The 112354-nt window shown below is 70.4% G+C and carries 104 protein-coding genes and 4 pseudogenes (1 of these 108 cut by a window edge); 49 read left to right on the top strand and 59 right to left on the bottom strand.

The window, feature by feature from the left end; genetic code table 11:
* The 5 genes and pseudogenes from efeU to ACP4J3_RS30720 all read right to left on the bottom strand — a co-directional run.
* Window positions 1–55, bottom strand: the start of a protein-coding gene (efeU, locus tag ACP4J3_RS30740) for an iron uptake transporter permease EfeU (RefSeq protein WP_426539331.1). The gene continues 818 nt to the left of window position 1, outside the view; the window shows 55 of its 873 coding nt (coding positions 1–55); its start codon is at window positions 53–55; its stop codon lies beyond the left edge, outside the window.
* Between the two features lie 6 nt (window positions 56–61).
* Window positions 62–904, bottom strand: a pseudogene (locus ACP4J3_RS30735) (Dyp-type peroxidase); the annotation flags it as partial.
* Window positions 902–1346, bottom strand: a pseudogene (locus ACP4J3_RS30730) (cupredoxin domain-containing protein); the annotation flags it as partial. The pseudogenes ACP4J3_RS30730 and ACP4J3_RS30735, both read right to left, overlap by 3 nt.
* A gap of 129 nt (window positions 1347–1475) precedes the next feature.
* Window positions 1476–2294 carry a heme ABC transporter ATP-binding protein gene (locus tag ACP4J3_RS30725; RefSeq protein ID WP_426539330.1) on the bottom strand — a complete coding sequence of 273 codons (819 nt, stop codon included), beginning with the start codon at window positions 2292–2294 and terminating at the stop codon, window positions 1476–1478.
* Window positions 2295–2415: 121 nt separating this feature from the next.
* Entirely contained in the window at window positions 2416–3504 is a 1089-nt protein-coding gene (locus tag ACP4J3_RS30720; protein WP_426539329.1) for a FecCD family ABC transporter permease, read from the bottom strand.
* A 104-nt stretch (window positions 3505–3608) separates the two neighbouring features.
* On the opposite strand from ACP4J3_RS30720, the gene ACP4J3_RS30715 reads away from it, so the two are divergent.
* Window positions 3609–4253, top strand: coding sequence for a PhzF family phenazine biosynthesis protein (locus ACP4J3_RS30715; protein WP_426539328.1), 645 nt, complete (start codon window positions 3609–3611; stop codon window positions 4251–4253).
* Between the two features lie 7 nt (window positions 4254–4260).
* Here ACP4J3_RS30715 and ACP4J3_RS30710 read toward each other — a convergent pair whose 3' ends face one another.
* Both ACP4J3_RS30710 and map read right to left on the bottom strand, forming a co-directional pair.
* Window positions 4261–4908 (bottom strand): heme oxygenase (biliverdin-producing), encoded by a 648-nt coding sequence (locus ACP4J3_RS30710; RefSeq protein ID WP_426539327.1) that lies wholly within the window; start codon window positions 4906–4908, stop codon window positions 4261–4263.
* A 117-nt stretch (window positions 4909–5025) separates the two neighbouring features.
* Entirely contained in the window at window positions 5026–5883 is an 858-nt protein-coding gene (gene map / locus ACP4J3_RS30705; RefSeq protein ID WP_426539326.1) for a type I methionyl aminopeptidase, read from the bottom strand.
* Between the two features lie 69 nt (window positions 5884–5952).
* Between map and ACP4J3_RS30700 the strand changes: the two genes are divergently transcribed.
* Window positions 5953–6183 carry a hypothetical protein gene (locus ACP4J3_RS30700; RefSeq protein ID WP_426539325.1) on the top strand — a complete coding sequence of 77 codons (231 nt, stop codon included), beginning with the start codon at window positions 5953–5955 and terminating at the stop codon, window positions 6181–6183.
* Here ACP4J3_RS30700 and ACP4J3_RS30695 read toward each other — a convergent pair whose 3' ends face one another.
* The gene (locus tag ACP4J3_RS30695; protein ID WP_426539324.1) at window positions 6184–7491 is read right to left on the bottom strand and encodes an MFS transporter; all 1308 of its coding nucleotides are present in this window, start codon (window positions 7489–7491) and stop codon (window positions 6184–6186) included.
* A gap of 63 nt (window positions 7492–7554) precedes the next feature.
* Window positions 7555–8157, bottom strand: coding sequence for a methionine biosynthesis protein MetW (locus tag ACP4J3_RS30690; protein WP_426539323.1), 603 nt, complete (start codon window positions 8155–8157; stop codon window positions 7555–7557).
* 157 nt (window positions 8158–8314) lie between these two features.
* On the opposite strand from ACP4J3_RS30690, the gene ACP4J3_RS30685 reads away from it, so the two are divergent.
* From ACP4J3_RS30685 to ACP4J3_RS30675, 3 genes are read left to right on the top strand one after another with little or no spacing between them, the layout of a single operon-like run.
* Entirely contained in the window at window positions 8315–9388 is a 1074-nt protein-coding gene (locus ACP4J3_RS30685) for a sialidase family protein (RefSeq protein ID WP_426539322.1), read from the top strand.
* Window positions 9389–9426: 38 nt separating this feature from the next.
* Window positions 9427–10152: an NADPH-dependent F420 reductase gene (npdG, locus tag ACP4J3_RS30680; protein WP_426539321.1), complete on the top strand. Its 726-nt coding sequence runs from the start codon at window positions 9427–9429 to the stop codon at window positions 10150–10152.
* Window positions 10153–10206: 54 nt separating this feature from the next.
* Entirely contained in the window at window positions 10207–10392 is a 186-nt protein-coding gene (locus ACP4J3_RS30675) for a hypothetical protein (RefSeq protein ID WP_426539319.1), read from the top strand.
* Here ACP4J3_RS30675 and ACP4J3_RS30670 read toward each other — a convergent pair.
* On the bottom strand, window positions 10382–11182 hold the full coding sequence (locus tag ACP4J3_RS30670; RefSeq protein ID WP_426539317.1) for a site-2 protease family protein: 801 nt from the start codon (window positions 11180–11182) through the stop codon (window positions 10382–10384). The two genes, ACP4J3_RS30675 and ACP4J3_RS30670, sit on opposite strands and share 11 nt — an antisense overlap.
* A gap of 219 nt (window positions 11183–11401) precedes the next feature.
* Here ACP4J3_RS30670 and ACP4J3_RS30665 point away from each other — a divergent pair, with 219 nt between their 5' ends.
* Window positions 11402–15046 (top strand): AfsR/SARP family transcriptional regulator, encoded by a 3645-nt coding sequence (locus ACP4J3_RS30665; protein WP_426539316.1) that lies wholly within the window; start codon window positions 11402–11404, stop codon window positions 15044–15046.
* A 21-nt stretch (window positions 15047–15067) separates the two neighbouring features.
* Here the strand turns inward: ACP4J3_RS30665 and ACP4J3_RS30660 are convergent, their stop codons facing one another.
* The 6 genes from ACP4J3_RS30660 to ACP4J3_RS30635 all read right to left on the bottom strand — a co-directional run bounded on the left by ACP4J3_RS30660 (window position 15068) and on the right by ACP4J3_RS30635 (window position 21988).
* Window positions 15068–15877 (bottom strand): ABC transporter permease, encoded by an 810-nt coding sequence (locus ACP4J3_RS30660; protein ID WP_426539315.1) that lies wholly within the window; start codon window positions 15875–15877, stop codon window positions 15068–15070.
* Window positions 15874–16899, bottom strand: a complete 1026-nt coding sequence (locus ACP4J3_RS30655) for an ATP-binding cassette domain-containing protein (RefSeq protein ID WP_426539314.1) — start codon at window positions 16897–16899, stop codon at window positions 15874–15876. The genes ACP4J3_RS30660 and ACP4J3_RS30655 overlap by 4 nt, the downstream gene beginning before the upstream one ends.
* A 193-nt stretch (window positions 16900–17092) precedes the next feature.
* The gene (locus ACP4J3_RS30650; protein ID WP_426539313.1) at window positions 17093–18316 is read right to left on the bottom strand and encodes an MFS transporter; all 1224 of its coding nucleotides are present in this window, start codon (window positions 18314–18316) and stop codon (window positions 17093–17095) included.
* Between the two features lie 95 nt (window positions 18317–18411).
* Window positions 18412–19461: an endonuclease/exonuclease/phosphatase family protein gene (locus ACP4J3_RS30645; RefSeq protein ID WP_426539312.1), complete on the bottom strand. Its 1050-nt coding sequence runs from the start codon at window positions 19459–19461 to the stop codon at window positions 18412–18414.
* Between the two features lie 187 nt (window positions 19462–19648).
* The gene (locus ACP4J3_RS30640; RefSeq protein ID WP_426539311.1) at window positions 19649–20278 is read right to left on the bottom strand and encodes a TetR/AcrR family transcriptional regulator; all 630 of its coding nucleotides are present in this window, start codon (window positions 20276–20278) and stop codon (window positions 19649–19651) included.
* A gap of 114 nt (window positions 20279–20392) precedes the next feature.
* A complete protein-coding gene (locus tag ACP4J3_RS30635; RefSeq protein ID WP_426539310.1) occupies window positions 20393–21988 on the bottom strand; it encodes an MFS transporter in 1596 nt (531 codons plus the stop codon).
* A gap of 182 nt (window positions 21989–22170) precedes the next feature.
* Here ACP4J3_RS30635 and panB point away from each other — a divergent pair, with 182 nt between their 5' ends.
* Entirely contained in the window at window positions 22171–23058 is an 888-nt protein-coding gene (panB, locus tag ACP4J3_RS30630; protein ID WP_426539309.1) for a 3-methyl-2-oxobutanoate hydroxymethyltransferase, read from the top strand.
* A 330-nt stretch (window positions 23059–23388) separates the two neighbouring features.
* On the opposite strand, the gene ACP4J3_RS30625 is transcribed toward panB, so the two are convergent.
* On the bottom strand, window positions 23389–23883 hold the full coding sequence (locus ACP4J3_RS30625; RefSeq protein WP_426539384.1) for a MerR family transcriptional regulator: 495 nt from the start codon (window positions 23881–23883) through the stop codon (window positions 23389–23391).
* Between the two features lie 7 nt (window positions 23884–23890).
* Between ACP4J3_RS30625 and ACP4J3_RS30620 the strand changes: the two genes are divergently transcribed.
* A complete protein-coding gene (locus tag ACP4J3_RS30620) occupies window positions 23891–24679 on the top strand; it encodes a methyltransferase domain-containing protein (RefSeq protein ID WP_426539307.1) in 789 nt (262 codons plus the stop codon).
* A 59-nt stretch (window positions 24680–24738) separates the two neighbouring features.
* Here ACP4J3_RS30620 and ACP4J3_RS30615 read toward each other — a convergent pair.
* Window positions 24739–24825: pseudogene (locus ACP4J3_RS30615) on the bottom strand (glutamine synthetase); the annotation flags it as partial.
* A gap of 213 nt (window positions 24826–25038) precedes the next feature.
* Between ACP4J3_RS30615 and ACP4J3_RS30610 the strand changes: the two are divergent.
* Window positions 25039–26034 (top strand): hypothetical protein, encoded by a 996-nt coding sequence (locus ACP4J3_RS30610; protein WP_426539306.1) that lies wholly within the window; start codon window positions 25039–25041, stop codon window positions 26032–26034.
* A gap of 355 nt (window positions 26035–26389) precedes the next feature.
* Here ACP4J3_RS30610 and ACP4J3_RS30605 read toward each other — a convergent pair whose 3' ends face one another.
* The 3 genes from ACP4J3_RS30605 to ACP4J3_RS30595 form a co-directional block, all read right to left on the bottom strand.
* Complete coding sequence (locus ACP4J3_RS30605) at window positions 26390–26938, bottom strand: GNAT family N-acetyltransferase (protein WP_426539305.1); 549 nt, start codon at window positions 26936–26938, stop codon at window positions 26390–26392.
* Between the two features lie 10 nt (window positions 26939–26948).
* Window positions 26949–28286: a hypothetical protein gene (locus ACP4J3_RS30600; protein ID WP_426539304.1), complete on the bottom strand. Its 1338-nt coding sequence runs from the start codon at window positions 28284–28286 to the stop codon at window positions 26949–26951.
* Between the two features lie 219 nt (window positions 28287–28505).
* Window positions 28506–28928 (bottom strand): GntR family transcriptional regulator, encoded by a 423-nt coding sequence (locus ACP4J3_RS30595; protein WP_426539303.1) that lies wholly within the window; start codon window positions 28926–28928, stop codon window positions 28506–28508.
* Between the two features lie 658 nt (window positions 28929–29586).
* On the opposite strand from ACP4J3_RS30595, the gene ACP4J3_RS30590 reads away from it, so the two are divergent.
* From ACP4J3_RS30590 to ACP4J3_RS30505, 18 genes are all read left to right on the top strand, one after another.
* On the top strand, window positions 29587–30006 hold the full coding sequence (locus tag ACP4J3_RS30590) for an NUDIX domain-containing protein (protein WP_426539302.1): 420 nt from the start codon (window positions 29587–29589) through the stop codon (window positions 30004–30006).
* 181 nt (window positions 30007–30187) lie between these two features.
* Window positions 30188–30481 carry a hypothetical protein gene (locus ACP4J3_RS30585; RefSeq protein WP_426539301.1) on the top strand — a complete coding sequence of 98 codons (294 nt, stop codon included), beginning with the start codon at window positions 30188–30190 and terminating at the stop codon, window positions 30479–30481.
* Window positions 30478–30930, top strand: coding sequence for a Pycsar system effector family protein (locus ACP4J3_RS30580; RefSeq protein WP_426539300.1), 453 nt, complete (start codon window positions 30478–30480; stop codon window positions 30928–30930). Before ACP4J3_RS30585 ends, ACP4J3_RS30580 begins: the two co-directional genes overlap by 4 nt.
* Window positions 30927–31946 carry a DUF2637 domain-containing protein gene (locus ACP4J3_RS30575; RefSeq protein ID WP_426539299.1) on the top strand — a complete coding sequence of 340 codons (1020 nt, stop codon included), beginning with the start codon at window positions 30927–30929 and terminating at the stop codon, window positions 31944–31946. Before ACP4J3_RS30580 ends, ACP4J3_RS30575 begins: the two co-directional genes overlap by 4 nt.
* Window positions 31943–32593: a GGDEF domain-containing protein gene (locus tag ACP4J3_RS30570; RefSeq protein WP_426539298.1), complete on the top strand. Its 651-nt coding sequence runs from the start codon at window positions 31943–31945 to the stop codon at window positions 32591–32593. Before ACP4J3_RS30575 ends, ACP4J3_RS30570 begins: the two co-directional genes overlap by 4 nt.
* The gene (locus tag ACP4J3_RS30565; RefSeq protein ID WP_426539297.1) at window positions 32593–33000 is read left to right on the top strand and encodes an RRQRL motif-containing zinc-binding protein; all 408 of its coding nucleotides are present in this window, start codon (window positions 32593–32595) and stop codon (window positions 32998–33000) included. The genes ACP4J3_RS30570 and ACP4J3_RS30565 overlap by 1 nt, the downstream gene beginning before the upstream one ends.
* Window positions 33001–33003: 3 nt before the next feature.
* Complete coding sequence (locus ACP4J3_RS30560) at window positions 33004–33321, top strand: hypothetical protein (protein ID WP_426539296.1); 318 nt, start codon at window positions 33004–33006, stop codon at window positions 33319–33321.
* Window positions 33315–33626, top strand: coding sequence for a hypothetical protein (locus tag ACP4J3_RS30555; protein ID WP_426539295.1), 312 nt, complete (start codon window positions 33315–33317; stop codon window positions 33624–33626). Before ACP4J3_RS30560 ends, ACP4J3_RS30555 begins: the two co-directional genes overlap by 7 nt.
* A 142-nt stretch (window positions 33627–33768) precedes the next feature.
* A complete protein-coding gene (locus ACP4J3_RS30550; RefSeq protein ID WP_426539294.1) occupies window positions 33769–35994 on the top strand; it encodes a cell division protein FtsK in 2226 nt (741 codons plus the stop codon).
* A 141-nt stretch (window positions 35995–36135) separates the two neighbouring features.
* Window positions 36136–36408, top strand: coding sequence for a hypothetical protein (locus ACP4J3_RS30545; RefSeq protein WP_426539293.1), 273 nt, complete (start codon window positions 36136–36138; stop codon window positions 36406–36408).
* Entirely contained in the window at window positions 36405–36599 is a 195-nt protein-coding gene (locus tag ACP4J3_RS30540; RefSeq protein ID WP_093865977.1) for a hypothetical protein, read from the top strand. The genes ACP4J3_RS30545 and ACP4J3_RS30540 overlap by 4 nt, the downstream gene beginning before the upstream one ends.
* Window positions 36600–36612: 13 nt before the next feature.
* Window positions 36613–37206, top strand: a complete 594-nt coding sequence (locus ACP4J3_RS30535) for a hypothetical protein (protein ID WP_426539292.1) — start codon at window positions 36613–36615, stop codon at window positions 37204–37206.
* Window positions 37203–37997: a DUF7221 family queuine tRNA-ribosyltransferase-like protein gene (locus tag ACP4J3_RS30530; RefSeq protein ID WP_426539291.1), complete on the top strand. Its 795-nt coding sequence runs from the start codon at window positions 37203–37205 to the stop codon at window positions 37995–37997. Before ACP4J3_RS30535 ends, ACP4J3_RS30530 begins: the two co-directional genes overlap by 4 nt.
* Before the next feature lie 16 nt (window positions 37998–38013).
* On the top strand, window positions 38014–38940 hold the full coding sequence (locus ACP4J3_RS30525) for a hypothetical protein (RefSeq protein ID WP_426539290.1): 927 nt from the start codon (window positions 38014–38016) through the stop codon (window positions 38938–38940).
* Between the two features lie 86 nt (window positions 38941–39026).
* Window positions 39027–39896 carry a bifunctional DNA primase/polymerase gene (locus ACP4J3_RS30520; protein ID WP_426539289.1) on the top strand — a complete coding sequence of 290 codons (870 nt, stop codon included), beginning with the start codon at window positions 39027–39029 and terminating at the stop codon, window positions 39894–39896.
* Window positions 39897–39898: 2 nt separating this feature from the next.
* Window positions 39899–41374 carry an ATP-binding protein gene (locus ACP4J3_RS30515; protein ID WP_426539288.1) on the top strand — a complete coding sequence of 492 codons (1476 nt, stop codon included), beginning with the start codon at window positions 39899–39901 and terminating at the stop codon, window positions 41372–41374.
* A 493-nt stretch (window positions 41375–41867) separates the two neighbouring features.
* Complete coding sequence (locus ACP4J3_RS30510) at window positions 41868–42107, top strand: helix-turn-helix domain-containing protein (protein ID WP_426539287.1); 240 nt, start codon at window positions 41868–41870, stop codon at window positions 42105–42107.
* A gap of 85 nt (window positions 42108–42192) precedes the next feature.
* Window positions 42193–43461 (top strand): tyrosine-type recombinase/integrase, encoded by a 1269-nt coding sequence (locus ACP4J3_RS30505; RefSeq protein WP_426539285.1) that lies wholly within the window; start codon window positions 42193–42195, stop codon window positions 43459–43461.
* Between the two features lie 75 nt (window positions 43462–43536).
* Here ACP4J3_RS30505 and glnA (ACP4J3_RS30500) read toward each other — a convergent pair whose 3' ends face one another.
* Entirely contained in the window at window positions 43537–44898 is a 1362-nt protein-coding gene (glnA, locus tag ACP4J3_RS30500) for a type I glutamate--ammonia ligase (protein ID WP_426539383.1), read from the bottom strand.
* 366 nt (window positions 44899–45264) lie between these two features.
* Between glnA (ACP4J3_RS30500) and ACP4J3_RS30495 the strand changes: the two are divergent.
* Window positions 45265–45524, top strand: a pseudogene (locus ACP4J3_RS30495) (hemin transporter); the annotation flags it as partial.
* 11 nt (window positions 45525–45535) lie between these two features.
* Here the strand turns inward: ACP4J3_RS30495 and ACP4J3_RS30490 are convergent.
* Window positions 45536–45970 carry an Rrf2 family transcriptional regulator gene (locus ACP4J3_RS30490; RefSeq protein WP_426539283.1) on the bottom strand — a complete coding sequence of 145 codons (435 nt, stop codon included), beginning with the start codon at window positions 45968–45970 and terminating at the stop codon, window positions 45536–45538.
* Between the two features lie 121 nt (window positions 45971–46091).
* On the opposite strand from ACP4J3_RS30490, the gene ACP4J3_RS30485 reads away from it, so the two are divergent.
* The 3 genes from ACP4J3_RS30485 to ACP4J3_RS30475 all read left to right on the top strand — a co-directional run bounded on the left by ACP4J3_RS30485 (window position 46092) and on the right by ACP4J3_RS30475 (window position 49458).
* Window positions 46092–46754 (top strand): DUF3105 domain-containing protein, encoded by a 663-nt coding sequence (locus tag ACP4J3_RS30485; RefSeq protein ID WP_426539281.1) that lies wholly within the window; start codon window positions 46092–46094, stop codon window positions 46752–46754.
* A complete protein-coding gene (locus tag ACP4J3_RS30480) occupies window positions 46751–47374 on the top strand; it encodes a DUF305 domain-containing protein (RefSeq protein WP_426539280.1) in 624 nt (207 codons plus the stop codon). The genes ACP4J3_RS30485 and ACP4J3_RS30480 overlap by 4 nt, the downstream gene beginning before the upstream one ends.
* Window positions 47375–47514: 140 nt before the next feature.
* Window positions 47515–49458 carry a S53 family peptidase gene (locus tag ACP4J3_RS30475; protein ID WP_426539279.1) on the top strand — a complete coding sequence of 648 codons (1944 nt, stop codon included), beginning with the start codon at window positions 47515–47517 and terminating at the stop codon, window positions 49456–49458.
* Here the strand turns inward: ACP4J3_RS30475 and ACP4J3_RS30470 are convergent.
* From ACP4J3_RS30470 to ACP4J3_RS30460, 3 genes are all read right to left on the bottom strand, one after another.
* Window positions 49431–51563 carry a zinc ribbon domain-containing protein gene (locus ACP4J3_RS30470; protein ID WP_426539278.1) on the bottom strand — a complete coding sequence of 711 codons (2133 nt, stop codon included), beginning with the start codon at window positions 51561–51563 and terminating at the stop codon, window positions 49431–49433. The genes ACP4J3_RS30475 and ACP4J3_RS30470 overlap by 28 nt on opposite strands.
* 272 nt (window positions 51564–51835) lie before the next feature.
* On the bottom strand, window positions 51836–52288 hold the full coding sequence (locus tag ACP4J3_RS30465) for a VOC family protein (RefSeq protein ID WP_426539276.1): 453 nt from the start codon (window positions 52286–52288) through the stop codon (window positions 51836–51838).
* Between the two features lie 2 nt (window positions 52289–52290).
* Window positions 52291–52818: a pyridoxamine 5'-phosphate oxidase family protein gene (locus ACP4J3_RS30460; RefSeq protein WP_426539382.1), complete on the bottom strand. Its 528-nt coding sequence runs from the start codon at window positions 52816–52818 to the stop codon at window positions 52291–52293.
* A gap of 223 nt (window positions 52819–53041) precedes the next feature.
* Here ACP4J3_RS30460 and ACP4J3_RS30455 point away from each other — a divergent pair, with 223 nt between their 5' ends.
* A complete protein-coding gene (locus ACP4J3_RS30455; protein WP_426539275.1) occupies window positions 53042–56041 on the top strand; it encodes a bifunctional [glutamine synthetase] adenylyltransferase/[glutamine synthetase]-adenylyl-L-tyrosine phosphorylase in 3000 nt (999 codons plus the stop codon).
* A gap of 63 nt (window positions 56042–56104) precedes the next feature.
* On the opposite strand, the gene ACP4J3_RS30450 is transcribed toward ACP4J3_RS30455, so the two are convergent.
* The gene (locus tag ACP4J3_RS30450; protein ID WP_426539273.1) at window positions 56105–57082 is read right to left on the bottom strand and encodes a phosphatase PAP2 family protein; all 978 of its coding nucleotides are present in this window, start codon (window positions 57080–57082) and stop codon (window positions 56105–56107) included.
* Between the two features lie 142 nt (window positions 57083–57224).
* On the bottom strand, window positions 57225–58259 hold the full coding sequence (locus ACP4J3_RS30445) for a LacI family DNA-binding transcriptional regulator (protein ID WP_426539272.1): 1035 nt from the start codon (window positions 58257–58259) through the stop codon (window positions 57225–57227).
* Between the two features lie 381 nt (window positions 58260–58640).
* Here ACP4J3_RS30445 and ACP4J3_RS30440 point away from each other — a divergent pair, with 381 nt between their 5' ends.
* The 7 genes from ACP4J3_RS30440 (at window position 58641) to ACP4J3_RS30410 (ending at window position 71467) form a co-directional block, all read left to right on the top strand.
* A complete protein-coding gene (locus tag ACP4J3_RS30440; RefSeq protein WP_426539271.1) occupies window positions 58641–59909 on the top strand; it encodes an extracellular solute-binding protein in 1269 nt (422 codons plus the stop codon).
* 322 nt (window positions 59910–60231) lie between these two features.
* Window positions 60232–61236, top strand: coding sequence for a carbohydrate ABC transporter permease (locus tag ACP4J3_RS30435; RefSeq protein ID WP_426539269.1), 1005 nt, complete (start codon window positions 60232–60234; stop codon window positions 61234–61236).
* 13 nt (window positions 61237–61249) lie between these two features.
* Window positions 61250–62161, top strand: a complete 912-nt coding sequence (locus ACP4J3_RS30430) for a sugar ABC transporter permease (protein WP_426539268.1) — start codon at window positions 61250–61252, stop codon at window positions 62159–62161.
* Window positions 62162–62290: 129 nt separating this feature from the next.
* Window positions 62291–63955 (top strand): glycoside hydrolase family 13 protein, encoded by a 1665-nt coding sequence (locus ACP4J3_RS30425; protein ID WP_426539267.1) that lies wholly within the window; start codon window positions 62291–62293, stop codon window positions 63953–63955.
* Between the two features lie 187 nt (window positions 63956–64142).
* Window positions 64143–65522: an alpha-amylase gene (locus tag ACP4J3_RS30420; protein ID WP_426539265.1), complete on the top strand. Its 1380-nt coding sequence runs from the start codon at window positions 64143–64145 to the stop codon at window positions 65520–65522.
* A 126-nt stretch (window positions 65523–65648) separates the two neighbouring features.
* On the top strand, window positions 65649–71054 hold the full coding sequence (gene pulA / locus ACP4J3_RS30415) for a pullulanase-type alpha-1,6-glucosidase (protein ID WP_426539264.1): 5406 nt from the start codon (window positions 65649–65651) through the stop codon (window positions 71052–71054).
* A 56-nt stretch (window positions 71055–71110) separates the two neighbouring features.
* Entirely contained in the window at window positions 71111–71467 is a 357-nt protein-coding gene (locus tag ACP4J3_RS30410) for a 5-carboxymethyl-2-hydroxymuconate Delta-isomerase (protein ID WP_426539263.1), read from the top strand.
* A 7-nt stretch (window positions 71468–71474) separates the two neighbouring features.
* On the opposite strand, the gene ACP4J3_RS30405 is transcribed toward ACP4J3_RS30410, so the two are convergent.
* The 5 genes from ACP4J3_RS30405 to ACP4J3_RS30385 all read right to left on the bottom strand — a co-directional run bounded on the left by ACP4J3_RS30405 (window position 71475) and on the right by ACP4J3_RS30385 (window position 76806).
* Complete coding sequence (locus tag ACP4J3_RS30405) at window positions 71475–72164, bottom strand: TetR/AcrR family transcriptional regulator (RefSeq protein WP_426539262.1); 690 nt, start codon at window positions 72162–72164, stop codon at window positions 71475–71477.
* A 56-nt stretch (window positions 72165–72220) separates the two neighbouring features.
* Window positions 72221–73246 carry a PDR/VanB family oxidoreductase gene (locus ACP4J3_RS30400; protein WP_426539260.1) on the bottom strand — a complete coding sequence of 342 codons (1026 nt, stop codon included), beginning with the start codon at window positions 73244–73246 and terminating at the stop codon, window positions 72221–72223.
* Complete coding sequence (locus ACP4J3_RS30395; protein ID WP_426539259.1) at window positions 73246–74151, bottom strand: metal-dependent hydrolase; 906 nt, start codon at window positions 74149–74151, stop codon at window positions 73246–73248. Before ACP4J3_RS30395 ends, ACP4J3_RS30400 begins: the two co-directional genes overlap by 1 nt.
* 77 nt (window positions 74152–74228) lie before the next feature.
* Complete coding sequence (locus ACP4J3_RS30390) at window positions 74229–76154, bottom strand: hypothetical protein (protein WP_426539258.1); 1926 nt, start codon at window positions 76152–76154, stop codon at window positions 74229–74231.
* Window positions 76155–76296: 142 nt separating this feature from the next.
* The gene (locus ACP4J3_RS30385) at window positions 76297–76806 is read right to left on the bottom strand and encodes a tetratricopeptide repeat protein (RefSeq protein ID WP_426539256.1); all 510 of its coding nucleotides are present in this window, start codon (window positions 76804–76806) and stop codon (window positions 76297–76299) included.
* 123 nt (window positions 76807–76929) lie between these two features.
* Here ACP4J3_RS30385 and ACP4J3_RS30380 point away from each other — a divergent pair, with 123 nt between their 5' ends.
* Window positions 76930–77328 (top strand): hypothetical protein, encoded by a 399-nt coding sequence (locus ACP4J3_RS30380; RefSeq protein WP_426539255.1) that lies wholly within the window; start codon window positions 76930–76932, stop codon window positions 77326–77328.
* An 81-nt stretch (window positions 77329–77409) separates the two neighbouring features.
* Here ACP4J3_RS30380 and ACP4J3_RS30375 read toward each other — a convergent pair whose 3' ends face one another.
* The 8 genes from ACP4J3_RS30375 to ACP4J3_RS30340 all read right to left on the bottom strand — a co-directional run bounded on the left by ACP4J3_RS30375 (window position 77410) and on the right by ACP4J3_RS30340 (window position 85383).
* Window positions 77410–78966 (bottom strand): DUF1996 domain-containing protein, encoded by a 1557-nt coding sequence (locus tag ACP4J3_RS30375; protein ID WP_426539254.1) that lies wholly within the window; start codon window positions 78964–78966, stop codon window positions 77410–77412.
* 202 nt (window positions 78967–79168) lie between these two features.
* The gene (locus ACP4J3_RS30370) at window positions 79169–79822 is read right to left on the bottom strand and encodes a LuxR C-terminal-related transcriptional regulator (protein ID WP_426539253.1); all 654 of its coding nucleotides are present in this window, start codon (window positions 79820–79822) and stop codon (window positions 79169–79171) included.
* Window positions 79807–81069: a sensor histidine kinase gene (locus ACP4J3_RS30365; protein ID WP_426539252.1), complete on the bottom strand. Its 1263-nt coding sequence runs from the start codon at window positions 81067–81069 to the stop codon at window positions 79807–79809. Before ACP4J3_RS30365 ends, ACP4J3_RS30370 begins: the two co-directional genes overlap by 16 nt.
* 52 nt (window positions 81070–81121) lie before the next feature.
* Window positions 81122–82150: an SDR family oxidoreductase gene (locus ACP4J3_RS30360; RefSeq protein WP_426539251.1), complete on the bottom strand. Its 1029-nt coding sequence runs from the start codon at window positions 82148–82150 to the stop codon at window positions 81122–81124.
* 64 nt (window positions 82151–82214) lie between these two features.
* On the bottom strand, window positions 82215–82679 hold the full coding sequence (locus ACP4J3_RS30355) for a winged helix-turn-helix domain-containing protein (protein WP_426539250.1): 465 nt from the start codon (window positions 82677–82679) through the stop codon (window positions 82215–82217).
* Between the two features lie 290 nt (window positions 82680–82969).
* Complete coding sequence (gene glnII / locus ACP4J3_RS30350; protein WP_426539249.1) at window positions 82970–84001, bottom strand: glutamine synthetase; 1032 nt, start codon at window positions 83999–84001, stop codon at window positions 82970–82972.
* A 255-nt stretch (window positions 84002–84256) separates the two neighbouring features.
* On the bottom strand, window positions 84257–84898 hold the full coding sequence (locus ACP4J3_RS30345; RefSeq protein ID WP_426539248.1) for a hypothetical protein: 642 nt from the start codon (window positions 84896–84898) through the stop codon (window positions 84257–84259).
* Between the two features lie 104 nt (window positions 84899–85002).
* Window positions 85003–85383, bottom strand: coding sequence for an arsenate reductase family protein (locus tag ACP4J3_RS30340; protein ID WP_426539247.1), 381 nt, complete (start codon window positions 85381–85383; stop codon window positions 85003–85005).
* A gap of 221 nt (window positions 85384–85604) precedes the next feature.
* On the opposite strand from ACP4J3_RS30340, the gene ACP4J3_RS30335 reads away from it, so the two are divergent.
* The gene (locus ACP4J3_RS30335) at window positions 85605–85937 is read left to right on the top strand and encodes a hypothetical protein (protein WP_426539246.1); all 333 of its coding nucleotides are present in this window, start codon (window positions 85605–85607) and stop codon (window positions 85935–85937) included.
* Between the two features lie 64 nt (window positions 85938–86001).
* Here ACP4J3_RS30335 and ACP4J3_RS30330 read toward each other — a convergent pair whose 3' ends face one another.
* Window positions 86002–87213, bottom strand: a complete 1212-nt coding sequence (locus tag ACP4J3_RS30330) for a winged helix DNA-binding domain-containing protein (RefSeq protein WP_426539381.1) — start codon at window positions 87211–87213, stop codon at window positions 86002–86004.
* Window positions 87214–87486: 273 nt separating this feature from the next.
* Between ACP4J3_RS30330 and ACP4J3_RS30325 the strand changes: the two genes are divergently transcribed.
* Window positions 87487–87774 carry a hypothetical protein gene (locus ACP4J3_RS30325; protein ID WP_426539245.1) on the top strand — a complete coding sequence of 96 codons (288 nt, stop codon included), beginning with the start codon at window positions 87487–87489 and terminating at the stop codon, window positions 87772–87774.
* A gap of 1 nt (window position 87775) precedes the next feature.
* Here ACP4J3_RS30325 and pspAB read toward each other — a convergent pair whose 3' ends face one another.
* The 4 genes from pspAB to glnA (ACP4J3_RS30305) form a co-directional block, all read right to left on the bottom strand.
* Window positions 87776–88360: a PspA-associated protein PspAB gene (gene pspAB, locus ACP4J3_RS30320; RefSeq protein ID WP_426539244.1), complete on the bottom strand. Its 585-nt coding sequence runs from the start codon at window positions 88358–88360 to the stop codon at window positions 87776–87778.
* A 1-nt stretch (window position 88361) separates the two neighbouring features.
* Complete coding sequence (htpX, locus tag ACP4J3_RS30315; protein ID WP_426539242.1) at window positions 88362–89279, bottom strand: zinc metalloprotease HtpX; 918 nt, start codon at window positions 89277–89279, stop codon at window positions 88362–88364.
* Window positions 89280–89401: 122 nt separating this feature from the next.
* Entirely contained in the window at window positions 89402–89674 is a 273-nt protein-coding gene (locus tag ACP4J3_RS30310; protein WP_426539241.1) for a hypothetical protein, read from the bottom strand.
* Window positions 89675–89800: 126 nt separating this feature from the next.
* A complete protein-coding gene (gene glnA / locus ACP4J3_RS30305; protein WP_426539240.1) occupies window positions 89801–91210 on the bottom strand; it encodes a type I glutamate--ammonia ligase in 1410 nt (469 codons plus the stop codon).
* 198 nt (window positions 91211–91408) lie between these two features.
* Here glnA (ACP4J3_RS30305) and ACP4J3_RS30300 point away from each other — a divergent pair, with 198 nt between their 5' ends.
* Window positions 91409–91876, top strand: coding sequence for an RDD family protein (locus ACP4J3_RS30300; protein WP_426539239.1), 468 nt, complete (start codon window positions 91409–91411; stop codon window positions 91874–91876).
* An 86-nt stretch (window positions 91877–91962) separates the two neighbouring features.
* Here ACP4J3_RS30300 and ACP4J3_RS30295 read toward each other — a convergent pair whose 3' ends face one another.
* The 4 genes from ACP4J3_RS30295 to lipB form a co-directional block, all read right to left on the bottom strand.
* A complete protein-coding gene (locus ACP4J3_RS30295; protein ID WP_426539238.1) occupies window positions 91963–92664 on the bottom strand; it encodes a DUF4191 domain-containing protein in 702 nt (233 codons plus the stop codon).
* Between the two features lie 44 nt (window positions 92665–92708).
* Window positions 92709–92909, bottom strand: coding sequence for a hypothetical protein (locus ACP4J3_RS30290; protein WP_426539237.1), 201 nt, complete (start codon window positions 92907–92909; stop codon window positions 92709–92711).
* A gap of 258 nt (window positions 92910–93167) precedes the next feature.
* The gene (gene lipA / locus ACP4J3_RS30285) at window positions 93168–94133 is read right to left on the bottom strand and encodes a lipoyl synthase (protein WP_426539236.1); all 966 of its coding nucleotides are present in this window, start codon (window positions 94131–94133) and stop codon (window positions 93168–93170) included.
* 94 nt (window positions 94134–94227) lie between these two features.
* Window positions 94228–95079 (bottom strand): lipoyl(octanoyl) transferase LipB, encoded by an 852-nt coding sequence (lipB, locus tag ACP4J3_RS30280; protein ID WP_426539234.1) that lies wholly within the window; start codon window positions 95077–95079, stop codon window positions 94228–94230.
* Between the two features lie 280 nt (window positions 95080–95359).
* Between lipB and ACP4J3_RS30275 the strand changes: the two genes are divergently transcribed.
* Window positions 95360–96799 (top strand): regulator, encoded by a 1440-nt coding sequence (locus ACP4J3_RS30275; protein WP_426539233.1) that lies wholly within the window; start codon window positions 95360–95362, stop codon window positions 96797–96799.
* Between the two features lie 12 nt (window positions 96800–96811).
* On the opposite strand, the gene ACP4J3_RS30270 is transcribed toward ACP4J3_RS30275, so the two are convergent.
* Together ACP4J3_RS30270 and ACP4J3_RS30265 are read right to left on the bottom strand one after the other, a co-directional pair.
* Window positions 96812–98194, bottom strand: coding sequence for an NAD(P)/FAD-dependent oxidoreductase (locus tag ACP4J3_RS30270; protein WP_426539232.1), 1383 nt, complete (start codon window positions 98192–98194; stop codon window positions 96812–96814).
* A 153-nt stretch (window positions 98195–98347) separates the two neighbouring features.
* Window positions 98348–99250 (bottom strand): TIGR01777 family oxidoreductase, encoded by a 903-nt coding sequence (locus ACP4J3_RS30265; protein WP_426539231.1) that lies wholly within the window; start codon window positions 99248–99250, stop codon window positions 98348–98350.
* An 81-nt stretch (window positions 99251–99331) separates the two neighbouring features.
* Here ACP4J3_RS30265 and ACP4J3_RS30260 point away from each other — a divergent pair, with 81 nt between their 5' ends.
* Entirely contained in the window at window positions 99332–99832 is a 501-nt protein-coding gene (locus ACP4J3_RS30260) for an N-acetyltransferase family protein (protein ID WP_426539230.1), read from the top strand.
* A gap of 6 nt (window positions 99833–99838) precedes the next feature.
* On the opposite strand, the gene ACP4J3_RS30255 is transcribed toward ACP4J3_RS30260, so the two are convergent.
* A complete protein-coding gene (locus ACP4J3_RS30255) occupies window positions 99839–101023 on the bottom strand; it encodes a MarP family serine protease (protein WP_426539229.1) in 1185 nt (394 codons plus the stop codon).
* 323 nt (window positions 101024–101346) lie between these two features.
* Between ACP4J3_RS30255 and ACP4J3_RS30250 the strand changes: the two genes are divergently transcribed.
* Window positions 101347–102084 carry a peptidoglycan recognition protein family protein gene (locus ACP4J3_RS30250; RefSeq protein ID WP_426539228.1) on the top strand — a complete coding sequence of 246 codons (738 nt, stop codon included), beginning with the start codon at window positions 101347–101349 and terminating at the stop codon, window positions 102082–102084.
* A 70-nt stretch (window positions 102085–102154) separates the two neighbouring features.
* Here ACP4J3_RS30250 and ACP4J3_RS30245 read toward each other — a convergent pair whose 3' ends face one another.
* From ACP4J3_RS30245 to ACP4J3_RS30235, 3 genes are all read right to left on the bottom strand, one after another.
* Window positions 102155–103297 (bottom strand): lipid II:glycine glycyltransferase FemX, encoded by a 1143-nt coding sequence (locus ACP4J3_RS30245; RefSeq protein ID WP_426539227.1) that lies wholly within the window; start codon window positions 103295–103297, stop codon window positions 102155–102157.
* Window positions 103298–103495: 198 nt separating this feature from the next.
* Window positions 103496–104014 carry a DUF4240 domain-containing protein gene (locus tag ACP4J3_RS30240; protein ID WP_426539380.1) on the bottom strand — a complete coding sequence of 173 codons (519 nt, stop codon included), beginning with the start codon at window positions 104012–104014 and terminating at the stop codon, window positions 103496–103498.
* A 56-nt stretch (window positions 104015–104070) separates the two neighbouring features.
* Window positions 104071–105054, bottom strand: a complete 984-nt coding sequence (locus tag ACP4J3_RS30235; RefSeq protein WP_426539226.1) for a helix-turn-helix transcriptional regulator — start codon at window positions 105052–105054, stop codon at window positions 104071–104073.
* Window positions 105055–105134: 80 nt separating this feature from the next.
* Between ACP4J3_RS30235 and ACP4J3_RS30230 the strand changes: the two genes are divergently transcribed.
* Together ACP4J3_RS30230 and ACP4J3_RS30225 are read left to right on the top strand one after the other, a co-directional pair.
* Window positions 105135–106718: a sodium-dependent transporter gene (locus tag ACP4J3_RS30230; RefSeq protein WP_426539225.1), complete on the top strand. Its 1584-nt coding sequence runs from the start codon at window positions 105135–105137 to the stop codon at window positions 106716–106718.
* A complete protein-coding gene (locus tag ACP4J3_RS30225; protein ID WP_426539224.1) occupies window positions 106718–106858 on the top strand; it encodes a methionine/alanine import family NSS transporter small subunit in 141 nt (46 codons plus the stop codon). The genes ACP4J3_RS30230 and ACP4J3_RS30225 overlap by 1 nt, the downstream gene beginning before the upstream one ends.
* A 66-nt stretch (window positions 106859–106924) precedes the next feature.
* Here the strand turns inward: ACP4J3_RS30225 and aceE are convergent, their stop codons facing one another.
* Together aceE and ACP4J3_RS30215 are read right to left on the bottom strand one after the other, a co-directional pair.
* Entirely contained in the window at window positions 106925–109630 is a 2706-nt protein-coding gene (aceE, locus tag ACP4J3_RS30220) for a pyruvate dehydrogenase (acetyl-transferring), homodimeric type (RefSeq protein WP_426539223.1), read from the bottom strand.
* 284 nt (window positions 109631–109914) lie between these two features.
* Entirely contained in the window at window positions 109915–110538 is a 624-nt protein-coding gene (locus tag ACP4J3_RS30215) for a GntR family transcriptional regulator (protein ID WP_426539222.1), read from the bottom strand.
* Between the two features lie 266 nt (window positions 110539–110804).
* On the opposite strand from ACP4J3_RS30215, the gene ACP4J3_RS30210 reads away from it, so the two are divergent.
* Window positions 110805–111182, top strand: a complete 378-nt coding sequence (locus ACP4J3_RS30210) for a hypothetical protein (protein WP_426539221.1) — start codon at window positions 110805–110807, stop codon at window positions 111180–111182.
* 87 nt (window positions 111183–111269) lie between these two features.
* Here the strand turns inward: ACP4J3_RS30210 and sucB are convergent.
* Window positions 111270–112354, bottom strand: a 1085-nt coding sequence (gene sucB, locus ACP4J3_RS30205) for a 2-oxoglutarate dehydrogenase, E2 component, dihydrolipoamide succinyltransferase (protein WP_426539220.1), incomplete at its 5' end; no start/stop codon positions are given.

The raw sequence follows: 112354 nt of genomic DNA, 5'->3' as shown, positions 1-112354 counted from the left end.
CGACGAGCGACGCCTCCAGGCCCTCGCGCAGGCCGATCAGATAGTTGGAGAACATCCGTCCTCACGCCTCCTTGCCGAACAGCGTGCTGCCCCACCAGTCGTCCTGGTCACGGACGCCGGGCGGGATCGCGAAGAGCGCCGAACCCACGTGCTGGATGTACTCGTTGAGGGAGTCGGCGGCCAGGTTGCGCTGGATGCGGACGAACCCGGTGCGCGGGTCGCGCTGGTAGGCGAGGAAGAACAGGCCCGCGTCCAGCCGGCCCAGGCCGTCGGTGCCGTCGGTGAAGGAGTAGCCGCGGCGCAGGATCGTCGCCCCGCCGTTGGAGTCGGGGTGCGCCAGCCGTACGTGCGCGTCCGGCAGCATCGCCTTCAGGAACGGCTCGTCGCGCTCCTCGGCCTTGCCGACCGGGGCGCCCTCGCCCTTGTCGCGGCCGAAGATGTCCTCCTGCTCCTGCAGCGAGGTGCGGTCCCAGGTCTCGATGTGCATACGGATACGGCGCGCGACGAGATACGAGCCGCCGGTCATCCACCCCGGACCGTCGGAGGCGCCCACCCACACGAACTTCTCCAGCCGGTCCGTCTCCGTCCCGGCGATGTTCCGTGTCCCGTCCTTGAAGCCCATGAGGTTGCGCGGGGTCTGCTCGTCGGGCGTGGTGGACGAGGTCTTCCCGAAGCCGAGCTGGGACCAGCGGATGACGACCTTGCCGAAGCCGATGCGGGCCAGGTTGCGGATCGCGTGCACCGAGACCTGCGGGTCGTCCGCGCAGGCCTGCACACACAGGTCGCCGCCGCTGCGGTTTTTGTCGAGGTTGTCGCCGGCGAAGTGCGGCAGATCGACGAGCGCCTCGGGCCGCTGCCCGTCGAGCCCGAACTTCTCGAACAGCGACGGGCCGAAGCCGATGCACGTACTCGCGGTAGGCGGCCACGGCCGCGTCCAGCCGCGGGTCGCGCTTGGCGGCCGCGCCCTTGCCGGTGGCCTTGACGGTCTGCCGGATGCCGTCGCCCTTCATGCCGGGCTTGCAGGCGATCGTGTAGTCGCCCGCCTTCACCTCGGCGGTGACGGTCTGCTTGGTGCCGGGGCCTATGTTCTCGCGCTCGGTGACGATGCGGTCGTCCGGGAAGAGGATGTAGACCTCGGTGACCTTGGAGCCCTTGTTCTCGATGGCGAGCTCCACGTGCCCGGCCGGGAACTCCTTCTTCGACACCTCGCACTTGTCGTCCGTGGACGTCACATTGACGACCCGGTCGCCACCCGCCGAACTGCCTTTCTCGGTGCACCCGGTGACGGCGGTCAGAGCCGCCACGGTGGCGGCAGCGGCGACGGCGGAGAGTCTGGCGGGTCGCATGAAGACTCCAGGGTTGGCCGGAAAGGGTGCATGACGAACCTCGACCGACCAGCAAGGTGAGACTCACCTAACGCACATCAGGATCGCCCAAGTGGCCACAATCGCCCCCACAGTGAAGTCAAAGGAGGGTCAAGGATTGCGTCGCGGGGTCACCAGGACCGCCCCCGTCCGAGGATGCGAAAGCACTTCGACCGGCTGGTCGTACACCTCCGACAGCAGCCGCTCGCAGAACACCTCGGCCGGCGGCCCGTCCGCCGCGATCCGCCCGGCGCGCAGAATCGCGACGCGATGCGCGTACGCCGCCGCGAGCCCCAGATCGTGGAGTACGACCACCACCGCGTCCCCGGCCCGCGCCCGCTCCCGGCACAACCGCAGCACCAGTTCCTGATGCCTGAGGTCCAGCGCCGCCGTCGGCTCGTCCAGCAACAGCAGCGGCGCGCGCTGCGCGAGCACCCGGGCGAGCGCGACCCGGGCCCGCTCGCCACCGCTGAGCGCGGAGAACGGCCGTACCGCGAATCCGGTCACCTCGGTGGCGGCCATCGCCTCGGCGACGGCCAGATCGTCCTCGGCGGGGGAGACGGCATGGGGCGCGCGCCCCATCCGTACGACCTCCTCCACCGTGAAGGGAAAGGCCAACGCCGCCGACTGCGGCAGAACGGCACGACGCAGGGCGAGTTCGGGGGCGCTCCAGTCGGTGGCCGGGCGGCCGTGGATCCGTACGGTGCCTTCGGTGGCGGGTAGATCGGCGGCGAGCGCACTCAACAGGGTCGATTTACCGGCCCCGTTGGGCCCGACGAGGGCGAGCACTTCACCGGCGCGGACGGTCACGGAGACGCCGTGGAGGACGGGGAGGGCACCGAGACGGACGTGGACGGCCTCGGCGGTGGCGAGGATGTCGCCGGGGGTGGCGGGGGCGGGAGGGGCCGGACGGTGACGGAGAAGTCTCATGTGAGGAGGTCCTTGAACGGAGGGTCACGTGCAGTCGCGGTTAGGGGCGACACCCTTTTCTTTTAGGGGCGCGGGGAACTGCGCGATCAACCCCCACCCACCCGCACCCGGCATACAACCCTCAGGCCCACCCCCCTTGCCGCCGCCGAGTCCGCCGCAGCAGCCAAAAGAAGAAGGGACTCCCAAGAAGAGCCGTCAACACCCCCAACGGCAACTCCGCAGGCGCAGCCACCGTCCGAGCCACAAGATCCGCGGCGAGGAGAACCAGCGCCCCCAACAACGCACTGCCCGGCACCAGAAACCGATGCCCCGGCCCCGCCGCCATCCGCAGCAGATGCGGCACGACAAGGCCGACGAAGCCGATGATCCCGGAGACGCTCACCGCCGCAGCCGTCAGCAGCGCGATGACCAGGACGAGAATGATCCGCAGCCGCTCCACGTCCACGCCCAGATGCCGCGCTGGCCCCTCGCCGAGGGCCAGCAGGTCCAGCCGGCGGGCGTACAGCGGCGCGACGGCCAGCCCCAACACCGCACACGGCAGTACGGCCAGCACCTTCGGCCAGGTCGCCTGGGAGAGCGAGCCGAGTTGCCAGAAGGTGATCTGCTGGATGGCCGCGGCGTCCGCGAAGAACAGGAACAGCCCGATCACCGCCCCGCCGAAGGCGTTCACCGCGATGCCGGTGAGGATCAGCGTCACCACTTCCGTGCGGCCGCCCGAGCGCGCCATGACGTACACGAGCAGAACGGTGGCGAGCCCGGAGACGAACGCGAAGGCGGACACCGTCCAGGTGCCGAGGAAGCCGACGCCGAGCGCGATCGCGCCGACCGCCCCGACCGCCGCGCCGGAGGAGACGCCGATGACGCCGGGCTCGGCGAGCGGGTTGCCGAACACCCCCTGCATCAGCGCCCCGGCGCACCCCAGCGACGCCCCGATGAGCAGCGCGAGCACGATCCGCGGGAAGCGCACGTTCCACAGCACCGACTCGGCGACCCGGTCCAACTCGCCGCCGCCGAGCCCGATTCTGTGCTGGATGGAGGCGAGGACGTCCCCGACGGGGATCGGGTAGGCGCCGATCCCGGCGGCGACCGGCACGAGGGCGACCAGGGCCACGCCCATGCCGGCGGTCAGCAGCCACGCGGTGGTGTGCCGTCTGCGCGGCGGCGTCTCGGCCACCGCCCCGGACGGTGTGGCCTTCTCCAGTACAGTCATGCCGCGAAAGCTTAGGTTAGCCTTACCTTTATTTGCCAGCGCCCCTCATGTCCACCCGCCCTGCCCACCTGCGCTCGCCGGACGGCTGATGCTTCAATTTTCCCGTGACTGACTACGACGTCCTCCGCGTCTTCTGCGGGCCGACCGGTGGATACGGCAATGAACTCGGCGTCGTCCGCGAGGGGTCCGTACTGCCGGACCCCGAGCAGCGGCAGGCGTTCGCGGCGAAACTCGGGTTCAGCGAGACCGTGTTCGTGGACGACCCCGAGCGCGGGATCATCGACATCTACACGCCCTCCGTACGGCTGCCCTTCGCCGGGTATCCGTGCGTCGGTACGGCCTGGCTGCTCGACGTCCCCGAACTGGTCACGCCCGCCGGGGTGGTGGGGGCCAGGGTCGACGGGGAGTTCTGCTGGATCGAGGCCCGGCCGGAGTGGGCGCTACCGCGCACGTTGCGGCAGTACGGGAGTGCGGGCGAGGTCGACGATCTCGCCGTGCCCCCGCCGGGGGAGTGGATCTACGCCTGGGCCTGGGAGGACGAGGCCGCCGGGCGGGTGCGTGCCCGAGGGTTTCCCGGTCGGGGTGACGGAGTGGAGGAGGACGAGGCGACGGGCGCGGCGGCCATCCAGCTCACCCACCGGTTGGGCCGGGCGCTCAACATCACGCAGGGCTCGGGCTCACAACTGCTGACCGCGCCGCAGCCCGGCGACTGGGTGGAACTCGGCGGCCGGGTGGTCCTGGAGCGCTGAGACCGCCTCACGCCGACAGCGGGAACTCCTCGCCCAGCGCCCGGAACACGGCCGTGTTCAGCGCGAACGCCCGCTTGCACTCCGCGACGATCCGCTGCTTCTCCAGGTCGTCCGCGCGCACCGCGTCCAGCAGTTCGCGGTAACCCCGCTTGAACGCCGCCGGGTTGGGGATGTCCTCGAAGACGTAGAACCGGACCCCGTCGCCCTTGCGGGCGAAGCCCCACGTGCGCTCCGCCTTGTCGCGGATGATCTGCCCGCCGGAGAGGTCGCCGAGGTAGCGGGTGTAGTGGTGGGCGACATAGCCGGCCGGCCAGCCCGCGGCGCACTCGCGCACCCGGTCCGCGTAGGCGCGGGTGGCCGGGAGCGCCGACAGCCCCGCGCGCCACCGAGGACCCCGCAGATGCGCCAGGTCCCGCTCCAGCGACGCCAGCCGGAACAGCTCCGGCCGGATGAACGGGCCGGCCACCGGGTCCGACGCCAGCCGCTCGGCGCCGGCCTCCAGGGCCTCGTACACGAACCACAACTGCTCGGTGTACCGCGCGTACGCGTCCACGCCCAGCCTGCCGCCGAGCATGTCGCTCATGAACGTCGAGGTCTCCGCCTCGGTGTGCTCTTCGTGGGAGGCGGTGCGGATGACTGTGGAGAAGGAGTCCATGGCAGCATTTTCTGAGGTTAGGCTTACCTAAGTCAATAGGTTTGCCGACGCCCTGTCGGTAAAAGCGTACCGAGAAAACCCGCCCTCCGCAGAGGACGGGTCTTGTGTCCGTTTCGGCTACGGCAGTGTCAGGATCTCCGCGCCGGTCTCCGTCACCACCAGCGTGTGCTCGAACTGAGCGGTGCGCTTGCGGTCCTTCGTGACGACCGTCCAGCCGTCGTCCCACATGTCGTACTCGTGGGTGCCCAGTGTCAGCATCGGCTCGATCGTGAAGGTCATCCCCGGCTGGATCACCGTCGTCGCGTGCGGGCTGTCGTAGTGCGGGATGATCAGGCCCGAGTGGAAGGACGAGTTGATGCCGTGGCCGGTGAAGTCGCGGACCACGCCGTAGCCGAAGCGCTTGGCGTACGACTCGATCACGCGGCCGATGACATTGATCTGGCGGCCCGGCTTGACCGCCTTGATCGCGCGGTTGAGGGACTCGCGGGTGCGCTCCACCAGCAGACGGCTCTCCTCGTCCACGTCGCCCACCAGGTACGTGGCGTTGTTGTCGCCGTGCACCCCGCCGATGTACGCCGTCACGTCGAGGTTGATGATGTCGCCGTCGCGCAGGACCGTGGAGTCCGGGATGCCGTGGCAGATCACCTCGTTGACGCTCGTGCACAGGGACTTGGGGAAGTTGCGGTAGCCGAGCGTCGAGGGGTAGGCGCCGTGGTCGCACATGTACTCGTGCGCCACCTTGTCCAGCTCGTCCGTGGTCACGCCGGGCGCGATCAGCTTCGCCGCCTCGGCCATCGCCCGCGCGGCGATCCGTCCGGCGACCCGCATCGCCTCGACGGTTTCCGGGGTCTGCACCTCCGGACCCGAGTACGGGGTCGGCGCGGGCTTGCCGACATACTCGGGCCGGCGGATGTTTCCGGGTACGGAACGGGTGGGAGACAGCTCCCCTGGTACGAGCAGCGACTGGCCAGACATGCCAGCGAGTCTAAGACAGCGGCGATGGGGGACGATGTCGGTGGCGATCCCAGGCGAAAGGAGCCGGTCATGGCCCTGTTCAAGAAGCGCACGGTCGGGAAGCCGGGCGAGTGGTACTACTGCCTCGTCCACAAGAAGGTCGAGGAGGGCCCCGAGTGCCCGGCCAAGGACCGCTTCGGCCCGTACGTCAGCCGCCAGGAGGCCCAGCACGCGATGGATCTCGCGCGGGAGCGCAACCTCGAGTGGGAGAACGACCCGCGCTGGCACGACGCCCCGACCGGCCCGGCGGACGAGGACTGATCACGCCTCGGCCGGTGCCCCCGCCGCCGCCCGCTGCTCCCGCACCCGTACCGCGTGCTCGTTCGTGCGGGCGTCGTACGTCATCAGCTTCGGCAGGCACAGCGCCAGCAGCCCCACCGCGCCCACGCACAGCACCCCGCCCGACCAGATGGACGTCCGAACGCCCTGCCAGGCGGCGATGCCGCCCACGTAGGTCTGGCCGAGCTGCGGGCCGACCGAGTACGACAGCAGCTCGATCCCGGCCAGCCGGCCGCGCAGCTCGTCGGGGATCGTCTGGTTCCACATCACCCCGCGGAAGATGCCGCTGACCATGTCGGCGGCGCCACCGAGGGTCAGGAACAGCAGCACCAGCCACACGCTGCCACAGACACCGGCGGCCGCGATGGCCACGCCCCACAGCGCCGCCGACACGACCACCGCCCGCCCGTGCCGGTGCACCCGCGAGGTCCAGCCGCTGGTCAGGCTCACCAGCATCGCACCGGCCGGGACGGCGGCGTACATCAGCCCGAGGGCCCACGGGGCGTTCAACTCGTCCGCGAGGAAGGGCAGTACGGCGAGCGGCATCGCGAAGAACATCGCCGCGATGTCGATGACGTATGTGCCGAGCAGCTCCTTGCGGCTCCAGGCGTACCGGGCGCCTTCGACGATGGCCTTCAGGGAGGGTTTGGCGGCCTCGTGGGAGGCGGGGGAGGGGGCGATGCCGAGGACGAAGGCGAGCGAGACGACGAAGGTCAGCAGGTCCGCCCCGTAGGCCCACCCGAGCCCCGCGTAGGCGACGACCACGCCCGCGAGCGCCGGGCCGGCGACACCGCCGACCTGCCAGCGCAGCGCGTTGAGGGAGGCGGCCGCCGGAAGGTGCTCATGGGCCACGATCCGGGGCCACAGCGCGTCGAGGGCGGGCCGCTGGACCGAGACCAGCGCGGAGGACAGCGCGGCGACGACGTACAGCGGCCAGATCGCGGGGCTCGGCAGCAGCGCGTTGAGCAGCAGCACCGCGCTGAGCAGCGCCTGCCCGGCCTCCGTCCACACGATCAGCTTCCGCTTGTCGACGGCGTCGGCGAGCGCGCCCCCGTACAGCCCGAACGCCACCAGCGGCACCAGCTCCACGGCCCCGATCGCCCCGACCGCCGCCGCCGACCCGGTGAGCTCCTTGATCTGCACCGGCAGCGCGACGAAGGTCAGAAAACTCCCGAAGAACGAGATCAGCCCCGACAGCCACAGCCGCCGGAAGTCTGCGGAGGCCCGCCAGGGCGCGAGGTCGGGGAGTACGGCCCTAAGCCGGGAGGGGGTGGGGGAGTCGTCGGTCACGAAGGGTCATGTTCGAAGGGCGCGGTAGCCGGAGGCAACCGGTTTTGCGGGCCCGCGGGCGCACTACCAGCGCGGCGGAGGCGGTGCCGTCAGCGACTCCGCCAGCCGGGACAGCCGGTCCCGCCAGCGGCGGCGCCCCCGGGCGGAGGGCACCGTGTTCTCGCCGGCCGCCGCGCTCACCAGGTGCTGCACCGTGTCCAGATCCAGCTCCGCGCCCTGCGGCACGACCAGTCGCTCGTGGGCCATCGCCGTCAGTTCGCCCTCGCCGCAGCCGAGCGCCAGCACCGTCGCCCCGGCCCGCCGCACGTCGTGCACCCGTTCCAGCAGCGGTGCCCCCGGCCCCTCCGGCGACACCACCAGCAGCGTCTCCCCGCGCCGCGCCGCCGCCAGCCGCCCTAGGCCGACCGCCAGATGGGCCGGATCCGAGGCGCGCGCGTCATGCCGTACGAGGGTCGGGGCCAGCTCCGGCGTCCCCGACCACGCGGCCTCGTCCACCAGATGCGCCGCCAGGTGCCACGGCTCGTACTCCCGCGTGCCGACCAGTAACAGCCCGCCCCCGTGCGCCACCGCCGACCCCCGCAGCGCCCCCGCGAACCGCCGGGTCGCCCCCAGCCACTCGGTCCCGGCGAGCACTTCGCGCAGCAACGCGACACGGACGGCATCCATACGGCCGCATCCTGCCGTAACCGACCACTCGTGACCCGGAGTTCACCACGAATTCGCCCAACCTGGGCAGAGGCCTTCGTTATCCCGCGCGACCGCCCACCATGTGATACCCGCCGTGTGATGCCCGCCGCGTGAATCGGCCATCCGAGGAGTCCCCATGACAGAGACCAGCGTCCCGTTCCGCGCCGGCCGTGAGGGCTACGCGAGCTTCCGGATCCCGGCTGTCGTCGCCACCGCCGCCGGGACCCTCCTCGCCTTCTGCGAGGGCCGGGTGGACTCCGCCGCCGACCACGGGCACATCGACATCGTGCTGAAGCGCTCGACGGACGGCGGTCGCACCTGGGGACCCCTCGAGGTGGCCGCCGACAACAGCTGGCACCTAGCCGGCAACCCCGCCCCCGTAGTCCTCGACACCGGTCGCGTCCTGCTCGTCTACCTCCGCAACCACGCCGACGCCACCGAGGCCGGCATCCTGCGTGGCGAGGTCTCCGACGCCGACGGCCGCCGGATCTGGGTGCGGTACAGCGACGACGACGGCGTCACCTGGTCCACCTCGAGGGAGATCACCGCGCAGGTGAAGCGGCCGGAGTGGCGGTGGTACGCCACCACACCCGGCCACGCCATTCAGCTCGGCACCGGCCGGGTCGTCGTCCCCGCCAACCACACCGTCCCGCCCACCGGCACCGACATCGGCACCGAGGCCCGGTACAACAGCGGCCACTGCCTGCTCAGCGACGACCGGGGCGAGACCTGGCGCATCGGCTACGTCGACGAGAACACCGACGGCTACATCAACGTCAACGAGACCACCGCCGCCGAACTCCCCGACGGCCGCGTCTACTTCAACACCCGCAACGACAGCCCGTCCCCCGGCAACCGCGCCGACGCGTACTCGCAGGACGGCGGCGAGACCCTGGTGAAGCCCTTCCGCCCGCAGGCCGGCCTCACCGCCCCCATCTGCGAGGCCAGCATCCTGCAACTGCGCGACCCCGACGTCCTGCTCTACTCCGGCCCCGCCGACCCCGCCGCCCGCGCCCTGATGACCATCCGCGCCTCCACCGACGGCGGCGTCACCTGGCGCTCCGCGCACACGGCGGACGGGCTGCCCGCCGCGTACTCGGACCTCGTACGGATCGACGCCGACACGGTCGGACTGCTGTACGAGACCGGCGACTTCGGCCCGTACGAGACCATCACCTTCAGGCGGGTGCCCGTGACGGACCTCACCTGACCCATCGGGGTCGGGCGGGGCGGACGTAAAGTCGGCCCATGACCTCTACCGACAGTGCACAGCAGCCCACCGACGCCCCCGCGAAGGCCCCGGCCAAGGACCCCTGGGACCTTCCCGACGTCTCCGGGCTCGTCGTCGGCGTGCTCGGCGGGACCGGGCCGCAGGGCAAGGGCCTCGCCTACCGGCTCGCCCGGGCCGGGCAGAAGGTGATCATCGGCTCCCGGGCCGCCGAGCGCGCGCAGGCCGCCGCCGACGAGCTCGGGCACGGTGTCGAGGGCGCCGACAACGCCGAGTGCGCCCGGCGCAGCGACCTCGTGATCGTCGCCGTACCGTGGGAGGGCCACGGCAAGACCCTCGAATCCCTGCGCGAGGAGCTGGCCGGCAAGCTGGTCGTCGACTGCGTCAATCCGCTCGGCTTCGACAAGAAGGGCGCCTACGCGCTCAAGCCCGAGGAGGGCAGCGCCGCCGAGCAGGCCGCCGCCCTGCTGCCGGAGTCCCGGGTGACGGCGGCCTTCCACCACCTGTCGGCGGTCCTGCTCCAGGACCCGGAGATCGAGGAGATCGACACCGATGTGATGGTCCTCGGCGAGGTGCGCGCGGACGTGGAGATCGTCCAGGCGCTGGCCGGCCGCATCCCCGGCATGCGCGGCATCTTCTCGGGGCGGCTGCGCAACGCCCACCAGGTGGAGTCGCTGGTCGCGAACCTGATCTCGGTGAACCGCCGCTACAAGGCACACGCGGGGCTCCGCGTCACGGACGTATGAGGCGATGGGGGACACTGGTCGGCGTAGCAGTGTCCCCCGAAGGAGCCGAGTGAAATGCCGCGCCTTGGTGTCTATGCCCTGATTGTCTGTGTGCTCGCCGTGGCCGCGGCGGTCGTGTCCTTCTCCCAGGGAAGCTGGCTCGGGATCGTGTGGGTGCTGCTCGCGGGGCTGTCGTCGAACATGACGTGGTACTACGTCAGGCGGGCCAGGGACGCCCGGCGGGACTCCGTCACGAGCTGATCGAGCACAGCTCGTTCGACTCCCGCCAGAAGCGGAACAGGTCGTAGCCGCAGTACGTCTCGAAGTCGCTGATGCCCAGGCCGCGCAGCAACGCGTCGATCACGTCGAAGAACGCGACGTTGATCGACGGCACCCACAGCAGCGCGAACACGAAGAGCAGGCCGAACGGGGCGAACGGCTCCACCTGCCGCCTGATGCCGTGCGACAGCCAGGGCTCGATCACGCCGTAGCCGTCCAGGCCCGGGACCGGCAGGAAGTTCAGGATCGCGGCCGTGACCTGGAGCAGCGCGAGGAAGGCGAGCGCGAACCGGAAGTCCCGCGGCACGCCGTCCAGCGCGTCCAGCCAGAACGGCGCGGTGCACACGACGGCGAAGAGCACGTTGGTCAGCGGCCCCGCGGCCGAGATCAGACTGTGCCGCCAGCGCCCCCGGATCCGCGCGCGCTCGATGAAGACGGCACCGCCGGGAAGACCGATGCCGCCCATGATCACGAAGATCACCGGGAGCACGATGCTGAGCAGCGCGTGCGTGTACTTCAGCGGGTTGAGCGTGAGATAGCCCTTCGCGCCGATCGAGATGTCACCGCTGTGCAGGGCGGTACGCGCGTGTGCGTATTCGTGCAGACACAGCGACACGATCCACGCGGTCGTCACGAACAGGAACACCGCCAGCCCGGGCTGCTCGGCGAACCCGGTCCAGGTGGCCCAGCCCGTCACCGTCATGACGGCCAGAATCCCGAGGAAGACGGGGCTGATCCGCCGCTCGCTGCGGCGGCTGAGGGCGGTCGTCATGGGGACGGGCTCCTGGGGGACGGGGCGGAAGGACCTGCCCGACGGTACCGGGCGTACGAGCGTACGGGGAAAACGTCTCGCGGTGGGGTGGTGGTTCCGGAGAGGGTGGGGGACACGGGACATGGGGCTTTGGCGGGCCACCGGGTCCGGTGGCATGGGCGCCCGGCCGCCCCGCCGAGCCCGCCAACCCTGTGACCGCCCCCGACTCCACCAGAGACAATGGACCCCGTGCGCTATCGCATCCTCGGCACCACCCAGGCACTACGCCCCGACGGCCGCCCCGTCCCGGTCGGCGGGGCGCGGCTTCGCGCGCTGCTGACCGTGCTGGCACTGCGGGGCGGGCGGACCGTGACCGTGGGGCTGCTCGTCGACGAGGTGTGGGGCGCGCAGCCGCCCGCCGACGCCACCGGCGCGCTGCAGGCGCTCGTCGGACGGCTGCGGCGGGCCCTCGGGGCGGACGCGATCCTCTCGGCGGAGGGCGGCTACCGGCTCGCCGCCGCGCCCGACGAGATCGACCTGCACCGGTTCGAGCGGCTCGTCGGCGAGGGCACGCGCGCACTGGCCGACGGCGACCCCGCCAAGGCGGCCGGCGTCCTCGACGACGCCCTCGCCCTGTGGCGCGGCCCCGCCCTCGCCGACCTCCCCGACCGCACCGCCGAGGCGGCCCGCCAGGAGACCCGCCGCCTCGACGCCCTGCGCGCCCGGCACGCCGCCGCCCTCGCCCTCGGCCACGCCGAGCAGTCCCTGCCCGAGCTGACCGCCCTGTGCGACGGCCACCCGCTCGACGAACCCCTCCAGGCCCTGCGCCTGCGCGCCCTGCGCGACGCGGGCCGCACCGCGGAGGCGCTGGCCGCCTACGAGGACGTACGCCACCTCCTGGCGGACCGGCTCGGCTCGGACCCGGGACCGGAACTGCGGGCCCTGCACGGGGAGTTGCTCCGGCCGGCGGAGGACGCGCACCCGGGCGGGACCGGTTCGGGCACGCGAGGTGCCGGCGCCCATGCGCCGGTAGACGCCGCCCGCGGCAGCCGCGGCGCGGAGGCGGAGGCCAGCGGTTCGGGGCGTATGCCCGCAGTCCATGAGCCGGTCGGCGCTGCCGGCGGCAGCCACGGCACGGAGGTGGCCGCCCACGGCGCGGAGGCGGAGGCCAGCGGTTCGGGGCGTATGTCCACAGTCCATGAGCCGGTCGGCGCTGCCGGCGGCAGCCACGGCACGGAGGTGGCCGCCCACGGCTCGGAGGTGGAGGCCAGCGGTTCGGGGCGTATGCCCGCAGTCCATGAGCCGGTACGCGCCGCCCGCGGCAGCCACGGCACGGAGGCGGAGGCCCACGGTCCGGGGCGCACGCCCGCAGCGCCCCCACCCACCGGCAACCTCCGCGCCCGCCTCACCTCCTTCGTCGGCCGCGAGGGCGACATCGATGCCATTCGCGGCGACCTCGCCACCGCCCGGCTCGTCACCCTGCTGGGCCCCGGCGGCGCCGGGAAGACGCGGCTGTCGCAGGAGGCCGCCGAGACCGTGCGGGACGCGGCGCCGGACGGGGTGTGGCTGGTCGAGCTCGCGCCGGTCGACGACCCGGAGGCCGTACCGGAGGCCGTGCTCACCGCCGTCGGCGCCCGCGAGACCGTGCTGTACGGCGCCGGCGCCGAGGCCATGCGGGCGGCGAACGAGCGGCACGACGACCCCGTGGAGCGGCTCGCCGAGCACTGCGGCAAGCGCCGCATGCTGCTGATCCTCGACAACTGCGAGCATGTCGTGGAGGCCGCCGCCCGCCTGGTGGAGGAGGTGCTGGAGCGCTGCCCGGAGCTGACGGTGCTGGCCACCAGCCGCGAACCCCTCGGCGTACCGGGGGAGTTGCTGCGCCCCGTGGACCCACTGCCGGAGCCCGTCGCACTGCGGCTGCTCGCCGACCGCGGGGCCGCCGCCCGGCCCGGGTTCAGCACCGAGGACGACCCCGAGGCCTGCGCCGAGATCTGCCGGCGGCTCGACGGACTCCCGCTCGCCATCGAACTCGCCGCCGCCCGCCTGCGCATGCTGACCCCCCGCCAGATCGCCGACCGGCTCGACGACCGCTTCCTGCTGCTCACCTCCGGCAGCCGCACCGTCCTGCCCCGCCAGCAGACCCTGCGGGCCGTCGTCGACTGGTCCTGGGAGCTGCTGGACGAGGACGAACGGGAGGTGCTGCGCCGGCTGTCCGTCTTCGCCGGCGGCTGTGACCTCGCCGCCGCCGAGGCCGTGTGCGGACCCGCCGCACTGGAGGCGCTGGGCTCCCTCATCGACAAGTCCCTCGTCGTGGCCGCGCCTTCGGGCGAGGGGGAGATGCGCTACCGGTTGCTGGAGACCGTCGCCGAGTACGCGGGCGAACGGCTCGACGAGACCGGGCGGCGGGCCGGAGCCGAGCGCGCGCATCTGACGTACTACCGCGAACTCGCCCGCACCACCGACCCGTTGCTGCGCGGCCCCGGTCAGTTCGCCGCCATCGAGCGGCTGGAGCGCGAGTACGAGAACCTGCGCACCGCCCTGCGGCACGCGGTCGCCGGCCGCGACGAGCAGGAGGGGCTGTGCCTGATCCTGTCACTGGTCTGGTACTGGCAGATGCGTGACCTGCGCGTCGAGGCCCGCAACTGGTGCCGGGACGTCATGGCCCTCGGCCCCGACCCGTTCGCCGAGCCCGCCACCCCCGCCGCCCCCGTCCGGGAGCGCTGCACCGACACCCCGCCGCCGTGGACCGGGGAGATCCTCGAAGAGGCCCGGCGCGGTGTCCACCTGGCTCATCTCGCCTGTATGGACACCGAGCTGGACGCCTGGCAGACCCCCGGGGCGCAGGCGAAGCTGCGGGCCATCGCCGCCACCTACGAGCCGGGGATGCCGCAGACCTGCCGCGTCCCCGGCTCCCTGTGGGTCTTCGCCGTCATGCTCACCGGGGACATGGAGCGGATGCGGGTGGTCGTCGACGCCACCGTCCGTACCGCGCGCGAGACACCCGGATACGAGTGGGAGCTCGCCGCGGGCCTGCACTGGCGCGCCAATCTGCTCGCCAACCGCAGCGACTGGGCCGGCGATGCCACCCGCGACGCCGACGAGGCGCTGGAGATCTACCGGCGTCTCGGCGACCTGTGGGGCACCGCCGAGGCGCTCTCCGCGCGGGCCGAGGCCCATGAGCGCAAGGGGCGCTTCGACATCGCGGGAGCCGACTACGAGGCGGCGATCGAGATCGCCGAACGGCTCGGTGCCCGGGCCCAGGGGGCGGTGCTCAAGGCCCGGCTCGGCAGCGCGCTGCTGGAGACCGGGGAGGGCGAGCGCGGTGAACGGATGCTGCGCGAGGTGATCGCCGCGAGGGACGGGGTGAGCAACGAGGGGATGCCCGCCGCCCGGCTCTTCCTCACCGCCCGGCTCGGCATGACCGGCCGGATCGCCGAGGCACGCGAGCAGCTCCGGCTGCTGCGCGAGGAGTTCCGTATCGCCCACTTCATCCTCTTCGACGCCTTCATCCTCGGCTCGGAGGCCTGGGTGGAGGCGGTCGACGGCCGGTACGAGGACTGCCTGGCCAAGGTCCGCCAGGCGCTGGAGCGCTCCGCGGAGCCTTTGTCCGAGGCCATCGCCCCGCACATGCGGGCCTTTTACCTGCACATCGCCGCGATCGCCCTCGCTCATGTCGCCGACGGGAGCCGCGCGTGCGACGGCGCCCGCTGTCTGGCCGTCGGCGACGCGTTTCTGCCGGCCGGGCATGTCGCTTCGTCCATCGAGCGCGAGACGCACGCCAAGGCCGAGCGGGCCCTGCGCTCCGCACTCGGCGACGAGACCTTCGAGGCGGCGTACGCGGAGGGCGGCGGCCTGACCCCCGAGGAGGCCGCCACCCTCGTCTGACGCGCGAGCACGGCGTCCGCGTCAGCTCTTGGTACGGAACTTGTGGATCGCGACCGGCGCCATCACCGCCGTGATCGCCACCGACCAGCCCAGCGTCACCCACAGGTCGTGCGCGACCGGGCCGCCCACCATCAGCCCGCGCGCGGCGTCGGCGAGCGTGGACAGCGGGTTGTAGTCGGTGAAGGCCTGCAGCCAGCCCGGCATCGAGTTCGTCGGCGCGAAGATCGACGAGCCGAACTGGAGCGGGAACAGCACCAGGAAGCCCATCGCCTGCACGGACTGGGCGTTCTTCAGGACCACGCCGAGGGTGAGGAACACCCACATGATCGACGAGGCGAACACCGTGGACAGCCCCACGGCCGCGAACAGGCCGGGCCAGTTGTTGATGTCGAAGCCGACCAGGACGGAGACGATCATCAGCACGGTCGTCGCGAACAGCATCCGCAGCAGCTCCACGGAGATCTTCGCGAACAGCACCGAGCCGCGTCCGATCGGCAGCGACCGGAAGCGGTCCATGACGCCGGAGTTGAAGTCCTGGCTGAACCCGGTGCCGACGCCCTGCGACAGCGTCATGCTCATCATCGCGATCATGCCGGGGATCACGTACTGCACGTACCCGTCCTGACCGCCGCCGAGGGCCTGCCCGATCGAGCCGCCGAAGACGAACACGAACAGCAGGGTGAAGACGATCGGCATCAGCAGCGCGTCGAACATCGACTCGGGATCCTGCCGGATCCACAGCAGGTTGCGGCGTACGAGGGCGCCGGTGTGGCGCAGATGGCCGCGCAGCGGGATGCGGGCGTCATTGGTGGAGACGGTGGTGGCGCTCATACGGCGACCTCCTCGCGGTCGTCGGCGGGCACGGTGTCCTGGGGCGCACTGGCGCGGTGGCCGGTGAGGGAGAGGAACACCTCGTCCAGGCTGGGCAGTTCGGTGGTGACGGAGGCGAGCGTGACCCCGCGCGCGGTGATGGCACCGACCACGGCGGTGAGCTGCTCGTCGCTGAGGATCGGCACCAGGAGGGTGCCGGTGGCGGTGTCCACGGTGGTGGTGGCGAGCCCGGTGATGCCGAGCTCGTCGAGGTACCCGGCGAGCGGGCGCAGTTGCAGGGCGTCGACCGGGCGGACCCTGAGCGTGCGCCCGCCGACCTTGGCCTTCAGTTCCTCGATGCCGCCGGCCGCGACGACCTTGCCTCGGTCGACGACCGTCAGCTCGCCGGCCAGTTGCTCGGCCTCCTCCATGTACTGCGTGGTCAGCAGCACGGTCACCCCGTCCCCGACCATGGCCTTGACCTCGTCCCACACCTCGTTGCGGGTCCGCGGGTCGAGTCCCGTGGTCGGCTCGTCCAGGAAGAGGACGGAAGGCCGCCCGATCATGGAGGCGGCGAGGTCCAGCCGCCGCCGCATACCGCCGGAGTAGGTGGAGGCGGGCCGCTTGGCGGCCTCGGTCAGCGAGAACCGCTCCAGCAGCGCATCGGCACGCGCGCGTGCCTCCTTGCGGGGCAGATCGAGCAGCCGCCCGATCATGTACAGGTTCTCCCACCCCGGGAGCTTCTCGTCCACGGACGCGTACTGCCCGGTCAGCCCGATCACCCGGCGCAGTTGCCGGGGCTGCCGTACGGCGTCGTATCCGGCGACGGTCGCCTGCCCGGCGTCCGGCGCCAGCAGCGTCGACAGGATCCGCACCAGGGTGGTCTTGCCCGCTCCGTTCGGTCCCAGCACCCCCATGACGGTGCCCTCACGCACATCCAGGTCCACACCGTCCAGAGCCTTGGTCTCGCCGTAGTGCTTGACCAACCCCCGCACGCGGACGGCGCTGCCCGCGCCGCCCGGCTTGTCGTCGATTCGCATCATGGGGACGACGGTGCCAGGCGGTACCGACAAATTACCGACAGGTCACCGACACGCCGGTTCGGCAGCGCCCCAAAGGGGCGCGGGGCTGTATCGATATGCGGCTCCGCCGCGTGGGCGCGACCAGCCACAACGGCGCCGCACCCGACAAACTACACAGCGCGGCAAATCCGTAGTCGCACCGCCCACACAGAAGCTAGCGCCGAACCGCCTCGCCCCGCTCCGGCACACGCCCCGCAACCACCCGCTCCCGCTCAACCCGCGGAGCGCCCCGGCGCTTGTCCACCGCGTACGCGACCCCCGCGACCCCCAGCCCCAGCACGGCCAACCCCGCCCCGGCCACCGCAGGAGACGTAATCCCGAACCCCGCCGCAAGGGCCAGCCCCCCGATCCAGGCGCCGCCGGCATTCGCCAGGTTGAACGCGGCCTGGTTGGCCGAGGAAGCCAGGGACGGGGCGGCCGACGCCTTCTCCAAGACCATCAGCTGCAGCGGGGAGCCCGTCACGAAGGCCGCCATGCCGAGCAGGGCCACCGCCAGGGCCGCGCTCCACGCCGCCGACATCATCAGCGGGAACAGCCCCAGCACCGCGGCCAGGGACAGCAGCCCGCCGAACAGCGTCCCGCGCAGCGCGTGGTCCGCCAGCCTGCCGCCCAGCAGATTGCCCGCCGTCGCGCCCACGCCGAACAGCGCCAGCAGCAGCGTCACACTGGTCTCGGCGTACCCGGCGGCGTCGGTCAGCATCGGCGTGACGTAGCTGTACGCGGCGAACAGCGCGCCGAAGCCCGCGACCGTCGTGCCGAGCGCCAGCCACACCGGCAGCGGGCGCAGGGCGGCCAGCTCGCCGCGCAGTCCGGCGGCCGGAGCCGCGTGCGCCTCGGCGCGCGGGATCAGCAGCGCCAGCGACGCCATCGCCGCCAGGCCGATCGTGCTCACGCCGAGGAACGTCGCCCGCCAGCCCAGGTGCTGCCCCATCAGCGTGGCCACCGGCACGCCCGCGACGTTGGCCACCGTCAGGCCCAGGAACATCAGCGACACGGAGCGTGCCTTGCGCTCCGGCGCCGCCAGGCTCGTCGCCACGACCGCGCCGACGCCGAAGAAGGCGCCGTGCGGCAGGCCGCTGAGGAAGCGGGCGGCCACCAGCCAGTGGTGGTCGGGGGCGAGGGCGGACAGCGCGTTGCCCGCCACGAACAGGGCCATGAGGCCGATCAGGACGGTGCGGCGGGACATGCGGGCCGTGACCGCCGCGAGCAGCGGGGCGCCGATGACGACGCCCAGCGCGTACGCCGAGACCAGATGCCCGGCGGTGGGGATCGAGACGTGCAGGTCGTTCGCGACTTCGGGCAGCAGGCCCATCATCACGAACTCGGTCGTACCGATGCCGAAGGCGCCGACGGCGAGGGCGAGCAGTGCCAGTGGCATGAAGAGAGCCGTGCCTTTCGAGGGAGGAGCGGAGTTCCGTAATCAGCTTATGTTCAGCTTCGGAACAAACCCTCTAGGGCCAGGTATTCCTCCGGTTAAGAGGACGTGGCGACCTTCACACGCGCCGCCACCGGCAGATGGTCGCTCCCGGTCTGCGGCAGCGTCCAGGAGGTCATCGGCTCGACGCCCTTCACCATGATCTGGTCGATCCGCGCCATCGGGAACGACGCCGGCCAGCTGAAGCCCATCCCGTTGCCAGAAGCGCCCTGAGTGGAGCGCATCTGGGCGGTGATGGCGCGCAGCGCGCGGTCGTTCATCGTGCCGTTCAGGTCGCCGAGCAGCACGACCTTGCTCTGCGGCTCGTCGGCGATGGCCTCGCCCAGCGCGTCGGCGCTCTTGTCGCGCTGCCGGGCGGTGAACCCGGCCTCCACCTTCACCCGCACCGACGGCAGATGGGCGACGTACACGGCGAGCTGCCCCGACGGCGCGTTCACCACGGCCCGCATGGCACGGGTCCAGCCCAGCTCGATGTCGACGGGGTTGACGCCGCTCAGCGGGTACTTGCTCCACAGCCCGACCGTGCCCTGCACCGAGTGGTACTTGTACGTCGACGCCATCGCCTTCTCGTACGTCGGGACCGCCGCCGCCGTCAGCTCCTCCAGGGCCACCACGTCCGCGCCGGACGCGGCCACGTCCCGGGCGGTGCCGGACGGATCGGCGTTGTCGGCGTTGACGTTGTGCGTGGCCACCGTCAGATCGCCGCCGGCGCCGGTCTTGTCGGTGAGCTGGCCGCCGAAGAGGTTCAGCCACACGATCGCCGGGACCAGCACGGCGATCAGCGCGGTCGCGGATTTGCGCACCAGGGCCAGCACCAGCAGCACCGGGATGAACAGGCCCAGCCAGGGCAGGAACGTCTCGGTCAGACTGCCGAGGTTGCCGACGGCGTTCGGGATCCGCGCGTGCAGCAGCATCACCAGGGCGAGGATCACCGCGAGGGCCGCCAGTACGATGCCGCGCCGCCAGACGCGCACATCGCCGCGCCATCCCGCGACCAGGCGATTGAGCAGGCGCCGGACCCCGGATTCCCGGCGCTCGGGTCCCGAGCCTCCGCTGTCCGTCTCCGTCACGTACGCCTGCTGCGCCATACCGTCGCCTCACTACCTGCCGTGCACACCGTCGTCCCCCCGCGCCCAAGGAAACCCTAGGGGATGATCGGCTCCGTCCCTGCCGTACTCATGACGGCCGTACGGGGGCGAGGACGTACAAGTCGGCCGCGCGAGTTCCGGTTGCCGCGGGGAAAGCGCGCTCTGTGACGAAACGCGCACATGCGTGCTACGGGGTCGGTGAACTGACGGGGCGTAGACCCTCCAGCACCGCGTCGACCATGCGCTCCGCCAGCCCTTCCGGGAGGTCGGCGTCCGGGCGCATGACGGCGCGCACCAGCATCGGGCCGAAGACGATGTCGTTCATCACGTCGACGTCGATGTCCGTGCGCAGTTCGCCGTTCTCCTGCCCGCGGCGCAGGATCTCGTGCTGCCTCCTGCGCCGCGGCTCGACGACGATGGCGTGATATGCGTCCCAGATTTTCGGGCTGTGCTTCATCTGCGCGATGACGTTGTGCAGCAGCACCGACGAACGGCTCATCAGGCCGCGCCGGCGCAACTGCTCGAGCAGCGTCACGAGATCGTCGCGCACCGAGGTGCCCGGCAGTTCGGGATCCGGGGGCTCGGCGGCGCGTACGACGTCGACGAACAGCTCCTCCTTGCCGTTCCAGCGGCGGTAGATGGTGGCCTTGCCGACGCCGGCGGTACGGGCGATGCGCTCGATGGACAGCTCCGAGAGCGGCACGCCGTCCTCCAGCAGTCCGATGACGCCCTCGATGATGGACCGCTCCACGGCCTCGCTGCGGGGGCGGCCCCTGACGGGCCCGTCCTGCCGGGGATGACTGTCGGCGAGGCTCACTGGTCGGTCCTTTCGTGGGGTGTGCTGATTGTCCCCCGGGCGTGCCGTCTCCGTCGGCCACGACGGCGTCATGGGCCCCGTCGGCCACGACGGCGGCATGGGCTGGCACCCCCGCTACTCCGAGTACTCCGAGGCCACCAACTCCTGCTTCTCCTCGCCCTGCTGAGGCGCCGTGGGCCGCCCCGGCAGGAACAGCGCCACGACCACCGCGCCGAGCACCGCGATGCCCGCTCCCCACAGCGCCGTGATGTGCATGGCGTGCAGGAACGCGTCGTGGGCCGGGCCGACCAGGGACTCGCCCCGCGTCCCGAGCCGGGCGGCGACGCCGAGGGTGGCCTCGATGGACTCGCCCGCCGTGTGCCGTACGCCCTCCGGAAGCACCGCCAGCCTGTCGTCGATGCCGTCCCGGTACGCCGTCGACAGGACCGAGCCCAGGACGGCGATGCCGAGGGCGCCGCCGACCTGCCGGAAGGTGTTGCTGAGCGCGGAGGCGGAACCGGCCTTCTCACGGGGCAGGGCCTGCATGATGACGACGCTGATCGGGGTCATGATGTGCGCCATCGCGGCGCCCATGAGGAAGAAGACGACCTCGAGGAGCCAGATCGGCGTGTCCGCCTCGAACGTGGCGAACGCGGCCAGCGCGGCGGCGATGAGCAGCATGGCGCCGGTGGTCGTGGCCCGGTTGCCGAACCGGTCGACCAGCAGCCGGGCGCGCGGCGCGAAGATCATCTGGGCGGCGGCGAGCGGCAGCATCAACAGGCCGGTCTGCAGCGGCGTGTAGCCGCGCACGCTCTGGGTGTAGAAGACCGAGAAGAAGGTGACGCCCATCAGGGCGAAGAAGACCAGCGCGATGACGCCGATCGCGGCGGAGAACACCTTGTTGCGGAAGTAGCCGATGTCGATGGACGGATGGTCGCTGCGCTTCTCGAACACGACGAAGGCGGCGAGGACGGCGAGTCCGGCGGCGATGGTCGCGAGGACGGTCGGGTCCGTGAAGTCGGCGAGCTGGCCGCCCTTGATGATGCCGTAGACGAGCAGGACGAGCCCGACGACGGAGAGCACCACCCCGATGGGATCGATCCGCCCCGGCTTCGGATCGCGCGAGTCGGGAACCAGCCACAGCATCAGCCCGAGCGCGAGGACCACGATCGGCACGTTGATGAGGAAGACGGACCCCCACCAGAAGTGGGCGAGGAGGACACCGCCGGTGATCGGCCCGATGGCGATGGCGAGCCCGACGCCGCCCGCCCAGATCCCGATGGCCTTCGGCTGTTCCTCCCGCTCGAAGACGTGCATGAGGACGGCGAGCGTGGCCGGCATGACGAAGGCGGCGCCGAGCCCCATCACCGCGCGGAAGGCGATGAGCTCGCCGGGCGAGCCGGAGAACGCGGCGAGCGCGGAGCCGACGCCGAACACGGCGAGCCCGCCGAGCAGCACCTTCTTCCGGCCGAGCCGGTCGCCGAGGATGCCCGCGCTGAACAGCAGGCCCGCGAAGACGAGCGTGTAGGCGTTGATCGCCCACTCCAGCTCGCTCTGGGTGGCGCCGAGGCCGGTCGGGGCCGGGGTCGAGATGGTCTTGATGGCGACGTTCAGGATCGAGTTGTCCAGCACGACGATCAGCAGGCTCAGCATCAGCACGCCGAGGATCGCCCAGCGGCGCCGGTGCACCGCTTCCGGTATGCGGGTGGCCGGGGCGACGGGAGAAGTCATGCCCCCGAACATACCCTCTTTACGATACGGCACCGTCTCGTATCGTATTCTCTTACCGAGAATTTACGCGCGGGCGGAACTCACAGGAGGGGGCCTGGCAGCGGCTGGCACGAAGTGCCACCATGGAGGGGATCCGGGGACGCCGTCAGGGCGCCTCGAGATGACATGAAGGAGCCGTTGCCATGACGCAGCTTTCGGCTGCCCAGACGCCTCAGGCGAAGCCCTCCGACGGCAGCAAGGCGCTGTACGGGGGTCTCTACGGAGGAAAGCGCACCCGCCGCATCACCGTTCGCGACATCGCCGCCGCCAAGGAGCGCGGCGAGAAGTGGCCCATGCTCACCGCGTACGACGCGATGACCGCGTCCGTCTTCGACGAGGCCGGTATCCCGGTCATGCTCGTCGGCGACTCGGCGGGCAACTGCCACCTGGGCTACGACACCACGGTCCCGGTCACCCTCGACGAGATGACCATGCTCTCGGCGGCCGTCGTGCGCGGCACGTCCCGCGCCCTGATCGTCGGCGACCTCCCCTTCGGCTCGTACCAGGAGGGCCCGGTGCAGGCGCTGCGCTCGGCGACCCGACTGGTGAAGGAGGCCGGCGTCGGGGCGGTCAAGCTGGAGGGCGGTGAGCGCTCGCACCGCCAGATCGAGCTGCTGGTCGAGTCCGGCATCCCGGTCATGGCCCACATCGGCCTGACCCCGCAGTCCGTCAACGCCATGGGCTACCGCGTCCAGGGCCGCGGCGAGGAGGCGGCCGCGCAGCTCATGCGGGACGCGAAGGCGGTCCAGGACGCGGGCGCGTTCGCGGTCGTCCTGGAGCTGGTACCGGCCGAGCTGGCGGCCGAGGTCACGCGCATGCTCCACATCCCGACGGTCGGCATCGGCGCGGGCCCGCAGACCGACGCCCAGGTCCTGGTCTGGACGGACATGCTGGGCCTGACCGCCGGCCGGGTCCCCAAGTTCGTCAAGCAGTACGCCGATCTCCGCGAGGTCATGGGCAACGCGGCGAAGGCGTTCGCGCAGGACGTGGTCGGCGGATCGTTCCCGCGGGAGGAGCACTCCGTCCACTGAGCCGAGCCGGGTGGGGCCTGCGCCCCGTTGAACCACTGCGGCACCACCGTGACAGCCCGCCGATCTTCCCCCGTCGGCGGGCTGTCCCCTTTGTGGCTGGGGTGTGCGAGTCCGGGCCTCCGGGATCCCATCGAGGGCGCGTCGTGATGTGTCCTCACGCGTACGCGGCAGTTGTTCGGCCTCGCCGCCGCCTTATGCTCGCAGGCTTGTCCGGCCGCAACCGGGCGCTCGCCTACGCGCACCTCGTTCATGCCCAACTCGGGCAGCGTGAGCCGGAACTTGCTGTGGCCACGGCCCACGAGATCCCCACGCAGGCACGGCACGGACGTATCACCGGGCTGCTGAATGCGTTGGTACCACGGTCTCGATCACTGACTCTCCGACCGGACTTCGGGAGCCGGCCCGCTCAGCGATGAGCCGCCGGTAGTTCGGGCACTGGGTGACGTCCTCGTGGCCGCAGTTCAGACCGCCCTCAATGAGCCTCGATGAGGCCTGGGCCGCTGCGATTTTGGACCGGAGCTCTTCGGCCGCGGGGCGCAGGATCTCGTGCCGGGTGGCGCGGTCGACGGTTGCGGACAGGCTCCTGATGGTGTTCAGGCCAAGGCCGGCCTCCTTCAAGAGGAGGATCGTCGCCACGCGGGTGAGGTCGTCCGCACCGTAGCGGCGGCGCCCGCCGGCGTCCCGTCCGGGGTGCAGCAGGCCCATCGCCTCCCAATGTCGCAGCACGTGCGTGGCAAGACCGAAGCGTGCCGCGAGGGCGCCGATGCTCAACGTGCCGGCGCCGCCGTCTTCGCTTGACTTCATGTCGACATTAAGTCGCAGCATGACGTCCATGTCCAAGAATCAGGAAGCGGTGGAAGAGCACCGCGACACCGAAGCCCTACTGGCTGTCCTGGACGCTGCGGACGAGATGCCGAGCGCCACTAGGCTGCGGGCCCGCTCCTATGAACTGCTGTCTCTCGTCCCGGGCTCGACCGTCGTGGACGTCGGCTGCGGCGCCGGACGAGCCGTCGCCGAGCTGGCCGAACGCGGCGTCCATGCGGTGGGCGTGGACCCCAGCCCGAGGATGCTGGCCGCGGCCCGGGAGCGGTGGTCGGGGACCGAGTTCCGGGAGGCGGGGGCGGAGGATCTGCCGTTCGCCGACGGAAGCGTGCGCGGCTATCGTGCCGACAAGGTCTTCCACGTACTTCAGGAGCCAGGGCGCGCGGTGACGGAGGCACGACGGGTCCTCTGCCCGGGCGGCAGGATCGTCCTGGTCGGTCAGGACTGGGACGCCATCATGATCGACTCGGATGACGCGGCGCTCACCCGCACGATCGTGCACGCCCGCGCCGACCTGCTGGGCACGCCCCGCGCCGGCCGCCAGTACCGCGGCCTGCTCCTGGCCGGCGGCTTCGACGATGTCACGGTCGAGGTGCACACCAGCGTGTTCACCGACCCCGCGATGCTCTCGCTGCTCGTCAGGCTCGCCGAGCCGGCCTGCGCCAGCGGCGCCGTCGGCCGTGACCAGGCGGACGAGTGGCTCGCCGAACAGCGCCGACGCGCCGAGGCCGGCCGCTTCCTCGTCGCCATTCCGTTTTTCGTGGCCTCCGCCTCCGCCCGCAATGTGCCGTGGGGCTGACACTCCGCGACTGTCAGCCCCGCTCACCGAATCAGTGGGAAACCCGCTCTGACCTGCCCCTACAGCACCGGCAGATTCTTCCGCAGCTCGAACGCCGTAACCTCCGACCGGTACTCCTCCCACTCCTGCTTCTTGTTGCGCAGGAAGTGACGTTGGCCCGGAGCGACCTCGCGCGATCGCCGGCGGCGCAGGACTGACCTGTGATCGAACGGTCGTCATTGGTCGTTGTTGGTCGCTGTGGTCCACCCTTCGACGGCCCACAGACGGCCCCGGACGGCCCGTCCGAGGTCCCCAGCGAGACAGGCAGAGAACTGCGAATCGTGTCGCGCTCACCTGCCAGAGGGAGCTAGCTTCTGGACATGGACTCCGTTCTCTCGCATCGTAGCCTCTACTGGGGGGCACACAAATTCGCTCACTCAGCGATGGACGCGCATGCCCGCCATGACCAAGAGATTTTTCTGCTTCACGCAGGGGTCAGCATTGAGAGGCTAACGAAGGCGGTCCTATCAAAGACGAGCCCGTTCCTTTTGATGGAATTGAAGGGCAATGATGACACTCTCTTTCAGCTTGCGGGCCTTAAGGAGCTAACGAAGGTAAGAACTGCTGGAGCGTCGCAAGTAATCGGGCGACTGAGAGCAATGGACGTTCTACCGAAGAAGGACCCTGACCTAGATGAACTAATCGAGCTGAGAAACGGCGTGGCGCACCTTTTGACTAACTCTTCTGAGTCATTCGACGCCTTGGGCACGTTCGCCCGCGTAAGCAATACATTGCTCCCTCACCTGGATATCGAACCGGCTGAATTCTGGGGCACTTGGAGTGAGGCCATCGAAATTGCTCTCAGTGAATCTCTCGCAGAAGTTGCACGCGAGATTCGCGGGCGCATCGAACAGGCAAAGTACCGCCTGGAAAGACGCCTCCACGGTGTACCGGCCGATGCCGTTGACATCATCTACAGGAATGCGAATGACGCGGCTGAAGCGGGAGGTTTCGGCGTGCGCGTCGAGTGCGGAAACTTCAGCTATCATTCCCCTAGGGAGTGCCCAGCGTGCCGCTGCTCAGGACATCTTGTGGTCACGCTCCCTGGAATTGGAGCCACCCCGGAGGGTGATCCGAACCGCAGCTTTCACTGTCCTCTATGTGATTTCAGCGCCTATGGCGTTGATGAAGTAGCAGCGGCCGGAATTGCGCACAGCGAAGTATTCTTCAGCGACAGCGGGGAGCCGCTCACCGCTCTCGACCCCTCCGTTCTCGAAGAATACGTAACGTATGGAATGCTCGACCATTCCGGTGTCGCGAAAGCTGTGCAGGTTTTCGCAGAGCAAGCAGCAGCGGCCCGCCCTACTACCTCATGATCTGCGTCCGCAGATCAAGCTCACTTCGGGGCCCGGACACTCTGTCCGGGCCCTTCGTGTCGGTCGCCCCTCAGACTCGTACCGGTCTTGAAGCGCGCGCGGTCAACTACCCGCCCCATCACGGGCTCTGTACCGTGAAACCGGCCCCCAACATCCAGCAGGAGGCAGCACGTAATGCGTGGTCTTGGGGATCACCTCAGCATCGGTGAGCGCATCGCGTTCTACCGGAAGCGTCGCGGCTACACGCAAGAGGTGCTCGCCAGACTGGTCGGGCATAGCGCTGACTGGTCATGATGAGCGAGCATGCGAGAGGGCCCGCACCAAGATGCGGGCCCTCTCGCGTCGTCCGAGCTGCCTACGCCTCGGTCCACTCGTGCGTGAGGAGTGAGTACAGGACACTGTCCCGCCACTCGCCATTGGTGAAGACGTGATCCCGAAGGACACCCTCGCGGGTGAAGCCGAGCTTCTCGACAACCCGGATCGAAGCACGGTTCTCGGGGCCTATGGCAGCGCTGATGCGGTGCAGTCCGAGCTCACCGAAGCCGAAGCGGATCATCGTGCGTGCCGCATCGGTGGCGTAGCCCTTGCCCCACTCGGAAGCCGCGATGGCGTAGCCGAGCTTCCCGGCCTTCACGCCGCTCAGGCCGATGCGGCAGAAGCCGATCATGTGGTCGCTCGGGGGCGCGACGACCGCGAGGTAGTACTCATTGCGTGGCCGGATCTCTGTCCGGCGACTCAGCGCACCTTCGATCATGGCCCGCGCCCCCTCGCGGTCCCGACTGTCATACGACAGCCACCGCGTGACCCGGTCATCGCCCACGATCTTCAGCGCGTCGTCGGTGTCATCGAGGCTGAATTCCCGGATCACGACGGCGTCGCCCTGGAGTCGGATGTTCTCTGGCACGTACGGCTCCTTAGCGAGGCAGGGCCTTGAGCGGGGTTCGGGTGAACATCTCGATCCTCTCTTGCAGCTCGCTGCCGGGCGCGGCGAGCGTAGACCGGCTCAGCGCCTTGTGCACACGCAGGGCGCTGTGGACGATGCCATTGATCCGGTTCTCCTGATCCAGATCGAGGATCGGACTCACGGCGTCCTCGGCGCCTTCGAGATCACCCAGACCGATACGAGCGATAGCAAGGTCAGCCCTGCTGCCTGCCGCGTCTCCGAAGGCCCATTCCGGGCTATCCTCGTCCGCGTATGCGTCAACGGCTTGCTCACCGTACTCTTGCGCGGCCCGCGCTTCCGAGGGCAGCCACGAGAGAGCATCGGCCGCGTAGTAGATCTGGCGGGACCGGCCGAAGGTGCATAGGCCGCCCAACTCATCCACCTCGTCAGACCGTACGGCGTCCCAAGCCTCCTCGGCTTGACGGATCGCCGCATGGGTCTCCCCGGAGTTGCCGAGCGCGGCCCATGCGCGGGCGGCGCTCACCGGGAGCCACACAGCGGCCGTGCTCTGGCTGCGCAGCGCGAACTCAGTCCCGGACTGGGCGTACTTCACCGACTCGCGCGGTCGGCCAGCCCAGTAAGAGATGAGGGACTGAAGGCCGCGAATCCATGCGCGCAACCCGTTGTGGTCCGCGTTCTCGGCACAGAGATAGGCGGCGCGAGCCTGCGTCATCGCCGCGTGCGGGTCGGCCAGGTCGTGACTCGCCTTAGCCAGCAGGCCGCTGGTAACACCCGTCAGAAAGTAGATCTGACGGGACTGCTCGGGGCGCTGGCGCTTCTCCAGCAGGGTGTACAGGGTCTCTTGGACCTGAAGCAGGTCGCCCAAGAGCTCAGACAGTGGCCGCTGGGGGTAGTCGGTCGCGAGTCGCCGGACGTCATCGTGGATCTGTTCCATTGCCTCGTTGGTGAGGTCCCCCTGGTTCGCTGTGAGGGCGAAGTGTTTGGCCCGTCGCGCTGCCAACGTGATCAGCTCCTTGTCGATGTCGGGCTGGCCGGCTGCGACTACCAGTCCCGAGGGCGTTGTTGCCGCCGCGTGGGAGGCCGAGGCTTCCCAGGGGCGGAGTAACTCGTTCAGCGGTTTGCCGAACATTGACTGCAAGACACGACGGGTCACGGGAGTGGTGTTGCTGCGCTCGCCGCTTGCGAGGCGCCGCAGATGTCGGGTACTGAGCGTCGCGTCCTCATTGAGCTGCTGCGCGATGCGATCGAACTCTGCGGCGATTTCCTCGTACGTGCGGTCCTGCTGCCAGAGCAGGTGTTCAAGCACGGTTCGTGGTTCCCGGCTGCCCCTGTTCGCGTTGCCGGCCACGGGCGCCCTCCCTGTGTCGCGTGTCCTACATGCCCTCAGTGTCCGTCGGTGACGGAGGCGTGTCCGGGCCTGGTCCGGTTGAGGTCCGCCACTGGTCCACCAGCGGTCCGCACCAGGCCCTCGTGTGGTCATGGTCGCCTATTCGAGAGTCGTCGTCAGGAGGAATCAACGATGACTCAGTTCACCGATGCATCAGACGAGTTGGGGTCGGTCCGGGCCTCAGGCAGGATGAACGCGTTCTTCAAGGGCCGTGACCCGTTCCTTGAGCTGTGCAACCTCAAGGCGGAGCTCCTCAAGTTCTGTCGGTCCGCCACGCTCGACGAGGCCGGCGAGTTCAGCCGAGACGCGCGCAACCTCGGCTTGCAGGTCGGCGAGGCGTTGAGCCGCCTCGCGGGGCCCCTGCTCGCCAGGGGCGGTCTCCCGGACGTAGGTGCCGCTCCCCGAGCGGCCTTCCACCAGTCCTTCGTCCCGGAGCTGTGCGTAGGCGTTCTGCACGGTCATCAGCGATACGCCGAGCTTCTTGGCATAGGCCCGGCCGCCGGGGAGCCGGTCTCCAGGACCGAACGTCCCCGCGGCGATCTCGCCTCTGATCCTGGCGGCGATTTCGCGGGCGTTGGGCTTTCTCTTCGACTGTGAGTCCACCCCAAAAGCGTACTTGACCTAGGTCGCTTGGAATCAGGTCGCGCGAGCCCTTGACGGCCCGCAAGCGACCTAGGTAGCTTTCACGACAACGGCAAGCGACCTAGGTCGCTTCGCTTCCTTGGTTCTTTGGCCAGGGGAGTTGCCCGATCCCGACGTGTCCGAACGCGGACGCAGAAGGACTCAGCACGACCGTACGAACGCAGAGGGCGGGGACGCTGCAATCCCGCTAAAGGCCAGGCAGAACAGGGTTTCGGCCCGTACTGGCGAGGTGGCCCGGTGACCGCGAGCAACGGCCGGAGAGTGGGGACACGGTCCCCCTTGCAGTGCGTATCCCCTGTTCAGCGGTCTGAAGGAGTGGCAGTGAATCGACGAAAGCGATGGGCGCGGCCGTGATCGACCGGCACGGCGGCGCCGTTCCATCCCAACCCGTGAGCGCCGCAGGGTGCAGCGGGCGACCGGTCACCTTCCACCGAATCGCGGCGGCTAGCGTCGCGCCGGTTGCTCGCCCTGTCCGTCCGGGAGTTCTGCGGAGCGGTCCCGTACGGACGGGGTTGAGGGGAGCCGGAGCCCCGGTGTCCGCGACGTTCCGGAGCAGTTGCCGTCTCACCAACATGCCTGCGACTGCTCCGGCTCCCAGTCCCTCCAATCAGGAGCTTCCATGACCGAGACTTTCGAGACCATCCGCTACACCGCCGACGTTGTCGTCACCACGACCGACGGGTACGTCTTGCTGATCGAGCGCGGCTGGGACCCGTTCAAGGGTCAGTGGGCGCTGCCTGGCGGCCATGTCGACCCCGGTGAGACGAGTCGCGCTGCGGCTGCCCGTGAGCTTGCCGAAGAGGCTGGCGTGCACGCGATGCCGGAAGAGCTGACCCAGGTCGGCACGTTCGACCAGCCCGATCGTGACCCGCGCGGCAGGTACGTCACCGTTGCCTACCACCTGACCGTCATCCTCGGAACGATCGTCGAGGCTGGCGATGACGCGACCAACGCCCAGTGGTGGCCCTTGAACGCGCTTCCGCCGCTCGCGTTCGACCACGCCGACATCCTCCGCGCGGCTGTGGAATCGACGCTCTGAGACACCACGCCTAGGAGCCACCCCTATCGCCCCGGCATTTCGCCGTGAGGGCGCCGGATCGAATCCGGCCCGGGGCACCTTCCCCTGCCGCGCTCGCGGCTCGGGTTCTCCGGAGCAGTCGCCGTCTCACCAAACGCCTGCGACTGCTCCGGCTCCCAGTCCCTCCAACTCAGGAGCCCTTATGCGCACCTACATCGGCGGTCATCAGGCCGTCTCCATCGACGACTTCATTGAACTGGCCCTCGGTACCCCGCCGGAGCTGTGGCTGGGGGAGGAGGGCGAGACCGAGGAAGAGCGCGCCGCCCGGCTGGACGCGGCGTGCGATATCCTCGCCGACAACCCGGAGCTCCCGGACGACGTGGCCCGCATCGCCGCCGAGGTGATCGAGACGCACGTCCCGGAGCTGTTCAACGTCGTTCCGCTGGTCCGTCCGGCCGTGCGTCGTCGGCCCTCCCGGAAGGGAGCGGCGGCATGAGCGACCCGGACACCCGCGCCCTGCTCGCCGTCGCGCATGCGGAGGTGAAGGCGGAGATCACACGGACCGACACCAAGACCGGTCTGTTGCTGGCGTTCGTCGGCGCCGTGCTTGCCGGAGCTTGGACGGTCGCCCGTGACCTGCCGATGAGCCTGCCCGCGTACGTGGTGGGCGGGCTCGGTATGGCGGTGCTGGTCGCAGCGGCCGGTCTGCTGCTGCGGTCGGTGCGGCCGAACGTCAAGGGGCGGCACGGCTTCCCGCTGTGGGCCACCCTGACTCCCGAGCAGATCAGTGATGCCGTCTCCCGTGATCTGGCTGCCGACATCGCGGGTCTGTCCCGCCTCGCGGTCGCCAAGTTCACCTGCCTGCGTCGCGCGGTCGACGTGACCTGTGCAGGTGGCGCCCTGCTCATCCTGGCTGCCCTGCTCGCGGTCGGGGGTGCAGCATGACTGCCACCGAGACGACACCCACTGCCCGGCGTCCGGCGGTGCCGCCGCTGACGCGCCCGGAGATGGGCCTTGCCGGAATCGGCGCGGCTGCCGCGGCCGGGGTCGGCGCGCTCGGTCTGATCTCCTCGTTCGACGCCGTGTCGGCCGCTGCTGCCCGCTGGGGTTTCGGTGAGCCGTGGATGCTGCCGGTCGGGATCGATGTGGCCATTCCGGTGTTCACCGTGGCCAACCTGCTGTTGATCCGGCTGGACATGGCGCTTGCCTGGGTGCGGTTCGTGCCCTGGGTGCTCACCCTGGTCACCTGCGGGCTGAACGTCGCGGCCGGGCACTCGCTCATGGCGAAGGTCGCGCACGGCACGATGCCGCTGCTGTGGGTGGTGTTCTCCGAGATCGGCGCCCACGTCTACGCCGTGCGGATCGGCGCCGCTACCGGCCGCCGCATGGAAAAGATCCGGTTCTCCCGCTGGTTCCTGGCGCCGCTGTCGACGTTCGCGCTGTGGCGGCGCATGACGCTGTGGGAGGTCACCTCCTACGCCGACGCGCTCGCCCGTGAGCGGGAGCGAGTGTTGGCCCGCGCGGACCTGCGCGAGCGCTACGGCCGCAGGTGGCGCAAGAAGACCCCGCGCCGTGAACGCGCGCTGCTGCGGATCGGCGAACTGGCCCCCGCCGGCACCGACATGCCGCACGAACCGGAGCCTGAGCAAGCCCCGGAAGAGCCCAAGGGCGAGGCTCCCAAGGCGCCGCGCAAGCGGCAGACCGGCAGCAAGGCCAAGAGCAAGACGCCGCAGCGCACCCCGGCGGAACTGCTCGCTGAGGCACGCACGATCACGGCCGACTGGACGGACGCCGCGATCAATGCCGAGGCGCTGCGCAAGGCCCTGCACTGCGGCGCCCGTCCCGCCCGGCAGGTGCGTGACGCCCTGCTCGCCGAACGCGCCGACGGACGCGCCCTGCGCCCCGTGGACGCTCCCGAGGACGACGCGTCCGGCGACGGAGCCGAGGGGGTGGCGGCGTGAACACCCTGGCCACGGTCCTGCTGTCCGCGCTGCCGCTCGCCGCCGGGTGGGCGGTGCATGTGTGGTGGCTGCGCGCCTGCCTGAACACGGCACGGCGTGACCCGCTCACCGGGTTACGCACCCGGGACGGCTTCACCCGCCGCGCCACGGCCCTGCTCAAGGACCCGCGGGCGGTCGTGGTGCTGGCCGACGTCGACAAGTTCAAGCACATCAACGACACCTACGGGCACCCGGCCGGGGACGCGCTGCTGAAGGCGACCGCCGACCGGCTCGCCCACCACGTCGGCCGTACCGGGGTCGCCGGACGGCTCGGGGGCGATGAGTTCGCCGCCGTCCTCATCGACGACCACGGCACCGCGGCCGACCTGCTCGCCGTGCTGCACGGCGTACTCGCCCGGCCGGTCGACGGCCAGGACCCCGCCGTACACACCACGGTCTCGCTCGGCTGGGTGCGCGCCGCCGACTTCCCCGCCGACGACCTCTCCGGGCTGCTGCGGCGGGCGGATGAGGCGATGTACGCGGCCAAGCAAGCCCGTGCCGGAACCCGCCGCGCCGGGCTCGGCTGGCTCTTCGCCACCGTCACCGGCCGCCGCGCCGGCCGCACCGGCGCCCGCCAGGACTCGCCGGTCGTGGGGATGGCTGCCTGATGTCCGCCTACGCCAAGTGCTTCGACCCGACCGGCGCCCGGTTCGGCGTACCCACGTACCCGTGGCAGTTCGCCCCGGACGGCTACGCCACCCGCCGCCAGCTCCGCGAACGCGGGCTGCGCCCTGGTGGTCAGCCGGTCGCCGCGCAGGTGATGCGCCAGCACCGGGGCCGCAAAGCCGGGGTACAGGTCGCCTACCTCTACCGCGTCGACCGCGCCAAGCCGGTCCGGCCGATGACGTCGCGCAAGTGGGGCGCGCTCGCCCTGGCGATGCTCGCCCGCCGCACCTGCCCGAAGTGCGGCGTCACCTACAGCTACTGCCTGCCGACCTCGCTCGGCATGTGCGTGCTGTGCGCCTACCCCGACAACTCCCAGTCCGCCAACTGCACTTCCCCGAGGAGGGGTTGACCCATGGCCAAGCCCAACACCCGCCGCGTGGACCGCGAAATCCGGCAGGCGGAACGCAGGCTCGAAGCGGTCCGCAAGCAGGAGATGTGGCCCCTGACCGGCCGCGAACGCCGCCAGGTCGTGTCCGCCCTGGCGGGCGGCTCCGTTCGGGTCGTGCAGGGCAAGAGCCCCGGCCGCGCGGAACGGAAGCTGGAGACGCTGTGGCAGTCGGTACTCAACCGGCTCACCACGGAGCTGAGCGCGTTGCAGACCGAGCGGCAGCGGATCGTCAACGAGGCCGCCACCGCCAAGGCCGCCAAGAAGTCCTCAAGCTGGTGGTGAGCATGGACCGCCGCTGCCCCGCCGCCCATCCCGAGGACCCGACCGAGTGCATCGGCCCCGTCGTGGTGACCGTGCTCGACACGGTCAACGCGGGCGCCGACGGGTGCGAGCACCACGCCGCCCGGCTGCTGGCCTCTCTGGAACGAGGCCGCGTCTACGCCCTGCCGGACGCCCCGCAGGGCGCCGCCATCCGCGTCTTCACGGCTGCCGACGGCATCCGCCCGTTCTGCTGGGTCGACGGTCCGCGTACCGAGCCGTCCCAGCTCAGCAACGCGGAGAACCGCAAGCGGCACGGCCGCCGCTGACCCGCCCGGACAGGTGGGGCAGGAATCCTGCCCCGTCCGGCTCACTCCGGCACTCACCATCGCGTCACGGGCCCGGCCGCCCACCTCCTACAGCGTCGGCCGGGCCCGCTCTCCCTCACACCGGAAAGTGGAAGGAATCTCAGTGAAGCACCCCGACGACGACAACGAACTCTTCAACCGGCTGGAAGCCGAGATGGCGGCCGACTCCGGGGGCGAGGTAGTCGACCTCGACAAGGCACGGTCGGCCCGCGCGGAGTCGGCCGACCCGACCACCCGACCCGACGCCGACCGGTCGCCCGACTCCGACACCGCGCGGTCGGGTGCCGAGTCGGCCGACCCGACCGCGCCCGTGATGGTCGACCAGCCGACTCCGCGGGCGACCGGTCCGGGCTACCTCGGTCGGCTCGCGGGAGCGCACCGCCGTGCGGTCGTTCCCGAGTGGCTGCGGTCGGTGGCAGAGCTGCGGACCGCCGCCGCGTGGGTGGCCCGCCACTACGCCCACTCGGTCGGCTACCACGCGCTGCGGGCCCCGGTCTACGCCGCCCGCCTCGCCCTACAAGCCCCGTCTGGCGCCGCGAAGTTCGTGGGCGGCACCATGCGGTGGGTGGCCGACCGCGAGGGCGAGCCGGTCCGACTCGCCGCGGTCCGCCGCGAGGACGCAGCCGAGTACCTGAAGCTGTCCCGGCAGCGCGACGGACGCGTCCGACTGCGCACCCTCGTGGCCGTGCTCGGAATGTTCGTCGGGCTCGGCGCCGCGCTCGCCATGTACGTGCTCGCCCCCGACTGGCTTCAGGCGGTGTCGGTGAGCGCGGTCGTGATGGCGCTCGGGTTCGCCGGCCGCCGCGCGGATGACCCGGTCATCCACCGCGCGGTGGAACTGCCCAAGGCGGTCAAGCTCACCAGTGACATCGTGCTGCGGGCACTCGGCTCGCTCAGCATCCCCGCCATCAACCAGGCACAGGCCAAGGGACGGGATGGGTTCGAGTTCACCGCACCCATCACCCGCGACGGCCCCGGATGGCGCGCGGAGGGCAACCTCCCCTTCGGCGTGACCGTGACCGACGTCATCGAGCGTCGCGACCGGCTCGCCTCCGGCCTGCGCCGCCCGCTGGGCTGCGTGTGGCCCGAAGCGGTGCCGGATGAGCACACCGGTCACCTCGTGCTGTGGGTCGGGGACCAGGACATGTCCAAGGCGAAGCAGCCCAAGTGGCCGCTGCTCAAGTCGGGTTCGGTCGACCTGTTCAAGCCGGTCGCCTACGGCACTGACCAGCGTGGACGCTGGGTCGAAGCCACGCTCATGTACATCGCGGGCGTCATCGGCGCCATCCCGCGCATGGGCAAGACCTTCCTTCTGCGTCTGCTGCTGCTCATCGCCGCCCTCGACCCGCGGGCAGAGCTGCACACCTACGACATGAAGGGCACGGGCGACCTCGACCCGGTCGGCGACGCCGTCTCCCACCGCCACGCCGCGGGTGACGACGACGAGTCCATCGAGTACTGCCTGAACGACTTCCGGGCCCTGCGCGAGGAACTGCGCCGCCGTACCAAGGTGATCCGCTCGCTTCCGCGGGATGTCTGCCCGGAGTCGAAGGTGACCAGCGCCCTTGCCGACAAGCGCTCCCTGGGTCTGCACCCGATCGTGATCGGGGTGGATGAGTGCCAGGTGCTGTTCGAGCACCCCGAGCACGCCAAGGAGTTCGAGGAGATCGCCACCGACCTGGTCAAGCGCGGTCCGGCCACCGGCATCGTGCTCCTGCTCGCCACCCAGCGCCCCGACGCCAAGGCACTCCCGACGGGCATCTCCGCGAACGCGTCGGCCCGCTGGTGCCTGAAGGTCATGGGCCAGCTCGAAAACGACATGGTGCTCGGCACGTCCGCGTACAAGCGCGGGGTGCGGGCGACCATGTTCGCCTGGGGTGACAAGGGCATCCACTACTTCGTCGGTGAAGGCTCCGACGCCCGGATCGTGCGCTCCGTCTACATCGACGGCCAGGGCGCCGAAGCCATCGGCGCCCGCGCCCGCCGCCTGCGCGAGGAAGCGGGCACGCTATCCGGGCACGCGCTCGGGGAGGCACCCGAGCCGGTCACCAGCGCGTATGACCTGCTGCGCGACATCCTCGCGGTGGTGCCGGCCGATGAGCCCAAGGTGTGGTCCGAGACCGTCGTCGCCCGGCTCGCGGAGCTGCGTGAGGAGGTCTACGACGGCTGGGACCCGGAGGGACTGGCCGCGGCCCTGAAGCCGCACGGCGTTTCCACGATCCAGGTGGGCCGCCGTGTCAAGGGCAAGGTCGTCAACCGGCGCGGCATCGACCGCTCCCACATCGTCGCCGCGATTGCGGAGCGTGACGGAAAGCGGGACGCGGGCTGAGGTTCCGGGGCCGCTAGCGCTAGCGGCACACCCCGCTAACGTTAGCGGCTCCGCTAGCGCCCCAAACCTGCTCTGATCAGGTCGCTAGCGGATAGCGGCCCACCTGCGGAAACCCCTGAAACCCGCCTGGAAGGGCCCCTCATGACCCCTGCCCTGCTCGCTATCACCCTCCTCATCGGCGTCACGCTGTGTTACGTCGCCGTGTGTGCGGCCTCGCCGTTCGGCAACTGCCGCAAGTGCCACGGCTGGGGCTTCGTCATGAAGACCAACCGCAAGGGACGGCTCAAGCGCGGCAAGGACTGCCGCCGCTGCCATGCGACCGGCAAGCGCATACGCGTCGGCCGCTGGCTCTACAACCGCTTCGCCCGCATCTACCGCGCGGGCACCGACACCCGCCCGGAAGGCTCCCGATGATCCTGAACATTTCCGCCGTGCTGCTGTTCGGCGCCGCGTCCGCTCTCGCCGTCAAGACCCGCTCCGCCGGGGGCGGCGCGGCCATCGTGCTGTTCCTGTTCGGATTCTTCACCGCTGGGACCGGCGCGTACGAGCCCATCCACAACCTCGTGCAGGCATCCGCCGACGCCCTGTCCGCGCTCGGCAACTGACGGGAGAGATCTCGTGAACGAACCCACCACCGCCCGGCACTGGCTCGCCGCCGCCGCGCCCAAGGCCGCGCCCGCCATCGCCACCACGACCGTGCTCGCACTCGCCCGGATCTGGAACGCCAACGGCGCCGAACACTCCGTCGGCAACGCCGTGCTCATGGCCGCGCTGTCCCTAGGGGCCGCCGCCGCGGGCGTGGTCGCGGGCAACACCACCGGGGACTCCGTGCTTGTCGGGACCGCGTTCGCCGCCTCCGGAGCGCTCGCCTTCGCCGGGGTCGCCGGATACGCCGACGGGCTCCCGCTGCCGCTGCTGCTGTGGTCGTTGGCCACGGCCGGCGCCTACGGGCTCGCCGCACGGTACTGGCGCACCGACCGCCGCGAGACGGTGGCGTACGAGCGGCAGACGAGTGAGCGGCGCGAGGAGTACGCCCACATCGAGCGCGTCGAAACCCTCCGCGCCACGGCACAGATCGAGGTGGCCCGTACCGGCGCCGCCTACGCCGAACAGCTCGCGCAGGCACTCGTCACCCGCGCCGCGCTGCCCGGCTTCGACCCCAAGGCGCTGGAAGCCGCTGGGCTCCCGGAGCTCCCGCAGGGGGAGCGGTGAGGTTCTACCTGACCACCCACAAACGGCACTGGGTGCGCCTGACCCGCGTGCCGCTGTTCCTGAAGTCCGAGCACTTCGCCGCCGCGGTCAAGCTCGATGCGGCGCAGGGCCCGTACGCGGTGGACTCCGGCGGCTTCACCGAACTCCAGCGGCACGGCCGCTGGACGCGTGCGCCGCGCCAGTACGTGGACGACCTGCGCCGCATATGGGAGTGCGTGGGCCCCTACGACTGGGCAGCACCGCAGGACTGGATGTGCGAAGACCTCATCATCCACGGCGGCACCGCGGGCCCGCTCACCTTCGCCGGTACACACCTGAGCGTGCGCGAGCACCAGCACCGCACCGTGGCGAACTTCCTCGAACTGCGCTCCCTCGCCCCCGAGTTGCGCATCATTCCCGTCCTACAAGGCCGCACGATCGCAGACTACGAATGGTGCGCCGACTGGTACGAGCGGGTCGGCGTCGACCTCGCCCGTGAGCCCGTGGTGGGTCTGGGATCGGTGTGCCGCTTGCAGTCCACCCGCGAGGGCGCCGCGATCGTCACCGCGATGGCCGCACGCGGGCTGCGCCTGCACGGCTTCGGCTTCAAGACCCTCGGTCTGGAACGGGTCGGGCATCTGCTCGCCTCCGCGGACTCTGCGGCGTGGAGCTACCACGCACGCAAGCGGCCCCCGCTGCCCGACCACACGCACAAGAACTGCGCCAACTGCCTGCCCTACGCACTGCGCTGGCGCACTCGCGTCCTCAGCGCGCTGCCCACCTGGCAGCAACCCACCCTCGATGCAGCCTGATCAAGGAGGAACCCGAATGAGCGCACCTTGCGGCACCGTTTCTGGCCGCACCTACAAGCGCACCCGCGTCCGCGGCTTCGCCGACTGGGCACCCCGCCCGCACGTGCTCGCCCTGGTCAACCAGGTGCGCGCCGTGCTGGATGAGAACCGCGCCTACCTGCCCATGACCGCCCGACAGGTGTTCTACCGGCTCGTGGGTGCCCACCGCTACGACAAGACCGAACAGGCCTACGCCCGGCTGCTGGAGACCCTCAACCGGGCCCGACGCGCCCGGCTGATACCCATGCACGCCATCCGCGACGACGGCGGCACCTCCGTCGGCGCGGGCGGCTGGGACAGCCCGGCGCAGTTCTGGCGCTCGGTCCGCCGTACCGCGGAGGGCTACACGCACGCCCTGGACGACGGTCAGCCGATCGCGGTGGAGCTGTGGGTGGAAGCCGCCGGCATGGTGCCCATGGTGGCCCGCGTCGCCGCCGAGTTCGGCGTGACCACCTACAGCTCCGGCGGCTTCGACTCGGTCACCGTCAAGTACGAAGCGGCACAGCGCATTTCCTGGCGGGATGTACCCACCACCGTGCTGCACCTGGGCGACCACGACCCCAGCGGCCTGTCCATCCTCGACTCTGCCGCCGCGGACATCTCCGCCTTCGTCGACGACATGGGCGCCCCCGCGCCGACCTTTTCCCGGCTTGCCGTGACAGCCGAACAGATCACCCGGTACCGGCTGCCGTCCGCACCGCAGAAAGCCACAGACCGGCGCGGCGAGCACATGCGGCACACCGTGCAAGCCGAAGCCATGAGCCCCACCGAACTGACCGCAGAAGTCCGAGCCGCCCTCGAATCCGTCATCGACCAGTCGGCGCTGGACGCGGCTCGCGAACGCGGTGAACGCGAACGCGCACAGATCCTGCGCCACCTGCCCGACACCGACGACGACCTGTAGCTACGCCCGAGGCGGGCGCCGTCTCACCACAAGCCTGCGCCCGCCCCGGTTCTCCAGTCCCTCCAAGAGAGCAGGAGACCTCCAGCATGCCCCAACGAGCTTCATTCGGCGAGGGCCGTCCGGCCCAAACCACCCCTTTGTGCACCGCGCTGGAACTCGCCTCCGTCGGCGTGCCGGTGCTGCCCCTACGGCAGGGGAAGGTGCCGTTCGGGAACTGTCGCGTGTGCGCCAAGAACGCCTGCGGCGGCCGGCCGAACATGAAGAACGCGGGCCCCTGCCAGTGCCCCGGCATCTGCCACGCATGGGCCGCCGCCACCACCGACCCCGCCGTCATCACCTCCCAGGCATGGGCCCCGGCGTGGCGTCAGGCCGTCTGCGTCGGCTACCACCCCGGCGGCGCCGGGCTGACCGTGGTCGACCTCGACAACCCGGCGGCCATCACCTGGGCACGCGAGACGCTGCCCGCCACCCGCACCGTGCCCACCACGCGCGGCCAGCACTGGGTCTACAAGGGCGTCATGCCCTCGCACAACGCCGTGCGGCCCGGCGTGGACATCAAGTCAGCCATGGCGTACGCCCGTTGGCTCGGTCCCGGCACCGGCACCATGACCGCCCTGCCGGAGGCCGTGCGCGCGCTTGCCGTGAAGGAACCCACGGTCCGGCCGGCGCCGCAGGCCCTCGCCGTGCCCGCCGGGGGCGGAGAGTGCCGCCACCGCACGCCCACCTACCTGGATCGTGGGATCACCATGGCGGAGCAGCGCATCACCGAGGCCCGCAGCGCGATCCACCACACCGTCTACCGCACCTTCCTCGCCGTGCTGTCCGCCCACGGCCGGTGCGGCTGCCTCACCGACGCCCATGTCGCCCGGCTGTTCACCGCCGCTCAGGCCAAGGGCGAATCGCCGCGGCACTGCACCGACGCGTGGACCAACGCCCGCACCAGGTTGGGACTGTGAGCATGTCCGACGACGAGAAGGACCCCGCCCGCAAGGTCATCACCGACTACGCCCAATCCCACTTCCGGTACTTCCGCACCGCCGACGGGACCGTGTACGCGCAGCGCAACGGCCACCCCGTCGCCCGCCCGATCCGCTCCCAGGGCACCACGGGCAGCCACCGCCAGGAACTCATGGTCGGCCTGTTCAAGGACGGGGTCGGCGTGTTCAACGGAACCGCCCTCAAGGAGGCGTTGGACTTGATCGAAGCCCTCGCACTGACCGAGGACGTGCAGCCCGTCCACATCCGCGTCGCCCCCGGATTCGACGGGGCGACCTGGCTGGACCTGGGCCGCACGGACGGACAGTCCGTCCGCATCCACCCCACCGGCTGGGACATCGCCGTCCCCGACCCGCGCGAGGTGTGCTGGCGCCGCACCCAACTCACCGGGGAACTGCCCCTGCCGGCCAAAGACACCAACGGCAAGGGCATCGACCTGTTGCTCCGGTTGTGCAACTTCGCCAACGCGGAGACAGAGTGCCTGGCGATCGCGTGGCTGATCGGCTGCCTCGGGCCGTCCGTGCCCGTCCCCGCACCGTTCCTCACCGGGCCTCAGGGGGCGGGCAAGTCCACGGGTGGGCGGATGCTCGTGCGGATCATCGAGGGCATGAGCGGTGACCTGCGCCGCGCGCCGAAGGATGAGGAGAACCTGATCGCGGCGGTGGCGGCCGGGTGGGTGACGGCCCTGGACAACCTCTCCCACATGACGCCGGACCTGTCCGACGCCATGTGCTGCATCGTCACCGGCGCCGAGAACGTCAAGCGCGCCCTGTTCACCGACGGGGACGTCTTCCGCGCCCGCTACCGCCGGCCCCTCCTCCTGACCGGCATCGACGTCGGCGTCATCCGCCCCGACCTCGCGGAACGGCTCCTGCCGCTGCGTTTGGAGCGGCCCCGCGTCCGGCGTACCGAGGCGGAGCTGTGGGCGGAGTACGCGGAGGTTCTGCCCGTCGTTCTCGGCTCGCTCCTAGACCTCACGGTCAAGGTCCGCGCGGTGGAAGCGGAGACCCCCACCGACCTGCGGATGGCGGACTTCGCGCACCTGTGCGCGCAGCTCGATGCGGCCACCGGCCTGGGAGCTCTCACCGCCTACCGGGCCAGTCTGGACGACCTGAACGACGACGTGATCGAGGGTGACCTTCTCGCGCAGACCGTCCTCAGGCATGCCGACACCATCGAGCCGGGCGCGGCGCAGCGGATGACCTCCACAGAGTGGCTGCACCACCTCAGCCGCCTCTATGCGGGCGAGGACTTCCGTCCCCTGCCCAGGGGCTGGCCGACCACCGGAAAGGTTCTCTCCGACCGGCTCAAGCGCCTCCAGCCGACGCTGGCCGCTCGCGGTGTCCTCATCGACACCGGCCGCACCAGCGAGGGCCGCTACCTCGAAATGACCCGCCTGGCCACCGCGCCCTCACATCAGCAGCAGCGGATGGTCTGACCGCGCTCGCGGGTCGCCCTGGACAAGCAGTAAGGGGCCGCTTCGCGGCGCGTCCTTTGGGCGGCGTTCCGCCGAACTGCAAGAAGAGCACGCGGGGCGACTGGTGCTCTTCTTGCTTGCTCCGGCGGCACCGCCGCCGCCCAAGGATCGTGCCGCGAAGCGGCTCCCTCTTCACGCGCTGAGGCGCACCGAACTACAACAGACACCCCCTCTCTTGTCCTAAGAGGAAGGACGCTGCGTCATCTGCGTCATGCAGACGGAAAACCGGCCCCTGGCCTGCGGCTACAGCCATGACGCAGACGGCGACCTCTGCGTCATCCTGCGTCATCTGCGTCATCCGATGACGCAGACCATGACGCGGCGATGACGCAGCCCCAAGCCGCTGCGTCACACAAAGCCGCAGGTCACAAGCTTGCATGACGCTGATGACGCAATGACGCAGAAATCCGAACCTCGGACAGACGCGGCCACGCCCTCCCCGCTTGGAGTCCCTATGGCAAAGCCGACAGACCCCGACCCCCGCGCCACTCTCCGAGGCGGCCTCCCCGACCGGTACCTCACCCCCGACGACATAGCCGAGATGTTCGAGGTGCCCATAGAGACCGTCTACCAGTGGCGCAAGAAGCGCACCGGCCCGCCCGGCTTCCGCATCGGCAAGCACCTTCGCTACGACCCCGCCGACGTGCGCACATACGTCACCCAGCGCAAGAGCGCGGACCAGGCCGCCGCCTGACGCAGCTCAATCGCACAGCTCAACCCCCAGGGAGGGCCACGGCGTGGCCCTCCCTTCCGCATGCCCTGAAGGGACAACGCCTGATATGGCCGGCCACATCCAAGACCGCTGGTACAAGGTCGAGAACGACTCCAGTGGCAAGCCCCGCCGTGTACGAACCGACCGCTACGGCACTGGCCTGCGGTACCGCGCCCGCTACATCGGTCCGGACGGGACCGAGAAGAGCAAGTCATTCCCCGACGGGCAAAAGCGACTCGCTGACCAGTGGCTCGCCCATATCGAGGCGGACATGTCGCGGGGGCAGTACCTCGACCCCGCCGCCGGCCGTGTGACGTTCGGGCAGTACGCCGAGAAGTGGCTGAACACCCAGACCACCGACATGACCACGCGAGAGTCAGTCGAATCCTCGATTCGTGGCCACGCGATCCCTTACCTCGGGTCGCGACCGCTCGGTTCCTTCAAGCCGGAACACATTCGGGACTGGCTGAGCGAATTGGAGCGGGCCGTATCGGCGTCGTCGTACCGGCGTGTGATTTACAACAATGTGTCGACGGTCCTCAACGCGGCTGTCGACGACGGTCACCTGACAAAGAACCCCTGCCACGCGCAATCCGTGCGGCCCCCTGCCGCAGGGCAGGGTCGCATCGTGCCGTGGAGCGCTGAGCGCACCTTCGCCGTGCGGGCAGCCCTGCCAGAGCGCTTCCGCACAGCGGTCGACCTCGGAGGCGGCTGCGGGCTCCGACAGGGGGAGATCTTCGGGCTTCCTGTCGATGAGATCGACTTCGATTCCGGATGGCTGCACGTCGTGAACCAGGTGAAGGTGACGAAGCAGGGTCTCGTGTTCGCCCCGCCGAAGCGGAACAAGTTGCGCGACGTTCCCTTGCCCGACCGCGTGGCGCAAGTCCTCAAGCTGCACATGGAGGCGTTCCCGCCGGTAGAGGTCACCCTGCCGTGGCTCCGCCCGGACGGTCCGCTTGTCACTAGGCGGCTGCTGTTCACCCGCCTTGATGGCACAGGTGCGGTTCGGCGGACCGATTTCAATGACCGCGCATGGAAGCCCGCTCTCGTCTCGGCCGGAGTCATCCCCGCGCCGAAGCAAGGCGAGCGCTACCAGGCAGCCCGCGAACACGGCATGCACGCCTTGAGGCACTTCTACGCATCGGTTCTGCTGGACGCCGGCGAGAACATCAAGGCACTGAGCAACTACCTCGGGCACAACGATCCGGGGTTCACGCTCCGGGTGTACACGCACCTCATGCCGAGCAGCGACGCACGGGCCCGGAAAGCCGTGGACAGCCTCTATGAGGGCACCGATCCGGCGCCGGACGGCCCAGAGACGGCCCAGGGGCAGTGAGACGCTGTGAGGCCGACGGTCCGAAACCGTCGGCCTCACTCACTCGATCAGCAGGAAATCCGCTCTGACCTGCCCCTACAGCACCGGCAGATTCTTCCGCAGCTCGAACGCCGTCACCTCGGACCGGTACTCCTCCCACTCCTGCTTCTTGTTGCGCAGGAAGAAGTCGAAGACATGCTCGCCCAGCGTCTCGGCGACGAGGTCGCTGCGCTGCATCAGGGCCAGGCCCTCGCCGAGGTTCTGCGGGAGGGGCTCGATGCCCATCGCGCGGCGCTCCGCGTCGGACAGGGCCCAGACGTCGTCCTCGGCGCCGGGGGGCAGTTCGTAGCCCTCCTCGATGCCCTTGAGGCCGGCGGCGAGGAGGACGGCGTAGGCCAGGTACGGGTTGGCGCCGGAGTCCAGGGAGCGGACCTCGACCCGTGCCGAGCCCGTCTTGCCGGGCTTGTACATCGGCACGCGGACCAGGGCCGAGCGGTTGTTGTGGCCCCAGCAGATGTACGACGGGGCCTCGCCGCCCGCGCCGGCGGTGCGCTCGGCGCCGCCCCAGATGCGCTTGTAGGAGTTCACCCACTGGTTGGTGACCGCGGAGATCTCCGCGGCGTGCCGCAGCAGACCGGCGATGAAGGAGCGGCCGACCTTGGAGAGCTGGTACTCGGAGCCGGACTCGTAGAACGCGTTCCGGTCGCCCTCGAACAACGACAGGTGGGTGTGCATGCCGGAACCCGGGTGCTCGGAGAACGGCTTCGGCATGAACGTCGCGTGGACGCCCTGCTCCAGCGCCACCTGCTTCATGACCAGGCGGAACGTCATGATGTTGTCCGCCGTGGACAGCGCGTCGGCATAGCGCAGGTCGATCTCCTGCTGGCCGGGCGCGCCCTCGTGGTGGGAGAACTCCACCGAGATGCCCATCGACTCCAGCATGGTGATCGCCTGGCGGCGGAAGTCCATGCCGACGTTGGTCGGGGTGTGGTCGAAGTAGCCCGAGTTGTCCGCGGGCTTCGGCCGTGAGCCGTCCAGCGGCCGGTCCTTCAGCAGGAAGAACTCGATCTCGGGGTGGGTGTAGAAGGTGAAGCCGAGGTCGGAGGCGCGGGCCAGGGCGCGCTTCAACACGTACCTGGGGTCCGCGAAGGACGGCGAGCCGTCCGGCATGAGGATGTCGCAGAACATCCGGGCCGTGCCGGGCGCCTCGGCGCGCCAGGGCAGGATCTGGAAGGTCGACGGGTCCGGCTTGGCGATCATGTCGGACTCGTAGACCCGGGCGAAGCCCTCGATGGCCGAGCCGTCGAAGCCGATGCCCTCGTCGAAGGCCTGCTCCAGCTCGGCGGGGGCCACGGCCACGGACTTGAGGAAGCCCAGCACGTCCGTGAACCACAGGCGTACGAACCGGATGTCGCGCTCCTCCAACGTCCGGAGCACGAACTCCTGCTGCTTGTCCATCTTGCGCTTCCCCATCCTTGCTGGTCAGGCCGCCTGTCTCCGGTACCGCGGAAGGCGGTCGGGCACACCTGAGCATCACACAGCCGCGTTTCGCGCGCGTTGCCGACCTTGATCGCCCGGGCGACCCGGCCCCGAACGCCACGCCTGCGGCGAGCGTGCTGCTCCTGAGCCCATCTTGCCTGCTCGGATCGACATCCGTAATGCCCGGCCCCTCGGGACCCACCTCGCGTTAATTGGAATTTTGCATGCAAGTTTCAACGGGCCGGCACACGGCCGCTCGCACGCCGCCGATCGAGCCTGAGGAGACCCGATGCGGTCCGAGCAGTCCGCCGCCACCGTGCGCGCCGCCGCCCGCCCCGAGCTGCTGCGTACGCGGAGAAGCTGGCGGAACCGTCCGTCCACTCCTTCTATGAGACGGACGCCGACCGACCCCGCCCGGCAGTCCCACCGCCCGGCCTGGTCGACCTCACCGACATCGACGTACCGCGGGGCACGCGCGCGTACCTGTGCGGTCCGCTGCCGTTCATGCGGCGGTGCGGACGCAGGTGATCGGCAAGGGCGTGGCGCCGGCCGACATTCACTACGAGGTGTTCGGGCCGGACCTCTGGCTGGCGCAGGAGGGCTGAGGCGGGCCGGCTCAGGGGGCGCGGCCGATCTGCAGCAGCAGCGGCCCGGTCGGGCCGGCGGTGACGTCGGCCACCGTCAGCGGGTCCAGCGAGGCGTAGAAGGCATCCTGGGCCCGCCGCAGGGCGCCGCGCAGTCGGCACGCGGAGTTGAGCGGGCAGGGCTTGTCGCCCTCGCACTCGACGACGTCGCCGTCCCCCTCGAAGGCCCGCACGATCGCACCGACCGAGGCGCTGCGGCCCTGGTCGCTGAGCGAGAGCCCGCCGCCGCGGCCCCGGCGGGCGTCGACCAGCCCCATGCGCTGGAGCTCGGCGACCACCTTGGCGGCGTGCGTGTACGGCACCTCCACGTCCGCGGCGACCTCACGGGTCGTCGGGGCGGCGTCCCCCAGGACGGCGAGCCGCATGAGCAGGCGCAGTGCCAGGTCGGTGGAGCGCAACAGCCGCATGCCGGGTAGCGTAGATATGCGCATTGGCGGTTCAAAATGTCGGCCGCCCTACAGAAGGTCACACCTTCCCCATTACGATCAGCGGACCCGACCGTCCCTTTCCCCAGAAGGACAACGCCTCATGGGCTCCGCCAAGAACAAGAGCAACGCTTCACGCAAAGCGCGAATAGCAGAGATGCGGCGTGCCGAGCAGGCTCGGGAGCGCCGCAACCGCATCCTCACGATCGTGGCCAGCGCGGTGGTCGTCACCGGTCTCGTCGTCGGCGGAGTCGTGCTCGTCCAGTCGCAGTCCGACGACAGTGACACGGCGGCCGACGCGAAGACCAGCGGCAAGTTCGTCACCGGCAAGGACGGCGTGCGGACCTGGGAGGGGACGCTGAGCCGCAACCATGTCGCCAAGAGCGTGAAGTACCCCTCGGAGCCCCCGGTCGGCGGCGACCACAACCAGGTGTGGATGAACTGCAACGGCGACGTCTACACCAAGGCGCTGAAGAACGAGCACGCCGTGCACTCGCTGGAGCACGGCGCGGTCTGGGTGACGTACACCTCCAAGGCGCCCAAGGCCGATGTCGAGGCGCTGGCGGCGAAGGTGAAGCAGACGCCGTACACGCTGATGAGCCCGGACGAGAAGCAGAAGGACCCGATCATGCTGACCGCGTGGGGTCACCAGCGCAGTGTGACGAGCGCGGACGACCCGAACGTCGCCAAGTTCTTCGAGGCGTACGTCCAGGGTGAGCAGACGCCCGAGCCGGGCGCGGCGTGCACGGGTGGTCTGTCGGAGTGAGAAAGCACGTCGGCTGGACAGCGGGGACCGCGGCGGCCGTGCTCGTCGCGGTCGGCGCGCTCACGTACGCCGTCACCGAGGACGGCGGTTCGAGCGATACGCCGGGCGGCGACTCGGCGGACGCCGGGTTCGCGCGGGACATGGCGGTGCACCATCAGCAGGCCGTGGAGATGTCGTACATCGTGCGCGACCGCACGGATGACAAGGAGGTGCGGCTGCTGGCGTACGACATCGCGCAGACGCAGGCCAACCAGCGCGGCATGATGCTGGGCTGGCTGGATCTGTGGGGGCTGCCGAAGGTGTCGTCGAAGCCGCCGATGGCCTGGATGGGCATGGGCGACATGCCCTCCGCCGGGGAGGGTTCGCTGATGCCGGGCATGGCGACCAACGCGGAGATGGAGAAGCTTCAGGGCCTCAACGGCAAGCAGGCGGAGATCCTCTTCCTCCAGTTGATGACGGCCCATCACAAAGGCGGCATCCACATGGCCGAGGGCTGTGTCGACAAGTGCTCGGTCGAGGTGGAGAAGCGGCTCGCCCAGGGCATGGTCGACGCGCAGCAGTCGGAGATCGACCTGATGGCGGACCTGCTGAAGAAGCGGGGCGCGAAGCCGGAGTCGTAGTGTGTACGGCTTCGAAATGGCGTTGTCATTAGGTTAGTTGGGACCTTCTTGGCCCGGGCATTCCCCCGGCCTGAACGGTTCGTCGGTTGAGTGGCCACCGTCGGGTGATCCACTCGCAGACGAATCGCACAGGGGGTTCCATGAGATCTCGACGTGCCGCGCTGCGCGCCTGGGTGAGTCTGGCGGCGACACTGCCCCTTCTCACCGGCGCGCTGGCGCTCGGCATACCGGCGGCGCACGCCGCGGACGACCCGGTACGCGACAGGCTCGCCGGGACCAAGCCCGCGTGGGCCACGGCCAGGGCGGACAAGGGTGCGGCCTCCGACAGTGCCCGGGTGTCCGCGCGCGTGTACCTACGGGGCCGGGACGCGGCCGGGCTCGCCGCGTACGCGAAGGCCGTGTCCGACCCGGCGTCGGCGTCGTACGGCAAGTACCTGAGCGCGAGCCGGGCGCGGGCTCGCTTCGGCGCGACGAAGGCCCAAGTCGCCGCCGTCAAGGGGTGGTTGACGTCCGCCGGTCTGAAGGTCACGGGCGTCACGCAGCACTATGTCGCCGTCACCGGTGATGTGGCCGCCGCGGAGAAGGCGTTCGGCACCGAGCTGCACAACTACACCAAGGGCGCGAGGACTTACCGCGCGCCCGTGACGACCGCCTCGGTGCCCCAGGCGCTGAAGGACGCCGTCCTGACCGTCACCGGCCTCGACGACGCCCCGCACCTGACGAGCCACCAGGACCGGCTCCCGCCGCCGGAGACGGTGTTCCGCAACTCCGGGCCGTTCTCGGCGTATCACGGCTCGAACGTGGCGAAGACGCTGCCGGACGCGTACGGCACGAAGATCCCGTACGCCGTCAAGGGCTACACCGGCCGGCAACTGCGTGCCGCGTACGGCGCCGGCGAGCGCACCGGCAAGGGGGTGCGCATCGCCATCACCGACGCGTACGCCTCCCCGACCATCGCCTACGACGCGGCGACCTATGCGAAGCGCAACGGCGACGCGGCCTGGAGCGCGGGTCAGCTCCACCAGGTGCTGCCCGCCAAGTACACGCACACCAAGGAGTGCTCGGCGGCGGGCTGGTACGGCGAGGAGACCCTCGACGTCGAGGCCGCGCACGCGGTGGCGCCCGGCGCGCGGATCACGTACGTGGGCGCCGCCTCCTGCACCGACGAGGACCTCCTCGACTCGCTCGGCAAGATCGTCGACCACCATCTGGCCGACATCGTGTCCAACTCCTGGGGCGAGACCGAGGACGCCCAGACGCCCGACCTCGCGGCCGCCTACGACCAGGTCTTCCAGTTCGGCGCGGTGGAGGGGATCGGCTTCTACTACTCCTCCGGCGACGACGGAGACGAGGTCGCCGCCTCCGGCACCAAGCAGGTCGACATCCCGGCGAGCTCGGCGTGGGTGACGGCGGTCGGCGGCACCTCGCTGGCGGTCGGCAAGGGCGACACGTACCTCTGGGAGACCGGCTGGGGCACCGAGAAGGCGGAGCTGTCGGCCGACGGCAAGAGCTGGACCGGCTTCCCCGGCGCGTTCACCTCGGGCGCGGGCGGCGGCACCAGCAGGACCGTCGCCGAGCCGTCCTACCAGCGGGGCGTGGTCCCGGACGCGCAGGCCAAGGCGTACGACTCCGCCGGCAACCGCGTGGTCCCGGACATCGCGGCCATCGCCGACCCGAACACCGGGTTCCTGGTGGGCCAGACCCAGACCATGCCGGACGGCAGGACGCGGGCGTACGACGAGTACCGCATCGGCGGCACCTCGCTGGCGGCGCCGGTCATCGCGGGTGTCCAGGCCCTGGCCCAGGAGGCCCACGGCGGCAGGCCGCTCGGCTTCGCCAACCCGGCGATCTACGCCAGGTACGGCTCGACGGCGTACCACGACGTCACGGACGATCCGACGGGATCCGGGCTCGCGGTGGCGCGCGTCGACTTCGTCAACGGGTACGACGCGACGGGCGGCCTGGCCACGTCCGTACGCAGCCTCGGCAAGGACAGCTCGCTGAGCGCCGTGAAGGGGTACGACGACGTGACCGGGGTCGGGACGCCGGCGGGCGGTTACGTGGAGTCGTACCGGCGCCGCTGACCTGCGAGATGCGTCAGGGGCGGCGCGGGCTGGCCCAAGGCAAGGCGCTCGCTCCGCCCCACGCGGGACGTGACGCCCTTCGACTTGATGGGCAAGTGGAAGACCTCTTCAAAGCGTCTCTGATCAGCTAAGTGATCCTGTGTGATCCGCAGGTTGTGGATCGGCTGGATCGATTCCCACCGTGGCGGGCTGGCGTGGGCGTGGAGGTGGAATCCTGCGCCCAGTGCTGCCCCTCTTGGCCGGTGTCGGCGGTTGGTGGGTGTGCTGATCGTCTTCACGCCCTGGTGCCGGTGGGCTGCGCGGGGCAGCTGTCTCCGGCCCGTGTGAGCGTGTCCCTCCGGACGCTTGCCCGCCGGCCCCGAGGGGCTGGTGGGGGAGGGTGCCCTGCGTCGCCTGGGCGCGGGGCGTGGGGTTCTGCGCCGGGTGGGTCCGGTCTTGGATCGGTCCCGGCGAGTTTCGGTGGTGGCAGGTTCGACCACTGCGGTGGCTTCGAACTTGTCGGCCACGCTGCGGATGACCATGGTGCCGCTGGGACGGTCTACTACGGTCTTGGCCTGGTGGGCGAGCCCGCGTGCGGCGATGCGTTGCCACGCCCCCATGTCGCGGTCGCCCTGCCAACCGCACTCGGGGTTGGGACAGATGGCCCACTTCCAACCGGGTGTGGTGGGCCGGTCGGGGGCTTTGCGGTGGCGCAGCGGGACCAGGCAGCGGGGACAGTGCCGAGAGGTGTTTCGGGCCGGGACAGTGACGACGGCGATGCCTGCCTCGGCGGCCAGGTGCCGCATCCGTTCCACAATTTGCCCGCGTACGGCCTGGGAGAGGCGGGTGTTGAGGGTGCGGCCCATGCCCCGGGCCTCCATCGAGCGGAGGTCCTCGACATAGATCACGCTCGCACGGGCGATGATTGCCTGATCGACCGCCCAACGGGCAGCGGACCAGGCCAGGGCGTCGTTCAGGTGCGACCGCCGGGCAGACACGTGCCGGATTTCCTCGGCCAGGACGGCGTGTTTACCGGTCAGACGGTGCTCGTTGGTGTCACCGATGAGCCGGTGGTAGTGGTCGGTCTTGGCGTGCAGAAACTCGGATGTACGGCGCAGCCGGTGCTGCTTGGCCAGCACACCGCCCGCTCGGAACTGGGCGCCGGAGCCCAGCGCGGCGATCGTGCCGTTGCCGTGGAGCCGGACGGCACCGGCGCTGAGCAGGGTGTTCAGACCCCAGTCCACACCCAGCGCCACGGTGTGCCCGGTGCGCCGGGCCTTCGGCACGGCATGGGTGTAGGCGAGATCGGCCCATACCCGGCCCCGGTGGATGCGGAGGGTGGGCAGGTGCAGCATCGCGCCGGGCGGGACAGTGGGCGGCAGCGTGATGGGGCACGCCACCCACGTCCAGTCCCGGTAGGAGCGTGGGTCGGGGCGGGTGGGCAGTTGCAGCCGCAGTAGCGCCCGGCCCGGGTCGTCGGCGCGGGCGATGGTGGCCTGTTGGCCGTCACAGGCGGACAGGAGCAGCATTCGCGCCGCCTGGGGGGCGGTCTCCATCTCGAACACGTCGGTCGGCAACCGGTCGTGCCTACTCCGAAAGGCGGCGATCTGCCGGGTCCGGGACCTGATCGCACCGGAGGGCAGGTACCGGCCGTCGGGGATCGATTCGCGGACACTGTCCCATTCGTCAGGCGTCCGCTTCGCGGGGTCGGCGGGCCATGTCTCGATCACTCCCGTGGTCAGGTGGGCCCGCCAGGCGGCCGACCGCAGCAGGCGCCCGGCCTGCTCCTGGGCCATGCGCACGATCCGATCGTTGACACGGATGCCGTCGGGCGGGCTGATCGTCCAGCCCAGACGCCTCAGCGCCATCCACGCCTGTGACGGCAGTCCGCGGCCCGCGGCGTCCGCACCCGAGTCCAGAACGTCCACATCGGCGGCATTCCAGTGCGTGGCCAGCAGCTCGGCGACCATGCCGGACACCAGATCCGCAGCCCAGCCCACCTGCTCTGCCAGCGTGGCGGCCGACAGCATCTCGCCCGTCTGCTCCACCACGCCGCTCCACAGCCGACCACCGGCACAGGCCGTGCGGGCCGTCTCCCCCTCGCCGAGTGGCAGCCTCCGTCTCACTGGCCCCTCCCCTCGCCTGTGGTGCTGTCATCCGATCAACGACACGATCGGGGAAAGGTCACGCATTCGATCCACGCACGCACGCACGCACGACAGGGTTATGGCACATCACTACAAAACCCAAAGGAGAAGCTGAGCTGTGGCCGACCCACCCACCGCACGATCCTCGACGAACTCGCGGGACCGTGTTCGGGCAGGGCCGGTACGGTGGGCGCGGCGGCCCTGGGGCACGGAGTACGTCGGCGAGTGAAGCCCCGCGCCCCTCCGTCGTGTCACCGCCCGCGCTCGGCCGCCAGCTCCGCCAGCAACTGGTGCAGCGGCTCCGTCGCCCGGCGCCGGTACTCCTGGATCGACCAGCCGTTGCCGTCGGGGTCCGTGAAGTACATGAACGTGGCGCCGTCGTCGGGGGCGTACTGGACCGGCTCCGAGATCTCCAGCCCCCGCTCCACCAGTTCCGCCCGGGCCGCCTTGATGTCCGCGACGCAGAGCTGGAGGCCCTGGTAGGAGCCGGGCTCCGGCCGGGTCTCGCCCTTGGTCATGTCCCAGATGCTGTCGCCCAGGGCGATCGAGCAGCCCGAGCCCGGAGGCGTGAGCTGGACGATGCGCATGCCCGGCATGACCTCCTGGTCGATGTCGACGTGGAAGCCGACCTTGTCCCGGTAGAAGTCGCGGGCCCGGTCGATGTCGCTCACGGGCAGCGGGATCACTTCGAGGGTGAAGTCCATCGCTAGTCCTCCATGGTGAATCGCCAGCGGGTCTGGCTGAACGGCTCACCCTTACCGAAGCCGAAAACCGTCCGTGGCGCCACCGAAAAGACGTAGGCGTACCCCGACCCGTGACGGAAGCGGCCGTTCGCCGCCTCGAAGTGCCAGAAGGCGCCGTACTTCGCCTCCCACCCGGCGGCCAGCTCGCGCAGCCGCGCATCGTCGGTGATCCGCACCGCCTCGCCCTCGACCACCAGGTCGTAGCCCTTGTCATAGGTGTTCGTGCCGGTCGTCAGGACGACATCGGGGTTCAGGGCGAGGTTCCTCGCCTTGCGTTCCTCCGGGCCCGTGCAGAAGTGCAGCGCGCCCCGTGACCACACCGCCGTCAGCGGGGTCACATGCGGCCGTCCCTCCGGCCGTACCGTCGAGATCCAGAACAGCTCGGCCTCGGCCAGCAGCCTCTCGGCCTCGGACCAGGGCGTCGCGGTGGCCGTCTCGTCGCTGTAGCGCGTGTCCAGTCGGGTCTGTGGGTGCGGGTGCTTGTCGGACATCGGGTGCTTCTCGTTCGTCAGGTGCTTCTCGTTCGTCGGGTGCTTCTCTGTCGGATGCTTCTCAGTCGTCGGATGCTTCTCGGTCATCGGACGGCCCTCCAGAGGTGTCGGACGTGGCCCTCCAAGGGCAGACCGGCCGGGGCGCCGGAACTCATCGGCGCCAGTCGCGGGTACTGCGGCTAGGCTCGATCGCGTACGACCTTGATCGGACGGGAGGGCGAGCATGACGGCGCCGGGGCGCAGGAGCAGTACCTTCACGCGGCTGCTGCGGCACGGTTTCACCGACCCCTCCGCCGCCGAGCGACTCCTTCAGAGCGTCGAGGTCGCTCCGATCAGGAACGACCCGGTGCTCCTCGAGGCCCTCGGCGCCACCGCCGACCCGGACCTCGCCCTGCACGGTCTCGTACGGCTCCTCGAAGCCCAGCCCGACCCCGTCGCCCAGCGGGAACTGCTCGACACGGTGATAGCGGCCAAGCCCCTGCGCGATCGGCTGCTCGGCGTGCTCGGTGCCTCCGCCGCGCTCGCCGACCACCTCGCCCGGCACCCCGGCGACTGGCAGGCGCTGGTGATGTACGAGCCGCGGGACCTGCACCCGGAGGTGGAGGAGTTCGAGCAGGGCCTCGCCGAGGCCACCGACCCGGTGTCGCTGCGCGTCGCCTACCGGCGCTGTCTGCTGTCCATCGCCGCGCGTGACGTGTGCGGCACCACCGACGTGGCCCAGACCGCCGCCGAACTCGCCGACCTCGCCACCGCGACCCTGCGCGCCGCCCTCGCCATCGCCCGCGCCGCCGCGCCGGAGGACGCCGCACAGTGCCGGCTCGCGGTGATCGCGATGGGCAAGTGCGGGGGGCATGAGCTGAATTACGTGTCCGATGTCGACGTCATCTTCGTCGGTGAGACCGCCGACGGCGCCGACGAGGGCAAGGCGCTGCGGTCGGCCACCCGGCTCGCCTCGCACATGATGCGGATCTGCTCCGAGACGACCGTCGAGGGGTCCATCTGGCCCGTGGACGCCAATCTGCGGCCGGAGGGCAGGAACGGTCCGCTGGTGCGTACGCTCAGCAGCCATCTCGCCTATTACCGGCGCTGGGCCAAGACCTGGGAGTTCCAGGCGCTGCTCAAGGCCCGTCCGGTGGCGGGGGACATCGAGCTGGGCGAGGAGTACGTCGCGGCGCTGGAGCCGCTGGTGTGGAAGGCCGCCGAGCGGGAGAACTTCGTCGCCGACGTGCAGAAGATGCGGCGGCGGGTCGTCGAGAACATTCCGGTGTCCGAGCTGGACCGCCAGCTCAAGCTGGGGCCGGGCGGGCTGCGTGACGTCGAATTCGCCGTGCAGCTGCTGCAGTTGGTGCACGGGCGGGACGACGCCTCGTTGCGCAGTGGTACGACCCTGGACGCGTTGCAGGCGCTCGCGGCGGGCGGGTACGTCGGGCGGGCCGACGCCGCGCAGCTCGACACCGCCTATCGCTTCCTGCGGTCCATGGAGCACCGCATCCAGCTCTACCGGCTGCGGCGCACCCACCTGGTGCCCGAGGAGGAGGCCGACCTGCGGCGCATCGGGCGCTCGCTCGGGCTGCGCGTGGACGCGGTCGCCGAGCTGACCCGCGAGTGGAAGCGGCACGCGAGCGTCGTACGGCGGCTGCACGAGAAGCTCTTCTACCGGCCGCTGCTCGATGCCGTGGCCCAACTCGCGCCCGGCGAGGCACGGTTGAGCCCGGAGGCGGCGCGGGAGCGGCTGATCGCGCTCGGATACGCCGATCCCGCCGCAGCGCTGAGGCATCTGGAGGCGCTGGCCTCCGGGGTGACGCGGAAGGCGGCCATCCAACGCACCCTGCTGCCGGTGCTGTTGGGGTGGTTCGCGGACTCCGCCGACCCGGACGCGGGGCTGCTGAACTTCCGCAAGGTGTCGGACGCGCTCGGCAAGACCCCTTGGTATCTGCGGTTGTTGCGGGACGAGGGTGCCGCCGCCGAGAACCTCGCACGGGTGCTGTCGGCGGGACGGCTCGCTCCCGATCTGCTGATGCGGGCGCCGGAGGCGGTGGCGCTGCTCGGGGACGGGGACGGCGGCAGCGGGCTCGAGCCTCGCTCGCGGGCGCATCTGGAGCAGGAGATCCTCGCCGCGGTAGGGCGTGCCGACGGTGCCCTGCAGGCGGTCACGGCCGCGCGCGGGGTGCGGCGCCGGGAACTGTTCCGTACGGCCGCCGCGGACATCGTCGACTCCTACGGCACCGAGACGAAGCCGGCCGAGGCCGATCAGGGCGCCTTGGTGGACCGGGTCGGGGGCGCCGTCTCCGATCTGAACGCGGCGACGCTGGCGGGGACCTTGCGGGCGGTGGTCCGGGAAGGCTGGGGCGACACCCTGCCCACCCGGTTCGCGATCATCGGCATGGGGCGGTTCGGGGGGCATGAGCTGGGATACGGCAGTGACGCCGATGTCCTGTTCGTGCACGAGCCGCGCGACGGGGTCGACGAGCACGAGGCCGGTGTGGCCGCGGGCCGGGTCGTCGCGGAGATGCGGCGGCTGCTGCAGATTCCGAGTGCGGATCCGCCGCTGCTGATCGACGCGGATCTGCGGCCGGAGGGCAAGTCGGGGCCGCTGGTTCGTACGCTGAAGTCGTACGAGGCCTACTACCGGCGGTGGTCGCTGGTGTGGGAGTCGCAGGCGCTGTTGCGGGCCGAGCCGGTCGCGGGGGACGAGGATCTGGCGCGGCGGTTCGTCGACCTGATCGATCCGCTGCGTTACCCCGCCGAGGGGCTCGGTGACGACGCCGTACGGGAGATCCGGCGGCTGAAGGCCCGGATGGAGACCGAGCGGCTGCCGCGCGGCGCCGATCCCAAGCTGCACACCAAGCTCGGGCCGGGCGGGCTGTCCGACATCGAGTGGACCGTGCAACTGATGCAGCTCCGGCACGGGTGGGCCGAGCCGGGGCTGCGGACGACCCGGACGCGCGAGGCACTCGCCGCGGCCTGTGCGGCCGGGCTCATTCCGGGCGAGGAGGCGGCGATCCTGGACGAGGCGTGGGTGCTGGCCACGCGGGTGCGCAACGCCGTGATGCTGGTGCGGGGGCGGGCCGGGGACACGTTTCCCTCGGACGCGCGTGAGCTGGCCGCCGTGGGGCGCTACCTGGGGTACGAGCCCGGTCACGTGGGGGACATGCTGGACGCGTATCGGCGTACCGCGCGGCGGGCTCGGGGGGTTGTGGACGAGCTGTTCTACGGGGCCTGAGTCCAGGCCGGTGGGCGCCTCGATGCCCGCGGCGGCCTGCGCGGGTGGGGGTGCGCGTAGCGCCTACGGGCGCGAAGTGGTGCGGGTGCGGGGCCGCGCCGGGGGGTGCCCGTCCTCGGTCGGGCGGCTCGGTGGCTCGTAGGGGCGGCTTGCGTTGACGCCTGCCGCTGACGCTGCGGGCGGACGCCCCCCGGCGCGTCCCCTCGCCGCAGTGCGCGGCTTGGGCACGTTCCGTGGCAGGGCGTGCGGCAGCGCTCCGTACCACACGCGTGCCACCGTGTAGCCGAACGCCAGGCAGATCAGGCCGCCCACCGCGTCCAGCCAGAAGTGGTTGGCCGTTGCCACGATCACCAGGAGCGTGGCCGTGGGGTAGAGCAGGCCGAGGACGCGGACCCAGGGGATCCTCGCCAGGGCGAAGATCGTCAGGCCGGACCAGACCGACCAGCCGATGTGCATCGACGGCATCGCGGCGTACTGGTTCGACATGTTCTTCAGGTCGCCGGACGCCATCGAACCCCAGGTGTCGTGGACCAGGACCGTGTCGATGAAACCGGTGCGGGTCATCAACCGTGGGGGAGCGAGCGGGTACAGGTAGTAGCCGACCAGGGCCACGCCTGTGGTCGCGAAGAGGACCAGGCGGGTCGCCGCGTAGCGGCCGGGGTGGCTGCGGTAGAGCCACACGAGGACACCCAGGGTGACGATGAAGTGCAGCGTCGCGTAGTAGTAGTTCATGCCGACGATGAGCCAAGTCACGCCGTTCACGGCGTGGTTGATCGACTCCTCGACGGCGATGCCGAGGTTGTGCTCCAGCTTCCAGAGCCAGTCGGCGTTGCGCAGGGCCTCGGCCCGCTGTTCCGGGACCGCGTTGCGGATGAGTGAGTACGTCCAGTAACTCACCGCGATCAGCAGGATCTCGAACCAGAGCCGGGGGTGGCGAGGGGTGCGCAGACGGCGCAGGGGGCCCTCACCCGTCTCGTCCGCGACGGGGTTCCGAACGGCCGCTTCCCGGCCTTCCAGTGTCGTCACGGTCGCTTCACCCATAGGCACAGAGTCTGCCAGAAAAGCCTTCCCCGACCGATCATCCTCCGGTCGGGTTCCGGACGCACGTTCTACGGCGCACGTACGCGCTTCAAGTCGTTCCAACGCATGGGCGGATGTGTCTATTCTCCGCCTTGGGGACGAGTCAGGGACGAATCCTGTCACCGGGGGCCGAAGCCGTCGAACCGCGCACCACCAGTTCCGGCATGAACACGAACTCGCTGTGGGGGGCAGGAGTCCCGCCGATCTCCTCGAGGAGCGTGCGTACCGCGGCCTGGCCCATCGCCGGGACCGGCTTGCGGACGGTGGTCAGGGGCGGGTCGGTGAAGGCGATCAGGGGGGAGTCGTCGAAGCCCACGACCGAGATGTCGCGGGGGACCCGCAAGTCGTGCTGGCGGGCCGCTCGTATCGCGCCCAGCGCCATCATGTCGCTGGCGCAGACCACCGCGGTGCAGTCGCGGTCGATCAGGGCCGTCGCGGCCGCCTGGCCGCCCTCCAGGGTGTAGAGGGAGTGCTGGATCAGTTCGGTCTCGATGGTCTGCGCGGGCAGGCCGAGCTGGTCCTGCATCGCGCGGACGAAGCCCTCGATCTTGCGCTGGACCGGGACGAAGCGCTTGGGCCCCAGGGCGAGGCCGATGCGGGTGTGGCCCAGGGAGGCGAGGTGGGTGACCGCCAGCGTCATCGCCGCGCGGTCGTCGGGGGAGATGAAGGGCGCCTGGACCTTGGGGGAGAAGCCGTCCACCAGGACGAAGGGGACGCCCTGGGCGCGCAGTCGCTCATAGCGCTGCATGTCGGCGGTGGTGTCGGCGTGCAGGCCGGAGACGTAGATGATGCCGGCCACTCCGCGGTCGACGAGCATCTCGGTGAGCTCGTCCTCGGTGGAGCCGCCGGGGGTCTGGGTGGCCAGCACGGGGGTGTAGCCCTGCCTGGTCAGTGCCTGTCCGATGACCTGGGCCAGGGCCGGGAATATCGGGTTCTCCAGCTCCGGGGTGATCAGGCCCACCAGGCCCTCGCTCCGTTGCCGCAGCCGCACCGGGCGCTCATAGCCGAGCACGTCCAGCGCGGCCAGCACGGACTGGCGGGTGGTGGCGGCGACGCCCGGCTTCCCGTTGAGGACGCGGCTGACGGTCGCTTCGCTCACCCCCGCCTGAGCAGCGATGTCGGCAAGCCGTGTGGTCACGGCACTGGACTGTACCGGCCGTATGTCGCCTTGCACACCAATCGGACGCCGTGGGCGACCTGTTGACCGGCCCGGGCCGGGCTGCTGCCTCATCGCGCTCCCTCGTGAAAGTGATGGCAAGAGCTTGCAGAGTCTTGCACAGACCGCTCGTGTGCCGCTCCACCGCCGAAAAGAAGCGTCTCACGGCGGTCGCCGAGAGGTCACGCCCGGATAACTTCGGAGACTTCTTGCACTTTTTTTCTGCAAGACCTTTCGCAAGCATTGCATCGCTGTTACGTTCACGTCGCCCGGCCGCCGCAACGGCGCAGTCGGCAAGACAGCAGGGTCAGGCAGACGGGGCCGCCCCTGCACCACACGGGCTTTCACCCTCAAGGAGAACTCATGCGGCGTGGCATAGCGGCCACCGCGCTGGTGGCGTCCCTCGCTCTCGCGGCGACGGCCTGCGGCGGGGACGACAGCGGCAGCGACTCGAGCGGGCCGGTCACCATCACCTGGTGGGACACCTCCAACGCCACCAATGAGGCGCCGACGTACCAGGCCCTGGTCAAGGAGTTCGAGGCCGCCAACAAGGACATCAAGGTCAAGTACGTCAACGTCCCCTTCGACCAGGCGCAGAACAAGTTCGACACCGCCGCCGGCTCCAAGGGCGCCCCGGACGTGCTGCGCTCCGAGGTGGGCTGGACCCCCGCCTTCGCCAAGAAGGGCTTCTTCCTGCCGCTGGACGGCACCGAGGCCCTCGCCGAGCAGGACAAGTTCAAGTCCAACCTGATCGAGCAGGCCAAGTACGAGGACAAGGTCTACGGCGTCCCCTTCACCACGGACACCCTGGCCCTCGTCTACAACAAGGACCTGTTCGAGAAGGCCGGCGTCGAGGCGCCGAAGACCTGGGACGACCTGAAGAAGGCCGCCGCCACGATCAAGGACAAGACCGGCGTCGACGGCTACTGGGGCTCCACCCAGTCCTACTACGCCCAGACGTTCCTCTACGGCGAGGGCACCGACACCGTCGACGCCGACGCCAAGAAGATCACCGTCAACTCGGCCGCGGCCAAGAAGGGCTACGGCACCTGGCTGAGCCTCTTCGACGGCAAGGGCCTGCACAAGGCCGACACCACCGCCGACGCCTACGCCCACATCCAGGAGGCGTTCGTGAACGGCAAGGTCGCCGCGATCATGCAGGGCCCCTGGGAGATCACCAACTTCTACAAGGGCTCGGCGTTCAAGGACAAGAACAACCTCGGCATCGCCACCGTCCCGGCCGGCTCCACCGGCAAGGCGGGTGCCCCGACCGGCGGCCACAACCTCTCCGTGTACGCCGGCTCGGACAAGGCGCACCAGGAGGCCTCGCTGAAGTTCGTGAAGTTCATGACCTCGGCGAAGGCCCAGGAGACCATCGCCCTGAAGAACTCCACGCTCCCGACGCGCGACGACGCCTACACCGCCGAAGTGAAGGCCGACCCGGGCATCGCCGGCTACCAGACGGTGCTCGCCGCCGCCCAGCCGCGCCCTGCGCTGCCCGAGTACAGCTCGTTCTTCCCCCACCTGGACACCGAGCTGAACGGCATCGCCGGCGGCAAGGAGTCCCTGGACAAGGGCCTGGGCGACGCCGAGACCGCCATCGCCAAGCTGGTCCCGGACTTCAGCAAGTGACCCCGACTGGCCGCCGGATCCTCCCGAACTTGGGAAGGATCCGGCGGTCTGCCGGGGCCTGTACACCCTTGATCTGCAGAGCGTCTCTGATTGGCCGAGTGTTACTCAGGGTGTGAGCCAATCGCCTTCGTGCCCTGGTACTGAACGGCAGATGCTGTCAGCCCGCGTGGCACGTCCCTCCGGACACTGGCCGACCAGGCTGCAAGACCTGATCGGGGAGGGTGCCCGATGTCGCCTGGGCACCGGGCGTGCTCGTAGCACTCTGCCACAGGTCCGCTACGTTTCGCTAACCAACTGGTAAGCCGAAGAAGGTTGTCGAACCATGACAGTCGCCATCGACCGCGCGACCGGCAAGGTGCGCGGTGAGCGCGCGCCGCGGCGCGGGCCGCTGAAGCGCCTCAAGAGCAGCTACCGGAAGTACTGGTACGCCTACGCGATGATCACGCCCGTGGCCATCGTGCTCGGCGTCCTCGTGCTGTACCCGCTGGCGTACGGCTTCTATCTGACGCTCACCGACGCCAACAGCCTGAACACGGCCCGCACGATCGGCGTCAACGAGATCGAGGCCACCTATAAGTTCATCGGCTTCGACAACTACGCCGACATCCTGTGGGGCCCGACCTCCTACGACCGCTTCTGGTCCCACTTCATCTGGACGATCGTCTGGACGGCCGCCTGTGTCGCCCTGCACTACACGATCGGCCTGGGCCTGGCTCTGCTGCTCAACCAGAAGCTGCGCGGACGCACCTTCTACCGGATGATGATGGTCCTGCCGTGGGCCGTGCCCACCTTCGTCACCGTCTTCGGCTGGCGCTTCATGCTCGCCGACGGCGGCATCATCAACGCCGGCCTCGAATGGCTCCACCTGCCGACACCGCTGTGGCTGGAGGACACCTTCTGGCAGCGGTTCGCCGCGATCATGGTCAACACCTGGGCCGGTGTGCCGTTCATGATGCTCTCGCTGCTCGGCGGACTGCAGTCCATCGACGCCAGCCTCTACGAAGCCGCCGAGATGGACGGCGCGACCGCCTGGCAGCGCTTCAGGTACGTCACCCTGCCGGGCCTGCGGTCCGTCAGTTCCGCCGTCGTACTCCTCGGCATCATCTGGACCTTCAACCAGTTCGCGATCATCTTCCTGCTGTTCGGCAACACCGCGCCGGACGCCCAGATCCTCGTCACCTGGGCCTACCGCCTCGGCTTCGGACAGCAACCGCGCGACTTCGCGCAGTCGGCGGCGTTCGGGATGCTGCTGCTGGCCATCCTGGTCGTCTTCACCTCCTTCTACCGCCGCTGGCTGAACCGCAATGACCAGCAGCTCGCGATCTGAGGCGGGAGTCCCCATGAGCACCACGACCGTTTCGACACCCGCTTCCGCGGACCGGCCCGCCGCGGACACCGCACCGCCGCGCAAGGCACGCCGCCGCGGCGAGAGCGGCCCCCTCGCCGCGCTCACCTCCCACGGCATCCTGATCGTGGCGAGCCTGGTCGCGATCTTCCCGGTCGCCTGGCTGGTCTTCCTGTCCCTCGGCCCCGACAAGGACGACTATCTGCACCCCGGCGGCATCTGGAGCAAGATGACGCTGGACAACTACTCGTTCGTCCTGCAGCACACGAACTTCTTCCACTGGGCTGCGAGTTCGCTGATCGTCTCGCTCGGCACCACCGTCGTCGGAGTGATGGTGGCCGCCACGACCGGCTACGCGGTCTCGCGCATGCGGTTCCCCGGCTACAAGAAGTTCATGTGGCTGCTGCTGCTCACACAGATGTTCCCGATCGCCGTGCTCATCGTGCCGATGTACCAGATCCTGTCGGATCTGCAGCTCATCGACAGCTACCTTGGCCTCATCCTCGTCTACTGCGCGACCGCGGTGCCTTACAGCGCCTGGCTGCTCAAGGGCTATTTCGACACCATCCCGTTCGAGATCGACGAGGCCGGACGCGTCGACGGACTGACCCCCTTCGGCACGTTCGTACGGCTGATCCTGCCGCTCGCCAAGCCCGGGCTGGCGGTCGCCGCCTTCTACAACTTCATCACGGCCTTCGGCGAGGTCGCGTTCGCCTCGACGTTCATGCTCTCCGACACGAAGTACACCTTCGCCGTCGGTCTGCAGAGCTTCATCAGCGAGCACGACGCCCAGCGCAACCTCATGGCCGCCACGGCGGTGCTGGTCGCGATACCCGCCTCCGCGTTCTTCTACTTCGTGCAGAAGAACCTGGTGACCGGCCTGACCGCGGGCGGCACGAAGGGCTGACCCGCGCAGACCCGAGGCGGCCGCGGTGGCCATCCGACCCCGCTGCCACCGCGGCCGCCTCGCCACCTCCGCCCGCCGTACCCGCACCACACCCCTATGACCTCAACACCCTTACGTACCAAGGACGCCATGAGCCAGCACTCCGCCGACCCGGCCCCGAACTCCGCCCTCGCCACCGTCGCCAAGCGCCGTGACTGGTGGCGGGACGCGGTGATCTACCAGGTCTATCCGCGCAGCTTCGCCGACAGCAACGGCGACGGCATGGGCGATCTGGAAGGCATCCGCTCCCGCCTGCCGTACCTGCGCGACCTCGGCGTGGACGCCGTGTGGCTCAGCCCCTTCTACGCCTCCCCGCAGGCCGACGCCGGGTACGACGTCGCCGACTACCGGGCCGTCGACCCGATGTTCGGCAACCTGCTCGACGCGGACGCGCTGATCCGCGACGCCCGGGAGCTGGGGCTGAGGACCATCGTCGACCTGGTCCCCAACCACTCCTCCGACCAGCACGAGTGGTTCAAGCGGGCGGTCGCGGAGGGGCCGGGTTCCCCGCTGCGCGACCGCTACCACTTCCGCCCCGGCAAAGGCGCGAACGGCGAACTCCCGCCCAACGACTGGGAGTCCATCTTCGGCGGCCCGGCGTGGACGCGTGTCGCCGACGGCGAGTGGTATCTGCACCTCTTCGCGCCCGAGCAGCCCGACTTCAACTGGGAGCACCCGGCGGTGGGGGACGAGTTCCGCTCGATCCTGCGCTTCTGGCTGGACATGGGCGTCGACGGCTTCCGTATCGACGTGGCCCACGGACTGGTGAAGGCGGAGGGCCTGCCCGACCTCGGCTCCCACGAACAGCTCAAGCTGCTGGGCAACGATGTCATGCCGTTCTTCGACCAGGACGGCGTGCACGCCATCTACCGCCAGTGGAGGTCCGTCCTCGACGAGTACGCCGGCGAGCGCATCTTCGTCGCCGAGGCGTGGACCCCGACCGTCGAGCGCACCGCGAACTACGTCCGCCCGGACGAACTGCACCAGGCCTTCAACTTCCAGTACCTGTCGACGGACTGGGACGCGGCGCAACTCCGCGAGGTCATCGACCGCACCCTTCAGGCCATGCGCCCGGTCGGCGCCCCGGCGACCTGGGTCCTCTCCAACCACGACGTCACCCGCCACGCCACCCGCTTCGCCAACCCTCCCGGCCTCGGCACCCAGATCCGCACGGCCGGGGACCGCGAACTCGGCCTGCGGAGGGCGAGGGCGGCGACCCTGCTCATGCTCGCGCTCCCCGGGTCGGCCTACGTCTACCAGGGCGAGGAGCTGGGTCTGCCGGACGTCGTCGACCTCCCCGACGAGGTGCGCCAGGACCCGGCGTACTTCCGCGGCGCCGGCCAGGACGGCTTCCGTGACGGCTGCCGGGTGCCGATCCCGTGGACGCGGACGGGATCGTCGTACGGCTTCGGCACGGGCGGAAGCTGGCTGCCGCAGCCGGCGAGCTGGGGCGAGCTGAGCGTCGAGGCGCAGACCGGCGACCCGGACTCCACCCTGGAGCTGTACCGCTCCGCCCTCGCCGTCCGCCGCGCACAGCCCGACCTGGGCGCCGGCGACTCGGTGGAGTGGCTCAAGGCACCCGAGGGCGTCCTCGCCTTCCGGCGCGGGGAGTTCGTGTGCGTCGCGAACACCACGGGGGAGTCGGTGACGACACCTTCGTACGGCCGTGTCCTGCTCAGCAGCGGCGAGGTGGCCGAGACCGAGGGCGAGGCGAAGGTGCCGGCGGACACGACGGTGTGGTGGACCACGGTGTGATGTCCGGTTCTTGAGGCGAGGGCCCGCCGTCCGTTTCCGGGCGGCGGGCCCTCGCCTTTGCCATCGGACAGGACAACGAAACTACTTGCTATGAGTTTCAACTCTCTTGCTGTAAACCTTTCGTGGCGGTACGGTCACGCCGGCGCCCGGCAAAGACGCCTGGCCGTCATCGCAAGGAGTTACGCCTGTGATATCGAGATGGTCCGTCACCGCGACCGCGCTGGCCGTTGCGTCGGCAGCCCTGATGGCGCCCGCGACCACCGCGACTGCCTCCCCGCCCGGCACCAAGGACGTCACCGCGGTGCTGTTCGAGTGGAAGTTCGCCTCGGTCGCCAAGGAGTGCACCAACACCCTCGGCCCCGCCGGCTACGGCTTCGTCCAGGTCTCCCCGCCCGCCGAGCACATCCAGGGCGCGCAGTGGTGGACCTCGTACCAGCCGGTGAGCTACAAGATCGCCGGACGCCTCGGTGACCGTACGGCCTTCCAGAACATGGTCAACACCTGTCACGCGGCCGGTGTGAAGGTCGTCGTCGACACCGTCATCAACCACATGTCGGCGGGCAGCGGCACCGGCACCGGCGGCTCGTCGTACACGAAGTACACCTACCCGGGCCTGTACTCGGCGCCCGACTTCGACGACTGCACGAGTCAGATCAACAACTACCAGGACCGCTGGAACGTCCAGCACTGCGAACTGGTGGGACTCGCCGACCTGGACACCAACGAGTCGTACGTCCGCGGCGCGATCGCCGGGTACATGAACGACCTGCTGTCCCTGGGCGTCGACGGCTTCCGCATCGATGCCGCCAAGCACATGGACGCCGCCGACCTCGCCGACATCAAGTCCCGGCTGACCAACCCGAACGCCTACTGGAAGCAGGAGGTCATCTACGGCAGCGGAGAGGCCGTCCAGCCGACCGAGTACACCGGCAACGGCGATGTGCAGGAGTTCCGGTACGCCTACGACCTCAAGCGCGTCTTCAACAACGAGAACCTCGCCTACCTGAAGAACTACGGCGAGGGCTGGGGCTACATGAGCAGCGGCGTCTCCGGTGTCTTCGTCGACAACCACGACACCGAGCGCAACGGCTCCACGCTCAACTACAAGGACGGGGCGAACTACACCCTCGCCAACGTCTTCATGCTCGCCTGGCCCTACGGCGCCCCCGACATCAACTCCGGCTACGAGTTCACCGACCACGACGCCGGACCTCCGAACGGCGGCACGGTCAACGCCTGCTGGCAGGACGGCTGGAAGTGCCAGCACAACTGGCCCGAGATCAAGTCCATGGTCGCCTTCCGCAACGCCACGCGCGGTGCGGCCGTCACCAACTGGTGGGACAACGGCGGCGACGCCATCGCCTTCGGGCGCGGCGGCAAGGGATTCGTGGCCATCAACCACGAGCCGGGCTCGCTGAGCCGTACGTACCAGACGTCGCTGCCCGCGGGGACGTACTGCAACGTGCAGAACAACACCACCGTGACGGTGAACTCCAGCGGCCAGTTCACGGCCACCCTGGGAGCCAACACGGCCCTGGCGATCCATGCGGGCAAGTCGAGCTGCTGAGCCGTCAGCTCCCCCTGCTGAAAAGTCTTACCGATCGTTTCAAGACTCTTGCTGAAAACCTTTCGGCGGCGATACGGTCGCGCGGGGTCGGACCCACGAGAGCCGTATCGCAAGGAGTCCACGTCAGTGATACCCAGATGGCCGGCGCCGTCGAGGCGCCGAACCGCCCATGGCGGACGGGTCGCTGCGGTCACCGTGACCGCGCTGGCCGCAGCGCTCGTCCAGCCCCTCGCGGCGCGGGCGGACACCCCGCCGCCGCCCCCGTCCGACGCCAGGCTCGCCGCCGAGCCCGCCCGGCACGACGCCACCCGTGAGCAGTTCTACTTCGTCCTGCCGGACCGTTTCGCCAACGGCGACCGCGGCAACGACAAGGGCGGACTGACCGGCTCCCGCCTCGCCACCGGCTACGACCCGACCGACAAGGGCTTCTACCAGGGCGGCGACCTCAAGGGCCTGACCAAGCGCCTCGACTACATCAAGGGCCTGGGCACCACCGCCCTCTGGATGGCCCCCATCTTCAAGAACCGGCCCGTGCAGGGCACGGGGAACGACGCCTCCGCCGGGTACCACGGTTACTGGATCACCGATTTCACCCAGGTCGATCCGCACTTCGGGACCAACAAGGACCTCCAGACCCTCATCTCCAAGGCGCACGCCAAGGGCATGAAGGTCTTCTTCGACGTCATCACCAACCACACGGCGGATGTCGTCGACTACGAGGAGAAGTCCTACGACTACCTCTCCAAGGGCGCCTTTCCGTATCTGACCAAGGACGGCCGGCCGTTCGACGACGCCGACTACGCGGACGGCGCGAAGCGCTTCCCGGCCGTCGACACCGACTCCTTCCCGCGCACGCCGACGGCCGGTCAGAACACCAAGGTCCCGTCGTGGCTCAACGACCCGACGATGTACCACAACCGCGGCGACTCCACCTTCGCCGGTGAGAGCTCCACGCACGGCGACTTCTCCGGCCTCGACGACCTGTGGACCGAGCGTCCCGAGGTCGTGAAGGGCATGGAGCGGATCTACCAGCGCTGGGTCAGGGACTTCGACATCGACGGCTTCCGGATCGACACCGTGAAGCACGTCAACACGGAGTTCTGGACCCAGTGGGCCACGGCGCTGGACGCCTACGCCGCAAAGCAGGGGCGCGACGACTTCTTCATGTTCGGCGAGGTGTACTCGGCCGACACGAACATCACCTCCCCGTACGTCACCCAGGGCCGCCTCGACGCCACGCTCGACTTCCCCTTCCAGGAGGCGGCACGGCAGTACGTCTCCCAGGGCGGCAGCGCGAAGAAGCTCGCGGGTGTCTTCGGCGACGACTACAAGTACACGACCGACAAGGCCAACGCCTACGAGCAGGTCACCTTCCTCGGCAACCACGACATGGGCCGCGTCGGGTACTTCCTGAAGCAGGACAACCCCGAGGCCACGGACGCGGAGATCCTCGCCAAGGACCGGCTCGCCAACGAGCTGATGTTCCTCAGCCGCGGCAACCCGGTCGTCTACTACGGCGACGAACAGGGCTTCACCGGCTCCGGCGGCGACAAGGACGCCCGCCAGACCCTGTTCGCCTCGAAGACCGCCGACTACCTCGACGACGACCAGATCGGCACCGACCGCACCCACGCGAGCGACGCCTATGACACGGGTGCCCCGCTCTACCGGCAGATCAGTGCCCTCGCCAAGCTCCGCAAGGCCAACCCCGCCCTCACCGACGGTGTCCAGACCGAGCGCTACGCGGCCGACGGCGCCGGCGTGTACGCCTTCACGCGCACCGACGCCAGGACGGGCACCGAGTACGTGGTCGCCTTCAACAACGCCGACGAGGCTAAGACGGCGACGTTCGCGACCGGTTCGGCAGGCATGGCGTTCAAGGGGATCTACGGGACCGACGGCTCGGTCAGGAGCGACGCCGACAAGAAGGTCACCGTCACCGTCCCGGCCGGTTCGGCGGTCGTCTACAAGGCGGCCGGCAAGCTCGCCGAGCCGGCCACCGCACCGACGCTCACCCTGAAGGCACCGGCCGCCGGGGCCACCGGCACGGTCGAGATCGGCGCCGACGTCGACGGCGGACAGCTCAACCGGGTCGTCTTCGCGGCGCAGGTCGGCAACGGCAAGTGGCGGACCCTGGGCTCGGCCGACCACGCCCCGTACAAGGTCACGCAGGTCATCGACAAGGACGTACCGGCCGGGACGGCCCTGCGCTACAAGGCCGTCGCGATCGACTCGGCGGGCCGCAGAGCGAGCGCCACGGCACAGAGCACCACCGGTACGCCGCCCGTCCCCGAGACCCCGACCGCCTCCTCCCGCGACTACGCGATCGTCCACTACAAGCGCGCCGACGGCGACTACGCGAACTGGGGCCTGTACGCCTGGGGCGATCTCGCCGACGGCGAGTCCACCGACTGGCCGGAGAGCCATCCGTTCATCGGCCGGGACTCCTACGGCGCCTTCGCCTACGTCAAGCTCAAGCCCGGCGCCTCGTCGGTCGGCTTCCTCGTCATCGACAAGGACGGCGACAAGGACGTCTCCGCCGACCGCACGATCGACGTCACCAAGACCGGTGAGGTCTGGGTCGAGCAGGGCAAGGAGGCCGTCCTCACCGAGAAGCCGGCGGCCGACTACCCGGCCCCGGACCAGTCCAAGGCCGTCCTGCACTACCACCGCGCCGACGGCGACTACGACGGCTGGGGCCTGCACACCTGGGCGGGTGCCGCGAACCCCACCGAGTGGTCGAACCCCCTGATGCCGGTCAAGACTGATTCCTATGGCGCAGTCTTCGAGGTACCGCTCACCGACGGTGCCACCAGCCTCAGCTACATCCTCCACAAGGGCGACGAGAAGGACCTGCCGGCCGACCAGTCCCTCGACCTCAAAGCGAACGGCCACGAGGTGTGGCTGGTGAGCGGCCAGGAGAAGTACCTGCTCCCGCAGCCCGCGGGCTCCGCCGCCGCGCTCGATCTGACCACCTCCAAGGCGGTCTGGATCGACCGGAACACCCTCGCGTGGAACGGCTCCGAGGCCGCCGCCTCCACCCAGCTCCTGTACAGCCGGGCCGGTTCGATCGCCGTCGAGGACGGCGCGCTGACCGGCGACGACCAGCGCTGGCTCCGGCTGTCCAGGACCTCCCTCACCGACGCCCAGAAGGCGAGGTTCCCGCATCTGAAGGACTACGCCGCCTGGTCCGTCGACCCACGGGACCGCGACCGGGTCCGCGAGGCCCTGCGCGGCCAGGTCGTCGCCTCGCAGCGCGCCGCCAGCGGTGCCGTTCTGGCCGCGACCGGCGTACAGATCGGCGGTGTGCTGGACGACCTCTACGACGCGACGCGGGCGAAGCTCGGGCCGACGTTCCCCAAGGGCCGGCCGACGCTGGCCGTCTGGGCGCCCACGGCGCAGTCGGTCAAGCTGGAGATCGGCGACTCCACCGTCGCCATGAAGCGGAACGACACCACCGGCGTCTGGTCCGTCACCGGGCCCGGGTCCTGGAAGAACAAGCCCTACCGGTACGTCGTCAAGGTCTGGGCGCCCAGCGTCCGCGAGGTCGTCACCAACAAGGTCACCGACCCCTACTCGGTCGCCCTCACCGCGGACTCCGAGCGCAGCCTCGTCGTCGACCTGCGCGACCGGTCCCTGGCGCCGGCCGGCTGGTCGACGTACACCAAGCCGAAGCCGGTGCCGCTGAAGGACGCGCAGATCCAGGAGCTGCACATCCGGGACTTCTCGGTGGCGGACGAGACGGTGCCCGCGAAGAACAAGGGCACCTACCTCGCCTTCACCGACAAGCTCAGCGACGGCTCCAGGCACCTGAGGAAGCTGGCCGCGGCGGGCACGTCGTACGTCCATCTGCTGCCGGCCTTCGACATCGCCACCATCCCCGAGAAGAAGTCCGACCAGGCGACCACCGACTGCGACCTGGCCTCCCTCCCGGCCGACTCCGACCGGCAGCAGGAGTGCGTGGCGAAGATCGCCGCGAAGGACGCCTACAACTGGGGGTACGACCCGTACCACTACACGGTCCCCGAGGGTTCCTACGCGACCGACCCGGACGGCACCGCGCGCACGGTCCAGTTCCGCGAGATGGTCAAGGCCCTCAACGAGGACGGCCTGCGGGTCGTCATGGACGTCGTCTACAACCACACGGCGGCGAGCGGGCAGGCGGACACCTCCGTCCTCGACCGGATCGTGCCCGGCTACTACCAGCGCCTCCTGGCCGACGGCTCGGTCGCGAACAGCACCTGCTGCGCCAACACCGCCACCGAGAACGCCATGATGGGCAAGCTGGTCGTCGACTCGGTCGTCACCTGGGCCAAGCAGTACAAGGTCGACGGCTTCCGCTTCGACCTCATGGGCCACCACCCGAAGGCCAACGTCCTGGCCGTCCGGCGGGCCCTCGACGAGCTGACCCTCGCCGAGGACGGCGTCGACGGCAAGAAGATCATCCTGTACGGCGAGGGCTGGAACTTCGGCGAGGTCGCCGACGACGCCCGCTTCGTGCAGGCCACGCAGCGGAACATGGCCGGCACCGGCGTCGCGACCTTCTCCGACCGGGCGCGGGACGCCGTACGCGGCGGCGGCCCCTTCGACGAGGACCCGGGCATCCAGGGCTTCGCCTCCGGCCTGTTCACCGAGCCCAACTCGTCCAAGAGCAACGGCGCTTCGGACGAACAGAAGGCACGCCTCCTGCACTACCAGGACCTGATCAAGGTCGGCCTGTCCGGCAACCTCGCCGACTACCGCTTCACCGACACCGCGGGCAAGGAGGTCAAGGGCTCCGAGGTCGACTACAACGGCGCCCCCGCCGGCTACGCGGCCGCCCCCGGCGACGCCCTCGCCTACGCCGACGCGCACGACAACGAGTCGCTGTTCGACGCGCTGGCGTACAAGCTGCCGGCCGCGACCGGCGCCGCCGACCGCGCCCGGATGCAGGTCCTCGCCATGGCCACGGCGACCCTGTCGCAGGGTCCGGCGCTCTCCCAGGCCGGCACCGACCTGCTGCGCTCCAAGTCCCTGGACCGCAACTCCTACGACAGCGGCGACTGGTTCAACGCCATCCACTGGAACTGCGCCGACGGCAACGGCTTCGGGCGAGGGCTGCCGATGGCTGCCGACAACGCCTCCAAGTGGCCGTACGCCAAGCCGCTGCTCGGCACCGTCAAGGTCGGCTGCGAGCAGATCGACGGCACCTCGGCGGCGTACCGGGACCTGCTCAGGATCCGTACGACGGAGAGCGCCTTCTCCCTCGACACGGCGGAGCAGGTGCAGTCGAAGCTGTCCTTCCCGCTGTCCGGCGAGGGTGAGACACCCGGCGTGATCACCATGCGCCTCGGTGACCTGGTCGTCGTCTTCAACGCGACGCCCGAGCGGCAGGAGCAGCGGATCGCCTCGGCGGCCGGGGAGGGCTACCGGCTGCATCCGGTGCAGGCCTCGGGCGCGGATCTTGTGGTGAAATCCGCGGCCTATGAGGTGGAGTCGGGCACGTTCGCCGTCCCGGGACGCACGGTCGCCGTCTTCACTCGGGCCCACTGATACGGCACTGACCTGAGGGTTAGGGTGAGCGCTGCTGACGTAGAACAGGAGCGCTCATGCCGCAGATCACCGTCGACCACTCGAAGACGATCTCCTTCGACCGGGCGGGCTTCGCCCGGGACCTGCACCACGCGATCGTCGAGATCGCGGCGGCCAAGCCGGAGGCGTGCAAGACGCAGTTCCGGGCCAGTGAGGACACGGCGTTCGGCTACGAGGACCCCGAGGAGCAGGGCCACGCGGTCGTCCACGTCACTCTCGGCCTGCTCGCCGGCCGCACCGACGAGACCAAGGCCAAGCTGACCGAGACGGTCCTGGAGCTGCTGCGCCGGCACATCGAGGACGACGGCACCGTCCTGCACGCCTCCGCCGAGGTACGCGACCTCGACCCGTCGTACCGCAAGTTCGAGCGGTAGGCGATCTCTAGGACGCCAGTGAGATCAGCCGGTTGACCAGGTCGCTGAACGGGCCGTCGGCCGGCTCGTCCTTGAGCATGCGGCGCAGCAGTGCGCCCATCTCCTCGTCGGCGGCGGCGCTGACGGCGGCCAGCGCGGCGAAGTCGTGCACGAGCTGGAGCTCCAGCTCGGCGCGGGGGATGCGCCGGCCGTCCAGCCAGATCAGCGCCGTCGACTCGGCGAGCGAGATCCAGGAGCGGACGACCAGCTCCAGCCGCGCGGGCGGATCCGCCACGTCCAGATGCGAAAGGATTTGGACATACGCGGCCTGCCGTACCGAGTCGATGAGCGCGTTCGTCGCCGTCGAGCCGACGGCCGGGCCGCCGCGCATCAGCGCCGAGAAACCGGGGCCGTGCTCGTCGACGAAGTCGAAGAACCGCCGCATCACCCGCAGCAGCCGCGCCCCCAGCGGCCCCTCGCGCGGCTCCACGAAGCGGTCGGCCAGGTCCTCCGAGGCGCGCTTCAACGCGGCCTCGTACAAGCTGAGTTTGCCGGGGAAGTAGTGGTAGACCAGTGGGCGCGAGATGCCCGCGGCGGACGCTATCTCGTCGATGGAGACATCGTCGGGCGAGCGCTGGCTGAACAGTTCGAGGGCGACGCCGATCAACTGCTGCCGCCGCTCCTCGACTCCCATTCTTCGCCGTACCCCGGTAGTCATGCGAACACCTTACCGATCGATTCCGGCCTCGAACGGTCCGGACCGACCATGGTCGTTCACATGTCCAGTACGAGTCGATCACCTCGCGCCCGCGACACACAGATCAGCATCGAGTCGCCCCGCTCCGCGTCGGTCAGCAACTCGTCCCGATGGTCCACCTCGCCCTCCAGCACCCGCTGTTGGCAGGTCCCGCAGAACCCCTGCTCGCAGGAGTACGCCGTGTCCGGCAGCGCGGCGCGTACGGCGGCCAGCACGGACGAGCCCTCCGGCACGGTCAACGTCCGCCCGCTGCGCCGCAGTTCGACCTCGAAGGCATGGCCGCCCGCCGAGGTGCGCGGAGCGAAACGCTCCAGATGAACCCGCGGGAACCGCTCCTCCACCGCGGCCATCAACCCCTCCGGCCCACAGCAGTAGACGGCCGCGCCCTCGGGCACCTCCGCGAGGAGACCGTCCAGATCGGGCACTCCCTCCACGACGCTCACCCGGTCCCCGCCCAGCTTCTCGACGTCCTCCAGGAACGGCATCGAGGCGCGGTCCCGCCCGCAGTACAGCAACCGCCACCGCGCGCCCTCGCCCAGCGCCCGCAGCATCGGCAGCACGGGCGTGATCCCGATGCCGCCCGCGACGAAGACGTACGACTCGGCCTCGACGAGCGGGAAACGGTTCCGCGGCCCCCGCACCTCCAACTCCATGCCCTCCCGCACCTGCTCGTGCACCTCGCGCGAGCCGCCCCGCCCGTCCGGGACCAGCCGGGTCGCCACGGTGTACGACGAGGTGTCCGCCGGGTCGCCGCACAGCGAGTACTGCCGCACCAACCCCGACGGCAGCACCAGGTCGAGATGCGCGCCGGGCTCCCAGCGCGGCAGGTCGTGCCCCTCAAGACGTAGTCGTACGACCCCCTCGGCGACCTCCTCGCGCGAGGTCACCAGCACCCGCAGCGCCCGCGACCGGGGCCGCCCGGAGACCGGCTCCTCCAAGGCGGGCATCGGCCACAGCGGCGAGACCTGGATACGGCGCCGCAGCGCCCGCCGGGCGAGCAGGGCGGCACCGGCGACGACCGCGACGGTCCTCAGCCTCGGCATCAGGCGGCACCCTTCTCCGCGGCGAGCGCGGCCAGCGCGGCAGGGGACGAGGCGAGATAGGCGACGGCCTGTTCCGTGGACCCCTCCTGCGAGGGGTGATACGCCCGGCTCAGATACCGGGGTATGGACCTGAGCATCTCCCCGGTCGCGGGCAGCGTGCCGCGCCTGCCCCGGACGTAGAAGTCCCTGAAGGTCGCCTTGCCGTCGACGAGCGTCGGGTCGTTCGCCATGAAGAACCGCGCCCCGCGCTGCCAGAGGAAGACGAGCGCCGTGAACGCCGTCGCCCACGTCCGTACCCGCCGCCGGTAGCCCCCGTCGACGTGCATGAACAGATCGAAGGCGACCGACCGGTGCTCGACCTCCTCGGCGCCGTGCCAGCGCAGCAGATCCAGCATGGTCGGGTCGGCGCCCCGGCGGTCCAGTTCGTCGGCGCCCAGCACCCAGTCGCCGAGGAAGGCGGTGTAGTGCTCGATGGCCGCGATCAGCGCGACCCGCTCCATCAGCCACCAGCGGCGGGCCCGGCCGGGCGGCAGCGTGCGGTCGCCGAGCAGCTTCTCGAAGAGCCAGTCGACCTGCGCGGTGTACGGCGTCGGATCCAGCCCCTGCTCCCGCAGATGCGGCAGCACCTCGTCATGGGCCTGTGAGTGCATCGCTTCCTGCCCGATGAACCCGAGCACGTCCTCGCGCAGCCGCTCGTCCCGTATGTACGGCAGCACCTGCTTGTAGACGTGCACGAACCATCGCTCACCGGCCGGCAGGAGCAGATGCAGCACGTTGATGGTGTGCGTGGTGAACGGATCCCCCGGCACCCAGTGCAACGGGGTGTCGTCCCAGGAGAAGGACACCTTGCGGGCCTTGAGGGGCACCCGGTCCTGGGTACGGGACCGGTCCTGCGTATTAGACATGGCGTCAATGTACTGACGGGTAAGTCCCGGGTGAAGCCCCGTGCGCCACTTTGTTTACGCGACTGTCAGCAAGGCGCTCACTTGAGCCCGTTGATCACCCGGCCGCTCTCCAGCGTGCCCTTCAGCTCGGCCTTCGCGCCCTGCTTCGCCTCCGCCGCCAGCAGATTGCCCGGGGAGGTTCCGTGGACGCCACCCGTGGCGGTGATCGAGTCGGTGTCCCGGGTGCCGGCCGCGAGGAGGTACCAGCCACCCGCCTTCGCCTTCCACAGCACCCCGGCCAGCACATGGGGATCGCGCGCACCGCAGGCCGGCACGTTCTGCGCCTTCGCCGCCAGCGCCGCGCGCGTCGCGCCCGGCGTGCGGAACTGGGCCAGCACCCGCTCGCCGCCGCCCCGCCAGGTCTCGGCACGGGTGCACACCCAGTCCGCCGGACCGTTGCCTTCGGGCAGCGGCTGCGTGGCGAACGACCAGGCGTTGACCGTGCGCACCCCCGCGGAGCGCATCGCGCCCAGCCAGCAGGAGTACGGCGCCCAGGTGTGCAGCGCCTGTTCGCCGGTCACCTCCCTGGTCTCCCCGGGGCGGCCCGTGGTGAGGCGGGCCGGGACCAGCTCGGCGAGGTCGCTCAGCAACCGGGTGCCGGTGCCGTCGGTCGTCTGCAGGACGTTCCAGGACGAACACGCCCCGGTCCGCTGGGACAGCGGGCTCGCCAACGGCGAGGTGACCCCGTCCGTCACGGTGAGCTCCATCGCGCCGGTGTCCGGCTTCAGCAGATCCCGCTCGGCCGCCTCCTTCACCCACGGCGCCAGCAGATAGCGGACATTGCCGTCGGCCCGGCTCAGCACCACCGCGCCCGCGTCCGCCCTGGTCGCGCTGTCCACCCGGGAGAAGTCCAGGGCCGCACCGGCCGTGCCGTCGACCGGCTCGGCGTAGCGGGCGATGCGCAGACCGTCGTACAGCAGGACCACGCGCGCGGTGTCGACGGTGCCCGCGTACAGCAGTTGCGGTGCGCCGGGCGGGCCGCCCGCCGGGGTGCCGGGCGTCGCCGAGACCGCGACCGTCTCGCCGGGGCGGGCCCACACGGCGAGGGCGCGGCGCAGCAGGGCCGAGTCGTCGGTGAGGTCGCCGCGCGCGGGCCACACCGAGAAGTCGGTGCGGGCGGCGGACTGCCAGGCCAGCGCGGGCACCTTCGTCAACTGGGCCGGGTCGAGGGCGGCCTCGGCCGCCGGGTTCTGCGCGTACGGGGGAGCGGCGGGGCCGTCGGGGGCCCAGCCCTCGCCGGGCAGGCCGAGCAGCGCCCCGCACACCAGGAGCGCGGCACCGGCGGCGAGCGCGGCCCGCAGATGCTGCCGGCGCCGCATCAGATCGGTGGGCCGGGCCTGGAGCGAGCAGGGGTCGAACTCGGGGGAGTCGAGCAGCGCGTACTGCGCCGGTACGGCGTCGGCGTCCTCCAGCGCGTCGTCCACGTCCTCGACGCCGGCCGCCGTCAGGATCTCGCGTACGTCGCCGTCCGGGAGCTTCTCCAGACCACGCAGGACGTAGGCCGCCCGCGCCGGGCCGGACAGCGCCGACAGTCGCTGGTCCAGGGCGAGTTCGTCGGCGCCGCCCGACCTGGGGAAGAGGCGCAGGCCCCAGACCTGGGGCAGCAGGGGCGGCAGCTGGGAGCGCCTGGGCCAGGCCGGGCGCTTGAGCGTCAGGCCCGCCTCCAGCGCCGTACGCAGCACCCGGAGCCGGAGATAGGTGTACCCGGGGTCGCCGTCGCGGCCGGTCGACTGGGCCGGGACCACGGGCGTGGCGGCCGCCCGGCCACGGGGCAGCGCGCGCTGGGTGAGGGAGTGCGCGGTCACCACGCGCCGGTTGCGCCCGAGGCTCGGCGGCAGCACCAGGTAGGCGAGCCGGACGAGCCGCGGGTAGTGCTCGACGAGCGCGGCCTCGGCCCGCTCGACATCGACGACCGGATCGGCCGGGGCGGGCCCTGGGCGCGAGGCGACATCCTGTGACTGCACGTTCAGCAGAACGAGCGAATGAACGGTAGGTCACAACCCACGGTTGGGCAGCGCCCTCCAGGGGCGCGGGGGCTGTATGGGATATGCGGCTACCGCCGCGAGGGCGCGACCAGCCACCACGGCCCCGCAGACGCCCGACGACCTACCGCGGCACATCCCGATGCGCACAAAGCTCACGCGCGTAATTGGCCATGGAGCGCTGATATCGCGGCAGATGCCCGGCCAGCGCCCCCAGCGCCAGCGCCAGACCCTCCCGGTCCCGCCCCAGACTCGACAGGCACAGCGCCAGCGTCGCCCGTACCGCGTCGTCCAGTTCGTCCGACGGCGCGTCCAGTTCGGGGGTCAGCAGCTTGACGCCCTCCTCCGCCCGCCCGATGTTCCGCAGCGAGCTGGAGAGCTGGATCTTGGCGCGGCGCCCCTTGTAGCCGCTCAGCCCACCCTCCAGGGCCTCCCGGTACAGCGGCACCGCCTTGTCCGAGTGCCCGGTCGAGTCCCAGGCGCAGGCCTGCTCGAAGGGGCCGAGGGGGCTGCCGTCGGGCAGTTCGGCGACGAGCGCGTCGATGACGGCGCGGAAGTCGGCCGCATCCTCTTCGGCGTAGGTGTCGAAGGTCGCCCATGCCGCGGTCACGCGGTCTTCCCAGTCCTGGTTCACCCGGCCCACACTCGCACACCCGTACCCGTGAAGGCCTCCCGTTTTGAGCGCATCGCCCGCCGCAGCCGTATGGGAGGCGAGGGCCCCCGCCGGGGCTCACTGCGGCATGGACCGGAGGAACCGATGACATTGACCCGACCGATGCTCGCGCTGACCGGCGCGGTGGCGGTGCTCGCGCTGGCGGGCTGTGGCGCCGGCGGGGACAGCGAGGCTGCCGTTCCCGAGACGGCGACCGGCAGCCTGGAGAAGCTGGCCGCCGAAGCGAAGTGCGAGCCGAACATGCAGACCGACGCCGACGAGATCCGCCAGGCCATCTGCAGGACCGGCAAGGAGAAGTACATCCTCGCCACCTTCGCCACCGACCGCGGCCAGCGTGAGTGGATCAACTCGGCCAAGGACTACGGCGGCTACTACCTCGTGGGCCGCAAGTGGGTCGCCGTCGGCCACGAGGACGTCGTGACGGCGCTGCGCGACACGCTCGGCGGAACCCTGGAGATCGGGACCGACCACTCCGCTCACTAGACGCTCACCAAGCCCCGGGCATGCGAAAGCCGGCGGTGGGATCTCCCACCGCCGGCTTTCTACGGCCTACCGCCTAGTGCGTCACTGACAGTCCTGGCCGCTGTTGATGCACTGGACCACCTGGTTCATCAGGTCTTCGGACATGAAGTTGATGAAGTCGTTGTGGTCGGTGATCGGCTTGTGCAACTGCTCGGGGAAGCCGTCCACCGCGAACGGGTTCACCACCTGCCCGTTCTCGATCTGCGGGGCGGGAACGTCGTACACCAGCTTGGCCTGCAGCTGGGGGATCGCCTGGAAACCGTTCGGGCAGCTGCCGTCCGCCTGGACGAAGGCAACGTGGTCACGGTGGTTGGCGCTGTCGGTGTTCTGGCCGTCCCAGCAGCTCTGGAAGTTGGACGTCCGCACCACCGAGCTGCCCTCGGGGCAGATCGGGTACTGCTCCGTCACCTGCCGGTCCTCGAAGCCGGTGCAGCTCCAGGAGGTGTTGGCGTTCGCGAGACCGTTGGTGAACGCCTTGGCGTCACCGGTGATGATGCGCAGGCCCGTCGGCATCGCAACGACATCGCTCGCCTTGTTGCCGACGAACCGCAGCTCCGCCTGGGAGGCTTGCAGGACCTTGCCCACGTTGCCTTCCAGACCGCCTCCGGCCTCGTTCGCGTCCGCCTCCTGCGTACCGTCCTGCAGACGCAGCACCGGCCAGTAGTACGTGGACTTGTCGGCCTGGTTCTGGCAGCTCGTATCGGCCTGCAGGAACTCCTCGTCGCTGGTGAAGGCGTCGTTGTCCTGGTTGCCGACGTAGTCGTGGCGGTGGTGGGCGCCGTTGTCGACACCGGGAGCGACGATGATGTTGTCCGTGTTGGCGTTGCCGTTCTCGTTGGTACCGCACTCGGTGGTGAAGGTACCCGTCGAGCCGGAGTCGCCGTTCGCGGCCAGACCGTTCGGCAGGTTGCGGGAGTTGGGCTGGACGTCCTCGATCTTGATGAAGTCCTGCGCCACCGGACCGTTGCCGGCCTGGCCGCCGTTGCCCTCGGGCACCGGGTCGAGGCCGTTGTCCTGGCCCTGGTCCTGGCCGCCGTCCTGTCCCTGGTCCTGACCGTCGTTGTTCTGGTCCTGACCGTCGTTGTTCTGGCCGTCGCCGCCGTTGCCGTCGTTGACCTCCGGCTGCTCGGCCGCGACGCCCTCGCACTGGGCGAGCTGGTCCAGTCCCTGCGGTCGCTGTCCACCGGCCCGGTTGATGTTGATACCGATCCGGTCGATCGTGGCCACTCGCTTGGACTTCAGCGGGCCGAGGATGGCGTTGTTGACGAAGTTGGGGTCCCCGGCCTGGGCCTGCCGCGTGTCGGCGAGACGCGCGTAGGCATCCGTGATCTGCTTGTCGAGCAGCGCCAACTCCTTGGCCACGCCCTGGCGCGCGCCCTCCGGTACGTCCTTCAGCTGCTGGCCGACGTCCGGGCAGTTGATCGTCGCCATCTGGGCGCCCGTGGCCTTCGTCTGGTTCCACCCAGACGACCGGTCCTCATGCGCCGAAGCATAGAAGTTGGCCCAGACAAGCCCGCCCCCACCGAGCGCTAGGGCCGCCGTCCCGGCAATGGCCTTGGTGGCCAGCGGCATCCGGCGTTTTCTTGTATTGCGTCCCATGGAACTCCTCTGACTTCCTTATCCGGGGCATCGAGGCGCCCGACAGGAGTGAAGCGGCTCCCTTTCATACGGAGGGCGTCCCAGGGGTGTTCAGCCGTCTCGGAAATCGTTGAGAGATTCGTGAGTGTGCCGTGTGCTCAACAGCCCCTGAAACACCGGGGGTTGTTGATCCCGCACACCGGGTGAACAAGCGGGTCCGGTTTCACCGGCCGTGGTCGAGATACGCGAGAACCGCCAGCACGCGACGGTTGTCGTCGTCCGACACCTCCAGGCCCAGTTTGGCGAAGATGTTGGCGGTGTGCTTGGCGATGGCCCGTTCCGTGACGACGAGCCGCTCGGCGATCGCCGCGTTGGACCGGCCCTGCGCCATCAGCTCCAGCACCTCCGTCTCCCGGGGCGTGAGCCGGGCCAGCGGCTGGTCGTCGGCCGCCCGGCGGGAGAGCAGCTGCTGGATCACCTGCGGGTCCATCGCCGTGCCGCCCGCCGCGACCCGCCGTACGGCGTCCACGAACTGCTCCGCGTCGAACACCCGGTCCTTCAGCAGATACCCCACCCCGCCGCTGCCGTCCGCGAGCAACTCCCGTGCGTAGAGCTGTTCCACGTGCTGCGAGAGCACCAGCACCGGCAGCCCGGGCCGCTTGCGGCGGGCCTCGAGCGCGCACTGCAACCCCTCGTCGGTGTGGGTCGGCGGCAGCCGGACGTCGACCACGGCGACGTCCGGCTCCAGCTCGGCCAGCGCGCGGGACAGCTCGGGGCCGGTCTCGACGGCCGCCGCGATCTCGAAGTCGTAGGCCTGAAGGAGCCGGACGAGCCCGTCGCGCAGCAGGAACAGGTCTTCGGCTAGGACAACGCGCAAGGGATCTCCATGGTGACCATGGTGGGGCCGCCCGCGGGAGAGCTGACGGCCAGGACGCCGTCGAATGTACCCAGTCGCCGCTCGATCCCGGCCAGGCCCGAGCCGGCCCCGGTCACCGCGCCGCCCCTGCCGTTGTCGGTGACGCTGACGCGCAGCGTGTCGCCGGTGTGGTGCAGGTCGATCCAGACCCGGTCGGCGCCCGAGTGCTTGACGGCGTTGGTCAGCACCTCGCTGACCGCGAAGTACGCCGCCGACTCCACCGGCGCCTCCGCCCGCCCGGCCAGCTCCACGTTCACCTCGGTCGACACCGGCAGCCGCAGCGCCAACGCCCGTACGGCGTCGCCCAGTCCGCGCTCGGCGAGCACCGGCGGATGGATGCCGCGCACCAGGTCGCGCAGTTCGGCGAGGGCGTCGGCGGAGGACCGGCGGGCCTGTGCGACGAGCTGCTTGGCCTTCGCCGGGTCCTTCTCCAGCAGCATCTCGATCGTCCCCAGATCCATGCCCATCGCCACCAGCCGCGCCTGCGCCCCGTCGTGCAGGTCGCGCTCGATACGGCGCAGTTCGGCGGCCGAGGTGTCCACGGCGTCCCTGCGCGTCTCGGTCAGCACCCGCACCCGCTCGGCGAGTTCACCCTGGTTGGAGCCGAGGACGGCGCGGGTCAGCCGGAAGTGGACCTGGAGCAGCCGGGCGGTGAAGAAGTGGGCGCAGATGAGCAGGGCGAGGGCCAGGGCGGCCACACCGAACGCGGACGCCTGCCCGTGCACGGGCACGAACCCGTACCAGTACCCGTCGGGGAGCACCCGCCACAGCCCGGCCGCGATCGCGAACCCTTCCAGCGGATAGAAGAGCAGCACGGCCGGCAGCAGCGCGGTGACGAACCCCGCCGTCATGTCGACCGGCAGCCACCGCAGGTCCCGCCAGGTCGCCGGGTCGCGCAGCATCCCGAAGGTGCGCGACCACGGGTTGGCGTCCGGCGGCAACGGCCGGTACGCGGGCGGAATCCGCACCCCGCCCCACTCGGCGGCGAGCACCCGCCGCCAGTCGGCGAAGGTCCGTACCCCCGTCAGCACCCACGGCGTCGTCACGATGCCGACGCCGATCGGTATGAGCGCGATGGACACCAGGGACAGCACGAAGCAGAGGACGGCCCCCGGCAGGGACACCAGCGCCAGCGCCAGCCCCCGCACGGCGGCGAGCCCCATGCCCCGTGCACTCGAGCCGCGGCCGCTCTTCTTGTCGTTGGTCATGCCGCCAGTCTCGCCAAGGCCGCGGCGGTGGTCACGGGGCCGGGGCCCCGGGTCAGGGGGTGGTGCCAGGTACACCCCGCCCGGTCGCGGCGAGCACCTGCGCCTCCACCTCGGGATCGAGGCCCTTGGCGGTCCGGTCCGGCCGCATGGGCGCCGTATCGCCGATGTCCTTCAGCCACCGCCAGGTGTCGGCGACGGTCTCCTCGACGGGGCGGCAGCGCAGCCCGGCCGCGACGGCCCGGGAGACGTCCGAGCCGTGCAGGGCGTCATGCAGGTCGCTGCCCGGCGGCACCCACACCGGAAGCTGGGTCCACGGCTCGATGCCCGCGTCCAGGATCACCTCGGGCCCGGTCCAGCGCAGCTCGGCGTCCGAGCCGGTCACGGCCACGCACGCGTCGAGGAGCTCACCCATCGTGGTGTGCCCCCGAGGGCCGGTGAGGTTGTACGGCCCGCTCAGCTCCCGCTCCACAGCGCCCAGCACCCACTGAGCGAGATCGCGGACATCGACGTACTGCAAGGGGAGGTCCCGCGGCCCGGGCGCGAGGACGGGCCCGCCGCGCGCGATCCGGCCGAGCCACCACGGCAGCCGTCCGACGTTCTCGTACGGCCCGAGGATCAGCCCGGCCCGCACCAGCACGGAACGGTCGGCCCCGAAGCCCTCGACGGCGCCCAGCTCCCCGCCCAGCTTGTCCCGCGCGTAGTCACTCTCCTCGGCACCGGCCTCGGCGCCCTCGACCAGCGGCGCGTCCTCGGTGTACCCGGCGGGCGGAGCCCACGCGTACACCGAGCGGCTCGACACATACACATACCGCCCGGCGCGGCCCCGCAGCAGCCGCGCCGAGTCCCGTACGGCACGGGGCGCCGCCGACCAGGTGTCGACGACGGCGTCCCACTCACCGGTGTGCTCGGCGAGGGCGGCGAGCCCGTCGGGCGCGGTACGGTCACCGTGCAGCGACCGCACCCCTGCCACAGGCTCGTGCCGCCCCCGGTGGAAGACGGTCACCTCCCAGCCCCGTCCAAGGGCCGCCTCCACGACGGCCCGCCCCGCGAACTCCGTACCACCCAGCATCAACAACCTCATGCCGCAGACTCTGCCCGGTGCGGACGGAGGACGGAACGGGACTCTGCCGTCAGCAGAGGCGGGCTCAGCGCCCGGCCGGCGGCGCGTACTTGTACCCCACCCGGCGCACGGTCCGGATGGCGTCCCGGTGCTCGGCGCCCAGCTTGCGGCGCAGCCGGGCGACATGGACGTCGACGGTACGGCCGTCGCCCACATGCCCGTAGCCCCACACGGTGGTGACGAGCTGATCGCGTGTGTGCACCCGGTGCGGGTTGGCCACCAGATGGGCGAGCAGCTCGAACTCCAGGTAGGTCAGGTCGAGTTCACGCCCGTCGACCGAGGCGGTGCGCCGCACGGTGTCGACGGCGACGAGAGGGTCGCCGCCGGTCTGGAGGACCGGTGGCTGCCGGTCGGCCGGGATGAGCACCAGGTAGCCGACCATCGGCGGCTGTCCCGGCAGTGTGGGCAGGGAGTGCGGGGGAGCGGGCAGCAAGGTGGCGCCCGGCGGGAGGAGGTCCGCGACGTCGATCACAGAGGGAGTGGTCGCCATGAGAGGTCAGCTCTTTCGCGCGAGAGGTCGTCGGGAGACGTACGTCGATGCGCGCCGGCCCAAGGCCGGGAAGGTACGGCTTTACAGGGCCCGCGCGTTCATCGCGCGGCAACACACCCGGTCGAAGTCGTGGTGCTGACGGGAGGGCCAGAAGGGCTCGAGGTCATGACGACCTGTCGCGGTGTCCTTCTCGAAGCCGACCATGGCCCCATTGAAGCAGACCGCGAGACGACAAAGCGAGGGGCGCCCACCGTTGCCGGTGGGCGCCCCTCGGAGCCGAGCGGTGCGGATCAGACCTGGCCGGCCTTCTCCAGCGCGGAGCAGCAGGTGTCGACGAGCAGGCGGGTCACCACGTACGGGTCGACGTTGGCGTTCGGGCGGCGGTCCTCGATGTAGCCCTTGCCGTCCTTCTCGACCTGCCACGGGATACGGACCGAGGCGCCGCGGTTGGAGACACCGTAGGAGTACTCGTTCCACGGGGCGGTCTCGTGCAGACCGGTCAGGCGGTCGTCGATGCCGGCGCCGTAGTTCTTGACGTGGTCGAGCGGCTTGGAGCCCTCGCCCAGCGACTCGCAGGCGGTGATGATCGCGTCGTAGCCCTCGCGCATCGCCTTGGTGGAGAAGTTGGTGTGCGCGCCGGCGCCGTTCCAGTCGCCCTTCACCGGCTTCGGGTCCAGCGTCGCGGCGACGCCGAAGTCCTCGGCGGTGCGGTAGAGCAGCCAGCGGGCCACCCAGAGCTGGTCCGAGACCTCGAGCGGGGACAGCGGGCCGACCTGGAACTCCCACTGGCCGGGCATGACCTCGGCGTTGATGCCGGACAGGCCGAGGCCGGCGGCGAGGCAGTTCTCCAGGTGGGCCTCGACGACCTCGCGGCCGAAGATCTCGTCGGCGCCGACACCGCAGTAGTAGCCGCCCTGCGGGGCCGGGAAGCCGCCCTTGGGGAAGCCGAGCGGGTAGCCGTCCTGGAAGAACGTGTACTCCTGCTCGATACCGAAGATCGGCTCCTGCGCGGCGAACTTCTCCGCCACCTCGACGAGTGCGGCACGCGTGTTGGACGGGTGCGGGGTGAGGTCGATGTTCAGGACCTCGCACAGCACCAGCACGTCGTCGCCGCCGCGGATCGGGTCCGGGCAGGTGAAGACCGGCTTGAGCACGCAGTCCGAGGCGTGGCCCTCGGCCTGGTTGGTGGAGGACCCGTCGAAGCCCCAGATCGGCAGCGCGTCCAGACCGGCGGGCTCACCCGCGATGATCTTGGTCTTGGAGCGGAGCTTGGCCGTCGGCTCGGTGCCGTCGATCCAGATGTACTCAGCCTTGAAGGTCACGGGCCACATCCTTCGGGGGTGGGTCTAGGCGCACTTGCGGGTGCTGCGGCGCTGCGGCACTGAGGCGCCGCTCTTGATGCCCGCGAGCCTGTCAACAGGCGATTTCCCGGCCGTTGCTCGTATGTGAACCCCGTGTTACCGGGTGATGGTGTGGCGCGATTCACGTGGTGAGCGGCTGTATACGTACGCGGGTCCTGCCCCCCGTGGCCGCGGGGGGGCAGGACCCATGACACGTACGGCGTGGTGACCCGGGCCTCACCCCACCTTCTCGATCAGCGCCCGACGGATCAGGAACTTGCCGGGCTCACGGACCTGCTCGAACGCCGCGTTGTTCAGCAGCGCACAGCTTCCGGAGGCCGAGGTGACCTCCACCGTCGTGGACTTGTCGTTGTCCAGGTTGGTGACCTTCAGCGTCGTGCCCACCGGGAACTGGTTGCTGGACGCGGCCGGAGCCCCGCCCGCGCCGGAGAGCGTGACCGTGGACCCGTTGCAGACCTGCTGCCCCGAGGCCGCGGCATCGCCACCCGCGTCACCCGCATCCCCCGCAGCCTCAGCCGGCGCGCTCGGCTGTGCGGCCTGGGAGCCCTGAGCCGACTCCCCGACGACACACCCGGACGCTTCCTGCTGGACCTTGATCTGCTGGATCACGGCCTCACGGTTGGCGATCCTCGCCTCGGACTGGGCATCGGGATTCGCCCGTTGCCCCTCGATGAACCGCTCGTTGTTGCCGAGCGCCGTGGCGAGCCCCTGGCAGACACTCGACTCCGCGGCCGATTTGGGCGCCTGCGCGGCGTTCGAGGTGGTCGCCATGACGAAGGCACCGCCACCCGCCACCGTCGCCGCACTCACCAACAGGGCGAGCTTCTTCTTCGTGCTGAGAGTTCTCCTGCGCGACATGCGCGCCTCCTGAAGAGGTAGGGGAGCGTACGCCGCTATGTACGAGATACCGAACGAGGTTACTCAGCGGTTACAGGAGTCACTGAAGTAACGTACGTCACACCTCAGTTGGGGGATTCTCGGCCCGTACGGGACAGAGCGTCCCGTACCGCCTCCTCCGTACGACCGACCACGGCCGTACCGTCCTGCGCGGTGATGATCGGCCGCTGGATCAGCTTCGGATGCTCGGCCAGCGCCTTCACCCATCGATCCCGCGAACCCGCGTCCCGCGCCCACTCCTTGACCCCGAGCTCCTTGGCGACGGCCTCCTGGGTCCGGGTGATGTCCCACGGCTCCAGCCCCAGCCGCTCCAGCACCTCCCGGATCTCGTCCTCGCTCGGCACGTCCTGAAGGTATCGGCGGACGGTGTACTCGGCGCCCTCGGCGTCGAGCAGCGTGATGGCGCTGCGGCACTTGGAACAGGCCGGATTGATCCAGATCTCCATGCGACCCACGGTATCCCGAGGCGCCGTGTTCGAATTTCTCGCCGCCTCACGGGCACCTTGCGGACCGGGGGTGACACGGTGACAACTTCGTTGCTGACCAGGGCATTTCATGGACGTCTGGCACCCTCCGGATGTCAGTGCCGGGCACTAGAATATAAGTAGTGTTCGAGAGCGCCACCGGAGCACCCGGCCGGCGCTCTGACCGCGACAGGAGGATGCCTGTGCCCGCTGCCGCACTGAAGCCGAAGACGAAGCCGACCCGCAAGCCGCTGCCCACCCAGTCCACCGCGAAGCACCCGGTGCTGCTCGACCTGCCGTACGCACCGCTGGAGAAGCGACCGCTGCCGCCGGGCCGCCCGCGCGAGTGGTACATCACCCACAACCGCCGCCTGAAGGCGATGCGCCTCGCGATAGCGCTCCTCGACTCGGGCGTCTACCTGCCGAACCAGGCGCGCAACGAGACGATCCGGGACACCGCGGAGACGATCGGCGTCCACCCGCCGTCGGACACGACGTGCCACATGGTCAGGGCGCTGATGCGGTACTCGCGGTAGCCGTGGCGCCGGGTGCCGTCTCTTCGCGGGGGCACCCGGCGCTGGTGGCGTCGCACGGCGCCCGTCAGCCGCCGCCCGACAACTCCCGCTCCAGCGGCGTCCGGAACCGGGGCGTCACCCGTGCCGCCCCCACCCACCCCCGCACCCGCTCCGCCTCCATCGCGACGGCTGCCTCGACCGCACGCCGCTGCGCACCCCCGAGGTCCTCCAGCAGCCGCCAGACGATCTCCCCGTCGGCGCGCTGGGCCCACCCGCCCACGACCCGTCCGTTCCACCACACCGTCGGCCCCACATTGCCGCTCCTGTCGAACAGCGCGGGCCGCAGCTCCGGTGCCAGATACCAGTCCCGCTGCTGCCACCCCATCGCCGTGGGGTCGAGCCCAGGCAGCAGCGCCGCCCACGGCTCCGCGGGCCCCGCCACCGGATCGACGTCACCGTCGACGACGTACCCCGTCCCCTCGCCCCCCGTCCCGTCGTCCAGGGACACGGCCTGCGCCCCGATCGCCGCCAGCGCCCGGCGCACCTCCGTCACCCGCCACCCGGTCCACCACTTCAGGTCGGCCTCGGTCGCCGGACCGCACGCCGTGAGCCAGCGCCGCAGCAGCTCCGCCTGTGCCTCGGCCGCGTCCAGCTCGGGATGCTCGGGTGCCACCGCCCACCGGAACTGCGAGGACGTCCAGGAGCCCAGCGGCCGCCCCCGCACGACCTTCCCCTCGACGCCCAGCACTCTCAGCAGCCGCGTCGAGACGCTGTGCATCCCCTCGTAGCTCTTGCCGGCCGCATACACGAACTGCTCGCGCAACCGCGGTTCGTCCTCGCCGAGTTCGGCCGCCGTGGCCTGTCCGCGCCGGGCCAGCGCGGCCAGCGTCGACTCCTCGACCTCCGCGAGCCACGCCGCGTCCGGCGCTCCGGCCGTCGCCATGTGCTTGATCAGCGAGGCCCGCTCCCGGGCGGCGACCGCGAGGCCGGTGGAGGCGTGCACGACGGCGGTCAGCTCGGTGGGGAACACGAACACGGTGTGCCGCATGCCGTGCATCCGCACCAGCGCACGGTCCTCGTACAGCGCCCGCTCGGTCTCCGCGACGGTCTTCGCGGCCTCCGCCAGCCGCGCGCCCACGGCCAGGTACACGGTGGCCGGATCGGAGCCGTGCAGCGCGACCAGCGACTCGGCCACGTCGGCGGGCCCCTGCGCCCGCGCCTCCCCGGCCAGCCGGTGCCGCACCCCCAGCCGGGCCCGCCGCTCGTCCACCCCGATGTACCGCACCCCGTCACCCATCCCGGCCTCCACCCGCGACGACATCATCGCCCCCATCTTCCCCGCCTCCACTGACACTCCCGCCCGGGAAAAGGAGATGCACGCGCAGTGACCGTCTCCCTACCCTGGACACGCGTAACGGAGCAGTTCACGCCGCTTTCCGCAGGGCGGGGGTCACCCTGCGGACTCGGAGCTAGTCTCTACGCACCGACGGAGGGCCGCCTTCCCCCAGCGCCCCGCCGGGACAGATCACCGCTCAGATCCAGATTCAACCCACGCACACGGAGGCCCGTGATGGGCACCATCGTCTTGTCCGGGACCGTGGTCCTGGTGATCTTGGGATTCGGAAACCACCTCTATTGGCTCGCCGCCGTCGCCGTGCTGTTCCTGTACCTCCAGTACGGCCGGGACTCCTCCGCGTCGAGCGGCGGGGCCGGGGGAGGGTCCTCGTCGGGAGGAGCCATGCCCTCGGACTACCGCGCCTACCGCGACCGCCGCGACATGCAGGCCAAGTGGGAGCGCCGCTACCGCCGCGAGCGTCCTTTGGAGTCCCGTCGTCAGGAGCGCGGGAAGAGCAGCTGAGTCACAGGCCGGGGGCGCCCCAGACCGGGAACCAGCGGGTCAGATCCTGCTCGATCCGCAGGTCGTCGGCGAGGGCGGCCTTCACCCGCAGCTCCAGCGGGTTGTCGCGGCGCTCCGCCGCGCCGGGCAGGGGTGCGAAGGGATAGAAGGTGCCGCGTTTGTAGAGGTAGACGAGGGCGAGCCGTCTGCCCTCGTCGTCCTCGAACCCGGCCACTGAGCACAGCAGCTGCGGCCCGAAGCCGTTGACCTCCATCGCGCTGTTCACCGCGTGCAGATCGTTGACCAGCTCCGGCAACCGGTCCGGGGTGCGCTCGGAGACCAGCCACGAGTAGCCGTAGCCGTCCCGGGTCAGCCGCACCGGCCGGCCCTCGCGCTCGGCGTCCGCATCCAGCAGCGCCTGGACCTCGCGGTGCGTCTGCTCGAAGGCCGCCCCCTCGACCGTCGCGAAGCACACCGCCCCGCTGCCGGTCGGCCGGAACCCGGCCGCCGCCTCCAGCGTCACCGCCGCCGACGGCAGCCCGAAGAGCTGGTCGAGATCGGGTGCGACCGGCTTGGTACGGCCGAGCAGAATGTCCAGCAGCCCCATCTCACGCCCCTCCGGGAGCCGACGCCTCGCCCAGTTCGGTGGAGATCCGCCCGAGCTGTTCGAGCCGCTGCTCCAGGCTCGGGTGGGTCGAGAAGAGGTTCGCTATGCCGGGCTCCCGGCCCAGCGCGGGCGTGAAGTAGAAGGCGTTGAAGGCCTGAGCCGTGCGCAGGTCCCTGGTCGGGATCCGGGCGATGTCGCCGGAGACCTTGGTGAGGGCGGAGGCCAGCACCGAAGGACGCCCGGTGAGCAGCGCCGCAGCCCGGTCGGCGGCCAGCTCCCGGTACCGGGACAGGGCCCGGATCAGCACGAAGCTGATCGCGTACACGGCCGCCGACACCCCGAGCACCGCGGCGAAGATCACGGCGGTGTTCTGGTCCCGGCGCCCACCGCCGAAGAGCTGCGAGTAGAAGGCGAACCGCACGATCAGCCCCGCGATCACCCCGAGGAACGAGGCGACGGTGATCACCGCGACGTCCTTGTGCGCCACGTGCGACAGCTCATGCGCGAGCACACCCTCCAGCTCGTCGGGCTCCAGCCGCCGCAGCAGCCCCGTCGTCACACACACCACGGCATGCTCGGGATTGCGCCCGGTGGCGAACGCGTTCGGCATGTCCATCTCCGACACGGCCACCACGGGCTTGGGCATGTCGGCGATGGCACACAGCCGGTCGACGACCCCGTGCAGCTCGGGATACTCCTCCCGCTCCACGACCCGCCCGCGCATCGCGAACAGCGCGACCCGGTCGGAGAACCAGTACTGGGCCCCCAGCAGCCCCGCCGCGATCACGACGACCAGCACCCAGGACTTCAGCAACACGATCAACGCGGCCACGAAGCCCACGTACAACAACCCGAGCAGAAACAGCGTGACGCCCATCCGGGCCGTCAGCCGCCGATCGCTCTGAAAGCGGCTCTGCATCTCGCATCACCCCGCGCAGTCAGGCACTCGCCCCACTGCCAGTGTGCATCGGATGCGCCCCATTAAGCGGTCCCGAAAGGCTCCAGGAGGGGCAAAAGGTCCCTACTACGGCCCTCAGTACCTCAGTACGACCCTCGGAAGTTGAGGTACCCCAGCAGCAGGATCACCGCGGCCACACAGCCGAGGACGATCGCCGTGGACACCCAGCCCGAGCGGTGGCGCTGCCGTGCCACATGATCGGGATCGCCCCGGAACGGCACCGGGCCGGGCGGGTTCTCCTTCCAGCGCGCGGCGAGCATACGGGCCCGCGCCGAGGGCTCCTTGTGCTCGGCGTTGTCCGCCCACTTCAGGTCGAACTCCCGCTCCTGATCGTCCTGTTCGTGTCGCTCCGGCATCCGTCCACCCCCGCGTCGTCTCACCCGAAGAATAGAACATACGCCCGCGCCCCCGCCGTCGGTACAACAGCGGGGGCGCGGGCGCTATGCCTGGATCAGGCGCCGATCACACGTCGACGGTGTCGATCACACGTCGAAGTAGAGCTCGAACTCGTGCGGGTGCGGACGAAGCTGCAGCGGCGCGATCTCGTTCGCGCGCTTGTAGTCGATCCACGTCTCGATCAGGTCCGGCGTGAACACGTCGCCCTGGAGGAGGAACTCGTGGTCGGCCTCGAGGGAGTCGAGGACGGCCGGGAGGGAGGTCGGGACCTGGGCGACGTTCGCGTGCTCCTCGGGAGCCAGCTCGTACAGGTCCTTGTCGATCGGCTCGGCCGGCTCGATCTTGTTCTTGATGCCGTCCAGGCCCGCGAGCAGCAGGGCCGAGAAGGCCAGGTACGGGTTGCCGGAGGAGTCGGGCGCGCGGAACTCGACGCGCTTGGCCTTCGGGTTGGAGCCCGTGATCGGGATACGCATCGCGGCCGAGCGGTTGCGCTGCGAGTACACCAGGTTGATCGGCGCCTCGAAGCCCGGCACCAGACGGTGGTACGAGTTCACCGTCGGGTTGGTGAAGGCCAGCAGCGACGGGGCGTGCTTGAGGATGCCGCCGATGTAGTAGCGGGCGGTGTCCGACAGGCCCGCGTAACCGGCCTCGTCGTAGAAGAGCGGGGAGCCGGACTGCCACAGCGACTGGTGCACGTGCATGCCCGAGCCGTTGTCACCGAAGATCGGCTTCGGCATGAAGGTCGCGGTCTTGCCGTTGCGCCAGGCGACGTTCTTCACGATGTACTTGAAGAGCTGGAGGTCGTCGGCGGCGGCGAGCAGCGTGTTGAACTTGTAGTTGATCTCGGCCTGGCCGGCGGTGCCCACCTCGTGGTGCTGGCGCTCGACCTGCAGGCCGGCGTTGTTCAGCTCCAGGGTGATCTCGGCACGCAGGTCGGCGAAGTGGTCGACCGGTGGGACCGGGAAGTAACCGCCCTTGTAGCGGACCTTGTAACCACGGTTGTCCTCGAGGGCACCGGTGTTCCAGGCGCCCGCCTCGGAGTCGATGTGGTAGAAGGACTCGTTCGACGACGTGGCGAAACGCACGCTGTCGAAGACGTAGAACTCGGCCTCCGGACCGAAGTACGCGGTGTCCGCGATACCGGTGGAGGCGAGGTAGGCCTCGGCCTTCTTGGCCACGTTGCGCGGGTCACGGGAGTACTGCTCGCCCGTGATCGGGTCGTGGATGAAGAAGTTGATGTTGAGCGTCTTGTCGCGGCGGAACGGGTCGACCCGGGCCGTCGACAGGTCGGCACGCAGCGCCATGTCGGACTCGTGGATCGCCTGGAAACCGCGGATCGACGATCCGTCGAAGGCGAGCTCGTCGTCCGGGTCGAACGCCTCGACGGGCACCGTGAAGTGCTGCATGACGCCCGGCAGGTCGCAGAAGCGGACGTCGACGAACTTGACGTCCTCGTCCGCGATGAACTTCTTGGCCTCGTCGGCGTTCTGGAACATCCAGCTCCTCCTACTCCCGACCGTCCGTGCCGGGGTGGTAGTTCGGTCGTGCGGCCAGTGCGGTGGCACACGCTGACCTCGACCCTAGGGACGGGTGATTTCTCGGGCGTGACCCATTTGTTTCACACACGTTAACCGGACATCCCGCACCTCACCCCACCTGTCCACATCGCAAAACGGGCACAGTACCGTGGGCACGTGGACAAGAGGCAAGCAATCGGATCCTGGCTCTCCGGCCCCCGCGCGGCCGCCGAGGACGCCGGTGTCGACTTTGGATACCGGGGTCAGCAACTCGGCCTTCCGAAGGAGGGCCCGGGCTCCGTCGCCGGCCCGGGACGGCGGCTCGGAGCGCTCGCCGTCGACTGGGGCATCTGCCTCTTGATCGCATACGGTCTCATCACCGACGGCTACGGCCAGGCGACCAGCAACTGGGCCCTGCTCCTGTTCTTCGTGATGAGCGCCCTGACCGTGGGCTCGGTCGGCTTCACTCCGGGTAAGCGGCTCTTTGGCCTGCGCGTGGTCGTCCTGGAGACCGGCACGGTGAACCCACTGCGCGCCCTGCTGCGCACGGCCCTGCTCTGCGTCGCCGTCCCGGCCCTGATCTGGGACCGCGACGGCCGGGGCTTGCACGACCGGCTGGCGCGGACCGTGGAAGTGCGCATGTAGCCGTACGACGAAGGGGGCGCCCGGACCACATCCATATGCGGCTACCGCCGCGTGATCCGGGCGCCCCCTTTCTCGTACGAGGGGAATCAGCGAGCCTTCGGCCCGCCCTTCGGCAGCTTCATGCCCTTCGGCATGGGCCCCTTCGGCATCGGCATGTTGCTCATCAGGTCGCCCATGGCCCGCAGCCGGTCGTTGGTGGCGGTCACCTGGGGGCCGGTGAGCACGCGCGGCAGCTTCACCATGGTGGTCCGCAGCTTCTTCAGCGGGACCTGGCCCTCGCCGACGCCGACGATCAGATCGTGCACCGGCACGTCCGCGACGACGCGGTTCATCTTCTTCTTCTCGGCGGCCAGCAGGCTCTTCACCCGGTTCGGGTTGCCCTCGGCGACCAGCACGATGCCGGCCTTGCCGACGGCCCGGTGGACCACGTCCTGGCTGCGGTTCATCGCCACCGCGGGTGTCGTCGTCCAGCCCCGTCCGATGTTGTCCAGCACGGCCGCTGCGGCGCCCGGCTGGCCTTCCATCTGCCCGAAGGCCGCCCGCTCGGCCCGGCGCCCGAAGACGATCGCCGACGCGAGGAAGGCGAGCAGCAGGCCCAGGATGCCGAGATAGATGGGGTGACCGATCAAGAAACCGATCGCGAGGAAGACACCGAAGGTGACGATTCCGACTGCCGCGAGTACAAGACCGATCTTCTTGTCGGCCCTGCGGGTCATCTTGTAGGTCAGGGCGATCTGCTTCAGTCGCCCGGGGTTCGCAGCGTCCGCTGCGGTTTCCTTCCTCGCCATGCCACGAAGTCTACGTGGCCCCGGAGGCGTCGACGACGGCAGCCTCAGAGGTGGGGGACCGGGGTCTGATCGAGGACGCGCTGGGCCTCGACCCGGTCCTTGGCGCGACGGCGGTCCTCCAGCACGGAGGTCCAGGCGTTGCGGCGGGCGGTGCGCTGACCGCTGCTCATGAGCAGGTGCTCGACGGCACGGAGTGCATCGGTGAAGGACGGGATGGCGTTGGCGCGAACGGGCGCGGCCTGCATGGTGGAGGTCCCCCCTCGGGAATGGCGGCTTCGGCGGGTGGTGCACGGGGTGTACAACCAGGGTCACTGATTGGTGTTACCAGGGCGTGACCGAGCGGTCAAACACCAATGAAGCCTTAATGCGCGGCCGAAAAAGCTTGACGCGGCCCTGATGACGCCCCTATCTGCGGGGACGTCCCAGAACCGCGTCAACAGATCTCTACCAGCGGGTAGTTGCTTGTGCGCAGATTCACACGACTGCGGTGGCACTCCGTGCCATCAGACCGCCTGGGAGGCGACGTACGTTCCACGCCTCTCGACGGCCATCTGGTAGAGCCGCCCGGCCCGGTAGGAGGAGCGGACCAGCGGTCCGGACATCACGCCGGAGAAGCCGATCTGCTCGGCCTCCTCCTTCAGCTCCACGAACTCCTGCGGCTTGACCCAGCGCTCCACCGGGTGGTGGCGGACGCTCGGGCGCAGGTACTGCGTGATGGTGACCAGCTCGCAGCCCGCCTCGTGCAGTTGCCGCAGCGCCTCGCTGACCTCCTCGCGGGTCTCGCCCATGCCGAGGATCAGGTTGGACTTGGTGACCAGGCCGTAGTCGCGGGCCTCGGTGATGACCTTCAGGGAGCGCTCGTAGCGGAAGCCGGGGCGGATGCGCTTGAAGATCCGCGGGACCGTCTCGACGTTGTGCGCGAAGACCTCGGGCCGAGAGGCGAAGACCTCTTCGAGCAGTTCCGGTACGGCGTTGAAGTCGGGGGCGAGTAGCTCGACCTTGGTCCGGCCGGCCTCGCGGTCCACGGTCTGCTGGTGGATCTGCCGCACCGTCTCGGCGTACAGCCAGGCGCCGCCGTCCGGGAGGTCGTCGCGGGCGACGCCGGTGATGGTGGCGTAGTTCAGGTCCATGGTGACCACGGACTCACCGACCCGGCGCGGCTCGTCGCGGTCGAGCGCCTCGGGCTTGCCGGTGTCGATCTGGCAGAAGTCGCAGCGCCGGGTGCACTGGTCGCCGCCGATGAGGAAGGTCGCCTCGCGGTCCTCCCAGCACTCGTAGATGTTCGGGCAGCCGGCTTCCTGGCAGACCGTGTGCAGGCCCTCGCTCTTCACGAGGTTCTGCATCTTCGTGTACTCGGGGCCCATTTTCGCCCGGGTCTTGATCCACTCGGGCTTGCGCTCGATGGGGGTCTGGCTGTTGCGGACCTCCAGGCGCAGCATCTTGCGTCCGTCCGGTGAGACTGCGGACACGACTGGCTCCCTAGCGATTGATTCTTCGGCGCCCTCAAGGGTACGCCCGTGGATTTGAATGCCTGCGTGGGTGTCAGCCCCTCCACGGGCCTGTTTATGCCGCCGGCGTCTTCTCGATCTCCCGCGGCTTCAACTCCGCGTTCTCCAGTACGTCCCGCAGGTGCCGCTCGACCACCGGCAGCACCTCGTCGATGGTGACGTCCCGGCCCAGCTCGGCCGCCAGCGAGGCGACCCCCGCGTCCCGGATGCCGCACGGGATGATTCGGTCGAACCACTTGTTGTCCGGGTTCACGTTCAGCGCGAAGCCATGCATCGTCACGCCCTTGGCCACCCGGATCCCGATCGCCGCGATCTTGCGGTCCTCGCGCCGCTGGCCGGCGTTGGAGGGGGCGTACTCGGGGCCGTTCAGTCGCGGGTCGAACTCCTCGTCGGTGAGGCGGGGGTCGAAGTCCAGGGACAGTCCCGCCCGTCGCCCGCCACCACCCTCAGTCGAAGCGCTGCGCGCTGCCCCTCCACTCCGGGCGGGGCGCCGCTCGACGGGGTCGCCCAGGACCCACACTCCGCTGCGGCCCTCCACGCGCGTGGTCTGAAGGCCGAACTCCGCGCAGGTGCGGATCAGGGCCTCCTCCAGCCGCCGCACGTGCGCCACGACGTCCACCGGGCGCGGCAGCTTCTGGATCGGGTAGCCCACGAGCTGGCCCGGGCCGTGCCAGGTGATCTTGCCGCCGCGGTCCACGTCGACCACCGGCGTGCCGTCCAGGGGCCGCTCGTTGTCCGCCGTGCGCCGGCCCGCCGTATAGACCGGGGGGTGTTCGAGCAGCAGGACGGTGTCGGGGATCTCGTCCTCGAACCGCGCCGCGTGCACCCGGCGCTGCTCGTCCCACGCCTCCTGGTATTCGACGGCGTCCGCGCCGAATCCCATACGGACGAACCGCAACTCACTCACGGCAAGCGCCTCCCTGGCAGACCTGGTAAGCCGTAAGGCACGAAGCGTGCCTACGCCACTGTACGACCGGCTCGTTCGAGTGGGCTCGCGCGGTCAGCGTCAGCCCGGTAGGGCAATCCTCACACGATCGGATGAATAGGCGCCGTAATGTGCGATCGACTGCTTACTCTCCGCTACATTCGCGCCGTTCGAGAGGCCAAAAGGGCTGCTCACCGGCAATCCGGGCACTCGATGGCCGTATGGCCTTGCGAGGCCCGAAAGGCAGGAGACCGCACCGCAGATGACGGAACGACCCGCGCAGCGCACTCCCAACCGCCAACTCGCCGCGCTCATCGCAGAAGCGGGATTCTCCAACGCGGGTCTCGCCCGCCGAGTGGACCAGCTCGGTCTCGAACATGGGCTTGATCTCAGATACGACAAGACATCCGTGACCCGGTGGCTGCGCGGACAGCAGCCGCGCGGCACGACGCCCGCCCTCATCGCCGAGGTCTTCACCCGTCGCCTCGGCCGCCGGCTCACCGCCCAGGACCTCGGCCTCGACGCCTGCGCGCCCGTGTACGCCGGGCTGGAGTTCGCCGCGACCCCCGAGGAGGCCGTCGACATCGTCAGCGGCCTGTGGCGCAAGGACTCCGGCAGCCATGCCGAACTGCGCAAGATCGCCTTCACCCCGGCCGGGCTCGTCGTGCCCAGCCGGGACTGGCTGATCGGCCGCGCCGACGAGAAGGTCGCCCGCGGCGAGCCGCTGGCCCGCATCCCGGTCCAGGGCCGCCCGGCGGCCGTACCCCGCCAGCGCAACCAGGCCGAGCGCGGCCCCGGCCAGAAGGTCACCGGCGGCGACATCGCCGCCCTGCGCTCCGTCGGCGAGCTGTTCCGCTCCCTCGACGACATGTACGGCGGCGGCCACGCCCGGCAGGCCCTCGTGCGCTATCTGGAGCACGAGTGCGAGCCGCTGCTGCGCGGCACCTACGGCGAGCAGACCGGCCGCCGCCTGTTCGCCGCCGCCGCGGACCTCACCAGGCTCGCGGGCTGGACCTCGTACGACATCGCGGCGCACGGGCTCGCGCAGCGCTACTTCGTGCAGTCGCTGCGGCTCGCCCAGGCCGCGGGGGACCGGCCCTACGGCTCCTACGTCCTCGTCACGATGAGCCGCCAGGCCGTCTACCTCGGGCACGGCCGCGAGGCCGTCCAGCTGGCGCGGGTGGCCCAGCAGGGGGTGGGCACCGGCGCACCGCCGGTCGTGCAGGCGCTGTTGCACGCGTGCGAGGCGCGCGGGCACGGCGTACTGGGCGAGGTGCGCGCCTGTACGGCCTCCCTGGTGCGGGCGGAGCGCGCCCTGGAGGCGGCGCGCCCCGGTGATGATGTGCCGTACTGGGCGCGGTTCTTCGACGAGGCGCAGCTCGCCGACGAGTTCGGGCACTGCCACCGGGATCTGCAGCAGTTCCGGGCGGCGGCGCAGCACGCGGAGCGGTCGTTGCAGTTGCGTGCGCCCGCGTATGCCCGCAGCCGGCTGTTCTCGCGGGTCGTCCTCGCCTCTGCGCGGCTGGGTCTGGGCGAGCTCGACCAGGCCTGTGCGCTGGGGGCGGAGGCCGCGGGGGCCGCGGTGGAGATGCGGTCCGTGCGGGCGATCGAGTACGTCAAGGACTTCGAGCGGAGGTTGGAGCCTTATCGGGATGCGGCGCCTGTGAGGGGGTATCGGGACAAGGTTGCGGCGTTGCTGTAAGTGCCGTGCGCCTTATGCCGCCGCCCGTAACGGCTCCCCCCTGTGCAGCGACCCCGCCGCCCCCAGGTCCGTCAGAATCGCCGACGCGGCCCTGTGTGCCGAGTGCAGGGCGCCTTGGACGGTGCTGGTGTCGCGGTGGTCGCCGCAGACGTACAGGCCCGCCAGGAGGCGTACCGGGCGGCGCAGGTCGTGGGGTGGGCGCATGGCGGGGACGGCCTCGGGGGTGTGGTGTACGGCGAGGGTCTCCCAGCGGGCCGTGGAGGTGCCGTAGAGGCGGGACAGGTGCATGCGTACGGCCGTGTCGATGTCGGGCGGCGGGGTGCCCAGGACCGTCGAGGAGACCAGGGCCCGGCCCGCCGGTGCCCGGGTCGGGTCGACCTGGCTGATCAGCGCCGTGTGCGCGACCGGGCCGCCCCGGTCGGCGTCGAGCAGCAGCGAGGCGCCGGTCGTGGGCGGCTCGTCCGTGGTGTGGTGGACGACCGTCACGGGGTGGAAGTCGGGCACGCGCAGGCCCGGCAGCAGTTCGGCGGCGGTCCGCGCGTCCGTCGCCAGCAGCACGGCCCGGCAGCGTATCTCGCCGTGCTCCGCGGTGGTCACGGACGTCGTGGCCACCGATGTCACCCGCATCCTGGTGTGCACGGTGCCCGGCGGCAGCGCCGCCGCGAGCAGCTCCGGCAGGGCCTCGGCGCCGCCCTCGGGCACGCACAGCCGCCCGCTCGCGAAGGCGCGCAGGGCGAGATCCGCGCACCGGCTGGACGTCGTCAGCCCGGGGTCGCACAGCAGCGCGGCCAGCAGCGGCCGCAGGAAGCCGTCGATCGTGCGCGCCGGAACCCTGCGCTCCGCGAGGGCCTGTGCGGCCGGCGACTCGGGGCGGGCCAGCAGCCGTTCGACGGGGGAGGAGGCGAGGCGGGCGAGCGCGGCGCCGAGCCGGGCCTGGTCGACGGCGCTGCCCAGCGGGGCGCCCGCGCGCACCCGCGGTAGGGCAGCCGCTCCCGGAACGCCCCGTACGGCCCCCGCTCGAGGGGCGCTCGCCAGGGCGCGTACCGCGTGCAGTGCGCCCCTTGCGCGCCTCGCGCCCAGTGCGCTCGGCACCGCGCCCGCGCGCTGTCGGCGTCCGTCGCTGTGCAGCAGTACTCCTGGCGCGAAGGGGCGCAGCGCCAGTGCGTCGAGGCCTGGGGTGAGGCGGAGTTCGGGATACGAGGTCGACAGGAGTTGCCCGATCCGGTCGAGCCGGAACCCGTCGATCTTCTCGGTCGACATGCGGCCGCCCGGATACGGGGCGGCCTCCAGGACTGCGGTCGTCACTCCAGCGCTGGTCAGCCGATGCGCCGCGGAGAGTCCGGCGACCCCGGCTCCCACGATCACGACGTCCGCCTGGTACGCGGGCTCAAGCACGTGCCCCTCCTCGAGGTTGCGCGGCCGGTGGAGACGTGATGCCCCCAACAGGCTCCGGGGATACCCGAGTTCGGCACGAGGTTAGAGCCGTGATCGGTCGGGAACAGTCGCGCATCGGCAGGGCACGGTCGCACGGCGGTCGCATACCGGCACCTACCGTGCCGCCCGGATCGCCCCCTCGATCTCCGGGAAGGCGAACGTGAACCCGGACTCCAGCAGCCGCGCGGGCAGCACCCGTTGGCTGCCGAGCACGTCCCCGGCCATCTCGCCGAGCACCGTGCGCAGCACCGGCGCGGGGACGGTGAAGAGCGTCGGCCGGTGCAGCACCCGGCCCATCGCCTCGGTGATCTCACGGTTCGTCAGCGGCTGCGGCGCGGTCACATTGAACGGACCCGACAGATCGTCACGGTCGATCAGATGCCGGATCGCGGCCACCTCGTCGTGCAGCGACACGAACGACCAGTACTGCCGCCCGTTCCCCATCCGCCCGCCGAGCCCCGCCTGGAACAGCGGGAACAGCCGTCCCCAGGCCCCGCCGTGGCGGGCCACGACCAACCCCGTGCGCGGGAACACCGTCCGTACGCCCGCCTCCTGGGCCGCGGCCGCGGCGCCCTCCCAGTCCACCACCAGCGACGGCAGGAAGCCCGCCCCGGCCGGGGCGCTCTCGTCGACGGCCCGCGCGCCGGTGTCGCCGTAGTAGCCGATCGCACTGCCGTTGACGAAGACCCGCGGCCGCTGTTCGGGACTCAGTGACGCCATGGCCTTCGCCAGCGTCGCCGTGCCCAGCACCCGGCCACGCCGCAGCTTCGCCTTGTACGCCTGCGTCCAGCGCCGCGAGCCCACGTTCGCGCCGGCCAGATTGACCACGGCGTCACACCCGGCGAGCGCGGCCGGGTCCACGGACCCGCCCTCCGGGTCCCAGCGCACCTCATCCTTGGACTCGGGCGCCCGGCGCACCAGCCGCACCACCTCGTGCCCGTCGGCGGCCAGCGACCGCACGAGGGCGCCGCCGATCAGACCGGAAGAGCCGGCCACGGCGATCCTTGAAAGTTCCATGACTCCATCCTGCCTCTGACCTGCCTCTGACCACATAAGACCCGGGTCGGGTTCGCGTACCCGGGTCATAGGGTGGCGCTCATGCCCGAGCCCCACCAGTCGCCGTACATACGCATCGCCCTGCCGGACGACGAGGAGGAGCTGTCCCTCCTCGACCGTCGCACGTGGTCGCCGCTGCACGCGGTCATGCCGCGGCCGCAGCCGCCCTACCCGCCGTTCTTCGACGAGCGCCACGCCCCCGACGACCATCTGGTCGCCGAACTCGACCGCCGCATCGTCGGCTACATCCGCCTGGCCTTTTCCACCCCGCTCGCGTCCAACGCGCATGTGCGGCAGATCCAGGGCCTCGCCGTCGCCGACGAGGCCCGGGGCCGGGGCGTGGGCCGGGCGCTGGTCCGCGCGGCCGTCGAGGAGGCCCGCCGCCGGGGAGCGCGCCGGCTCACGCTGCGCGTCCTCGGCCACAACACGCCCGCCCGGAAGCTGTACGAGTCCGAGGGGTTCGTGGTGGAGGGGGTGCTGCCCGAGGAGTTCTTCCTGGACGGCCGGTACGTGGATGACGTGATCATGGGGCGGGGGCTATGACCGCCGTCACGAGGTGACGAGATCCCCCGTGTCCACCGGCGCCGTCGCGTTCGCCGCGCGCTCGGCGTCGGAGGCGACCTCGGCCGCCGTCAGGACGTAGCCGGTCTCGGCGTCCGAGGTGGAGCGGGCGAAGACCACGCCGAACACCTTGCCGTCCGTGGTCAGCAGCGGGCCGCCGGAGTTGCCGGGGCGGACCGTGGAGCGGATCGAGTAGATCTCCCGGGTGACGGTGTCGTCGCTGTAGATGTTCTGGCCCGTCGCCCGCACCCGGTTCGCGACCGTCGCCGCCTGAAGGTTCAGGTCGCCGTCCTCCGGGTAGCCCGCCACGACCGCCGAGTCACCGCGGGTGGCGGCGTCGTCGAACCGCAGGACGGGGGCGCTGAGGTCGGGCACGTACAGCACGGCGACGTCCCGCTCCGGGTCGAAGAGCACCACCCGGGACGCGTACGACCGCCCGACGCCGCCTATCCGGACGCTCGGCTCGTCGATGCCGGCCACCACATGGGCGTTGGTCATCACATGCTCCGGGGCGTAGACGAAGCCGCTGCCCTCGCGGCCCTGGGTGCCCGAGACGCCCTCGATCTTGACCGTGCTGCGCTTGGCGGCCTCCGTCGCGGCCGCCGTGACGCTGTCGCCGGAGGGCTTGGCGACCTCGGCGGTCGGCTCGTTCTCGAACGGGTTGAAGACCTGCGGGAAGCCCGCCTCGGTGAGTGCGGAGGTGGCCCGGGAGAACCAGGCCGGAGTCGTGTCCGGCATGGCGTCCTGCACCGTGCCGAGCAGTCGGGAGTCGCGGATCGCCGACGTCAGCAGCGGGGAGGAGGACGCGGCGAGGACGCTGGCCGCCACCCAGGCCACCAGCAGCACGGCCACCGAGTTGGCCACGGCCCCGCCGACGCCGTCGGCCACTCTGAGCGGCCCGCGGTCCAGCTCCCTGCGCAGCCGCAGCGCCAGCCGCCCCGCCAGCTCGTGCACCACCGCGGCCGGGACCAGCACCGTGAGCACGGCCGTCACCGTCGCCTGCGTCGTACCCGGTGTGACCAGGTCCATCATCCACGGCAGAATCCATACGCCGACCACCGCGCCGCCCACGAAACCGGCCAGTGAGACGCAGCCGGCGACCAGTCCCCGGCGGTAGCCGGACGCCGCGTAGGCCAGGATCACCAGGAACAGCAGGATGTCGAGCAGGTCCACTCCAGCCGCCTTTCTCTCGGACTCCCTAGTACGCGCGGAAGGTGCCCGTTGATCAGCACACACGCGGGTGCCGCCCGAAACCGGCCACGCCGCGTGCACCTGGAGCAACGCCCCGGACCCGGACGATGGTTCCACCGCGTGTCACACCACACATCGCGGGCGGAACGGATCCGTCGGACAGTAGGACCATGCGTGTCTTGCGACGGGCAACCCGAAGGGTCTTCAGGCGTACGCGGGGGAGACGAAGACCCCGTGCCGTACGAATACCGTGGGCGGCGCGCATACGGGGGGCGGGCGGGCCCGGCAGCGAGCGTGTCCTGTTCGTGCTGCTCGCGTGCGTCCCCGGGCTCGCCGCGGTTCTCGCGCTGGTGCTCTGTGCCGGCGGCGTCGAGTACACCGTGGCGTCGGGGCGACGGGCGGCCCCGGCCAAGCCCGCCGCCCCGCACGAGGCGCCTCGGCCGCACATCGTGTCGAGGGCGGCCTGGCTGGACGACGAGGTACGGCACGGTCAGCCGCCGCCGCGGTACGACGACCGGGTCGTCGCCGTGTTCGTGCACCACACCGACTCACCGAACGGGTACGACTGCGCCGACGTGCCCCGCATCATCCGCTATTTGTACGCCGGGCAGACCGGCCCCCGGGACTGGGACGACATCGGGTACAACTTCCTCGTCGACCGGTGCGGCACCGTCTACGAGGGGCGTGCGGGCGGCATCGACCGGCCCGTCACCGGCGCCCACACTCAGGGCTTCAACCACCGCACCACCGGGATCGCGGCCATCGGCACCTTCACCGCCGGGGTGCCCGTGCCGAAGGCGATGACCGACGCGATCGCCGCGCTCGCCGCGTGGAAGCTGGGCCTCTCCGACACCGACCCCCGCGCGAGCGTCCGCCTCACCTCCAGCAACAGCTACAGCCGCTACGCCGCCGGCAGCACCGCCACGCTCCCGGCCGTCGCCGGCCACAACGAGGGCTACATGACAAGCTGCCCCGGCGCGGCCCTCACGGCCCACCTCCCGCAGATCAGGGAGACCGCGGCCCGGCTGCAGGGCAGGTCTTGACCGCCGTGCGGTCATCTGCGGCCGAGGCACACCCCCCGCCTCCCTCAGAGAGACCGTGACCGCCCCACCGTCATCTGCGGCCGAGATACACCCCCACCGCCCGCTGCAGCGCCTTGCCCTGGCTGCCCACCGGGCGCTCCCACTCGCCGAGGTACTCCACGGCCCGGCCGCCCGCTCCCGTCTTGAACAGCAGTCGGCCGAGCAGTCGGTCGCCCTCGGTGAGCGTGGGTGTGATGGAGCGCAGGTCGTACGTCCGTGCCCCTGACTGCCGGGCGTCCCCCAGCATCCGCCACAGCAGCGCGCTGCTCGGCCGCAGCTCCCGGCCCCGGCGGCCGGACGCGGCGTACGAGTGCCAGACCCGGGAGCCGACGCTGATCATCAGCGCCGCGGAGAGCACCTCGCCGTCGTACTCGGCGAGATAGACCCGGACCCGGTCGCCGTCCACCGCGTTCAGGGACGCCCACATGCGCTGGAAGTAGACCAGCGGCCGGGCCCGGAACCCGTCGCGGTCGGCGGTCGCGGTGTACAGGCGATGGAAGTCGGGCAGATCGGCCGCGGTGCCCCAGGAGACGACGACACCCGACCGCTCGGCCGTGCGCAGGGCCTGCTCCCAGTGCGGCGCGAGGGCGTCGCGCAGCTCGTCCATCGAGCGCCCCGCCAGCGGCACCTGGCAGCCGTAGCGCGGCTGGCCGAGGCCGAAGCCGTTCGCGCCGGCCTCCGCGCACCGCCGCCACCCGAGCCGCCCCAGCTTCTCCGCCACGTCCAGCGCGTGTCCGTCGAGGCCGTCCGCGGGCAGATCGTGCAGATCGCGTACGTCGGGGTCGGCGACGCCCGCCGCGACGGTGTCCGCCTCCCAGTGCCGTACGACGAGCGGCGGCCCGATCCGCACCGAGAACGCCCCACGCCGCTCCACATGGGCGACGAGGGCGTCCAGCAGGCGGTCCACCCGCGGGGCGCGCCAGTCGATGCCCGGCCCGTCGGGGACGTAGGCGAGACAGCGCCGGGTGCCCGGCAGCGGGCGGTACAGGACCAGCGCGGACGCCACCAGGACCTCCCCGGCCGGGCCGTCCTCGAACCAGCCGACGCTCTCCGCCTGCCAGTCGGGCTTCACATCGCCCCACTCGGGGATCTGGAGATGGCTCGCGTCGGGGTACAGCCGCAGATGGGCCAGATGGTCCTCGCGCGTGATCTCCCGCACGTACGGGCTGGTCATGGGCTGGTACTCCTGTTCGGGGCGGCCACGGTAAGCCGGAGATCACGCCACGGGTCAAGAGACGGGGAGTGAACCTTCGCGGAAGCCCCTCACAGGACCGGAGGTGGGGATCATGAGCAGCAACAGCAGCGGCCACAGCAGGAAGCGGGTCTGGACCGTCGTCTGCGCGGTGGCGACCGTCGTCCTCGGACCGCGGACTCAGTCCTTGAACCGCTCCCACAGCCTGGGGAACCGCTCCGCCAGCACGCGTTCGTTCTCGAGGTCGATCGCCGTGCCCTCCGGTTCCGCGGGCGCGGGCGGGATGCCGAGGTCGGGGGCCACGGTGCCGGTGAGCTGCTCGTAGGCCTCGTCCGCCGCGTAGCCGAGTTCCTCGCCGTCGCCGTCGAACTCCTCGTCGAAGTCGTCCAGCAGGTCGGCGAGCGAGTCGGGGTCGTGCACCCCGCCCTCGTACACCTCGCGGCCCTGGCCGATCAGCCAGCACCGGAAGAAGTCGAACGCGTCGTCGCTGGCCCCGTCCAGCAGGACCCACGCCGCGCCCCACAGGTCCCAGGTGTACGCGCGGTTGTAGCGGGCCTCGAAGTGACGGGCGAAGTCGAGCACCGCGTCGGGATCCAGTCGGACAAGCCGGTCCACGAGCAGGTCGGCCTGCTCCTCGGGATCCCCCTCGGCCGCCTCACGGGCGCCGTCCACCAGCTCCCAGAACTCCGTCTCGTCCATCACGGGTCAAGCATCGTGCCTGGGGGAGTGGGGCGCACGCGGAGTGCGACGGATTGTTATGTCCCGTACAGCGCGGCCAGCCGCCGGGCGTCCTGGGCGAACCTCTCCCGGAGGGCCGGCGGTGCCAGCACCTCGACCTCCGGCCCCAGCATGGCCAACTGGGTGTGCGCGACCTCCTCCGACTCCACCGGCAGCGTCACCGTCACCCGGCCGTCCTCGCCGGGTGCGCCCGCCGCCAGGGCCTCCCGGGCCGACTGCGGATCGACGGCGTACGGCAGGCGCTCCGCCCCGGCCGCGGACAGCCGTACCACCACCTCGGCCCGCAGGATCGACCGCGCGAACTGCTCCGCCCGCTCCTCCCAGAACGAGGGCAGATCGAACTCCTCGTCCCGCGTGAACCGCTCGGCACCGGCGTCCACCGCAGTGAACCGGTCGATCCGGTAGACCCGGAACGAGCCGTGCCCGGCGACCCGCGCGCACAGGTACCAGACACCGGCCTTCAGCACGAGCCCGTACGGCTCCAGCTCCCGCACCACGTCCCGCTGACGCTCCCCCTCCCCGCGCCGATAACGCGCCACGATCCGCCGGTCGTCCCACACCGCGTCCGCCACGGCCGGCAGCAGCGCCGGGGTCTTCGGCTCCTTGAACCAGTTCGGGGCGTCCAGATGGAACCGCTGGGCCGCCGTACGCGAGGCGTCGCGCAGGGACGGCAGCAACGCCGCCGACACCTTCAGCCGGGCCGCCGAGGCGGCGTCCTCCAGCCCCATCTCCCTGAGCGCCCCCGGCACCCCGCTCAGGAACAGGGCCTCGGCCTCGCCGCGGTGAAGTCCCGTCAGCCGCGTCCGGTACCCGCCGATCAGCCGGTACCCGCCGGCCCGCCCCCGGTCCGCGTACACCGGCACGCCCGCCTCCGACAGGGCCTGCGCGTCCCGGGTGACGGTCCGCTCGGACACCTCCAGCTCCCGCGCCAGTTCGGCGGCCGTCATGGACGGCCGGGACTGGAGCAGCAGCACCATCTTGATCAGCCGCGCGGCTCGCATGACCTCATTCTGCCGGGTGCGTCACCTGCTCGGACGCACACACCCTGTGGTCGGCCCGGGACCGTTGGTAGCGTCGACACATGGCGAACAAGCCGCAACAGCCCCGCGAACAATGGGCCACGCGAACGGGATTCCTGCTGGCGGCCATCGGCTCCGCCATCGGGCTGGGCAACATCTGGCGCTTTCCGGCCGTCGCCTATCAGAACGGTGGCGGCGCCTTCCTCTTCCCCTATCTCATCGCATTGCTCACGGCCGGTATCCCGCTGCTCATCATGGAGTACGCGATCGGTCGCAGATACCGGACCTCGCCCCCCGCCGCGCTGCGGCAGATGGCGCGCCCGGCGGAAGTGATCGGCTGGTGGCAGGTGGCGATCTCCTTCGTGATCGCCACCTACTACGCCGTCATCATCGCCTGGGCGGTCCGCTACGTCGGATTCGCCGCCGACGAGGCCTGGGGCGACGACCCGGAGGGCTTCCTCTTCGGCAGCTTCCTCAAGGCCGCCGACGCGCCCGGCTTCGTCTCCGGGTACGTCTCCGGAGTGCTGTGGCCGCTCATCGCCGTCTGGGTGGTGGTGCTGGTCATCCTGGCGTTCGGCATCCGGCGCGGCATCGAGAAGGCCAACAAGGTCTTCATCCCGCTGCTGGTGATCTTCTTCGTCGCCCTGGTGATCCGGTCCCTCACCCTGGACGGGGCGGCCGAGGGCCTGGACGCCTTCTTCCGGCCCGACTGGTCCGAACTCGGCAACGGCAGCGTCTGGGTGGCCGCCTACGGCCAGATCTTCTTCTCGCTGTCCATCGGCTTCGGCATCATGGTCACGTACGCCTCGTATCTGCGGCGCCGCTCCGACCTCACCGGGTCCGCCATGGTCGCGGGGTTCGCCAACAGCTCCTTCGAGATCCTCGCCGGCATCGGTGTGTTCGCCGCACTGGGCTTCATGGCGCAGAGCGCGGGCGTGCCGGTCGACGAGGTGGCGACCGCGGGGCTCGGACTGGCCTTCGTGGCCTTCCCGACGATCATCTCCGAGATGTGGCTGGGCGGCGTGTTCGGCGTGATCTTCTTCGTCTCGCTGGTGATCGCCGGTCTGTCCTCGCTGATCTCCATCGTGCAGGTGGTCGTCTCCGCCGTGCAGGACCGCACCGGCATGCACCGCATCCCCGCCGTCTTCGTCTTCGGCGGCGCCGTGGCCGTCGCGTCCATCCTGCTGTTCCCGACCAACGAGGGCGTCTATCTCCTCGACGCCTCCGACCACTTCATCAACCAGTACGGCATCGCGCTGGCCGCGCTGGTGGGTGTGGTCGCGGTGGCCTGGCTGATGCGGAAGCTGCCCGAGCTCCAGCGGGACGCCGACGCGACGTCCGCCGTGCAACTGCGCCTGTGGTGGCGGATCTGCCTCGGCCTCATCACACCGGTCGTGCTGGGCTGGATGATGGTCGACAGCCTGCGGGACGAGTTCGACGAGAACTACGAGGGCTACTCCACCGAGTTCCTGCTGGGAGCGGGCTGGAGCGTGGCCATCGGGGCGCTGGTGGTCGGCGTGCTGCTCTCCCTGATCCCGTGGAAGGCGGCCCGGGGCGGGCTGATCGACCTCGACATGGAGACCGCAGAGGAGCAGGAGGCCCATCGCAGGCGAGGGCGGGGCGAGCACGGAGAGGAGGACCGCTGATGTCCGGTGGCGCCATCATCATGATGATCATCGCCATTCTCATCGTGTGGGGCGGCCTGGTGCTGGCCATCATCCAGCTCCGCCGCCACCCCGACCCGGGGCCGGAGCCCGACGAGGCGCGCATCCCCACCGCGGAGTAGCGCCGAGAGGACAAGAGGGTGCCGGCAGCGCAAGGCTGCCGGCACCCTCCGGTCGATGCGGTGGCCTTACAGGCCGTACTTCTCCCGCGCCTCCTTGACCGCCGTCGCCTTGACCTCGCCCCGCCTCGCGAGCTGGGCCAGGGCCGCCACGACGATCGACTGGGCGTCGACGCCGAAGTGGCGGCGGGCCGCCTCGCGGGTGTCGGAGAGGCCGAAGCCGTCGGCGCCGAGGGAGGAGTAGTCCTGCTCGACCCACTGGGCGATCTGGTCGGGGACCTGGCGCATGTAGTCGGAGACCGCCAGCACCGGGCCCTCGGCACCGTGGAGCGCCTGACGGACGTACGGGACCCGCTCCTCGCCCCGCAGCAGCGCCGCGTCCGCCTCCAGGGCGTCCCGGCGCAGCTCCGTCCAGGACGTCGCCGACCAGACGTCGGCCGCCACGCCCCACTCCTCGGCGAGCAGCCGCTGCGCCTGAAGCGCCCAGTGGATCGCCGTGCCGGAGCCGAGGAGCTGGATGCGCGGGGCGTTGGCCGCCGCCACGGTCACGCCCGCCGACTCCGCCGTGTTGAAGCGGTACAGGCCCTTGACGATGCCCTCTTCGATGCCGTCCACGGCCGGCTTGGCGGGCTGCGGCAGCGGCTCGTTGTAGACGGTGAGGTAGTAGAAGACGTTCGGGTCCTCGCCCGGTGCCGCCTCGCCGTACATGCGGCGCAGACCGTCCTTGACGATCGCCGCGACCTCGTAGGCGAACGCCGGGTCGTACGTCAGCGCCGCCGGGTTCGTCGCCGCGATCACCGGCGAGTGACCGTCGGCGTGCTGCAGGCCCTCGCCGGTCAGCGTCGTACGGCCCGCCGTCGCGCCGATGAGGAAGCCGCGGCCGAGCTGGTCGCCGAGCTGCCACATCTGGTCGGCGGTGCGCTGCCAGCCGAACATCGAGTAGAAGATGTAGAACGGGATCATCGCCTCGCCGTGCGTCGCGTACGCGGTGGACGCGGCGATGAAGTCGGCCATCGAACCGGCCTCGGTGATCCCCTCGTTGAGGATCTGGCCGTTCTCGGCCTCCTTGTAGTACATGAGCTGGTCGCGGTCGACCGGCTCGTACGTCTGGCCCTTGGGGGAGTAGATCCCGAGGGAGGGGAACAGGCTCTCCATACCGAAGGTGCGCGCCTCGTCCGGCACGATCGGCACCCACCGCTTGCCGGTCTCCTTGTCGCGGACCAGGTCCTTGATCAGGCGGACGAAAGCCATGGTCGTGGCCACGTTCTGGGAGCCCGAGCCCTTGTCGAAGGAGGCGAACGCCTTCTCGGCGGGGGCGGGCAGCGGCGCCACGGCGTGCGTACGGCGGGCCGGTGCGGGACCGCCGAGGGCGGCCCGGCACTCCTGGAGGTAGCGGACCTCGGGGGAGTCGGCGCCGGGGTGGCCGTAAGGCACCACGCCGTCCACGAACTGAGCGTCGGAGATCGGCAGTTCAAGGAGGTCGCGCATCTTCTTGAACTCGTCCACCGTCAGCTTCTTCATCTGGTGGTTGGCGTTCTTCGACGCGAAGCCCTCGCCGAGCGTGAAGCCCTTGACGGTCTGGGCCAGGATGACCGTCGGCGCGCCCTTGTGGTCGAGCGCCGCCTTGTAGGCCGCGTACACCTTGCGGGCCTCGTGGCCACCGCGCGAGAGGTGGAAGCACTCCAGGATCTTGTCGTCGGACAGCAGCCTGGCCATCTCGACGAGCGCGGGGTCGGCCCCGAAGAAGTCCTGGCGGATGTAGGCGGCGTCGCGGGTCTGGTACGTCTGCACCTGCGCGTCCGGTACCTCGCGCAGCCGGCGTACGAGTGCGCCGGTGGTGTCGAGCTGGAACAGCTCGTCCCAGGCCGTGCCCCACAGCGTCTTGACGACGTTCCAGCCGGCGCCGCGGAACTGGGCCTCCAGCTCCTGCACGATCTTGAAGTTCGCGCGGACCGGGCCGTCGAGGCGCTGCAGGTTGCAGTTGATGACGAAGGTCAGGTTGTCGAGACCTTCGCGGGAGGCGAGGGCGAGTGCGGCGGTCGACTCCGGCTCGTCCATCTCGCCGTCGCCGAGGAACGCCCAGACGTGGGAGTTCGAGACGTCCTTGATGCCGCGCGCCGTCAGATAGCGGTTGAAGCGCGCCTGGTAGATCGCCGACAGCGGGCCGAGGCCCATGGAGACGGTGGGGAACTCCCACAGCCAGGGCAGGCGGCGCGGGTGCGGGTAGGACGGCAGGCCGTTGCCTCCGGCCTCCTGGCGGAAGTTGTCCAGGTGCGTCTCGTTCAGGCGGCCGTCGAGGAAGGCGCGGGCGTAGATGCCGGGGGAGGCGTGGCCCTGGATGTAGAGCTGGTCGCCGGAGCCGTCGGCCTCCTTGCCCTTGAAGAAGTGGTTGAAGCCGGTCTCGTAGAGCCAGGCGGCGGAGGCGAAGGTGGCGATGTGGCCGCCGACGCCGTGTTTGCTGCCCCGGGTCACCATCGCGGCCGCGTTCCAGCGGTTCCACGCGGTGATACGGCGCTCCATCGCCTCGTCACCGGGCACGGGCGGCTCGGCGGCGGTGGGGATGGTGTTGACGTAGTCGGTCTCGAGGAGCTTGGGCAGCGCGACGCCGGTGCCCTCCGCGCGCTCCAGCGTGCGGCGCATCAGGAACGCGGCACGGTGCGGGCCGGCAGCCTTGGCGACCGCGTCCAGCGAGGCCTGCCATTCGGCGGTCTCCTCGGGGTCGCGGTCCGGGAGCTGGTCGAGCTCGCTCGGCTGGATGGCGTTGGGGTCGGTCATGTCGCCGCCTTCCTCAGTCGAAGGGGGTTCCCTCATCGGTAAGGGTTCGGGGGTGCCCTTGGTCTTTGGCAGGACAGGGCGGGGACCTCGGTGTGGTGACACCGTGCGGCTGCCGCCGCGTGGTCCGTCGGCGACAATAACTCCCTGATCGATGATCGATCAAAGGGTTCAAGGGCAAAACTTCTCGATTACGAGAAAGTCGGCATGCGGTGCCTTTGGGGATGGCACCGGGTGCCGCGTTTTCGAACGGTTTCCGCAGGTGAGCGCCTGGATGCTCGGCTGTGTCACGCCCGCGGCGCGCAGCCCAGGACGTGCGCCTTCACCAGCTCCGCGATCCTCGGGTCCCGCCTGCGGAACGCCTGGACCAGCTCCTCGTGCTCCTCCGCGTACGACTGCTGAACGGTCCCGAGCCAGCGGATGGACAGTGCCGTGAAGACCTCGATGCCCAGGCCCTCCCAGGTGTGCAGCAGCACGGAGTTGCCGGCGGCCCGCACCAGTTCGCGGTGGAAGGCGACGGTGTGCCGCACCTGGCCCGTGCCGTCGGCGTTGCGGTCGGCCTCGTAGAGGGCGCCGACGTGGGGTTCCAGGGCCGAGCAGTCCTCGGCGAGCCGGTCGGCCGCGAGTTCGGCGGCGATGGCCTCCAGGCCGGCCCGGACCGGGTAGCTCTCCTCCAGGTCGGCGGCGGTCAGATTCCGTACCCGCACGCCCTTGTTGGGCGCGGACTCGATCAGGCGCAGGGACTCCAGCTCGCGCAGCGCCTCACGTACGGGGGTCTGGCTGACCTCCAGCTCCGTGGCGATCCGCCGCTCCACGATGCGCTCGCCCGGCTGCCAGCGACCGCTGATGATCCCCTCCAGGATGTGCTCGCGGATCTGTTCGCGCAGCGAGTGGATGACGGGGGCGGTCATGAGGGCTCCTTTGGGCGCGTTGACGTTTAGACAATACGGCCGTTGCGCTCCGCTGGGAGGGCCGACAGGGGGGCTTTGGTGCAGGTGAGACGAGACTTACACGCGCGTGCCGCCCGGCCCGCGGCCACAGAACGTTGACACGGACTTCAGAGGGCGTCCATGATCTTTGCCGCACGGGGGGTGGCATGGGCCTGACAGTAGATGATCGGGCGCGCGTTGTTCCGGTACGCCTCGTGCGCACTCACACCGAGGAAACGAGGAACCGCGTGAACAGAAAGCTCGCCCGCTCGGCCTTCGTCGCGGCTGTCGCCGCCGGACTCGCCGTGACGACCACGTCCGCGCACGCCAGTGACATGGACTCCTGGAGCCTGGAGCTGCGCGCCCACGCCCACTTCGAGGACTACGGCGAGATCGTCACGATCGAGGACACCGCGAAGGACGGCCGCAGCGCGGTGGTGCAGGTGCGCTACAGCGGCACCGAGTACAAGACGTACTGGAACCCGAACGGCGTCAACTCCGTGCGCACGATCAACCTGAGCATCCCCGAGATGGACGAGGTGTGGATCCGCGCCTGCTCCGGGGAGTACAGCGGCTACCGCATCTACGTGGAGGAGTGCGGCTACTGGAAGGGCGGCCGGGCCTGACGCCCTGAGCGCTCCCCGCCGACGACAAGGCGCCCCCGCCCGGAGGTCTCCGGACGGGGGCGCCTTTCGCTGGTCCCCGCTGCAGGGTCAGAGGCCGAGCTCGACCTCGAACTCGCCCGCCTCCAGGATCGCCTTGACCGCCGTCAGGTAACGGGCCGCGTCGGCGCCGTCCACCAGGCGGTGGTCGTAGGAGAGGGTCAGGTAGGTCATGTCGCGGACGCCGATGACCGTGCCCTCCGCCGTCTCGATCACGGCCGGGCGCTTGACCGTCGCGCCGATGCCGAGGATCGCGACCTGGCCCGGCGGCACGATGATCGTGTCGAACAGCGCGCCACGCGAACCGGTGTTGGAGATGGTGAAGGTCGCGCCGGACAGCTCGTCGGGCGTGATCTTGTTGGCGCGGACCTTGCCGGCCAGGTCGGCCGTGGCCTTGGCGATGCCGGCGAGGTTCAGGCCGCCCGCACCCTTGATGACCGGGGTCATCAGGCCCTTCTCCGAGTCCACCGCGATACCGATGTTCTCGGTGTCGAAGTAGGTGATCGTGCCCTCGGCCTCGTTGATCTTGGCGTTGATGACCGGGTGGGCCTTCAGCGCCTGGGCCGCCGCCTTCACGAAGAACGGCATCGGGGAGAGCTTGACGCCCTCGCGCGCGGCGAAGGAGTCCTTGGCCTGGGCGCGGAGCTTCATCAGGCGGGTGACGTCGACCTCGACGACCGACGAGAGCTGCGCCTGCTCGTGCAGCGCCTTGACCATGTTGTCGCCGATGACCTTGCGGATGCGCGGCATCTTGACGGTCTGGCCGCGGAGGGGGGAGACCTCCAGGGCCGGCGCCTTCTTCGCGGCGGCCGGAGCGGCAGCGGCGGGTGCCGGAGCAGCGGCGGCGGCCTTCGCGGCCTCGGCGGCGGCGATGACGTCCTGCTTGCGGATACGGCCGCCGACGCCGGTGCCCTTGACGGTGGCCAGGTCGACGCCGTTCTCGGCGGCGAGCTTGCGCACCAGCGGGGTGACGTAGGCACCCTCGTCGGTCGGCTGGGCGGCGGCCGGAGCGGCCGGCGCCGGGGTCACCGGGGCGGGGGCGGGCTTCGGCGCGGGGGCCGGAGCCGCGGGGGCGGCCGGGGCGGCCGGAGCCGGGGCGGCAGCGGCGGGCGCGGCCGGAGCGGCAGGCGCGGGGG

Source organism: Streptomyces sp. UG1, assembly GCF_049974585.1.
Classification (GTDB): domain Bacteria; phylum Actinomycetota; class Actinomycetes; order Streptomycetales; family Streptomycetaceae; genus Streptomyces.
The sequence above is the reverse complement of the archived record's forward strand: the minus strand, read 5'-3'. Positions and strand labels throughout refer to the sequence as shown.

What these genes read in the sequence shown, in the direction of transcription:
- ACP4J3_RS30725 (WP_426539330.1), bottom strand. Translation starts at nt 2,294, where the DNA reads ATGAGACTTCTCCGTCACCGTCCGGCCCCTCCCGCCCCCGCCACCCCC.
- ACP4J3_RS30720 (WP_426539329.1), bottom strand. Translation starts at nt 3,504, where the DNA reads ATGACTGTACTGGAGAAGGCCACACCGTCCGGGGCGGTGGCCGAGACG.
- ACP4J3_RS30710 (WP_426539327.1), bottom strand. Translation starts at nt 4,908, where the DNA reads ATGGACTCCTTCTCCACAGTCATCCGCACCGCCTCCCACGAAGAGCAC.
- map (WP_426539326.1), bottom strand. Translation starts at nt 5,883, where the DNA reads ATGTCTGGCCAGTCGCTGCTCGTACCAGGGGAGCTGTCTCCCACCCGT.
- ACP4J3_RS30700 (WP_426539325.1), top strand. Translation starts at nt 5,953, where the DNA reads ATGGCCCTGTTCAAGAAGCGCACGGTCGGGAAGCCGGGCGAGTGGTAC.
- ACP4J3_RS30690 (WP_426539323.1), bottom strand. Translation starts at nt 8,157, where the DNA reads ATGGATGCCGTCCGTGTCGCGTTGCTGCGCGAAGTGCTCGCCGGGACC.
- ACP4J3_RS30685 (WP_426539322.1), top strand. Translation starts at nt 8,315, where the DNA reads ATGACAGAGACCAGCGTCCCGTTCCGCGCCGGCCGTGAGGGCTACGCG.
- npdG (WP_426539321.1), top strand. Translation starts at nt 9,427, where the DNA reads ATGACCTCTACCGACAGTGCACAGCAGCCCACCGACGCCCCCGCGAAG.
- ACP4J3_RS30675 (WP_426539319.1), top strand. Translation starts at nt 10,207, where the DNA reads ATGCCGCGCCTTGGTGTCTATGCCCTGATTGTCTGTGTGCTCGCCGTG.
- ACP4J3_RS30670 (WP_426539317.1), bottom strand. Translation starts at nt 11,182, where the DNA reads ATGACGACCGCCCTCAGCCGCCGCAGCGAGCGGCGGATCAGCCCCGTC.
- ACP4J3_RS30665 (WP_426539316.1), top strand. Translation starts at nt 11,402, where the DNA reads ATGGACCCCGTGCGCTATCGCATCCTCGGCACCACCCAGGCACTACGC.
- ACP4J3_RS30660 (WP_426539315.1), bottom strand. Translation starts at nt 15,877, where the DNA reads ATGAGCGCCACCACCGTCTCCACCAATGACGCCCGCATCCCGCTGCGC.
- ACP4J3_RS30655 (WP_426539314.1), bottom strand. Translation starts at nt 16,899, where the DNA reads ATGATGCGAATCGACGACAAGCCGGGCGGCGCGGGCAGCGCCGTCCGC.
- ACP4J3_RS30650 (WP_426539313.1), bottom strand. Translation starts at nt 18,316, where the DNA reads ATGCCACTGGCACTGCTCGCCCTCGCCGTCGGCGCCTTCGGCATCGGT.
- ACP4J3_RS30645 (WP_426539312.1), bottom strand. Translation starts at nt 19,461, where the DNA reads ATGGCGCAGCAGGCGTACGTGACGGAGACGGACAGCGGAGGCTCGGGA.
- ACP4J3_RS30635 (WP_426539310.1), bottom strand. Translation starts at nt 21,988, where the DNA reads ATGACTTCTCCCGTCGCCCCGGCCACCCGCATACCGGAAGCGGTGCAC.
- panB (WP_426539309.1), top strand. Translation starts at nt 22,171, where the DNA reads ATGACGCAGCTTTCGGCTGCCCAGACGCCTCAGGCGAAGCCCTCCGAC.
- ACP4J3_RS30625 (WP_426539384.1), bottom strand. Translation starts at nt 23,883, where the DNA reads ATGCTGCGACTTAATGTCGACATGAAGTCAAGCGAAGACGGCGGCGCC.
- ACP4J3_RS30620 (WP_426539307.1), top strand. Translation starts at nt 23,891, where the DNA reads ATGTCCAAGAATCAGGAAGCGGTGGAAGAGCACCGCGACACCGAAGCC.
- ACP4J3_RS30610 (WP_426539306.1), top strand. Translation starts at nt 25,039, where the DNA reads ATGGACTCCGTTCTCTCGCATCGTAGCCTCTACTGGGGGGCACACAAA.
- ACP4J3_RS30590 (WP_426539302.1), top strand. Translation starts at nt 29,587, where the DNA reads ATGACCGAGACTTTCGAGACCATCCGCTACACCGCCGACGTTGTCGTC.
- ACP4J3_RS30585 (WP_426539301.1), top strand. Translation starts at nt 30,188, where the DNA reads ATGCGCACCTACATCGGCGGTCATCAGGCCGTCTCCATCGACGACTTC.
- ACP4J3_RS30580 (WP_426539300.1), top strand. Translation starts at nt 30,478, where the DNA reads ATGAGCGACCCGGACACCCGCGCCCTGCTCGCCGTCGCGCATGCGGAG.
- ACP4J3_RS30575 (WP_426539299.1), top strand. Translation starts at nt 30,927, where the DNA reads ATGACTGCCACCGAGACGACACCCACTGCCCGGCGTCCGGCGGTGCCG.
- ACP4J3_RS30565 (WP_426539297.1), top strand. Translation starts at nt 32,593, where the DNA reads ATGTCCGCCTACGCCAAGTGCTTCGACCCGACCGGCGCCCGGTTCGGC.
- ACP4J3_RS30560 (WP_426539296.1), top strand. Translation starts at nt 33,004, where the DNA reads ATGGCCAAGCCCAACACCCGCCGCGTGGACCGCGAAATCCGGCAGGCG.
- ACP4J3_RS30545 (WP_426539293.1), top strand. Translation starts at nt 36,136, where the DNA reads ATGACCCCTGCCCTGCTCGCTATCACCCTCCTCATCGGCGTCACGCTG.
- ACP4J3_RS30540 (WP_093865977.1), top strand. Translation starts at nt 36,405, where the DNA reads ATGATCCTGAACATTTCCGCCGTGCTGCTGTTCGGCGCCGCGTCCGCT.
- ACP4J3_RS30525 (WP_426539290.1), top strand. Translation starts at nt 38,014, where the DNA reads ATGAGCGCACCTTGCGGCACCGTTTCTGGCCGCACCTACAAGCGCACC.
- ACP4J3_RS30520 (WP_426539289.1), top strand. Translation starts at nt 39,027, where the DNA reads ATGCCCCAACGAGCTTCATTCGGCGAGGGCCGTCCGGCCCAAACCACC.
- ACP4J3_RS30515 (WP_426539288.1), top strand. Translation starts at nt 39,899, where the DNA reads ATGTCCGACGACGAGAAGGACCCCGCCCGCAAGGTCATCACCGACTAC.
- ACP4J3_RS30510 (WP_426539287.1), top strand. Translation starts at nt 41,868, where the DNA reads ATGGCAAAGCCGACAGACCCCGACCCCCGCGCCACTCTCCGAGGCGGC.
- ACP4J3_RS30505 (WP_426539285.1), top strand. Translation starts at nt 42,193, where the DNA reads ATGGCCGGCCACATCCAAGACCGCTGGTACAAGGTCGAGAACGACTCC.
- glnA (WP_426539383.1), bottom strand. Translation starts at nt 44,898, where the DNA reads ATGGACAAGCAGCAGGAGTTCGTGCTCCGGACGTTGGAGGAGCGCGAC.
- ACP4J3_RS30490 (WP_426539283.1), bottom strand. Translation starts at nt 45,970, where the DNA reads ATGCGGCTGTTGCGCTCCACCGACCTGGCACTGCGCCTGCTCATGCGG.
- ACP4J3_RS30485 (WP_426539281.1), top strand. Translation starts at nt 46,092, where the DNA reads ATGGGCTCCGCCAAGAACAAGAGCAACGCTTCACGCAAAGCGCGAATA.
- ACP4J3_RS30475 (WP_426539279.1), top strand. Translation starts at nt 47,515, where the DNA reads ATGAGATCTCGACGTGCCGCGCTGCGCGCCTGGGTGAGTCTGGCGGCG.
- ACP4J3_RS30465 (WP_426539276.1), bottom strand. Translation starts at nt 52,288, where the DNA reads ATGGACTTCACCCTCGAAGTGATCCCGCTGCCCGTGAGCGACATCGAC.
- ACP4J3_RS30460 (WP_426539382.1), bottom strand. Translation starts at nt 52,818, where the DNA reads ATGTCCGACAAGCACCCGCACCCACAGACCCGACTGGACACGCGCTAC.
- ACP4J3_RS30455 (WP_426539275.1), top strand. Translation starts at nt 53,042, where the DNA reads ATGACGGCGCCGGGGCGCAGGAGCAGTACCTTCACGCGGCTGCTGCGG.
- ACP4J3_RS30450 (WP_426539273.1), bottom strand. Translation starts at nt 57,082, where the DNA reads ATGGGTGAAGCGACCGTGACGACACTGGAAGGCCGGGAAGCGGCCGTT.
- ACP4J3_RS30440 (WP_426539271.1), top strand. Translation starts at nt 58,641, where the DNA reads ATGCGGCGTGGCATAGCGGCCACCGCGCTGGTGGCGTCCCTCGCTCTC.
- ACP4J3_RS30435 (WP_426539269.1), top strand. Translation starts at nt 60,232, where the DNA reads ATGACAGTCGCCATCGACCGCGCGACCGGCAAGGTGCGCGGTGAGCGC.
- ACP4J3_RS30430 (WP_426539268.1), top strand. Translation starts at nt 61,250, where the DNA reads ATGAGCACCACGACCGTTTCGACACCCGCTTCCGCGGACCGGCCCGCC.
- ACP4J3_RS30425 (WP_426539267.1), top strand. Translation starts at nt 62,291, where the DNA reads ATGAGCCAGCACTCCGCCGACCCGGCCCCGAACTCCGCCCTCGCCACC.
- ACP4J3_RS30410 (WP_426539263.1), top strand. Translation starts at nt 71,111, where the DNA reads ATGCCGCAGATCACCGTCGACCACTCGAAGACGATCTCCTTCGACCGG.
- ACP4J3_RS30405 (WP_426539262.1), bottom strand. Translation starts at nt 72,164, where the DNA reads ATGACTACCGGGGTACGGCGAAGAATGGGAGTCGAGGAGCGGCGGCAG.
- ACP4J3_RS30400 (WP_426539260.1), bottom strand. Translation starts at nt 73,246, where the DNA reads ATGCCGAGGCTGAGGACCGTCGCGGTCGTCGCCGGTGCCGCCCTGCTC.
- ACP4J3_RS30395 (WP_426539259.1), bottom strand. Translation starts at nt 74,151, where the DNA reads ATGTCTAATACGCAGGACCGGTCCCGTACCCAGGACCGGGTGCCCCTC.
- ACP4J3_RS30380 (WP_426539255.1), top strand. Translation starts at nt 76,930, where the DNA reads ATGACATTGACCCGACCGATGCTCGCGCTGACCGGCGCGGTGGCGGTG.
- ACP4J3_RS30375 (WP_426539254.1), bottom strand. Translation starts at nt 78,966, where the DNA reads ATGGGACGCAATACAAGAAAACGCCGGATGCCGCTGGCCACCAAGGCC.
- ACP4J3_RS30365 (WP_426539252.1), bottom strand. Translation starts at nt 81,069, where the DNA reads ATGACCAACGACAAGAAGAGCGGCCGCGGCTCGAGTGCACGGGGCATG.
- ACP4J3_RS30360 (WP_426539251.1), bottom strand. Translation starts at nt 82,150, where the DNA reads ATGAGGTTGTTGATGCTGGGTGGTACGGAGTTCGCGGGGCGGGCCGTC.
- ACP4J3_RS30355 (WP_426539250.1), bottom strand. Translation starts at nt 82,679, where the DNA reads ATGGCGACCACTCCCTCTGTGATCGACGTCGCGGACCTCCTCCCGCCG.
- ACP4J3_RS30345 (WP_426539248.1), bottom strand. Translation starts at nt 84,898, where the DNA reads ATGTCGCGCAGGAGAACTCTCAGCACGAAGAAGAAGCTCGCCCTGTTG.
- ACP4J3_RS30340 (WP_426539247.1), bottom strand. Translation starts at nt 85,383, where the DNA reads ATGGAGATCTGGATCAATCCGGCCTGTTCCAAGTGCCGCAGCGCCATC.
- ACP4J3_RS30330 (WP_426539381.1), bottom strand. Translation starts at nt 87,213, where the DNA reads ATGGGTGACGGGGTGCGGTACATCGGGGTGGACGAGCGGCGGGCCCGG.
- ACP4J3_RS30325 (WP_426539245.1), top strand. Translation starts at nt 87,487, where the DNA reads ATGGGCACCATCGTCTTGTCCGGGACCGTGGTCCTGGTGATCTTGGGA.
- pspAB (WP_426539244.1), bottom strand. Translation starts at nt 88,360, where the DNA reads ATGGGGCTGCTGGACATTCTGCTCGGCCGTACCAAGCCGGTCGCACCC.
- htpX (WP_426539242.1), bottom strand. Translation starts at nt 89,279, where the DNA reads ATGCAGAGCCGCTTTCAGAGCGATCGGCGGCTGACGGCCCGGATGGGC.
- ACP4J3_RS30310 (WP_426539241.1), bottom strand. Translation starts at nt 89,674, where the DNA reads ATGCCGGAGCGACACGAACAGGACGATCAGGAGCGGGAGTTCGACCTG.
- glnA (WP_426539240.1), bottom strand. Translation starts at nt 91,210, where the DNA reads ATGTTCCAGAACGCCGACGAGGCCAAGAAGTTCATCGCGGACGAGGAC.
- ACP4J3_RS30295 (WP_426539238.1), bottom strand. Translation starts at nt 92,664, where the DNA reads ATGGCGAGGAAGGAAACCGCAGCGGACGCTGCGAACCCCGGGCGACTG.
- ACP4J3_RS30290 (WP_426539237.1), bottom strand. Translation starts at nt 92,909, where the DNA reads ATGCAGGCCGCGCCCGTTCGCGCCAACGCCATCCCGTCCTTCACCGAT.
- ACP4J3_RS30275 (WP_426539233.1), top strand. Translation starts at nt 95,360, where the DNA reads ATGACGGAACGACCCGCGCAGCGCACTCCCAACCGCCAACTCGCCGCG.
- ACP4J3_RS30265 (WP_426539231.1), bottom strand. Translation starts at nt 99,250, where the DNA reads ATGGAACTTTCAAGGATCGCCGTGGCCGGCTCTTCCGGTCTGATCGGC.
- ACP4J3_RS30260 (WP_426539230.1), top strand. Translation starts at nt 99,332, where the DNA reads ATGCCCGAGCCCCACCAGTCGCCGTACATACGCATCGCCCTGCCGGAC.
- ACP4J3_RS30245 (WP_426539227.1), bottom strand. Translation starts at nt 103,297, where the DNA reads ATGACCAGCCCGTACGTGCGGGAGATCACGCGCGAGGACCATCTGGCC.
- ACP4J3_RS30240 (WP_426539380.1), bottom strand. Translation starts at nt 104,014, where the DNA reads ATGGACGAGACGGAGTTCTGGGAGCTGGTGGACGGCGCCCGTGAGGCG.
- ACP4J3_RS30235 (WP_426539226.1), bottom strand. Translation starts at nt 105,054, where the DNA reads ATGCGAGCCGCGCGGCTGATCAAGATGGTGCTGCTGCTCCAGTCCCGG.
- ACP4J3_RS30230 (WP_426539225.1), top strand. Translation starts at nt 105,135, where the DNA reads ATGGCGAACAAGCCGCAACAGCCCCGCGAACAATGGGCCACGCGAACG.
- ACP4J3_RS30225 (WP_426539224.1), top strand. Translation starts at nt 106,718, where the DNA reads ATGTCCGGTGGCGCCATCATCATGATGATCATCGCCATTCTCATCGTG.
- aceE (WP_426539223.1), bottom strand. Translation starts at nt 109,630, where the DNA reads ATGACCGACCCCAACGCCATCCAGCCGAGCGAGCTCGACCAGCTCCCG.
- ACP4J3_RS30215 (WP_426539222.1), bottom strand. Translation starts at nt 110,538, where the DNA reads ATGACCGCCCCCGTCATCCACTCGCTGCGCGAACAGATCCGCGAGCAC.